Raw genomic sequence first — 109,686 nt, 5'->3', positions numbered from 1 at the left:
GCAGAAGAAGTCGGAATACCGTGTGGTGGTCGACAAGTCCTCCCAGACCGTCTCGGTCTACAAGGGCGACCAGGTCATCAGGACCTTCCCGGTGTGCACCGGCGCGAGCGGCGGTGATGAGACCGATAGCGGCAACTTCTTCATTTATCTCAAGTATCGCGTGCAGGATATGCGCGGCCTCAACAACGACGGCTCGCACTATCTCTCGCCCGGTGTGAAGTGGGTCAGCTACTTCAACGGCGGCGAGGGCTTCCACACCGCCAGCTGGAACTACGGCGGCATCGCCCGCGGCGACCCCTCCAACGTGGGCTCGCACGGCTGCGTCAACATGTACGAGGCCGACGCCGAGTGGATCTACGACAACTGCCCCGAAGGCACCTTCGTGCAGGTGGTCGGCAACCAGCCGAGCGGTCCGGTTCGCTAGATCCGGGGTTCTGCCCATCTTCCTTTAACCAAGGCCAGCATGGTGATTCGGTTTCGCTTCGGCGTCGCCGTGTTCGCCGCTGGCCTTTTCATTTCGTATGACGGCCGTTATGGGTTATTCTGAGGCAATGAGCGAAAACGAAGCAAACAACACGAAATCCCCCTCCAAGGTGAGCCTCGACGTGCCCGACCAGCTGCGCTACGCCGCCGACCACGTGTGGGTCGACGAAAGCGACGGCGAGCTGGCCGTGATCGGCATCACCGAATACGCCGAGACCCAGATGGGCGACATCGTCTACGTCGACCTGCCCGAGCCTGGCACCGAGGTGCGCGCCGGCGACGAGATTGTGGAGATGGAGAGCGCCAAATCGGTCGAATCGCTGATTTCCCCGGTGGAGGGCACCGTGCGCTACGTCAACAACGCGGTGGCCGACGACCCGTCCGTCATCAACAACGACCCCTATGGCGAAGGCTGGATCCTGAAGATCGAGTTGGACGATGACGAGCCCGATCTCTTGGACGCCGACCAATACGCGGCGCTGCTGCCCCAAGACAAGTAGAGCGAGTAGCGGACCCGCGGGCCAGATTGGCACGGGCGCGTATAGTCTGTTGCTTATGACAGACGAGATGCGCAAAGGCGAGGTCAAGGCCGCTCCCGGCCGGAACAATGACGGCGATACCGATGCCACCGAGGCCGCTGGTGCCGTTGATATTGCTGGTACCGCTGACATCACCGGCACCCGCGAGGCGGCGGCCGCCAAGGTGCCCCGCGCCCTCAGGATTCCCAGCGTGCGCACGGTTCACGGCGACACCTTCGTCGACCCCTACGAGTGGATGCGCGACAAGCAATCCCCGCGGCTGCGCACCTATGTCAAGGAACAGAACGAGTATTTTCGCGCGCGGACGGCCGGTCTCAAAACGCTCAAGGAGACCTTGTTCCAGGAGCTCAAGTCGCGCGTCAACGAGACGGACATGTCGGTGCCGACCCGCATGGACGGCTTCTGGTATTTCACCCGCATCCAGCAGGGCGGGCAATATGCCGTGCAATGCAGGCTGCCGATCAGCGGGCCCGATGACTGGAACCCGCCGAAAGTCGCGGCCACGGACGCGCCCGGCTCCATGCCCGGCGAGGAAGTCGTCTTCGACCCCAACATCGAGTCGAAGGGCCACGAGTTCTTCCGCCTGGGCGGGCTCGACCTGAGCAAGGACGGGCGCTGGCTGCTCTACGGCGTCGACGTCACCGGCGACGAGCGCTACGATTTCCATATTCGCGACCTGCGTGACGGCACCGAGCTGCCTGAGGTCTTGAAAGGTATCGCCGGAGCCTGCTTCACTCCCGACGGACGTTGGATTTTCTATACGTTGCTCGATGAGGCGTGGCGGCCGAATGCGGTGATGCGCCATCGCGTCGGCGCGCCGGTGGGGGAGGACGTCGAGGTCTTCCTCGAGCCGGACGAGCGCTTCTGGGTGGGCGTCGGCATGAGCTTCGACGAGCGCCATATCGTCATCGGCAGCTCGTCCAAGACCACCAGCGAGGTGCTGATGCTGCCGGTGGAGACGCCCGACGGCGAGTTCCGGGCGTTCATTCCGCGGCAAGAAGGCATCGAATACGACGTGAGTTTCGCGCGCTTCGAGGGCGCGGGGCCCGATGGCGTCGATATTCCTCTGGCGCTGGTCTATCACAACGCCAACAATCCGAATTTCGAGATCGACGTGGTGAATCTTGACGCTCACGAGCCGCCCTATCGTCTCGGCGAGGGCACCGTGGTGGCCGTCGGCTCGCCGTATGGCTGTGAGCGTGGCGACGAGGCCGAGGCCGGGGCTGGCGCGAAACGCGTGGACACGCCTTGGATGTGCGACGGGAATCCCGCCGTTCTGCAGGGCGCTCGCGGGCTGGGCATCGAGGGCATCGCGATGCATAAGAATTTTGTGGTGTTGAGCTATCGAGCCGGCGGACTGCCGCATGTCGCGGTGATGACCAAGGAACAGGCCGCGAAGGACTTCTTGGCCGGGCGGCCTTGGTCGTTCCGTGAGTTGGTGCCGGGAGTCGGGATGGTTGACGCCGTGGCGGGTGGTGTGCATAATGCGCATGGCTCATCTGATGGCAATGGCGCCCATCTCTACTCCATCAGCGTCGGCGGCAACCCCTCGTACGAGGCGCCGCGTATGCGCTATACGTTCTCGAGCTACACCACTCCGGGCCAGCTGCACGAGCTCGACCCCGGCACTGGCCACGACACCCTGCTCAAGGAAGTCAAGGTGCTCGGCGACTTCGATTCCGCCGATTACCGCGAACGCCGCGTCTGGGTCACCGTGCGCGACGGGGAGCGGGTGCCGGCCTCGCTGGTCTGGCGGGCGGACCGGTGCGAACGGATGCGCGAGTTCGGCAATGATTCCTGTGGTGATGAGGCGCCGTCATTGACGCTGGAAGGCCGTTGGCTCTCCGGCGATAAACAGGGTGATGAAGCGCAAGCAAGTGCAATTTTTTCTTCTGAACCTGTCACTGAACCTAGTGCCAAGATCACGCCTGCACCTATGTTCATCACCGGCTACGGAGCCTACGAGGTCAGCTCCGATCCTGGCTTCTCGGTGGCCCGCCTGAGCATGCTCGACCGCGGCGTGCTCTACGTGGTCGCGCACGTGCGTGGCGGCGGCGAGATGGGCCGTGCCTGGTACGAGCAGGGCCGCAGGCTCAACAAGAAGCACACCTTCGAGGATTTCGTGGATGTCACCCGCGCCGTGGAGAACGCCGGCCTGGCCGACCCCAAGCGGGCGGTGGCCAACGGTGGCTCGGCGGGCGGCCTGCTGATGGGCGCCATCGCCAACATGGCCCCGGAGTGCTACGCCGGTGTGGAGGCCGATGTGCCCTTCGTCGACGCACTCACCTCGATCCTCGATCCCTCACTGCCGCTGACGGTCACGGAGTGGGACGAGTGGGGCGACCCGCTCCACGACAAGCGCGTCTATGACTATATGAAGTCCTACACGCCTTACGAAAACGCGCCATTTGGCCCGTGGCAGGGTAATGGTGACGAGAATGGTCACGACGACGAAATCTCGAGTGACGAAGCGAATAAAGCCAACGAATTCCCCAGGATTTTCGCCACTACGTCGATGAACGACACCCGAGTGCTTTACGTCGAGCCCCTGAAATGGATCGCACGCCTGCAATCGCAAGGTGTCGACGCGATGGCCCGCATCGAGGTGGAGGCCGGCCACGGCGGCGCTTCGGGCCGCTATCACCAGTGGCGCGAAGTGAGCGAGGAGAACGCCTGGTGTCTGAGCGTCATGGGCATCACCGAATGATCCGGTCGGTCGTCGCTGGCGATGTTGACATGTATCCGGGGCGTCGTCGTTTGCGCCTTTCCTATTGGTTCACGTGCGTTTGACGGCGTAAACCATCAGGGCCACGGTCACCAATCCCGTCCAGAACGTCCCTTGGACGATGCCGCCGCCGATGTTCGATGCCGGGAACATGCCCAAAACGACGAAGACCACGACCATCGGGGTGATCAGAAAGAGGCCGAGCAGGCCAATCGCGACGGGAAGGTTTTTGAGTGATTTGATGCTGCCGAAGAATGAGCCGCGTCGCCGCTGGCCCTGGTCGCTGAAGATCTGCGGATCGCCTTGCTCGTCGACCATTTCAGGGTCAGGGTCAGGGTCAGGGTCCGGGGCCGGGTCAGGGGTTGAGTTCGGGGCTGAATCCTCCTCTCCGGTGGCTTTGCTCATGTTGATATCCAGCTGGTCCTTGGCCGATGGAAAGGCCAGACTGAGAATCTTTGGCGTGAGGATGAACATGACGATCCAGAAGACGACGGTCGCCCAGAACGCGACGGCCTGCGTGTGGCCGCTGGGGAGAAAGCCGTTGATGTCCAGATTCGAGCCGGGAATGATGCCGTCCGTGCCTCTTGCCAGATACAAGGTTCCTCCCTCTTCGCGTTTTGTTATGGAAAGTATAGGTCCGCGATGTCAGGACGGCGGACACTGATATAAAAACCTGGTATGTCTGAGTCATGGCCGTTGTCTCAGGATGTCCATTTTTCGGACCATATAGTGGACACCTGTCGCAAGGCGCGTAGTGTCCAAGGCATGAGCACAAAAAAGAGTTATAAGATCGCCGTCATCCCCGGTGACGGCATTGGCAAGGAAATCATTCCACCGGCCCAAGCGGTCATGGAGAAGGCCACCGAAGGCGTGGCCGACTTCGAGTACGAGGATTTCGACCTCGGCGCGGAACGCTATCTGCGCGACGGCGCGATCCTGCCCGACGAGGAGCTGGAACGCATCAAGAAGACCGACGCCATCCTGCTCGGCGCCATCGGCGACCCGCGTATCCACGCGGGCGTGCTGGAGCGCGGCCTGCTGCTCAAGCTGCGTTTCTCACTTGATCAGTACGTGAACCTTCGTCCCTCCAAGCTTTACAAGGGCGTTGAGTCCCCGCTCAAGAACCCGGGCAATATCGATTTCGTTGTGGTTCGTGAAGGCACCGAGGGCATGTATTGCGGCGTCGGCGGCGCGATCCGCAAGGGAACCCCGCAGGAGGTGGCCACCGAGGTCTCCACCAACACGGCCTATGGCGTCGAGCGCGTGGTGCGTTACGCCTACGACCTGGCGATGAAGCGCAGGAAGCGCATCACGCTGGTTCACAAGAAAAACGTGTTGGTCAACGCCGGCGACATGTGGCAGCGCATCGTCGACAAGGTGGGCGAGGAATATCCCGAGGTCAGCCACGACTACCTGCATATCGACGCGACCACCATCTTCATGGTCACCGACCCGAGCCGTTTTGACGTGATCCTGACCGACAACCTCTTCGGCGACATCATCACCGACGAGGCCGGCAGCGTGGTCGGCGGCGTCGGTTACTCCGCTTCAGGCTGCATCAACGCCAGCAACGAGTACCCCTCGATGTTCGAACCTATCCACGGTTCCGCACCAGATATCGCCGGCAAGGGCATCGCCAACCCGACCGCCACCATCCTCTCCACCGCGATGCTGCTGCGTCACTTGGGCATGGATGAGCCGGCCGAACGCATCGAGAAGGTCGTCGAGGCTGATATCGCCGAAAACGCGAAGAAGCAGCGCACCACCGCCGAGGTTGGCCGTGACATCCTCGCTCGGCTCTAGTGGCTTGAGACGATAGGAGGAAGTGCCCGGCGCGAATCAACCTCGCACCGGGCCGGCCCTAACTATCGCCTGCGGCACCTCCAGATGACGATCAGCCCGTAACCGATGACGATCGCGAGCAGCACGTCAACCGTCGCGTTATCCGCGTTGGCCGCCAGAACGACGACCAGCGCCACGATGGCCTGGATAGCCTCGGGGTAGTCAGAACCCTTCCTGTTCTTAGGCATTTCGATACCTAACCTTTTGTGTGGCCGCGCCACGATGGACGCGGCGAGGTCATGCGACCGAAGAGCCGCACGGAAGCGTCCCGCGCAAACAGGACGCGACAGGCTCATCCTATCGTGAAAGAGGAATATACCCTTGAGAGGTGTTATACTTATGTTGTCGGTTGTGGCATCGCAAACCTTCCGGATATTTAGGCGGCAATAGAGCTTTTACCAGAAGGGGTCGCAACCGATATTAGGCATGAACCTAACCTTTTGTAAGGCCGTGGCCCCGATGCCTGGAAACAGGTATCGGGGCCGAGGTGTATCGGGTTCAGGTCGTCAGCGTGGTCGCCGCTCCTCAACACCCCTCTGTAATCCGTGTAACCCGTGGTCGCGATTGGTCGGCAAGAACCGTCATTCCGGGCTTTGGGCTAAACTCGATGATTATGGACAATCTGCAACAAAATCAAGGCACGCAGCCTACCGGTCAACAGAGCCCGGTGGCGTTGCCCAGCCAGCCCAACACCTCCAATTCGTATGCCGGCAATCAAGGCCAGCGGCAGGCCAATTATGGCCAGCAGCCAAACTACAGCCAGCCGCAGTCCCAGCCGAATTACACCCAGCCACAGCAGCCTCGGCCCAATTACAGCCAGCCTCAGCCGAACTACGGCCAGGCCAAGCCCAATTACGGCCAGCCTGGGCAGGGTCAGTATGCGGCGGGCAACGCGCAGTACGCCCAGCAGCCCCAACAGCCGGTGTATGTGAACCACAAAAGCAAGATCCTCGCGGGCATCCTGGGGATTCTTTTCGGTTCCCTCGGCATCCACAACTTCTACTTGGGCTTCTACGGCAAGGCCGCGGGCCAATTGGCGTTGACGGTGTTGCTCGGATGGGTGTTCGGCCTTGGCGCGCTCGCCGCCGAGATCTGGGGTTTGGTCGAAGGCATCCTCATCCTGAGCTCGCATTATGGCTCGAAATGGCACCGTGACGCCAAAGGCGTTGAACTGGCCGATTGACGCCAGTCGATGCGCGGTGAATACAAGACTCCGGGTGGCAAGCTGGTGGCCGTCAACATCGAGGTCGACGGCTCCGGCCTGCCGGTCTCATGCGTGATCGATGGCGATTTCTTCATCGACACGGATGATGATGATGATGACGCCCAGGCGCTCCTCGCCCAACTGGGGAAGGCCTTGGTCGGGGGTTCCTCGCTTGAGGATGTTTTCGCCGCTCATCCCTCCACCACGTTGGTGGGCGCGGGCGCGCACGCCTTGCGCGAGGCGTATCGTAGGGCGTTCGCGAAAACGAACGTCGATTTGGATGGATCGAATGGCGAGGTGGCCGTCGGTCCGTCCTACGACACATCCATCAGCGCGCTCGACAATATACCCGGTAAGACGTCCGGCAAAGCACCAGACAAAACCGTAAAAAATGTCGCGCACGCTCCTTTGGACGCAAATCTGGATTCATTTTCCGCAAACTTTCAGACAGTCAAACCCGCCGGTGTCGAGTTTTTGACGGGCGCGGGCGACGCGGATATCGAGAAGCATAAAATTTTACGTCAATGGCACCTGCGCTGGAATTCCCTGCGCCCCAAGGTCGTCGTCGACAGTCCCCGGTCACCCGCCGAGCAGATGGAGGTCGACGCGAGATGGGCCCGCGAGGTCGCCGAGGGGGAGCGCCCCGCCACGCTGCGCTTCTGGAACTGGTCGGGCCCCGCGGTGGTGGTTGGCCGCTTCCAATCCATCGACGACGAGGTGGACCTCGAAACGGCGCGACGCGAGGGATTCGAGGTGGTTCGGCGGCCCACAGGAGGCGGCGCGATGTTCGTGGAGCCGGCGGGCGTCATCACCTTCTCGCTCTACGTTCCCAGCGCGTTCGTGGAGGGCATGAGCGTGCCGCAATCCTACGAGTTCCTTGACCTGTGGCTCGTCGAGGCGCTGCGGGAGCTTGGCCTTGACGTCGGCTTCTCGGGGATGAACGACATCGCCTCGTCGCGTGGCAAGATCGGCGGCACGGCCCAACGGCGATACCCCTCGCGCGACGGCTCGGGCGGCTCGATCCTGCACCACGTCACCCTTGACTACAGCATCGATGCAGGTAAGATGAGCAGGTTGCTCAAAACGTCGCCTGAGAAGCGGCGCGACAAGGCCGTAAAATCGGCCGTAAAATCCGTCGACCCGCTCAAACGGCAAACCGGCATGACCCGCGGCCAACTCGTCGCCCACCTAGTTTCGCGCGCGTCAAGACGGTACAATATTAATTAGTTCTGATTTGATAAAAGGTACAAAGGTACGACACATACTTTTTAACCGAACGGCATCTGGAGGTGTGACGATCGTGGCGAAACCGAACGAGATTTCGGAGGAAAAGAACGAGCTGTTGCAGACGGCTCTCTTCAAACATGTCTCTCCTGCCGACGCGGAAGAGCTCTTGCCCCATATGAAGCACGCGCAATTCGACAAGAACGACTACATATTCCGTGAGGGATCCACGGACCAGCGCATGTATATCCTCGAGCGAGGCAGGGTCAAGCTCATCCGCGAGGCGAGCGACAACCGCGTGCAGCTGCTGAGCATCCACACGCGCGGCGAGTTCCTGGGCGAGATTCCGGTCTTCGACCCCACGGGCGGGCCGCGAACCGCGTCGGCCGTGGCCATGCGCAACGGCACCCAGGTCGGCTGGATCGAGCACGATACGCTGTTCGCCTGGCTCAACAAGCATCCGCGCGTGGCCGTGGACATGCTGCAGGTGATGGCCAACCGCATGCGCGCCAACAACGAGCAGATCTCCGACCTCGTCTTCATGGACGTGCCCGCGCGCCTGGCCAAGACGCTGCTCGACCTCGCCACCCGCTTCGGCGAGCCGGTGGAGGCTGGTGTCAAGGTGCCGCACGACCTCACCCAGGAGGAGATGGCCCAGCTGGTCGGCTCCTCGCGCGAGACCGTGAACAAGGCGCTGATGGACTTCGCCAACCGTGGGTGGATCGCCCGCGACGGCCGCGCCATCATCATCTACCAGCCCGGTATGCTCATCAGGCGCTCGCGCCACTGAGCGGGTCGTCTCTGATCAACTCAGTTTTTCGCACTTTCCGCGCCGCGTGATGGCGTGTAAAACGCTGGATGCCAATCACCTGGTATCCAGCGTTTTTTCAGACTCACCGGGCGAGCCTATCCGCCGGTGGCGAAAGCGGCGCGAGGCCGCGCGTCAGTAGAGGCGGTCATTTAGAATAAGCCTCATGTCTGAATCGAACAATCTCACCGTGCGGCGGGTGCTTGCCCTGCTGCTGACCTACGTCACCCTGTGCTTCGCCGGTGGCGTCGTCGGTGGATTGTTCTTCGTGCCCGGCGTGATCGGCGCCAACAACGTGGCCCGCGCCATCGTCCCGTCGCTCAAGATCGAGGGCATCGACTTCGACGTGACCAGCCTGCCGCAGCGCTCCACGCTCTACGCCTCCGACGGCACCACCGTCATCGCCTCGTTCTACGCGCAGAACCGCACCGTCGTGCCGCTGCGCAAGATCTCCAAGCCCATGCAGCAGGCCGTGGTGGCCCGTGAGGACCGCCGCTTCTTCGAGCACGCGGGCGTGGACGTGCAGGGCGTGCTGAGGGCCTTCATCCAGACCTTCGTCAAACGAGGGGCCACCCAGGGCGGCTCGTCGCTCACGCAGCAATATGTGAAGAACGCGCTGATGGTGCAGGCGCGTGAGAACGACGACCCCATCGCCGAATACCATGCCTCTGAAGACACGATCGCGCGAAAGATACGCGAGATGCTCATCGCCGTGCAGATAGAGAAGCAGTATTCCAAGGCCGAGATCCTGCAGGGCTACCTGAACATCGCCCAGTTCGGCAACAACAATCTTTATGGCGTCGAGACGGCGGCCAACCGCTACTTCGGCATCCACGCGGCCGACCTCAACGTGGGCCAGGCGGCCACCATCGCCGCGATCACCAAGAACCCGGCGCAATACGACCCCTCGATTCCGGCCAACCAGCCCGAGGCTCAGAAGCAGCGCAACATCGTGCTCGACCTCATGCTCCAACAGGGTTACGTCTCGCAGGCCGACCACGACAAGTTCCGCGCCGAGCCCATCCAGAACACGCTCAACCTGCAGGACAGCACCACCAACATCGGCTGCCAGTCCGCCGGCGACGCGGGCTTCTTCTGCGACTACGTCACCAAGCAGATCCTCAACTCCCCGGAGTTCGGCAAGACCACCACGGAGCGCAACAAGCTCCTGACCGAGGGTGGCCTCAACATCTACACGACCATGGATGTGCACGCCAACGCCGACGCCATGGAGGCCGCGCGCGACACGATCCCCATCGATGACTCGAGCCACTTCGAGGTGACCATGGCCGCCATCCGGCCGGGCACCGGCGAGGTGCTGGGCTTCGGCATCAACCGCATCTACGACGCCACTGATGCGGCGAAGGGCAGCGAGGAACGCACCGCCGTCAACTACGCCGTCGACGAGAAGAACGGTGGTGGCACCGGCTGGGGCGTGGGCTCCACATGGAAGCCCATCAACCTGGTCGCCTGGATGCAGCAGGGCAAGTCCATCACCCAGCAGCTGCGCCTGAGCACCTATTACCCGGTCGGCTCGTTCGCCTGCGCCAACTATCCGGGCCAGTCCTTCGGCTGGAACGTGCACAACTCCGAGGGTGGCAGCGCCAGTGTGGAGTCGCCGCTGCAAGGCCTTATCCGCTCGCACAACACCACCCAGGCCGGCATGATCCAGCAGATCGGCCTGTGCTCGGTGGCTGACGCGGCCAAGTCGATGGGCTACCACAACGCCTCCACGGTCAACTCCGACATCACCTCGCCCGAATCGCTCGAGACCTTCAACGGCCCCATGGCCATCGGCTCGGTCAACGCCGATCCGCTCACCATGGCCAACGTCTACGCCACGCTGGGCGCCAACGGCGTGGAGTGCACGCCCATCGCCCTGAAGAAGGTCGTCTCCAAGTCGGGCAAGTCGCTCAAGGTTCCCAGCGCCAACTGCCACCAGGCCATCTCGCCCGAGATCGCGCAGACCGCCTCCTACGCCTTGAACCAAGGCGTGGTCCAGCCGGGAGGTGAGGCGTCGATGACCCAGCTGGACGGCGGGCGCAAGACCTTCGCCAAGACGGGCACCAACGAGGACACCTACATGACCACCGCCGGCTTCGTGCCCAACCAGGTGGCCACCTTCGTCACCGTCGGCAACGCCGAGCACCAGGAGAGCTTCAACGGCAAGGTCATCAACCACAAGTCCTACGGCACCTGGTACGGCATGTACATCGCCACCCCCGCGTGGAAAGAGTTCATGAACCGCTACCTCGCCGACGCGGGCATCCCGATCGACAACAACTACGGCAACCCCGACCCGAAGTACATGGGCGGCGCGTCGTCGAGCTCCGGAGGCACCGGCAACACGGGCGGCAACAATTACAACTACAACAACATGAACAACGGCAACCGCAACATGAACGTCGCCCCCAACAGCAACGTCACCGGCGGCATGACCGGAGGCGGCACCACGGGGCAGACCCCGCCCGGCACCACCCAATGATGGCGCTCGCGCGCCGCGTGGCAGCTCCGCTTCTGGCGGGTGGCCGCGCGGCGCGTTTTGCGTTTGCGTGGGTTGTGCAGGATGCTTGTGCTGCGTGGTGCGTGTGTTTAACCTGTTGTGTGGCACACGTGGTGCGTGGTAATGGTTTTCGATTCCTGGATGATTATCCGTCGGAATAGAACGTATTACGAATGTTAGAATATCGAAAGTCAACGTGACGTTTTGTGAGCCTACTTCTCGTCGATGTTCGCAAAACACGGCTTTTCGGCCCCGAAACGCTCAATCAAGTTTGTTTGCTGCGTGTATTTGTGCGATAATGTTCGCATGATTTCTTCACAGCGGCAGCATCTCATTCTCAGCAGGTTGCGCACCCGAGGAGCCGTGCGTATCACAGCGTTGTCAAAGGAGCTGGGCGTCTCGGCCATGACCGTGCGCCGCGACATCACCGATCTGGCCGACAAGGGCCTGCTCAAGCGCGTCCATGGCGGGGCGGTGACCACGAGCACGCTGCTGAGCGAGCCGCTCTTCTCGGTGAAATCCCAGATGGACATCGGCCTGAAGGACTCGATCGCCCGCGAGGCGGTGAAATACGTGGCCCCCGGCGACGTGATCGCCATCGGCGGCGGCACCACCTCCTACATCTTCGCCCAGCACCTGCTCGAATCGCAGCGTGCCAGCGGCATCACCATCCTCACCAACTCCATCCCCGTCGCTGAACTCGTGCAGGCCCTGGAGTCAAAGGACGTCGAGGTGATCGTCACCGGCGGTGTGATCACCCGCTCCAACTCGTTGGTCGGCCCCATCGCCGACAAGGTGATCGAATCCCTGCGCGTCAACACCGTCTTCCTCGGCACCCACTCCGTCTCCGTGCCGCGCGGCTTCCTCATGCCCAACTCGCTCGAGGCCGCCACCGACATGTCGATGATGGACATCGCCGACAAGACCGTGATCCTGACCGACCACACCAAGTGGAGCTGCACCTCGCTTTCCCTCTTCGCCCGCTTCGACCAGGTCGATACCCTCATCACCGACGACGGGCTCGACGCCGCGTCGATGGCCGAGACCAAGAAACTGGTCAACAACCTCGTCATCACCCACCAGAACGTCGCGCCCAAGGACGCCACATCGAAGGATGCCGCGTCGAAGAAGAAGGCCGAACGATGAGCGGTTTCGCATATTACAAGCCGGGCGACTATGCCCGCGAGCATATTCGCGTCACGCCGACGACGCTCGCCGATGGCCGCGATTTCTTCTATATGGACGACGACCCCGAGTACGTCAGCGGCGCCAAAACGCGCGAGCTGCATGACCCGCGCCCCCTGGCCGACCGCTTCGCGCCGCACCTCGACGCCGAGGGCCACGAGGTGCCCTACGCCGAGCCGATCATGCGCCGCGACCCGTTGACTGGCGAATGGATCCCCATGGCCAGCGCCCGCATGAACCGGCCCATCACCGCCGGTGCCGGAGCCACCGCCAAGGGCAACCCGCTGGCCGCCCGCAAGCCCGGCGATCCCTACCAGGACGGCGAGGTGCCCGACAGCGATTACGACGTCGTCATCTTCGAGAACCGTTTCCCCTCCATGGTGCGCGTGCCCGGCGTGCCCGACACGACCACCTACGTCGACGGCGACAAGCTCTGGGAGCAGCGGCCCGCCTCCGGGCGGTGCGAGGTGATTTGCTTCGACCCCGACGAGAAGGGGCTGCCGGCCGACCTGCCCGTCTCCCGCCTGCGCACGGTGGTGGAGGCCTGGGCCTTCCGCACCTCCGAGATCTCGCATATGGAGGGCATCGAGCAGATCTTCCCCTTCGAGAACCACGGCGCAGAGATCGGCGTCTCGCTGGCCCATCCGCACGGCCAGGTCTATTGCTACCCGTTCATCGCCCCCAAGCTGGAGGCGGAGTTGAAGCACACCGAGGCTTACCACGAGCGCACCGGTGGCAACCTGCTGCGCGACATCATGCGTGGCGAGGTCGAGGCCGGCACACGCCTGGTGATGCGCAACGCGAGCTGGGTGGCCTATGTGCCCTCAGCCGCGCGCTGGCCCTTGGAGGTGCATGTGGCGCCGGTGCGCGACGTGCTCACCATCGACGAGCTCAACGACCAGGAACGCTGGGATTTGGCGCAGATGTACTCCACGCTCCTGAAACGCGGCAACGCCTTCTTCGATAAGGGCGACGGCAAGGGCATGGACCTGCCCTATATCGCCGCTTGGCACCAGGCCCCGATCCACGACCCGAGGCGGGCCAACTACCGGCTCAACCTCCAGTTCTTCTCGTTCCGCCGGGCCGCCAACAAGATCAAATATCTCGCCGGCTCGGAATCGGGCATGGGCGCGTGGGTCTCCGACACCACGCCGGAGCTCATTGCCAAGCGCTTCCACGAGCTCGGCGCGGTGGATATCGGCTGAAGGCTGGTCGATTCGTCCACTCGTCGATTCGTCAATATTCATTTCAAGGAGGAAATCGAATGGCCAACACAAGCACGCAAGGCCAACCCGTGCAATACCTGCCGACGCTGGAGCACGATGAGGGCGTCGCGGCGGCGACCAAGCTGTTCGCCGTGACGTTTGGCACTGAGCCCTCCGGCGTCTGGTCGGCTCCCGGGCGCGTGAACCTCATCGGCGAGCACACCGACTACAACGCCGGCCTGTGCCTGCCCATCGCCTTGCCGCACCGCACATTCATCGCCGTGCGCCCGCGAGAAGACACGACGGTTCGTCTCGTTTCCGATTTGGGTGACGGATCCGTGGCGCAAGTTGAGCTTGGTGGTCTCAAAGTGTTGGGTGTCAAGGGCTGGGCCGCCTACCCGGCCGGCGTGGCGTGGGCGTTGCGCGAGAGCGGGCACGGCGAGGTGCGTGGCTTCGACGCCGCGTTCGTCTCCTGTGTGCCTGTTGGCGGCGGACTGAGCTCATCGGCGGCGATGACCTGCTCCACCGCGCTTGCGCTCGATGACCTCTACCAGCTTGGTTTCGGCGGCGATGACGAAGGCCGCGTCACCCTGATCAAGGCGGCGATGATGGCCGAGAACGACATGGCTGGCGCCTCCACCGGTGGCCTCGACCAGAACGCCTCGATGCGCTGCACCCCCAACCACGCGCTGCTGCTGGACTGCCGCCCCGAACTTGACGCGCTGCACAGCGTCTCGCAACAGTCCTTCGACCTCGATGCGCTCGGCTTGGAGCTGCTCGTGCTCGACACGCAGGCCAAGCACCAGCTCAACGACGGCCAATACGCCAACCGTCGCTCCACCTGCGAGCAGGCCGCCAAGACGCTCGGCGTCGCCAACCTGCGTGTGGTGGCCGATGAGGTGGCCGCCTCCTCCGACCAAGCGCAGGCTCTCATGGATGTGCTCGGCCAGCTGTCCGATGAGACGATGCGCAGGCGCGTGCGCCACGTCGTCACCGAGATTGGGCGAGTCCGCTCGTTCGTCACCGCCTTCGCCGCGGGAGATGTGGCCGAAGCCGGCCGTCTCTTCAACGCCTCGCACGATTCGCTGGCCCATGATTATGAGGTCACCGTCCCCGAGCTCGACGTCGCCGTGGATGTGGCCCGTCGCTCCGGGGCCTACGGTGCCCGCATGACCGGAGGCGGCTTCGGTGGCTCCATCATCGCCTTGGTCGACAAGGGCCAGGGGCGCCATGTGGCGCAGCATATCGCCGACGAATTCGCTCTCCGTGGATTCCATGCCCCGCGTGCCCTGGCCGCGGTCGCCTCCGATTCCGCTCGTCGTGAGGCTTGAGGTTTGAAGCCTGAGACTTCAGCTGAGAGATATGAGTTGTGAATTGTGCGATGAGACGTGAGGTTTTCATGAAGAAGCGTAATGCGACGAAACGCGCCGATTTGTAGAAGTCGTGACACTCGTAAAAGGGTTGTGAAGCTGTGTGGAGATGGCGTCACAACCCTTTTGCATATCTGCCGGACGCCGGTAACCTTCCACTGTTAACGGCCTGAATGGGAGATGTATGCGCGTGGTGAAGGATACCAACGAGAATGATGTGGTGATCGCGGCGGCCCGCCGCACCCCGACCGGCAAGTTCCAAGGGAAGCTGAGCGTCCTCGACGCCGTCGAATTGGCGACGGGCCTGACGAAACGTATGCTCGACGAGGCGAATGTCGCGCCCGAGGCGGTCGACCAGGTGGTGCTCGGCAACGTGCTGGCCACCGGCCTCAAGCAGAACGTGGCGCGTCAGGTGCAGCTCAAGACGGGCATGCCGCAACACGGCACCGCGATGGTCGTCAACCAGGTCTGCGGCTCCGGGCTCAAGGCCGTGCGTCTGGCGCAGAGCGCCATCATGATGGGCGATGCCAACGTCGTGGTGGCCGGGGGAGTGGAGAGCATGTCGCGCGCCCCCGCCTACGCGCCGCGCGTGGGCAAGAACGAGTTCGACACCGACCATTGGCGTGACACGTTGCACCACGACGCGCTCAACGACGCGTTCGGCGGCTACGCGATGGGGGTCACCGCCGAGAACCTCAACGCCCGTTTCGGTGTCACCCGCCAGCGGCTCGACGAATACGCCTGCCAGTCCCAGCGCAAGGCCGACGAGGCTTGGCGCAACGGATACTTCTCTGATGAAGTTATCGCGGTCAACGACCTCCAATCCGACGAGACGATGCGGCCCGGTACCACCATGGAGGCGCTCGCCGGCCTGCGTCCCGCCTACGAATCCGACGGCCTGGTGACCGCCGGCAACTCCTCGCCCTTGAGCGACGGGGCGGCCGTGATGGCCGTCACCACCATGCGCCGCGCGCGCGACCTCGGGCTTGAGCCGTTGGTAGCGATTCGTGGCTACGCCGAGGTGGGGTATCGCCCCGACCAGATGGGTTACGCCACGATTCCGGCCATCCGCAAGGTGTTGGAGCGACAAGGCCAGAGCGTGGGCGACATCGACCTGTTCGAGGTCAACGAGGCCTTCGCCACCCAGGCGTTGCTCACCCGCGAGCAGCTGGGCATCGACGAGAATCGATACAATATTTCTGGTGGGGCCTTGGCCTTGGGGCACGCGCTTGGAGCCTCGGGGGCCAGGATTCTGACGACGCTGATCCATAATCTCCGTCGCACGGGCGCGGCGCTGGGCGTGGCCTCGCTGTGCGTCGGCGGCGGGCAGGGAATCGCGATGGAGGTCGAGAACATACGATGACGAAATTCTATGAGTTGACCACCGCGCAACGGCTCTCGCAGCTGCGTTCGCAAGGTGTGCTGGACGAAGGCGACATGGCCGTCCTGGCCGATTGCGCCGCCCTGCCTGGCGACATCGCCTCCAACATGGTCGAGAACCATATCGGCGCGTTCCCTGTGCCGCTGGGGCTGGCCGAGCATTTCCTCATCGACGGCGAGCGCTACCTGGTGCCGATGGCCGTGGAAGAGCCCTCGGTGATCGCCGCCGCCGGCAACGCGGCCCAACGTGTCGCCGCCAGTGGTGGGTTCCACACTTCCGTTGAACGCCGGGGAATCGTGGCGCAGGTCGTCTTCGCGAATGTCCCAGAAAGCCTTGATCTGCAAGGGTTTGTGGACGAGCATGACGTCCGGTTGCGCCAGGTCGCCCACGACGCGCATCCCTCGCTCGAGACCCACGGCGGCGGTCTGCGTTCCATCAGCACGCATAGGGGCGATGGTTTCGCCGAAATCGACCTTCTGATCGACCCGGGCGACGCGATGGGTGCCAATGTGGTCAACACCATCGCCGAGGCGGTCGCCGGTTATTGCAAGCGGGAACTGCCCGAGCTCGACCTGTTGATGGCTATCCTGTCGAACAAGGCCGACGTTCAGCGCGCTCGCAGCGAGGCCCGTATCGATGTCGACAATCTCGCGACCGGCAATATGGATGGTCGCCTCGTGGCCGAGCGCGTCGTGGAGGCGGCCCGGTTCGCCGAGGTCTCGCCGCTGCGCGCCGCCACGCACAACAAGGGCATCATGAACGGCATCAACGCCGTGGTCTTGGCCACGGGCAACGACACCCGCAACGTCAACGCCGCTGCCTACGCCGACCTCGACGAAAGCCGCAGAACGTGGACCCGCTGGAGTCTCGACGAGGCCGCGGGCCAGCTTGTCGGCTCGATTGATATTCCGCTGCCCTTGGGCTCCGTCGGCGGGGCGATGTCGGTGCTGCCGGCCGCCAAGGTCGTGCTCAAGATCCTGCGTCATCCCAGCGCGGAGCGCCTTATGGCGATTGTCGCCAGCGTCGGCCTGGCCTCCAACCTTTCGGCGATGCGCGCGCTGGTCACCAAGGGCATCCAGGCCGGCCATATGAACCTGCAATTCAAAAGCCTCGCGATCTCGGCCGGGGCCAGGCCCGATGAACTCGATGCCGTCGTCGCCGCCCTGCGCGCCGACCCTGCGCATGCCAGCCTTCGTGCGGCCAAGGACGTCTTGTCTGATATACGGCCGGACTGAGCGATTCGACTGAACGGGGAATGGCGAGGCGGCCAGAAGAATCGACCGGAGGGGCCGCCGAACTGTTCGCCCAACGAAGAATGTCAATCGTCTCGTCCGTATCGCCGAGTGTCTCACTCCATGTTTTGGTCGGTAATACGAATGTCATTTGGTCGCTGCACATCGTGAGGTTTGGTCGCTGACGGCGTGTCGACTGATTCCGCAAAGCGTGTCGCCTCGGGGGAGCGGGGAAGCCCGGCTTGTCTCGAAAAGCCGTTTTGTAATACAAATTTGGTCGGAGACGAATAACCCAAAAGGTCGGCGATGGTACGGTCCGGCAGACGAAGGCAACGTCCAAATCCATAATTATTCGTTCGTAGGTCTATGTCACAATAAGAAGCGATGAACAACACCAAGTTTCATTTTGCAACGCGCCTGACGGCACTCGTGTCCGTTCTGGCAATGAGCGTCGGGCTCGCCGCCTGTGGCGACAACGTGGGCCCGGTCGATTCGTCCAACGCGCCGAGCTCGCACGGCTCGAAGATCTCCGGCGAATTCCACGGGGCCGGTGCCTCCTCCCAACAGAGCGCCGTCGAGGCGTGGATCGCCACCTACCAAAGCAGGAACCGCAACGTCAAGATCGCCTACAACCCCTCGGGCTCGGGCGCGGGCGTGAGCACCTTCCTCACCGGCGCCATCGCGTGGGCCGGCACCGACGCCCCGCTCGACGACCAGCAGGTCGCGCAATCGCAGTCCATCTGCGCCTCCGGCACCGCCTTCGACGTGCCGGTCTACATCTCGCCGATCGCCGTGATGTTCAATCTCAAGGGCATCTCGGGCACCGACAAGCACCTCAACATGGACGCCGCGACGATAGCCAAGATATTCGACGGCAAGATCACCAACTGGAACGACGAGGAGATCAAGGAGCAGAACCCCAAGGTCAACCTGCCCAACGAGGCGATCACCATCGTGCACCGTTCCGACAAATCCGGCACCACCAAGAACTTCACCGATTACCTCAAATCCACGGCCCCCGACGACTGGCAGCACGATCCGCAGGAGAACTGGCCCAACGACGTGGGGCAGGCGGCCAAGGGTACCGACGGCGTGATCAGCAGCATCGCCCAGGCCAACGGCACCATCGGGTACGCCGACGCCGCGAAGGCCGGCAACCTCGGCACCGTGAGCGTCAAGGTCGGCTCCGACTATGTGGCCTACACCCCCGAGGCGGCCTCGGCCGTGGTCAACTCATCGCCCGTGCGCCAGATGCCCAAGGGCAGCAAGCGGGTGGTCGTCGACGTGGACTACCAGACGCAGGCCAAGGGCGCCTACCCGCTCGTCTCCGTCTCCTACGCCGTGGCCTGCCCGGCCTACAAGGACGCCCCAACCGGTCGGTTCGTCAACTCGTGGCTGAGCTATCTGGTCAGCTCCAATGGCCAGAAGACCGCGGCCGACAACACCGGCTCCGCCTCCATGGGCGGCGAGCTGGCGCAGAAAGCCGCGAAATCCATCGCGACCATACAAGCGAAGGACTGAAAGCGATGACCACGAATCCTCCCGACCGACAACAGCGGCAACAGGCAGAAGACGTGGCCCTCGCCGCTCCCCGGCACGCCTACCGGGCCGACGCCATTTTCCACGGCGTCGCCCTGGCCTGCGGCATCTCCATCCTCGTGGTGCTCGGGGCCGTGGTGCTCTTCCTTGTGGCGCGCGCCTGGCCTATTTTCGCGCTGCCCGGCTCCCAATCCAAGGCCGTCTTCGAATCGCTGAGCGGTGGCAAGGCGCACGGCTTCTGGCAATACGTGGGGCCTTTGGTCTTCGGCACTGTGGTGATCGCGGCGTTGGCGCTGCTGATCGCCTTTTTTGTCGCCGTCGGCGTCGCCCTGTTCATCACCTTCTACGCGCCCCGCAGGCTGGCCACGCCGCTCAACTACGCCGTCGACCTGCTCGCCGCCATCCCCTCGGTGATCTACGGCCTGTGGGGCGGGCTGGTGCTCGTGCCGGCCATGCATCCTTTCTGGGACGCCGTCTCGCGCTATCTCGGTTGGATACCGCTGTTCGCGGGCCCGGCAGCCAACCCGCCGCGCACCGTCGCCAGCGTGGCCGTGGTGCTGGCCGTCATGATCATGCCTATCATCACCTCGATGACCCGCGACCTCTTCGCCCAGGCCCCCCGGCTCAACGAGGAGGCGGCGCTCGCGCTCGGGGCCACCAAGTGGGAGATGATACGTCTGGCGGTGCTGCCCTTCGCCAAGTCCGGGATCGTCTCGGCCTCCATGCTCGCCCTGGGCCGAGCGCTGGGGGAGACCATGGCCGTGATGATGATCCTCTCGCCGGGCCTCACCTATTCCTGGCATATCCTGCAGGCCTCCAAAAGCCAGACCATCGCCGCCAACATCGCCGCGCAATACCCCGAGGCGAACTCGATGGGCGTCTCCGCGCTCATCGCCACCGGGCTGGTGCTCTTCGTCATCACCTTCGTGGTCAATCTGGCGGCGAGAAGGATCACCGCGAAATGAGCAAGACGACTGGGACCAAGATGCACGAAACAGACGCGATGAACGAGACGAACGACGAGATTGCGCGCGACGTTTCCGATGCCTTCAGCGTTTCCTCCGCTTCTGATATTTCCCGTACTTCCAACAGTTCCGGCATTTCCGATACTTCCTCCACTTCCGTGACCGCCTCCGCCTCCACTTCCGTCTCCGAGCAGCCCGACCGCAAGCCGCACATCCCCGATTTCAGCAAGTTCCAGCCCTCGCCCGCCCTGATTCGCCGCCGCAAGCGTGTCAACGTGGCGATGACCGTGCTGATCGCCCTGGCCTTCGTGGTGGCGATGATCCCGCTCGCCTCGCTGCTTTGGACCACTCTCTCGCGCGGCGTCGGCCGGCTCAACCTCAACTTCCTGACCTACAACATGTCGGGCGTGATCGGCGGCAAACCCACGCCCTCCGGCGGCTACGGCGGCATCGAGCACGCCATCATCGGTACCCTCGAGGTGACGCTCGGCGCCATGCTCATCTCCGTGCCCGTGGGTCTTATGTGCGCGGTCTACCTGGTCGAATACGCGCGCGGCGGCTGGTTCCCCAAGGCCGTGGCGATGCTGGTCAACGTGATGAGCGGCGTGCCCTCAATCGTCGCCGGCCTCTTCGCCTTCTCCCTCTTCGCCATCATCGCCGGCCCGGGCGTCTCCAACGGCTTCGAGGGCTCGGTGGCCCTGTCGCTGCTGATGATCCCCACCGTTGTCAACTCCAGCGTCGAGATGCTCAAGGTCGTGCCCGGCGACCTGCGCGAGGCGGCCTACGCGCTCGGTGTCACCAAGCAGCGCACCATCGTCCGCGTCGTCCTGCGCACCGCGTTGCCCGGCATCGTCTCGGGCGTGATCCTCGCCATCGCCCGTGTGATCGGCGAGACCGCGCCGCTGCTGATGACCGCCGGGTTCATCGCCACCACCAACTGGAACCTCTTCAGCGGCCAGATGACCACGTTGCCCGTCTACGTCTACCAGGAGTTCAGCAAGATGTCGGTGACCTGCCTGCCGTCCGCCGGCTCGGGCTGCGTCGCCTCCATCCCCGCCGAGCGCTCGTGGGCCGCCGCGCTCGTGCTCATCGTGCTGGTGCTGCTGCTCAACCTGGCCGGCCGCCTCGTCCAGCGCCTTTTCAGCGTCAAGGAGCGGTGATGGTGTGCTCGCTTTCGTTTCGTCTCCGTGCCTTGTGGTCGCGTTTCGGCAGACGTTCGCCACGTAATAATTCCGTTTGTTGCAGTTATCCGATTAATGTATTAGATCCTTTATATTTCAACGTCTCATCACCAGAAAGCAGGTCATCATGGGCCAACGCATCGATGTCGAGCATCTGAACGTCTACTACGGCGATTTCCTGGCCGTCCAGGACGTCAACCTCAATATCCAGGCCAACAAGGTCACCGCCTTCATCGGCCCGTCCGGATGCGGCAAATCAACGGTCCTACGCACGCTCGACCGCATGCACGAGATTACGCCCGGCGCACGCGTCGAAGGCAAGGTGCTGCTCGACGGCAAGGACCTCTACGGCAAGGGCGTCGACCCGGTGGCCGTGCGCCGCGATGTCGGCATGGTCTTCCAGAAGGCCAATCCGTTCCCCACGATGTCCATCCGCGAGAACGTCTTGGCCGGCATCCGTCTCAACAACCGGCACATTTCCAAATCCGACGCCGACGAGCTGGTGGAATGGGCCCTGCGTGGCGCGAACCTGTGGAACGAGGTCAAGGACAGGCTCGATCGTCCGGGCATCGGGCTTTCCGGCGGCCAGCAGCAGCGCCTGTGCATCGCGCGCGCCGTCGCCGTGCATCCTAGCGTCCTGCTGATGGACGAGCCATGCTCCGCCCTCGACCCGATCTCCACGCTCGCCGTCGAGGATCTGATCAACGAGCTCAAACGCGACTACACCATCGTCATCGTCACCCACAACATGCAGCAGGCCGCCCGCGTGGCCGACTACACCGCCTTCTTCAACCTCAAGGCCGTCGGCAAGCCCGGCCACCTCGAGTATTTCGCCGACACGACGACGATGTTCAACAACCCCCAAAATGAGGAGGCCGAGCGCTACATCTCCGGCCGTTTCGGCTGACCCCGCCCTCCTTGTCCCCCCCCAACTCAGTGGGAAAAGCATCAAAATCGGCCTAAAAAGATGCTTTTCCCACTGGTGCTCGGTGAGATTGCGGGGAAAGCACCATTTGGGGGCTGATTTGGTGCTTTTGCCACTGGTTGGGGTTGGGCGTGTCGCGCGGTCGGGCGGCATCCGTATACTTTCATTTGTTAACCACAGACTGTTGGTTAGGGGCGCTTGCCCCTCGAAGTTTGGTTCGCCAAGCCAGCATAGGTTGAATATCATGAGCCGCGAAAGCGGTGGTTGGTGCTCTGCCTGTGCGCAGGGCATTTTTTGTAGCGATACAAGATGGTGCTTTGAGACGTTTGGCGCGTCGGATTTCCTGGCCAATGGTTGACTCAGGAAGGAACGCCATGAAAAGGCCCGAAAAGGAAGCGGTGATCGCCGAGCTCACGGATCAATTCCGTGATGCCGACGCGGTTTACCTTACCGAGTACCGCGGGCTTACCGTTCCGCAGATCTCCGATCTGCGCGAAAAGCTAGGCCGCGATACTTCCTACTCAGTGGCTAAGAACACGCTCGCTCGCATCGCCGCCAAAGAGGCTGGGTACGAGGGCTTCGATGAAGCGCTCTCCGGCCCCTCCGCAATCACCTTCGTGAAGGGTGATTACGTCGAGGCTGCGAAGGTCCTGCGTGACTTTGCCAAGAAAAACAAGGCCCTCGTCATCAAGGGTGGTTTCGCAGACGGAACCATGTACGACGCCGAAGGCTTCATGAAGCTCGCGAGCCTCGAGTCCCGCGAGACCCTGCTCGCAAAGATGGCAGGCGACCTCAAGGGCACTATGGCCAAGGCCGCTCGCACGTTCGCCGCTCTGCCCACCAAGGCCGTGCGCACGTTCGACGCTTTGCGCGAGAAGCAGGAAAAGGCCGCTTGATTTCCTCGCGGCTTCGGCCGTGTGGGTGTTGAGCAGTTGATAAATAAATAAGAAATTAGGATTTCGGTGACGGAAAACCAACAATCAAACCGCCACCATGATTGAAAGGAAGCCATTATGGCTAAGCTCTCAAGCGACGAGCTTCTCGATGCGTTCAAGGAAATGACCCTGGTTGAGCTCTCCGAGTTCGTCAAGAAGTTCGAGGACGAGTTCGACGTCGAGGCCGCCGCCCCGGTTGCCGCCGTCGCCGCCGCTCCGGCCGCTGGCGCTGGCGCTGGTGAGGACGAGAAGACCGAGTTCGACGTGGTCCTCTCCTCCTTCGGCGACAAGAAGATCCAGGTCATCAAGGTCGTCAAGACCCTGACCGGCCAGGGCCTCGCCGACGCCAAGAAGCTGGTTGACGGCGCTCCCGCCACCATCCTCGAGAAGGTCAAGAAGGACGACGCCGAGAAGGCTAAGTCCGAGCTCGAAGAGGCCGGCGCCACCGTCGAACTCAAGTAGTTCCTTTCGGCCGAGGGCCGTCGCCGACGCTTTTCGAACCGCCGGCCGCCGGTGAATTCCTCAGCCAACGAATGCAAACCCCCGTATGCGGATTACCGCAGCGGGGGTTTGTTCGTTTTAGCGGGTATTGTGGCAGTGGAAGCGCATCCAGGTTTCGGCCGCGGCATCGCCCAAGCGTATGGCCTTGGCGACGTCATGCGAAAAAGTTGTCAATGTAATGGTTTTGCGCAGCGATGGCTTGGAAATCATGGCAGAATGGCAATAGAGTGCGTTTAGGTTACAGGAGGCCTGTGAAAGTGGCAGATCAACGAACCGCTGAGCGGTGGGTCATCAAGGTCAACGGCGGCGTCCAGGTCGGCGTGGGGCCTGGCCAGGATGTCGAGATCGGTCGTCATCCGTTGAGGCCCTTGGCCGACGACGGGCACCGGCGTGTCGAGATCGCCGACTCCACCCGCTCCATGTCCAAGCGGCACGCGCTGTTCAGCGTCTCGGCGAGTGGCGAGGCCACCCTCGAGGACCGCAACTCCACCAACGGCACCTACGTGCTCGACGAGGACGGCAACCTCACCCGGCTCGCGCCCAAGAAGCCTTTCATATTGCAGACCTCGCCGATGAGGATGCAGTTCGGCGACGTGCCGGTCGATTTCGTCAAGGTCGAGGCCGATTCGGAGGAAGGACGGGACGAGGAGGGCAACCCCGTCACCGATCTCTTTGATTATGCGGCCTCGCGCGGCAATGGTGAGCCCGAGGCGGCGGAGATGTCGGTCGACGACATCCTCAACCTGCGCGCCGGAGAGCCGACGATGGCGTTCAAGGCCGCCGACGTGGCCGGTGCCGTGCGCGGCAATCAAAAGGCCGGCAAAGGCAAAGCGGCATCGACGGCACAGACGAACGCCGCTCAGACACGTGATGATAGGAAGGCTCCGAACGCCGCCGCTGACGCTACCGGCGCGGCGGATTCGTCCTTGCGGCCGGACAAGGCCGAGAGCCAGCAGGTGGTCGACAGCATCGCCCTCGACGTCAAACCCAAGGAGGCCAGCGCCGCGGTGAGGCCGCGCGATCTCTTCCAGGACGCGCTGGTGCAGGAAGCACAGACACAGCAAACCGTGCAGCCGGGTATGGCTGGTGGCGTTGCCAATGGCCAGGTGCCCGTCAATTCCGGTGATTCGGCGAATGTCTCAACGCCGCAGACGCCGCAGACGCCAGGCCAAGGTGCCGCCACGTCCGCCGGTTCGCAGGTCTCCTTGCCCCAACGGCATGAGGAGGCCGCGCGACCGCAACCGGCGCAGGGTGCCGTTCCGGCGCAACAGGGTGCCACCGCGTTCGCCCAACAAGCGCAACCGCAGCAAGCTCAGCAACCGCAACCTGTGCAGCAGGTTCAGCAGCCGCAGGAACCGCGGCAGAACGTCGGCCCGGTCAACGCGACCTACCAGCCGGTGGCCCGGGCCGCGGCCCAGCAGGACTCGCAACAGAGCATCTTCACTCCGATGTACGCCGAAGCGGCCGGAGCGCAAGCCGGCCAGGTCTCCGCCGAGCAAGGGGAGCGCAACCGGTTCATGCGCCCCGACCCGCAGGCGGCCGTCAGCGACGAGAGCGACGCCACCAACGTCTTCGAGCCCGCCTTCGAACCGGGTTCGGTTTTCGAGCGCGTCTCCAAGGGCGAGTTCAGCAAGCCGGCCCAGGTCGTCGAGGTCGAGGGCCTCAATTCCAACGACGCCAAGGTGACCACGGATTTCGCCGTCCAGTTCGAGATGGCGAAGCACCCCGAGCTGCTGCCGTTCCTGGCGATGAACCCCGGGTTGTACGACGACTTGTACGCCTGGCTGGGCTCGCTGGGCAATCAGGACATTGACGCCGCTCTATCTCATAATTCTGGTTACGCCGAGTATCAGCAAGCGCAAGGGACGGGAATGCAAGCATGAACGACAAGAAACAAAGCGCCAATGGCATCGACCAGATGACCGAATGGTATGAGGAATACCGCCGGGGCCTGAGCCCCTCGCCCCTGCAGGACGTCGGCCAGCTCACCGCCCAACTCGACCTGACCCACGCCCATCCCTCCGGCATCGCCCAGCTCTTCGCCAGCGGGCACACCACCCTCGCCTCGCTTTTCCGCGACACCGGAATGCTCCGCGCCGCCGGCCGCAGGCTCGAGCGCGTGCTCGACGACAAGGCCGCCAAGACCCGCATCTCCGGGGTGGCCGAGCTCTCGATGGTCGTCGGCGTGGCCACATGGAAGGGCAACAGCGTGCCTGTCCTGCTCTATCCGGTCGACGCGCAACGCAAGGCCGGCGGCCGTGAGACCGACGCCACCATCCGTTTCACCGGGCACGTGGGTCTGAATCCCGCCTTCGCCTCCGCGATGCGTTCCGAGAACGTCGAGATCGACGAGGCCGCGCTTTTCGACGGCTCGAATTACGAGAGCGGCACACCTGATACTTCTGCCGTTTTCGCCGCCATCATCGCCCAGGCACATCATTCGCTCGCCGATTTTGACATTGAGCGCGACATCGTGCTCGGCTGCTTCATGGACCCCTCCACGAAGATGATCGCCGAGGGACACCAGATCATCGACTCCCTCAAGCGTGGGGACGCCAACAATACGATCCTTGAGGCCATGGCCGGCGACAAGAAGGCCGCCGAACGGCTCAAGGGCAACGCCCTGCCGCAGTTCAGCCCCTTCGACGACGACCCCCACAACGAGCACGCCGCCGGCGACGTCAGCAACGTGATGCGCTATGCGGGCAACCTGGTCGCCCAAGGCCATTCGCTGTTCGTCAACGGCGACGCCGCCAACGACACCGCGCTGCAGGCCGCCTCGATCGCCTCGCGCTGCGTGGCCGCCAACCGCTCGGTGCTCTACGTGCCCGCCGTCGCCCAGCAGAAGAAGCGCTTCGCCCAGAAGATGGACGCCTTCCAGCTCGGCGACCGCGTGCTCGACATGGCCGAGCCCGCCGCCGGCGCCAACCTCGACAAGCAGCTCATCGCCGCCGTCGGCTTCCAACCCGGCGTCGCCACCTCCCGTTTCGACCAGCTCTCCGACGAGCTGGTGGGCGTGCGCTCGCGCCTGACCCGCTACCTTGGCGACCTGCATGGGGTGAGCAAGGAGTGGGGCGTTTCGGCCTACCAGACCATCCAGAACCTGGCCAGCATCGCCAACATGCCCACGCATCCGGCCACGCATGTGCGGCTGAGCAAGGATGCCGCGCGAGCCATCGCACCCCACATGGACGACTGGGCCAAGAAGCTGCGTCAGGCCGGCCAGTTCGGCGAGTTCACCGTCGGCCCCGAGGACACGGTGTGGTACGGAGCCTCCCTCTTCTCCGAGTCCGAGGCGGTCAGCGCCTACCAGAGCGTCGAGGACCTCCTGCAGCGTCTGCTGCCGGCCATGCGCGAGGACGTCGCCTCCACCGCCGAGACCTGCGGGTTCCCGGTGCCCGGCACCGTGCAGGAATGGTGCCGCCACGTCAAGGTGCTGAAGAACCTGCGCCGTGTGCTCGACGTCTTCCAGCCCGAGATCTTCGAGCGCGACATCGACGCGATGATCGAGGCCACCAAGCCCAAGGAGCAGCGCAAGGCCGAAGGCACCAGCATGGGCTTCTGGGAGCGTCGCCGCCACGTCAAGGAGGCCAAGAGCCTGCTGCGCGCCGGCGCCCAGGTGGAGGACCTGCACGAGGCCTTGAAGGTCGTGCTCAAGCAGGCCGCGCAGTGGCGCACCCTGGTGCCCCATGGCGGATGGCCCGTGCTGCCTCCCAAGCTTGATGAGATCGTCGAGACGCAGGAGACGCTGATGCGCGACATCACCGCGCTCGACGCCGTGCTCTCCACCACCGTGCAGGGTGGCAACCTGCAGACCGTTCCGATTGAGCGGCTTGAGCAGCGACTCAAGGATCTTTACGCCGACCGCCTGGCGCTCGACACGTTGCCGGGCCGTTCGCGCCTCGAACGCGAGTTCCGCGACGCCGGCCTGGGCGAGCTGGTCGATGACCTGCGCGCCAGGCGCGTGGGCACGCAGGCCGTCGAGGGGGAGCTGCAGCTGGCCTGGTGGACCACTGTCTTCGAGGACATCGTGCGCTCCTCGGCCATCATCTCCAACCAGGACGGCTCGGCCTTGCAATCGGCCGCCAACCGCTTCGCCCAGGTCGACGCCGAGCACGTCGACTCCATCGGCCCGATGGTCGAGCAGGAGTCGATGCGCAGGCTCTGCGACCTGCTCTTCTCCCACACCCAGGAGGCCAACCAGCTGCACACTTTGCTGGCTAGCCATTCCAGGGTGCCGTTGCAGCGCGTGCGCCACGACCATCCCCAGATCCTCGCCGCCGCCAAGCCGGTCATCGTCGCCACCCCGTCCACGCTCGTGGTGCTGAGCAAGCCCGAGCCGCTTGCCGACGTAGTCATCATCGACGCGGCCGCCCATCTGCCCTCGCTGGCGCTGCTGGTCATCCTGAGCCGCGCCAAGCAGGTCGTCGTGCTGGCACACCGCAACACGGTCACCTCCCCGGCGGTCCGCTCGCTCATCGGCATCCTGCCGCAGGTGGATGTCGACCCGCGCCCGATGCGCCGCGATCCGCGTCTGGCCGTCTTTCTCTCGCAGCATGGCTATGGCAAGGTGCGCCGTGACGTCGCCACCGAGGCGATGCAAGGCACCGTGAAGTTCCACCGGGTCAAGGCCAACGGCGTGCCCGTGCTGTCCACCGGATTGGTGGAGAGCAGCCAGCAGGAGATCGACGAGGTCATCGCCACCATCAAGCGCCGCGCCCAAGGCTTCAGCGTGGTTCCCACGGACTACCTGCTCGTGGTCGTCACGCTCACTCCCGTCTTCCGCACCAGGCTCGGCGCCGAACTCAAGTCGCTGTCGATCAAAGACAAGGCCATGGCCCGCTTCCTGCGCCACGTGCGCCTGATCGGCGTCGACGAGGTCTCCGGCTGCAAGGCCACCGATATCATCCTCTCGTTGTGCTTCGCCAAGACCGCCCACGGCCGCCTGCTCCAGCAGTTCGGCTCGCTGGAAGGAGAAGGCGGCGACGGCAAGTTGCTCGACGCGCTCGCCCTGGCCGACAGGAACCTCGACATCATCTCGGCCTTCGGCTCCGAGGACATGGAGGACGACCGCCTGCACCAAGCCGGCCCGAAGCTGCTCAAGGTGGTGCTCCAATGGGCCGAGAAGCTCGGCAATGGCGTCATCCGCCCCACCATCTCCACCGATTGCGACAACGTGCTCTTCAATGACCTCGCCAACCGCATCAAGGCACGCGGCCTCAAGGTCGCGGTCAACTATGGCTTCGACGACGGCCTGCGCATCCCGCTGGTCGTGGGCCTCAAAGACAAGCCGTTCTCGCTGGCCGTGCTCAGCGACGACGCCGCGTTCATGGGCATCCAATCCACCAGGAAGCGCCATCGTGTGCTGGCCCGCGAGCTGGAGGGCCTCGGCTGGTCGGTCATGGACGTGTGGAGCGTCGGCGCGTTCGTCAACCCCGACAAGGAAGTGGATCGCGTGGTCTCACAGATCGGGGAGATCTACCGGGAGGTGCGTTGATGGCGGGTTATGACCCGACCCGACGCTCCGCCCGCCGCCACAAGCGCGTCACCCGTGAGGGCTCCGAACGCTTCGACGTCGACGATGCCGATCTCGGTCTCTCCGAATTCGCTTCGGAGGGCCAAGGCGCATCGAAGGACGCCAAAGACCGCGATGACGACGCCCGAATCCTGCGAGAGCTCCCGCCCCATTGGGGCATCTTCAGCGAGCGCGGCGCCTGACCTCAGGTTGACGGCGCTCACTTGCGTGTGATCACCATGATGGGACCTCCTTCCTTCGCCGCGATGACCGTCGCCGCCTCCTGCGGGCTCAAAGCCACCTGGATATGTGTCGCCGTCTCGATGTCTTGGTCCATGCTGTCGCGGCTGGTTTTGACGATGACGACATCTTTCGCCAACATGCAGGAATCCTGCGGCTGGCTTGCCTCGCCGCTTGAGCCAGCATCGCCATTCGTCTCGTCTTGTGCAGCGGATTGCTGGGCCTGATCCGCGGTTCCGGGCTGCCCGCCGCCGGTGCACTGGCCCGACGTCACCAGCGAGACGCGTTCGCCCGCGAACAGCGACGACCCCGCGCTCACCACGGCCACGTCGATCACGGTCATCCCCTCGGCTGGCACGGGGGAGGCCCTGGCCATGGGCCGGGTGAGGATGTCGCCCGAGGCGATGTCGACTTGGGCTATCGTGCCCGTGGCCTGGCTTCGCGACGACAGGGCCGAGGCGAGCGCCTTGCTCTCCGGCACCTGCACAATCTCGATGTCATCCTCATCGATGGTGCTGCCCTTGGCGATGTCGTGCGCCGCGGTGGCCACCGGCTTGGTGGCGACCATGCCGGCCATCGACTGCAAGGCGAGGAACACGGCGATGCCGGCGCACAGGGCGATGGCCAGCGACCGGATCGTGCGTGAGCGCCGCCGCTGCTCGAGGGTGGGGTAGCGGGACTTGGCTGTGCCCGCCGCTTTCGTGCTATGGAAAAAGGTCATCATGGTTTCATGATGACCCAGGTCATTCAGGTTTCAAAGCTCAAACGGGTTATGTGGTCGAACGGTTGGGGTTATCCACATTTGAGGCGTGTCGCGTATAGCACGCATCAATCCGTCCACATTTTCCATGTCGCGCCGCAAGTTGTCCACATTATTCGGGCGAATCAATCAGCGGAAGCAGCCGGACGAATCGTTTGAGCGAAACCGCGTGGACAACGCTACCTTGACGAACTACTTGGAAGACGACGCCTCGTTCTTGTCGGTGCGGTAGAAGCCATGCCCCTTGAACTCGATCGGCACCGCCGAATAGACCTTGCGCACCTGCTCCTCGCCGCACTTCGGGCATACGGTGATCGGGTCGTCGGTGAACGACTGCTGTTCGGTGAAATCGTATCCGCAGTTCTTGCAGCGATAATGATAGATAGGCAACGGTCCCTCCACAAATGTTGGCAAATCAAAGAATAGACTGTTCATATCCTAGTCCCAGGCCAGACCGTGGCTTCGTCCGAGAGGGAAAGCCGCCGCTTGGCATATCGCGTTCGCCAGTTGCTTGTGCGCGTTCAGAACCAGACGATGCGTTCCGGCGTGAGCACGGCGTCGACGGGAATATCGTGTGGTTCGCGTGGCACCGCGTCATGGCCGTCGATGAGCTCCCAGTCCCAGCACACTCCGATTTTCAGAGCGTCCGCGGGCAGGCATCCGAGGGCTTGGTCGTACCATCCGCCGCCCCGGCCGAGCCGTGTGCCGTCAAGGTCGATGGCGAAGGCGGGGATGAGCGCGATCTTCGCATTGGCGATGGCGTCGGGGCCAAGAGCCTCGCTTTCCGGTTCCGAGGGACGCAGCCCACCTCTGGACGTTCGCGGCATATCACGCAGCAATCGCGAGCCGAGGTATTCGCTCCAGCCGATGTCGCGTCCGCGCCCGAGTCGCGGCACCAGCACCCGCAATCCATGCTCCACCAAGGCATCCAGCAGCCCGAGCGTCGGCACCTCGGTGCCCATCGAGACATAAGCCGCGATGGTGTCGCCTGCGGATAAGGATATGGTGCGCATCTGTTCAGGCTGCTCGTTGTCTCTGTTGATGGCGGCCGCATTGTTTGCCGCCGCTTCTGTTTGCTTCTGCGGGGTCGTTTCGGCGGAATTCGGAATCGCGCCCTCAGATGCTTCCGTTATCGGCGTCGTCGGGAGCTTCGCCGTTCGTCCGGTTGTCGGTTTCGCAAAAGGATTCGCCATTGGATTCGTGGCAGGAGTCGTTGCTGGCTCGGTGACGAACCATCTCAACGCTTGCGTCGTCGCGGCCGCCAGCCGTTCGCCTGCTTTCGCGCGCTCGGCTTCATTCACCGTTCTGCGCTTGGCTATGGCTTGCTTGCGCATACGCCCTTTTTGTTCCTCGACCGCCGTCTCGATAGTGCCCATGGTTGTATGGTAACCAGCGCGGCCCTCATCGCGGCGAAATGGTTCATATCATCGGGATTTTCGAAAACTCTCTGATTTACCTCCCCGCCAGCCATCTGATAAAGCGTTATACCTCGCGTCATTCCGCCGTTCTCCAGCAGGCGTACCACACGCGGGCGTACTATGAACTCGTGTCCGTCTTCCGATCCCTGCGCAGCGCCCTCGCGCCCAATGCAAACGTCAGCTCCAACCCGAACGCCATCACCATGCCCGCGCAACTGCCGGCTCCCGAAGGAGCGATCCAGATTCTCCTGCGCCCGCTGACCGCCGAGGACGAGGCCGGTTGGAGCCGTGTGCGCATACGCAACGCGAATTGGCTGAGCCCTTGGGACGCCGGCGACCCCATGCACGGCCCCGGCCTCACCTTCAACACCTGGCTTGAGCGTCAGCGCCGCGACGAGCGGACCGGCGTCGCCGCGCAGTTCGCCATCGAATACCAAATGGAGATCATCGGCCAGGTCTCGGTGGGTGCCATCAGCTACGGTTCCATACGTTCCGGCAGCGTCGGCTATTGGGTCGACAAAGCCCATGCCGGCTTGGGCGTCGCCCCGCTTTCGGTGGCGATGCTCGCGGATTGGGCCATGCTGAGCCCCGACGGCCCGCGCCTGCACCGCCTGGAGATCGCGATGCTCCCTGAGAACGAGCGTTCCCGCCGCGTCGTGGAGAAGCTCGGCGCCCACCGTGAGGGCCTGCGCCGCCAATACATGTATATCCGCGGTGCGTGGCGTGACCATGATGTCTACAGCCTGCTGGCCGACGACGCCCCAGGTGGGTTCGCCGCGCGGTTCCTTGGCAGGTGAAGGCCACGATAATCGTCAAAAGCCACGTCAAACCGGTTTTCGCCGCCTCGTAAATACGCCGCATAAACACCGTTTTTGTCTGGATATTCCGCTGATTTACGCCAGTACACGGGCAGAAACGACACGCGTGTGATTTAATGCGTCAAAAGTCACGAACTCTCTCTATTCTTGATAGATATGGATTATGCGTGGGTGAGCAGTGTCATCGTGCTGGTCATTCTCGCGATTCTTGTCATTGGCTGGCTGCCGCGGCAAACGGTGGACAGCATGAAAAGAGTGGTTGAGCATAGGGCCGATAAGTATTCGCTCTCGCTGCATCTCGTCGATGCGCAGAGCGGCACGAGGTTTTCCGACGATCATCACGCTCTCTCGGAGGGGGTAGTCATGCGCTCGAAGCAAGCGGGGGACGCTGCCAAGGCTGCGGCAAGCAAGGAAGCGAAACGCGTGGCCCACATCCGTCAGTTGCGTCGTGAGGCCGCGCACCGTCGCGCGATCATCGCCGCCACGCTGCTCGCCGTCACCATCGTGGTCGCCATCGCCGCCATTCCCCTTCATTTCAGTGGTTTCTTCGCATTGATTCCTCTGGCGTTGCTCGCCGTGGTCCTGGTGCTTGGCGTGCGGGCCTCCAACCACGCCCGCGAATGGGAGCGCCAGCTCAAGGTCAAGCGCCATCGCCGGGCCATGAACGCCGCCAATCGTGGCGTCGAGGCCGCCAAGCGCGTCGGCCAGCTGAGTGCGGCCCATCAGTCCGCAGAGCTCGTCGACGCCCCTGTGGCGCATAACGAGGACGACGAGCCCACCGGCGTCATGGAGCAGCGTGAGATTCGCCAGGCGTTGCGCGCCAGCCGCGCCGACCACGAGCGTGTTGAGGCGCTGCGGGTCCAGCGCGAGCATGACCGCCAAGAGGTTGCCGCGTCGCAAATCTCCAGTGAGGCCGAGGCGAAGGCCGAACCCAAGCAAGCCGTCAAGGCTCATTCCGCGTCGGCCGCTTCCGCACCCGCCTCTTCCGATTTTTCCAAGGCCAGCGCGAAGTCCGCTGAGGTGCGCAAGACCAACCATTCGCAGGGCAAGGCCGCCGCATCCAAGGCTCAGCAAAGTCACAAGACCAACGAGGCCGTCAACCAGGTCCAGACCAAGGCGAAGGTTGCCTCGCCCACCAAGGACGAGCCCAACGACGCCACCCACGAGCTGAAGCAGGTTCATCCCGTCCGCGCGCTCGACGCCGTCGACATGGTCAGCAACCAGGACCTCATCTCCTTCTCGCTCGGCGCGCCCCGCTCCGGTGTGGAAGTTGAGACCTCGGAGCCGCGGAGCCTCGAGATCAAGTCCACCAAGCAGGTCGCCAAGGCCGTGCCGCAAGACGCCGAGAAGTCGGATTCCGAAGCAACCGATACCGCGAAGAGCGATGCCGGCGAGGTTTCGAGCAAGGCCGATTCCAAGGCCAAGCAGCCCAAAGGTGACGAGGCGGAGGTCAAGTCGTTCCATGAGTCCGAGGTCTCCGCAGACGTCGAGGCGCCGGCCAGCTCGTCCGATTCGCTCGGCGCTGGCTTGGAGAAGATTCTCGCCCGTAGGAGCGCCTGAAGCCCCTCGATACGCTGATTTGTGAAGGTTTCACTCAGAGCGTTAGCACTCGGGTTGGCAGAGTGCTAATTTTCGCGCTACGATAGGTAAGTAAGCGCAAAGGGACGGTGCCGAAAGTGATCGTCAGCCTCTGAAAGCGGTGTCCTCGCGCGAGGAAATGCAACTCTCACTAGAAAGAGGAGGTCCACAGTGTCGATCTCACTTACACCGTTGGAAGACAAGATTATCGTCAAGCAAGCTGAGGCGGAGACCCAGACCGCGTCCGGTCTCTACATCCCCGACAACGCCAAGGAGAAGCCGCAGCAGGGCGAGGTCCTGGCCGTCGGCCCGGGTCGTCGTGACGACAACGGCAACCGCGTCCCCATGGACGTCAAGGTTGGCGACAAGGTGCTCTATTCCAAGTATGGCGGCACCGAGGTCAACTACAAGGGTGAGGATTACCTCATCGTCGGCGCGCGCGATGTGCTCGCCATCATGAACTGATTGGCCTAGTCCAACAGATTTTTAGCGGTGTGCCCCGGCTGTGTTTCCATGGCTGGGGCACACCGCGTTTTTGTACCCTGTCGTCTGTCTCTTCTCTTCGACGGCAAGAAACGGACAAAATTAACCACGAAATTGTTCGGAATCTGCCATCTCTCTTTGCCGACGGCAGGAATCGGACAGGATTCTCTTCGCTTCCATCCGTTTTCTGCCATCGAGTTTGAACGGCGGCAGATTTTGGACACGATTATCCGGTTTCCATCCATTTTCTACCGGTATCAGGCCGGCATCTCCAAAAACGGACGCCGAATGTGCGATAGGTTCTCCCACGGCTTACAATGCTAGATATGACTTTCAAACATCGCCCAATAATCGACACCATCCCCGCCTACAAGCAGGGCAAGCCGGCCCCCGCAGTCGCGGGCCAGCGCTCCTTCAAGATCTCCAGCAACGAGAACCCGTATCCGCCGCTGCCCAGCGTGCAGAAGGCCATCGAGGACCGCGCGCTCGACCGCATCAACCGCTACCCCGACATGCGTGGCTGGGACGTGGTGCAGCGCCTGGCCAAGGACTACGGCGTCGAGCCCGAGAACGTGGTGCTCGGCTGCGGCTCCACCGAGGTCATCACCCAACTGGTCACGCTTCTGGCTGGCCCCGGCGACGAGGTCGTCTACCCGTGGCGCAGCTTTGAGGCGTACCCGATCATCGTCGCGGGTGCCGGCGCCACCAGCGTCCAGATTCCCAACCGCCCCGACGGCGGCCACGATATCGACGCGATGATCGCCGCCCTCAACGACCATACGCGCCTGGTCATCGTCAACAATCCCAACAACCCCACCGCCAGCTCGGTGCGTGACGACGAGGCCCGCCGCCTGATGAAAGCCGTGCCCTCCGACGTCACCGTGCTCTTCGACGAGGCGTATTTCCAGTTCAACAACGACCCGTCCACCAGCGTGGCCATGGATCTCTTCCGCGAGTACCCCAACATCGTCGTGGCCCACACCTTCTCCAAGGCCTACGGCCTCGCGGGCCTGCGCATCGGCTACGGCATCGCTCAGCCCGACGTCGTGGAAGGCATGCGCAAGGTATCGCTGCCCTTCGGCGTCACCCAGACCGCCCAGGTCGCCGCGCTCGTCTCGCTCGACGCCAAGGATGAGCTGATGGACCGCGTGCGGAAGATCATCGCTGAGCGTGACCGCGTGGTCGCCGCGCTCAAGGCCCAGGGCTGGGACTTCCCCGAGCCCTACGCCAACTTCTTCTGGCTGCCGTTGGGCGCCAAGACCGAGGAGGCCGCCGCCCGCTTCACCGCCGCCGGCCTGTCGACCCGCGTCTTCGAGGGCGAGGGCATCCGCATCTCGGTGGGCGAGGTCGAGGCGAACGACAAGGTCATCGAGGTCTGCCAGTCCCTGAAGTCCGACGGCATCGCCTGACTTCGACCCGCTCATTGTGCACGTTTCCTGTCGTTGATTGCCCCTCATCGATAGAAACTGTCCACCCATGTGCGTTTTCTATCGTTGAACGCGGTTGAGCGATAGGAAACGTACACGGCTCAGGGGCGTCATGACGCGGAAATTGGGCATCGGGCCCCGCTTCGACACACATGGCGTGTCGTGGACTTGCGCCAGTCGCTGGTTCATGGCATTATAGTCAAGTTGCCCGGTCAAGCCGATGTTTCTGAGGTTTGAATGCGCAATGGCGGATTTCCCAAGCGGTCAAAGGGAGCTGACTGTAAATCAGCCGCTTATAGCTTCAGTGGTTCGAATCCACTATCCGCCACGCCTCGATAGCTCAGTGGTAGAGCACTTCCTTGGTAAGGAAGAGGTCGTGAGTCCGATTCTCACCCGAGGCTCTCTGGCGGGATAGCTCAGCTGGCTAGAGCGTACGACTCATAATCGTAAGGTCAAGAGTTCGAGTCTCTTTCCCGCTACAAAGATCGACATACGTCGGTTGGAAAACTAACGCAGAAGGTGAACCAATGGCAAGCAAAAGCGCCGCAGTCCGTCCGGGCATCACGCTGGCATGCACGGTGTGCAAGGAGCGTAATTACATCACGACGAAGAATCGTCGCAACACCCCGGATCGTCTTGAGCTCAAGAAGTTCTGCCCGCGTTGCGGCAAGGAGACCGTGCACCGCGAGACTCGTTGAGTCTTGGCATCGTAGCTTAAGCCTGACTTCGGTCGGGCTTTTTTCATATCTGTTTGCCGCGAAGGTGTCTGTCGCGAAAATGGTCACCGCAGAAAGCGCATAAGACGATTGACCACGTCGTCAATCGGGTTCGTGAAACGTCGATAATGAGGTAGCTCATCATGGGAATTGAACATATCAACATCTTGGATTATTACGCCGACGGCGCTTCGGGCCGCGCAATGCCCGCCTCCACCTCCGTCTCCTCGAATGCCGCCACTTCCGGGGAATCTAAAGCGCTTGAGACTCCCACGCTCGCCGATCTGACCACCATGGGTGTCGGCGGCCGCGTCGCGCAGTTCATCGAGCCGACCACGGAAGACGAGTTCATCGCCGCGGTGCGCGGGGCCGACGAGGCGGGCAAGCCATTGCTGGTCATCGGCGGCGGGTCGAATCTGCTGGTCTCCGACGAGCCGTTCGATGGTGTGGTGGTGCGTGACGCCAGGTGCGGCCTGTGGTACGAGGCGCACGGCCACAAGCCCGAAGGCACCCCGGATGACGGTATCGACGGCGGCGGGTATGTCAATGTGGACGCCGGCGTGAACTGGGACGATTTCGTGGCGTTTTGCTCGGGTCGTGGTTTCTCCGAGCTTGATCCCCTCTCCGGCATCCCGGGGACGGTGGGCGCGTCGGTGGTGCAGAACATCGGCGCGTACGGCCGTGAGGCCGGCGAGAACGTCTCCAGCGTGACGGTCTGGGATAGGAAAGACAAGGTCAAACGTATGCTGACCCGCGATCAGCTTCACTTCGGCTATCGTTCCTCGCTGCTGAAAAGTTCGATGTACCAGGCGCCCGCCACGCCGGCCGCGCATTATTTCCCGACACCGCGATACGTGGTGCTTTCCGTGTTGTTCGTCTTCAAGGAATTCGGGTTCTCCGATGTCGTGCCGATCACCGGTCAATTGGCCCATGCGCTGGGTGTCAAGGAGGGAACGCTCACCGAGTCCCAACTGGTGAGGCAGGCGATTCTCGGCATTCGCTCCGGCAAGGGGATGCTGGAGGACGTGCGCCGTTACGAGAAGCCGTTCATGAAAGGGCGGAAGGCGGACAGGATCATCTACGAGGTCGTCGCCGGAAAAGTCGATCAGGAGCACGGCGGCAAGATGACGATGTACGACAACAGCAGCCCCGGCATGGCCAGCATGGACGGTGACGGCACCGGTGAGATCTGGGCGGATTTCCGCGTGCCTGGCGATACGTATGCCGAGCCGAACGCCAGATTGCTCAGGATGGAGGACGCCAAGCCCGTGGACTGGGACCGCCACAGCTGCGGCAGCTTCTTCATGAACCCGATTTTTACGCCGGAGCAGGCGGCCACGCTGCCGGAGGGCGCCCCGCGTTTCGAGGCCACGCAGCCGAACGGCGAGCCTGGTGTCAAGACCTCGGCGGCCTGGCTGATCGACCACGCCGGGTTCCACAAGGGGTTCAAGGTGCGTCCCGACGCGTCGGCTGGCCTGTCGTCGCGGCACACCTTGGCGCTCACCAACCGTGGCGGTGCGAAGGCCAGTGACATCGTCGAGCTCGCGCGTGCCATCCAGAGCGGCGTGGAGCGCGCGTACGGCATCCGCCTGGTGCCCGAGCCCGTGGTCGTGGGTCTCGACCTGCGATAAGGCGGGGATTTTGCAGAGCGGTGACGTTTGGGGTGACGACGTGCGGAGGCGTGCGGGGCGCGAATCGATAAGTCGTGAATCGCCAAGTCATCAAGGGCCAAGTTCCAGCGTCAGCGTCGGCAAGCTCGATCAGGATTTCTCGCACCGCAATAATATTATGCAAATAAATAATAATTGTCTAATATTAGTGTCCGCTATATGATTGCGGTAACCGGAACGTGACGTGGCGCTCGTAGTGTTCATGGTGTTGCATATCGCGTCGCGCACGCGCTCGGCGAGCTCAGCGTTCGGTATTCAACCCGGCTGGCAAGTCTGGTGTGAACGCCGTATTCGCCGCGCTTAGGTGTATCAGCGTATCCATATATTGGTATACGCACATCCGCGTCGCCCAGACGCGCCTGGGGGAGAGGTAGTTCAAGATGAATCTGTTCAGGACGAAATCAGTGGAGCAGGCGCTCGCCGAGACCACCACCGGCGACCGCAAGCTGGTGCGCAATCTGGGCGCGTGGGACCTCGCCGTCATGGGCGTGGCCGTCGCGGTCGGCGCGGGCATCTTCTCCATCGGCGCCCAGGCCGCCGCCTACCACGCCGGTCCCGCCGCGATCATCAGCTTCCTCATCGCAGGCGTCATCTGCGGGGCCGCGGTGATGTGCTACGCGGAGTTCGCCTCGATGATTCCTGCCGCCGGCTCGGCCTACACCTTCACCTACACGACGGTCGGCGAAGTGGTGGCGTGGGTGATCGGCTGGGACCTGATCCTCGAGATGCTCATGGCCGGTTCCGTCGTCTCCAAATATTGGAGCGTCTACCTCAACGATTTCCTGCGCCTGATGGGCTTCAACTCCAGCACCGAGCTCCATTTCGGCAAGTTCACGTTCGATTGGGCCCCGCTCATCGTCATCACGTTCTTCACGGTGCTTCTGGTGCTGGGCACCCGCATCGGCGCCCGTGTCGACGGCGCATTCACCATTCTGAAGATCGGCATCGTCGCTTTCGTGGTCATTGTCGGTTTCTTCTATATCAAGACGTCGAACTACACCCCGTTCATCCCGCCGTCCGAACCGGCCAGCAAGGTGCTGGGCCCGTCCTCCGGCGGCGTCATGACTCAGCCGCTGATGCAATGGGTCACCGGCCAGCAGCCCACCGTCTACGGCGTTTCCGGCATCGTCTCCGGCGCGGCCCTGGTCTTCTTCTCGTTCCTCGGCTTTGACGTGGTCGCCACGGCCAGCGAGGAGGCCAAGAACCCGAAGCGCAACGTGCCGCTGGGCATCGGCATCGGCATGCTGATGGTCATCGTCATGTACATGCTCGTCGCCATCGTCACCACCGGCATGGTCTCTTACAAGGATCTCGCCAAGGCCAAGGACCCGTCGCTCGCCACCGGTTTCGAGCTGGTCGGCGCCACTTGGGCCGCCAAGATCATCTCCTTCGCCATCGTCATCGGCCTGACCACCGTGGTCATGGTGCTGCTGCTCGGCCTGACCCGCGTGGTCTTCGCGATGAGCCGTGACGGCCTGCTGCCGCGTGGCCTCTCGAAGGTCGGCAAACACGGCACGCCCGCCAAGCTGCAGATCGCCGTGGGCATTCTCTTCGCGATTGTGTCGTCGTCGTTCGACGTTTCCATTTTGGCCGATATGGTCAATATCGGCACGCTTTCGGCCTTCACCTTGGTCGCGATTTCGATTCCGATCATGCGCAAGAAGCGCCCCGACCTGCCCCGCTCGTTCAAGATCCCGGGCAGCCCGTGGGTGCCGATTCTGATTGCGATCGCCAACCTCTGGCTGATGCTCAACCTCACCGTGGTCACCTGGATTCGATTCGTGGTCTGGCTGCTCATCGGCTTCTGTATCTACTTCGGCTACTCCTACCGCCATTCTCGCCTGGGCACCGGCGAGCTGGACGCCGACGTCGAGCGCGCGATGGAGGCCAAGACCGTCGCCAGCGTCACCGAAACCGACGCCGAGGACCGTCGCGCCTGATCTGATTAGTCGGTCGGTGCCTTCGACGGCAGAGAATGGACATGATTCGGCTGGGTTCGTCCATTTTCTGTCGATACTCGGTTCCAACGGCATGGTTCAGATTTGATGTCGCGATTTTTCGTCCGTTATCTGCCACTGTGTCTTCGTGACGGCAGACAACGGAAGTAATCTTGTAGGTTTCAGTCCGTTTTCTGCGGACTCAGGTTTGACGACGGGTGTCGGATATTATTTCCTGACTTTTCGTCCGTTTCCTGCCGTCGAAGTCGCGTCGTGTCGTCCGCTCCGTCGTTGCTCCCACGTACCCTAAACAAAGACTTAGGTTGTAAGGAGGCCTCCTGAATGGCTTATGTAATCGCCCAACCCTGTATTGACGTCAAAGACAAGGCGTGCGTCGACGAATGCCCCGTGGACTGCATCTACGAAGGCGACCGCACCCTCTACATCAACCCCAACGAGTGCGTCGACTGCGGTGCCTGCGAGCCGGTGTGCCCCACCGAGGCCATCTTCTATGAGGACGATGTGCCCGAGGAGTGGGCGTGGTACAAGGACGCCGCCGTCACCTACTTCAACGATTTGGGCGACCTCGGTGGCGCTCAGGCCGCCGGTCCCTCCGGCAAGGACGAGGCTCGTATCGCCGCCCTTCCGCCGCAGAACCAGGACTGATACTCTTAGGATTTCAAGTTTCCCAATTACGCGCCTCGTAGGAGCGTGTCCACAAGACCCACGGATTCATCTCAATCCCGTGGGTCTTGTGCGTGTGGCGCGAATCGAAAGTTGCGTCGTTAGGCAGACTGTGGACACCGTTTTCCTGCTTGCGGACGCAAAGATATGGTCGCGTGCGTCAGAAAGCAGATTATGAGCGTTGTTTTTCTGCTTACGGACGCGGACATGTGGTGATACTCTTTCGCGTCGGCAGGCTGGTTGGTTATACCATTGGTGGTTATTGGATGCGTGTTGATGGCGTTCTTCGGGGATATGGCTTTTCGCTTGAGCTTGAGATTAAGCCGGGGGCGTGGCCCGAAGGTCGCCAGCGCACGAGACCCGCTGAAAGTTCGCCGGCAACCGACGACCAGATGACGCAAAAGGTGGTAAGCATGGGTTTTCATACGTTCGACTCTCCCTATGACTGGAGCCGCATCTCGTCGTATAAGAAGACGGCGGCGGCCGCGCCAGGTGGCATGATCAACCTCTCCGTTGGTTCGCCCGTCGACCCGGTGCCCGCCAATGTGCAACAGGCGCTCGCGGAGCATGCCGAGGCTCCCGACTCCCATGGTTATCCGAAGGCCACCGGCAGCGAGGCGTTGCGCCGCGCGGTCCCGGAGTGGTTCAAGAGCGTTCGTGGCGTGGATTTCGAGGCCATCGACGCTGATTTCGTGCCCACCGTCGGCTCGAAGGAGGGCGTCGCGCTCATGGCCTCCCTGCTGCACCTTGGCGAGGGTGATGTGGTGGTGCAGCCGGCTATTTCCTATCCCACCTACGAGATCGGCACGCAGATCGCCGGTGCCAGCACCCACAAGGTCGCGGATATCGCCGACGTCGATTCGTGGCGTTCAGTGCCGGGTGTCAAGGCCGTCTGGGTCAATTCACCCTGCAATCCTACCGGCGAGACGCTTTCGGCCGCGCAGCTCAAGGGCATCGTCGCCGCGGCCCGCGAGATCGGCGCCGTGGTGCTCTCCGACGAGTGCTACGCCCTGCTCACCTGGGGAAGTGACGATGAAAATGATGGTGGCGCTAAGGCGGGGAACCGTTCCGCTACATTGAACGGCAAACTTCAGTCCTTCGCGTCAGATGTCGATGTTCGCAGAGGAACGGGCGACACATTGCCAGCATCTGAAGCATGTGGATTGAGTGGGCCGTTGGTCGGTGCTGGATTTGCGCCAGCCTCATGCATGTTGCAGCCGGACGTTTGCGGTGGCAGCGCCAGGGGTATTCTCGTACTGTATTCGCTGAGCAAGCAGTCCAACATGGCGGGCTACCGCACCGCGCTCGTCGCCGGTGACAAAGACCTGATCGCCGAAATGGCAGTCTACCGCAAGCAGATCGGCGAGATCATTCCCGGCCCGGTGCAGGCCGCGATGGCCGTCGCGATGGGCGACACCGATGACGTCGTCACCCAGCACGCCCGCTACGAGCGCAGACTGCACGCCTTGGTGGCGGCCTTGCGTGGCCACGGTTACGACGCCCACATGCCGCAAGGCGCGCTATACGTCTGGGTGAAGGCCCGCAGCGGCGACTGCTGGACCGACCTTGCCGACCTCGCGCGCCTGGGCATCATCGCCAGTCCCGGCGAGTTCTACGGCGACCCCACCAGCCTCCGCTTCTCCGCCACGGCCACCGACTCCACCATCGCCGAGGTCTCCGCCCGCCTCGCCGCCTAATCCCCCCTAATCAGTGGAAAAAGCACCAAAACCGGTCCCCAAAGGTGCTTTTCCCACTGCCTCAGCTGCTTACTATGGAGAAAAGCACCATTTTGGGCCGATTTTGATGCTTTTCTCGCTGGTTAGACTTGCGAGTTGGCGATTTGCCACTCGTAGGTTCGCGGGGCACCGGCTTCCGTAAGTTTTTTCACCAGCGGTTCACGTTGTATCACGTCAGGGTACTCAAGGCGGACAATTTGCGTGATCGGCGTTGAATCGAGCAAGCGGCGCTCACGTTCCTTTTCTTCGTGGACAATCTGCCTGACATCTCGGTTCTTGGTCATCTCAGGATCAATGTACTTATCAAGCCCGTCAAATTCCACGGCGATGATGCTTCCGTCATATCGTGGGTATGCCATATCAACGCGATATGTGTGGAAACCATAGGCGTCACGCATCTTGAATTCCCGCTGCAACTCCGGAGCGGCAAACCCCTGCTCGAGCATGACCGCGCGGCATAGCGATTCCCCGCCGTTTTCGCTTTTTTCGTCAGTGTAGCGCAGCAAAGTAGAAAGCGGTTGTTCGGCCCCGCGAACCTCGGAAGCGGTCTGCTGTATCGTCTCCGGTGAAGTCAGATTCTTGCGTAACGCCGAATCGATTATTGGCAAAACCTCGTAAAATTGGTGGCGGATGGCACAGTCCACAATCGACCTGCTTACAGAAGTGACGTAGCCGTTGCTGGAACGATAGTCTTCGATATCGGGAATATGGATGTATTGCGTTATGTCGCTGGGACGATTGCCTATGAACCGTGGTGAGGCAAGGAATACCCTATTATTGTGATGCAGCCAAGAAGGATGCTCGATGCCATAGGCGCTGATGGCGCTTACTCCAGCGAATATCCAATTGTGGTGCCAATGATGCAAGCCGTTGAGAATCCACAGATATCGTTCGTTTTGGTCGAGGTTTTGCCAGATTTGTGTTCGGACATACAGTCCGTGTCTGGCTCGCGTCACCTCACCAGATTTGGCTAGTTTACGCAGTATTTGTTGGCTATTGTGGTCTGGCAGGTGCAAGCAGCGGCGTTGTGCCTCCGCTTCGGCCAATTCTCCTGCGATGTGTTTATTCATCTTCATATGGAAGACGGTACGGCAATTCGCGATATCAGCGGTGGTTTTTAAGGTGGTGTGGTCGAACGCTTTGAGTTATCCACATTTCGGCGTGTCGTGCCACAATTTGGCGCTTTTCCACTGCTAAAGCTTCAAACCCGTGAGAAAAGCATCAAAAAGCTTTGAAAACGGTGCTTTTCCCACAGTTAAAGCCGCAACCAGTGGGAAAAGCACCTTTTCGGGGTGATTTTGGTGCTTTTCCCACTGGTTTATTCCTCGGGCTTGGAGTTGTGGGCGGTCTGCTTGGCTTTCCAATCGCCGTGCTCCAAGCCTAGGCTGGCCGCACCAGAGCCATAGCGCTCGCGGACGGCGTCGAGCACGGTTTCGGCGGCGCGGATGCGGTTTCCGGTATTCCTTCGGTTCCCGCTAGTGCCATAGTTGTGGCCGGTAATGTTCACATTGTTGCGGGTACCGTCGTCATCGCGGCTGATGCTGTTCTTGTCACCGTCAGCATCTTGGTTGTTGCTATTATTACCCACGTTGTCGCGATGGTCGTTGCCGTTGACTTGGCCACTGCTTAGATTGGCATCGTCGTGTTTGGCAGCGCTATTGTCATGACTGTTGTTGGTGTTGCGTGCGGTGGAATTATTGGCCTTGTTTCCGTTGCTGTTGATATTGCCGGGTGTGGCAGAGTTGTCATCTCTATTGCCTTGGCCACCATGATTACTGATACCACCATTGGCTTCGCTTCCGTCGCTGACTCCGCCTTCAGTGCCAGCGGCTCCGCCAGCATCGCCATCCCCAAGCAAATCATCAATCGTCAGCTGCACGGGCGTGGCGTCGCGGTCGCTCAGCGAACTCGCGCTCACTCCCGCGAGCCTGATCTCGCGCGGCAGGGGAGTGCTCTCGCCGGCCGAAGAAGGCACCTTCAGCATGGCCCTCAGCAGCGCGACCGCCTCGGGATACACGGCCTCGGTCGAATCCACCGGCCGCTCCAGCGTGTGCGCCTTGGTCGCGTAGCTGAGGTCGGCGAACCGCAGCTTCACCGTCACCGTCCGCGCCACCAGCCTCTTCTTGCGCAGCGCCGCGGTCACCTCGTTGCTGCAATGGTGCAGCAGCTCCATCACCCGTTCCATGTCGCGTGTGTCCTGCTGGAACGTGATCTCCGCGCCAATCGATTTTTCCGGCGCGTGCGTGACGATGGGCCGCTCGTCCTGCCCCCGCGCGGCGAGGTAAAGGTTGTGCGCGGTGATCTTCGAACGCGTCGCCTGCAGCAGCGCCGTCTCGTCCATCTTGGCCAGGTCGGCCACGGTCTTGACGCCCCATGCGTTGAGCCGCTTCTCAAGCGACGGCCCGATGCCAGGAATCCCGCGCAGTGGCATCATTTGCACGAATTCGGCGTGCCGCGCCTTCGGAATCAGCAGCATCCCATCCGGTTTGGCGTTGGTCGAGGCCATCTTCGCCACGAGTTTGTTGGCCGCGATGCCCACCGAGCAGGTGATGCCGAACCGCGCCGCCACCTGCGCACGAATCCATGCCCCGATGACGCTCGGCGACTTCCAGCGCAGCAGCGCGCCCGAGACGTCCATATAGCCCTCGTCCACCGAGACCTGTTCGATCTGGTCGGTCACCTGGCGGAACACCTCGTCGAAAATCCGCTTCGACATCATCCGGTAGTAGGCCATGTCCACGGGCACGAACGCGCCGCCGGGGCAGAGTTGCCGGGCGCGAACCATGGGCATCGCCGAGTTGACGCCGTATTTGCGCGCCTCGTAATTGGCGGCGGAGACCACGCTGCGCTCGCCGAGCCATCCGATGATCACCGGCCGCCCGCGCAGTTCCGGGTGCCGCGCCGTTTCGAGTGAGGCGTAGAAGGCATCCATGTCGATATGCAGCACGGTGCAGCCGGACTCGTCATGTCCCCAGTCGCGTTTCGCGGCCGCCAGTCTCGGTGCAGTGCTCATACCCTCATTGTAGGGCCGGTTCACGCTTTCGGGCGCGGTTCGTCGAGGGCGCGATACGTTCGGTGTCTTCCCTGTAAACGGATTGATTTTTCGGGTTCGAAGCAACGTCGTCGCACGATTAAAAGCGGTGGCGGAATCACACGGCCTTTGTATAGCGCACCCTTGCAGAACCCACGTAATCAGTTTGGAAGACTGAGGCTCCCACCACGCCACCAGTTGCAATCATTGGTCTCAGGATTGGGACTGCATCCTAACTACATCCTATTTTAAAACTGCTCTTGCGTTGATTGAGATGACAGTGTCTGCGCTTAGACTCCCAATCCACATCGCGCGACCTTCCATAACTTCCATCACTGAAATCTACAGCCGTGCCGCCGCCTGGGCCAGAGATTCGCTCTGTCGTCCTGTCCGCTGCCCCTCAGGTTCTCATTCATATCCCGCTATCAATTATCCTTTCTCGTAATTAGATAAGTCACATCCCCATCACCCGTTTCCGGTGTAGCGTATGCCTTATGAAATCCTCACCCACCAAAGCCTTGCACAACGGCGTCGATGTCGTGCTCAACCGCCTGCCGGTGGTCGCCATCGTGATGGTAGAAGGAATCATGATCTACCTGGCCACTTCGGTCGCCAAGCTTGCCTTCACCCAGCTCGACCCTGTGTTGGCTGCTTGGTATCGAGTCGGTTTCGTCGCCATCCTGCTGTTTGCCTGGCGCCGCCCGCTCTCCCGTGCCAAGCGTAAGAACCTTCCCAAGACCCGCCGCGATTGGTGCATCGTGGTCACCGCCGGCGTGTCGGTGATGCTGATGAACACGATGTTCTACCTGGCCATCAGCAACATGGACATGGGCATCGCCGTCTCCATCGAGTTCCTGGGCCCGCTGGCTGTCGCGGTGCTCACCGGCCGTGGCTGGCGCGAGCGCGTCGGCATCCTGCTCGCCGCCTGCGGTGTGGTGCTGCTCGCGGGCATCTCGCTGTCCAACCCCGCCAAGCACGCGCATTTCATGGTCGGCCTCGTCGCGATCCTGATCGATGGGGTGATGTGGGGCCTCTATATCGTCGCCGGCCGCCAGGTCGCCCAGCGCTCCAACCCGCTCGATTCCCTGAGCCTCGGCATGTCGATCGCGTGGGTGCTGCAGTCACTGTTCCTTGCCGTCCCCGCCGTGCGCGGGGTGGTGCACCCCAAGCCCGGCGCGACGTGGGCGCGTGGCCCATTTGGCCCGTGGAAACTGCTCGCGGTGCTGTTTGTCGTCGCGTTCTTCGCCTCGTTCCTGCCCTACATCATCGACCAGTTCCTCATGCGCCGCGCGAGTTCGGCGCGCTTCTCGGTCATCCAGTCGGTCAACCCGGTCATTGCCGTGCTGGTCGGCCTGCTCGTCGGCGAGGTGCCGACATGGGGTGAGCTGGCCGGCGTCGCGTTGGTGATCATCGCCGTCATCGTGACGTTCTCCGGCGATATACGACACGCTGAGACCGAATGAATGCCGCCTTTCGTTGGCATGCGTCTCATGATGATGCTAAAGTATTGAAACGTTGCGTCCACGTAGGTGCGCGACGTGGAGCTGTGCCTGAGTGGCCGATAGGGGCACCCTGCTAAGGTGTTAACTGCGCAAGCGGTTCGAGGGTTCGAATCCCTCCGGCTCCGCTTTTTGGGTATAAATCAAGATTCAGTCGGGAGTAGGCAAACGCTTACTCCCGATTGTCGTTTCGGCATATCCGGCGAGCCCGGCGAGTTCACCGTAAATCATTCCAAATCACTGCGAATAACGCATGTATGTACTCAAAATGTACTCACGCGTGCTATAGAAAATACCCCTATAAGACGAAAGCGCCCCGCTCCGGCATGGACCGGAACGGGGCGCTTGGATTTATGCCAACATGCTCAGCTTGAATTGGACTTGGCCTTGAGTTTGGCGTGCAGCTTGCTGATTCCCATGATGCCGCCGAGGAAGGCGTCGACCGCCGAGATGACGAGCACCACGACGCTTGTGGGCTGCCAGTGGACCCCGTAGCCGATGGACGCCACGAGGATGGCGAGATCCGGGAGCACGGTGGTGACGATCCAGTAGAGGACGTCATAGACCTTGTCCGGTAGCAGCCAGGCGGGCATCGTCCCGTCCGGGGTTTCCAGCGCTGGCGTCGCCGGCGTGCTGGCCTCGGTTTCGACATTGGTCGTGGCCAGGCGTTCGAGCCCGGGGCTGTTGAACGCGTGGCGTGGTTTCTCTTCCATGTTTCACCTCCTTAGTAGGTCAATACCTCGTCCGGGTAGATCAGGTTGGGGTTGCCTGACCTGTAGCCGTGGATCTGGCTGGGGCTGATGCCGAGACGCGCGGCGATGGCGCTGAGCGTGTCTCCCGGGCGCACCCTCACCGAGTGGTCCCAGGAGGAGGCCCCGCCGGTGTAGATCCTCTCTCCCGGGTAGATGGTGTACGGCCAGCTGATGCCGTTGAGGCTGGCGACGCTGCGCCAATTCTGCGGCCAGATCTTCGACAGGTAGTCGTTGGGCTTCACCACGTAGTATCCGCCGGACGAGCCCGTGTGGCCCATCCTGCGGTTGACGATGGCCATGACCTCGTCGTAGCGGCTGCCGAGCAGCTGGCGGCGCGTGGGGTCGTTGCCGAACTCCCCGCGGATCACCTCGTCGGCCAGGGTGTTCCCGTCGGCGGTCGGGGCCCCTTGCGCGGGCCTGACCTGCGAGGGGTCCGGGGTCTGGTAGACGGGGTTCTGCGCGCTGCCCACCGGGGCGTCGGCGTACTTCGACCAGGTGACCGCGTCGCCGTAGAACCAATCCACGTCGACCGCGGTGCCCACGCCGGGCACGAGGCCCGAGCTGGAGTACTGCCATGCCGCGGCGAAGCCCCACGGTCCGAGGTCGTAGGGCGGTGGCCCGGGGTCGCGCAGACGCTCGCCCTGGTAGCCGCGGGGGTATCCCGCGACCCACAGGCCGTAGTCCGCGCCGGCCACGGGAGTCCAGTCGGCCATCTGGATGGTGTTCGCCGACATGTAGATTAGCGGCTTGACGCCCCACTCGGACTGCACCCGGTCGAGCCACGTCTTGGCCCACCCGACATCGCGCTTGAGGTTGCCGGCAGGCTCCCAGTCCAGGACGGGGATGACGCCGGCGTGCACGAGCCCGTACTTCTGGGCGACGCGGGTGAAGTTGTCGGCCGAGGCCGTGGCCGTGTACAGGCCATTCTGCGCGAAATCGTAGGCCGCCATGCGCAGGCCCGCCTCGCGGTTCGTGGCGATCTGGCAGCCCGCGTACTCGTTCTCGTAGCCCGGCCCCTCGGTCAGCTTCGTGATCGAGAAGCTCGCCCCGGCCGCCCTGGCCTGGCCGGCCGAGTAGCAGCCCTGCCAGCTGGCGTTGTCGAAGCCGGCGTCCGCCAACGCCGCGGGCGTCACCGTCAGGCCCAGCGCGACCACCGTGGCCACCGCCAGGCGCTTGACGTCGCGCCTCAGCCTCTCGATTTTGTGACGGGCGTAATAGGACCCCGACTTGTGCCGAGGTGCCGCTCTGTTCCGTGCCATCTTTCCTCCTTTGTTTGTCGGAATCCCTTTACCGGCCCCCGCTCAGCAGAGTCCAGGTCAGAATCACCAGGTGTTCCAGGTCATGGATCTCGATCACCGCGAAGCCGATTGCTCCGAGCACCGCGCCGGCACCGATGACCGCGAGCGCCGTGATGACGACTTTGAGCGCGAGCTTGTGCTTTTTCGCGAATCTTTTGAGCCAGGTCATTTTTTCTTCTCCTTGCTGCTGGGCCCGTTGTGGGCGTCGATGATCTCCTGGTGCAATTTCGTGCCAAGGCCATTGCCACCGAGCTGGTGGTATGCCTCGTAGATGTCGTCGGCCTCCTCGGCCACGTCCATGTCCACCGGGAGACCGCGTTCTACCGTCTCGCGGTGGATGCGGTGGAGCTCGCCCCGCATCATCGCCTGCATGCCGTGGACGAGCGCCCTGCCGTACCGCCATGCCAGGGCGAGCCCGCCGGCGATGCCGCCACCCAAAAAGGGGATGAGCCAGTCCATAAGCGATTGCAGCCAGTCAGGCATCGATGAGCCTCCCGATAATCGATGGTGGAATCCCACACGCGGAATCCACAGGAAAGCCCTGCGAGCGTGTGGGTTTTCAAGGAGTGAAGAATTGATACTGAATGAATTCGTCGACGCAAAATGGCGTCCATCCTGCGCGGCGCTTAGGGAGTGCACGATGGTGGGTTACGAGTCTGCGCTGCGTCTGCACATCCTGCCCGTCTTCGGCGAAATGAAGCTGGATGATATCGACGTGCAAGGCGTGGAAGCTTGGATCGCGGGCATGCCCTCCAGAGGAGCTGCGAGAAAGGCGTGGTCTGTGCTCCGCAGTATCCTCCGCAAAGCCGTACGTTGGGGAGATCTCGAGCGAGACATCACACTTCGGGTACAGTCACCAAAGCGCTGTAACTATCACCCTGCAGTACTTAACTCTCATCAGATACGGACTTTGCTGCAGGGGTTTTACAATCATCCCCTCGAAGCTTGGCTTATCTGCAGTGTGACCTTAGGCTTGCGCACCGAGGAGGCATTGGGGCTGGAATGGACTGATATCAATCTACGCGATGGCCATGTGTCCATCGAGCGGGGTTTGCAATGGGTAGGAGGTCATGAGGTCATCGTGGACCCCAAGACCAACCTATCGCGAAGGACCGTGATTCTGCCAAGATTCGCCGTCAAGCGCCTTCGACAAATTCGACATGGGCGCAAGGGCAGGATAATCGGTGACCTTAATCCTAACCAAGTAGCGAGGAGATACCGCACACGGTGTCGGAAAAATAACTTGCCATGGGTACCCCGACGAAACCTACGCCACTCTTGGGCGACCACGGCTCTCGCCGCCGGCGTCGATGTCGCAATCGTCAGTCGCGCCCTGGGGCACAGTGACATATCGACCACTGCACGCTACTACTTGAGGCCCGAGCTGTCAGTCCTGCGTGATGCTCAAAAGCTCTGGGAGCACAGCATCATGGCTTCGTAAGGGTCCCGCGAACCCAAGTCCTGGAGGTGGACTGGTTTTGCGCGTGGAACATAGTCGTCAGATTATCCAAGCGTGGAGATCTGGTCACCGCATCGGGGGATACGTATGCCTCCTATTCCGGGCCCGTGAACTGGACCGGAATAGGTGAGGCGTCATCATTCCCCACATGGGCGTGGCCCGCTCGCAAACCCGCGCAGATCATGCTTTTCGGACAAGGCGGCCAAATACTGCGCCTGGATCTATCTGATACCGACCATAAAATCCACGCCTGCGGGACCGTAGCCACGCAGACCAATTACGGCGTCTATGGCGCATGGCTCGCGTCATAGACGCGCGCCGACAGTCCACGAGATCGTGACATCGGTCGCGGATTGGGGACCTTGAGACCAGACGAAAAGATGCAGCGAATCTGTGTTGCGGATCTTGACCAGCGCGCCGATCAGGATATTGTCATTGATTGGTGTGACCTGGCAGACGTAATCGGCGGACCCCATATCAATGCCGAGTGGCACATCCACCTCGCCAAAATATGCGCCGTGCCACTCGTGATCCAAATCCATCTTGCCAGTCCACACGCCCGCGCGGGTTCGCGGGAGCTACGCGGCCCTGACCTCCCAAAAGATTCGCAGATCCATGCTGTCCATTCCGGCCATCGTGGCTCGCAGATCAAAGCCGTCGACGCTTCGGCTTTTTACTGTCACCCAGGAAATGACTTCACCCTGCATGGGCTGCGCGAAAATCTCATAATCCGTGTTTCCCATGTTGGTGTCCAACTCGATATGGACAATCCCAAAATTGTAGCCGTACCAGGTGTTTTCCTTGGTGACGGTTCCTTCCCATGTGCCACTCTGCGAAAACTGGGTTCGCGGGACCCACACGCCGTTTCGCAGCGCATATTCTGTGCCGTCGGCGAGCGCAGCGCGCTGCCCTTCGATGCCAGATACCGTTTTGAGTCGGTCGAGGCTCGGGGCGGTGATGAGCATGTCGGTTTGGAGGGTGAGTGCGGTGTCGCTGGCTACTCCGGCGTCGATGCGGGCGATGACCATGCCGGGAATCTGAGAGTCCGGGGTCGTGGCCGGGTAGGCGGTGGCGGAGAGCTTTTCGCCATCGCCATGGCCGGCGGCCTTGTCGTCGGCGGTGAGGGCGATCTTGTAGCTGCCTGTGCTGGTGGGGATTCTGAGCTCGTAGTCGCGGGTGATGGCGTAGGAGTACATGCGCCCAAAAGCGCAGATCCAGCCGGCGTGCGCGGCTATCGTCACGGTGGTGCCGTCGCAGGATACGAGTGGTGAGGGTGATCCCGCGCGGATGCCTGAGAGGCCGCCGAAGGGTGTGCCATCAGGCGCGGCTTGGATGGAATTGACGGCCATGCGGTAGTCCGCCGCGGTGTAGGGGACGTCTGTGGTGCCGTCGCTGGCGAGTGGGTGTAGGACGAAGCCGTTTGAGTCTGCCATGATTGCTTACTCCTCGATTTGGATGGGATTGGTGTATTGGGCGTGCAGGGATATGCGCACGTCGGTGGTCACAGTGGACGAGCTCGGATCGCCGTTGGTGGGAGCGATGGCCAATTGCAGGGTGTCGCCGGGCAGCACGTTGAGTGACAGCGATATCGCGATGGGCACGTTGCCTACCGGATTGAAGGTCACGATGCCGGAGGCCTGGGTGACGGCGCGGCCGTTGATGAGGATCCACATCAGGTTTTCGGTGAAATTGGAGTTGAGGACGTTGCTGCCGAAGGCGCTGAATGTGGCGAAGATGTCCGCATAGCCGTCCACGCGTGGGATAGTGTAGAGCTTGCTGTGCCATGCCCCACCGTTGCCGGTGTGGGCGCTGACGCTGCCGATGTCCTCGGTTCTCGTCCACACGCGGGGAATCAGTGGGCGAACGCTGTTCGGCACCGAGGAGGAGAGCTCGCGGTCGTGGCGGCGCAGGTCGTTGGCTGTGTTGTACAGCGACTGGGTGCCGTCGCCCACGGGGAAACGGAATTTACTGCCCATCGGTCGCCTCCTTCTGCGTGATCGGCGTTATCGTCCAGCTGCCACTCCACTCGATCTTGTAGCCGATGATCCGCATGACGCCCTCGGAGAGGTCGGGGAACCGGTCGCTGGTGTAGTCGATGTCCCAGCGCACCATGTCGCCTGGCGTCCATTCGACGCCGAGCTTGGGTGCGGTCAGCAGGTCGAGGACGATGTTGACGGGTTTCGCGCCGTCCTTGACACTTATGCTCTTCGCGGTCGCGTGGCCGGTGAGCTGCTCAATGTCGGTGATCGAGGTGGACGGGGTGAAGGTCAGGGACCATACGGGACGGTAGGGGTCCGGGCTGATGATCCATCCAGATGACGGCCTGGTGTCACCGTCGGCCGTGGAGACCGCGCGCACGCGGGTCGCGCCGGTGTCCTTGCCGAACTGGTAGTCGAGCTGGAATTGCGTGGTCTGCGGGAGGCTGAATTCGGTCACGGGCTCGGTCGCGCCGTAATGGTCGCTGAAATGGATGTGGCACCGGTAGGAGCCGTCGTCCTGGCGCTCCCACCATGATCCCCATTCGGGTCCATCCTCGATGCCGGCGAGCTCCTGGATGGCCGATAGTACGCTTTTGTCGTCCTGGTCCTGGTAGGTGCGGTCCCTGCGCTGGTCCGAGTCGTCGGCGGTGGCGACGAGGCAGTTCCTCATGCCGTCGATGGCCCATTTCTGGACGATGTCGCGCCCGATCTCCGTCTGCAGGGATTGCGTGTAGGTCTTGTCTCCCACGGGGCAGGAATCGAGGTAGGCCTCGATGGTCTCGAGTTTGAGCGCTATCGACGGGCCGTCCGCGTCACGCTGCATGTCGGTGACGATGCCGCCCCATAGCGGCTCCTCGTCACGCACCAGGAGCAGGGCGACGCCGCCAGGCAGCAACGCGTCGAACCAGTTGTCGGGTATATTGTCCCAAGGGAGCGCGGCGTCGGCCGTACAACCCTCCATGAGATGGTATTCGATGCTGTCGCACTGCAGGTCGGGAAGCTCGGCGATTACCTCGCCGGTGACGAGGCTGACGGACAGCCATGACAGTGGGGTGTTGGGATGGGTGTCGATCGTCATAGATACGCGCTCCTGAAATCGATGGAGAGCCTCGCGCCGGGGTCATAGTGGTCGGCGCTGAACTGCCATTCGTTCTCGCCGGGCAGCGCCTCGCTCCAGCCACGGCGAATCACCTTGCCTCTTGCGGGGTCAGTGCCGTCGATGAGCACCTGCCGGTCGAGCGAGTTGAATTCGGCGTAATGTCCCACGCCGAGGGCGACGTCCAGGGCGAGGATCCTGCCCGATGGCTGGTGGGTGATCATCGGCCCGGACACCGGCCCGTCGACGCGCATGTGCACGGGGGTCGGCGCGCTGCCGGTGTTGGTGAGGGACACCTGGCCGGAGACGGTGTGCTCGAGGAAACCATAGTGGGTGCCGGAGCCGCCGAACGTGTAGGGATAGGTCAGGCCCCCGGTCGTGCTCGGCAGGCCCGTTGACCCGGAGACGCCAGAGCCGGCATCGAAGGAGTAGGGGGTCAGGCTCACGAGCGGTATGCTGAAATCCCACGCGAGCTCGCCCTTGCTGGTGAAGAGGATCTCGCCGGAGTCCTGACGGACCAAGAAGAGTCGGGGAACCCCGAAGAGGTCGTGGACCATCTCGCCCTGCGACAGCGGTATGGCCGCTAGGAGCAGGTCACGGCTGGCGAGGAACGCCTGGTAGGTGGGAGCGACGACGCTGCCCTCGATGGAGAAGGTGCGTCCCAGACGGCTGCTGCGGTTCGCGAACCACCCGTCCGAACGCACCTTGACGCTGTGCTCGTGGGTGGTGCCCGCCCCGTTCCACAGGTTCGTGACGTTGTTCGCGAGCCATTCGCAGCCGTTGCCGTCGCGCCCCCACAGGCGGTAGCCTCCGATGGTGACGTGCAATCCTCCGTCGTACATCGTCTCAGCCTCCGATCACAGTCGCCAGGCGACGCATCGCCTCGTTCGCCACCGAGTTGGCGTCGCTGCCGTAGATTTCGAAAGTCACGTTGATGGGACGTCCCGAGCCCGCCTTGCTGAGCGGGGTGACCTGCGCGCCCTGCGGGAGGGTCAGCAACTCGGGGCCGCGTTCGCCGACCATGACGGTGCCGGCCGCGGCGATCATGCCGCCAGTGGCGAGCATGGGGATGCGGAAACTCCTGCCGCCCACACCCGGTATCCAGTCAGGCACATCGAACCCCTTGCCGCCGATCGTGCCGTTCCACCAGCTCTTGATGGCGCGGAAAGCGTCGCGGAACGGGGCGGAGATGGTGTCGGCCAGCCCGTGGAAAAATCCACCAATCGAGCCAGGTATGTTTCCAAAGAAGTCGACGATCCCGTGCCATTTGGACAGCACCGCTTCTCCGGCTACACGCCATCCGATTGATAGAATCTCGCCTATTCCTCCGAAGAATCCTCCAATCATGCCGGAGATCATGCCGAAGAAATCGGTCACGGAATGCCATTTGGCATAGATTGATTCCGCGGCGTGCAGGAAAAAGGCCTCGATGGAATGGATCGTCGTCGAAAGGAACTGCGTGAACTGCGCCCAGAGCGCGCGCCCGGTCTTCGTCTTCGTGAAGAAGTACACCAAGGCCGCCGTGATGGCGGCGATGGCCGCGATGGCGATGCCCAAGGCGTTGGCCTTCATCGTGGTGTTGAAGAGCGCCTGCACCGTGGTCGCGATCTTCGTCGCCGACGACCATGCCTTGGTGACGCCCGTGACGGCGGTCTGCATGGTCTTGTACGCCTTGAACGCTGCCGTTGCCGCGGCGATGCCAGCCGCGATGGGCTGGAGCCACGCCTTGTTCTGCTGAGCCCAGTTGGTCAGACCGCCGAGCTTCTGGAGCATGCCGCTGACGAGGTTGCCGACGGTGCCGCCGACACTGGCGAGCGCCGAGCCGAGGTTGTTGGCGAAGGCTTGGACGGCTGGTGTTTTGAGCCAGGTGATGAGGCGTTGGAGGGTGGGGGTGACCGAGCTGGTGATGAAGTTGGCGAAGCCGGTGAAGGCTGGTACGAGGGCTTCGCCGACGGTGACTTTGAGTCCTTCGCCTGACATTTGGACTTCGCGTTGGGCGTTGCGGTAGGCGGCCCACTTGTTTTTCGCGCCGTCGTCGAGGACGATGCCGAGGCTTTTGGCTTTGGCTTCGAGCTGGCCGATGCCGGCGCTGCCCTTGTTGAGGAAGGGGAGCATGGCGGTGCCGCTGCGGCCGAAGAGCTGGGTGGCGAGCGCGGTCTTTTCTACGCCGTCGGGCATGCTTTTGAATTTGTCGGCGACTTGGGGGAGGAGCTCGTTCATGGGTTTGAGCTTGCCGGTGCTGTCGGTGATGCTGGTGCCGAGGAGTTTTTGCATGGCGGCGGTCTTCTCGCTGTCGCCCTGCACTCCTTGGAGTTTCTTGGCGAAGATGGTGAGGCTGCCGGTCGCGGCCCCGGCGTCCATGCCGCTGAGCCTCATGGCTCCCTGGAGGGCGCTGACCTGGCTGGTGGTGCCTCCGGTGACCCTTTGGAGGCTGGCGACGCTGCCGGTGAGGCTGGAGAACTGGCCGACGGAGTCCTTGACGAACTTGCTGACGCCGGCGACGCTGAGCGCGGCGGCGACGGGGCCGGCGAATTTCTTGAGCGAGGCGGCGAGGTTGCCGCCCAGGGCGCTGCCTCCGCTGTCGCCGGCTTTGGCGGCCGCCGGCACGACGGCGCTGGTGATCTGCGCCTCGGCGTTGGGTGTGGCCGCGATGAGCTCGTAGTATGCGGTCATGAGTTTCTTCGTGCCCATCGCGTCCTCTTTTCTGTTATGCGGCTAGTCCCAGCCGATCCTTCGTCTCATCTCCTGGATGGGCAGCCTGTCGGGCTGGTGCTGGAGCTTCAGATTTCTGCTGGTCGTCTTCGTTCGTGGCTCTCCCAGATGGATGAGGTCGATGAAATAGCCGTCGGGAAGGCTCTCGTAGTCCTCTTTGGTGAGGCCGAGCGTCCGGATGGCGTTGACCTCGAGGGATTGGAGGACTTGGCTGAAACGGATGCAGGCGGGGAAGCCGGCGAGCTCGCTGCCGAGCGGCCCGTCCATGTTGGCGTGGTCGACATAGTCGATGAGGTCGCGCCAGTCGAACGGGTCGCCCTCGAACATGCGCAGGTTCAGACCATGTTGCAGGAGGTCGGCGTTCAGTGCGCCCCGGTGCCCTCTGATGAGGCCTCCGAGGCTGGCGATTCCCCCATGCTGGCCGTCGACGACTCCTCCCAAGCCTCGAGCCAGTCGACCATCTGCTTGCCGTCGTCGAAGATGCCTACGAGGTCCATGTCGTCGGTGCTGTAGTAGGAGAGAATCTTCTCGACGGCCTCGATCTCCTGGTCCTGGTCGGGGTTGCCCAGGCTGACGATCAGCTTGGGCGGCAGGAACTGCAGGTAGGGGACATGGTATTTACGGCCGTGCTGGTCCTCGAACTCGAACTGGTTCTCGGGGTTCCGCGCCTCGGACTTGGGAATCTTGTACACCATCAGTCGGCCTCCTTCGAGGTGGCTGTGACACTGTCGTTATCGGCGGCCTCCTCGGCCTTCGTGGAATCCTGCTTGTCGGAGTCGTTGAGCACGTGGACACGTTTCCGCCCGTCATCCCAGTACTCGTGGAAGTACTCGCCGTTGTCGTCGGGGAAGAGGGTCCAGGTGACGCCTCGGTTGATGCTGTCGTTGTCCTTGGCGGTGTACTTGTCGCGCGAGGTGATCTGCGAGTCGGGGAAGACGAGGCGTCCTCGCACGTCCCCGTCGACCATGTCGATGACCTGGACTCGGTGCGGGGCCATGTCCACCTTGCCGGCGATCTCCAGAAGGTTCCCATGGTCTTCGGTCGCCGCCGCGCTGGTGACGTTGGCGTCGCCGTAGATGGCCTTCTGCACGACCGGGTTCAGGTATTCGATGAAGCTGTATCCGACGGTCACCTCGGTGCTTTTCTTGACCACGCGGACGGTTCCGACGCCCCATGCGGTGATGTTCTCGGTGTCGATCTTCTCGTTGCGCTCAAGGCCCTCGCTGGCCACGAACCCGGCCTTGGCGAAGGCCTGGTCGACGTCGCCAGTCGCGGTGGTCGGCACAGGCGTGCCGAGCGGCGCGAGCTGGATCCCGCCGGTGACGGCGTCCGAGCCGACGACGATGTTGTTCTTGTCACTCATATCTGCTCCTTGTTTTGGTTAGTGATTGTCGGTGATGATGTTTCGTGAGCGCATCTCGACGGTCGCCGAGTAGCGGCTCATGTGCGGGTAGTCCGGTTCGGGGTCGTTGCCAGCGCCTCCAAGGAGCCGGTAGCCGAAAAGCTCGCCGTGGGCGTTCTCGAGGGCAGCCAGCGCGAGGGAGGTGATCCTCGCGGCACGTGTCTCGGATTGGGCCCAGCCTTCGACGGTGATGTTCCATGAAGTGGTCTTGGGGGTCTCGTTCTGGCAGCCGGAGGCGATGAGCCTTACGAATTCGTCGAGCGTTTGGCCGTTCTGGTCGACGGCGATCCTGGTGCCCGCCTCGATTCCACGCACTTCCGGGATGGTGTCGAATACGGCGCTGATCTGGCCGGCGCACTGCTGCTCGATGTCTCTGGGGATGTTGAGTTGCATGGCTAGCCTCCGCTCAGGGCTCGTGTCAGGCACCGTCTGGTCGCCTCGAGGCGCTGGGCCTCCTTGGTGGCGGCCGAGACGATGTACCTGCTGCGCGAATGCGATGGTGCCGGATAGACCCGGTAGCCATCCTCGATGCCGGCGAGCGCGTTGGCGCGGGCGGCGATCTCCTCGGCCTTGGCCTTGAGGCCCGCGTCGACGGCCTGGTCGCGCCGCAGCTCGTCGAAGGCGTCGTAATGGAATTTCACGGTCGCTTTCCCCATAGGTCACCCCTTCCAGGCCTTGAGGGTCGCTTTGCAGTACGGGAGGATGCCGAGCGGGTCGGGTATGCGCAGCACCATGCCGTCGACCTGCAGCTCCTGACCATCGACCCGCACCTGGGCGTTGTCGGCGACGGGCGAGCCGGAGGGCATGTAAAGCGTGTACTGGCTGAGCGTGCCCTCGCGGTTCTTGGTGTCCGTGCCGGTCGTCGGCTCCTGCAGGTCGCAGCCGCCTAGCGTCTTCCACTCGTCGGTCCATGTGAGCGTGAGGCTTCCATGGTCGCGCGTGTAGGTGGGGTTGCGGTACTTGATGGTGGTGCCGCCGAACATTCCAAGCCCGCTCATACGCGGCCTCCCAGCGAGTAGCGTTCGATGGTCTCCGTCCACTTCTGCGTGACGCCGACGGTGGCGGAAGCGCCGAAAGTGACGCTGCGCCCACCGAGCGCATAGGATTGGAGGCCGGCGAGCGCCCGGTATTGGATCTCGGCCTGTTCGAGCACGGCGTCGGCGATGTCTCCCGGCGTCGTGCTCCAGCCATGCGTGCAGGTGACGGTGATGTTGCCGAGGCCGTACGGCCAGCGGGCGTCACGGCGCAGGATTCCCGCGCCGCGGTCCGCCTGCCAGTCGTCGACATCAGTGCCGTCGACCGTCACACCGTCGATGCCGGTCAGGTGCATGGCGGGCAGCAGCAGGGTCTGGGTGCCGTCGCCATTGAGCGTGATCCTGTCATGCTCGACGGCCAGCGGGTTCCAGCCGGTGCCGCCGACGAACCGGTCGGTCGACCGGCGCAGGGCGAGCAGGAGTTTCGGGTTGTCGGCCGGCATACCGGTCAGGATCGCCAGGTCATCGGGATCGGCGAGATACGTCGTGTCGGCCATTTCCTCGCCTCCTACTTCGCGCTCTTGGGGGACTTCGTCTTGGTGGAGTCGGGCGCGGGCACTTCTTTGGTGGAGGCCGCGTCGCCGTCCTTGTTCTGGTCGCCACCGGGCTTATCGGGATCGGCTGGAGGATCCTTTGGTGTGTCCTCCGTATCCTTGGTGGGAGGATCCTTCGGGTCGTCCTCCTTGATGCCGAGCTTCTCGGCGTCCTCGGGACGGTAGCGTTTGCCGTCGGAGATGACCATGCCGTATGCGTCCTTCATCACTCGCCTCCCTTGATGTTGGCGACGAGCAGTTTGGCGGGCTCACGGCAGAGCATGAGGCTGCGCTGTTCGGCGCGGATATAGGTCAGGTTGTTGCGGGCGTCGTCCTCGTTCTGATTGAAGGCGGTCACGGAGATCCCCTCATAGTCAAGGAGCTGGATGACGCTGAAATCGCCGATGATGGCGGTACCCTGGTTGACGTTCTGGGATTCGACGATCGGATAGCCCCACAGCGTGCGCGGGCCCATGCCGAAGGGTCCCTGTCCAAGGAATCGGTCGTTCTTGTCCCTCAGAAGGTCGATGGATTCGATATCCTCCGGATTGAGGACGATGGCCTGGATCTTCGCCTTGCTGGTCTTCTGCAGGCTGGTGATGCCCTTGCGGATCGTGGTCACCATGTCGGTGACGAAGCTCTGCGCCAGGGTGCCGGTCATGTGCAGGATGCCCTCGGGTTCAGTACCGCCGGCACCGTTGAGCACAATGTCCTCAATCTTGTCGTCAAGATTGTTGCGCAACGTGGTGTCGATGAGGGTGCTGATGATGCCATCATCCTTGAGCTCCTGGTTGGTGACCTTGAAGCCGTCGGCGTAGGTGTAGCCGTTGGCGGTCGCGAGACGGAACTCGAGGGTGGAGAGGGGCTTCTTGCTTTTCTCAGGCACGATGCCGGCGTTGTTGGTGACCTTGACCAGCTGACGGTAGTCGGTGTGGTCGGAGTCCGTGGTTCCTCGCGTGATGAGGTTGAGGAACACCGGCTCGTTACGGTAGGTCAGGTCGTCGATGCCGGGAAGTCGCGTGGTCTGCACGGCTCCCGCGAGTCCAGTGGACAGGGGATCGGGGTCGGCCTTGCGCACCGACTGGAACGACCCCAGGTCACGGGCCTTGATACTGACGGGCTGTCCGTCCACGCCATGCGGGTTGGACTTGTGCCAAGCCTTCATCTCCGGGGAATTGACGAAGCGCTGGCCGAGCGTCATGCCCTTCATGGCCTGCTCGGTGCCGTCGTCGCCCTTGCTCTTGGGCTCGGACTTGATGGCACCCTTCAGCAGGGCGGCCGTCTTCTCGGTCTTGGCGATGTCCTTCTTGAGGTCGTCGATCTCGCCGGTGAGCTTCTCGGCGCGTTCGATGTCCTCGTCGGTCAGGCTCTCGCCCTTGGCCTCGAGCGTCTTGGCCTCGGCGAGCAGGGCCTTGAGCCGTTCTTTCTTGTTCATTTTTCCTCCTCGCCCGTCAGGGCTGCTAGATGGATGCGCGCCAGCGCCTTCCGCCGGCGCATCAAAAAGGCCTCCGAATGTTCGGAGGCCAAATTCTTGGATTTCCCGGAGTCGCCGGGAGGGGATACGGCGTCGATCACGTCGTCGAGCGCCTTGATGTCTTCGGCGAGGCTCGCCCTGGTGGACTTGAGGGCCTCGACATGCTTGGCAGCGAGGACGCGCCCCTCCTTGTCCACATGCTCGGATTCGTGGTGTTTGACGTCGATGAGACGGGTGTCGGGGTTCGCTCCCTTGAGCGTCATGCTGACCTCGGCGAGGTCGAACTGCTTGACGTGCTCGGTGCCGTCGTCGTCGGTCTCGATCTGCGAGCGGTCCTCGAAGCCGCCGATGGAGAATTCGTGCACGCGGCCCTGGCTGAGCAGGCTGTAGGCTTGCTGGGCGGTGGGATTGTCCATGTCGAGTTGGGCTTCCACCTGCAGGCCCTCGTCGGTCTCGCTTGCCTGGGCTGATCCTATGTGCGACCAGATGTCGTCCCACTGGTGGTCCCAGATGATTGGTAGCGGCGTCTTCTCGTCGAATCCTTTCAAGGATTCCGCGAAGGCCCCCGGCTCGATGATCTGGCCTTGAGAGTCCTTGACGCCGAACGCCGAGACGAGCGCCGTGAATTTGCCCTCGCCGGCGCTGGCGTCGGCCTTGACGGCGAACCGCTTGCAGATCTTGGTCTGGGTGCCGCTCTTGCGTTTCTCGAGGCTGCCGCCGTGGTCGTACCAGCGTCTGATCTCGTCCATGGTGGCGTCGTCGCGGCCATCATCCTTCGCGTGCCGAAGAACCTCGTCGATGCCGGGGTCGACGGTCACGATTTCCGCCTTGGCCTGCTCGTAGGCGTTGGAGCGGCTCGGGTTCATCCATGTCTGGATGATCCACGAGTCGGTGTCGACGCCTTTGAGCAGGTCGTCGATGACGTTGTCGCGTGCCGTCCGGGCCAAGCTCGCGGGCACTCCGTCCACGGAATGCTCCGCGGTCTGGCCCAGGGCCTTGGCGAGCGCGTCGAAGTCTACGACCACGTCTCCGTCGTGCTTGTGTTCGGCTATGTAGGTGGTTTTGCCGGCGGCCGGGGGTCCGGTCACCACTGTGATTTTTGCCAATGTGGTCTCCTTTTCACCATGTGTAGCTGAGCACGCAGGTGCATCCCGCGGTCTCGTCGACGTCGAGGCCGCCGTCTCCTGGCCAGCGAGCGCCGTTGCTGAATGTGTCGTCCATGCCGACGGTCTCGCCGTTCATGGCGGCGTGGGTTGGGCGTGGGTTGGCCGAGGTCACCGTCCATGTCTTTTGTGTGAGTCCGGAGGCGTGGGCGGCGTCTTGGCGGCCGAAGCCTGCGCAGTTGGCCACCAGCGCACCGGCCCAGGCGAGGGCGGTGGAGTCCTTTAGCCTGTCGAGCAGTGATTTTCTTGGGTCGTCGTCGCCTGAGTCGTCGGCTTCGTCGAGGTCGTCGAGGCTGCCGATCATCCCGTCGTTGATTTTTTTGGCGGCGTTGGCGTTGACGACGGAGATGTAGGGGCGCATGACGTCTTCGGACCAGCCGGTCTCGTCGGGGTTGTACTCGCGGATGACGCTTTTCGCGGCGGCGAGGGCCGTGGCCCAGGTGTGCGGGCTCATGGCGTCGGCGAGGATCCTGTCCCACTTTCGGTGGAAGTCGTCGGCGTCCGTGCCGGTCTTGTGTTCGTCGAGCTGGCGCTGGTAGATGCCGCGCAGGGTGTCAGCCAGCCCGTCCTCGGCTTTGGACTTGGCGGTGGCGAGCTCTTCGAGCGCCGATCGGCGCAGGGCCATACGGGCCTGCGAGCGCGCCTGGCTTTGCTTGGCCTTGCGGTTTTGCGAGCCGGTGTCGGTTGGGGAGGCGAGGCCTCCGGCAGTGACGTTGAGGGGGACGATGAGCTCGTCGGTTCCGGGAATCTTGTACATGTCGAGCATCGCACGGGCCTCGCTGCGGGTCATGTATGGCCCTCCGACCGCGGTCTGCAGGTAGGAGGCCATCTCCAAGAAAGACCCGTTGAGCGCGGCGTTGCGGTCGAGCTCCCCGTACAGTCCGTCACCGGAAGCGTCGAGCGCGGGGATGACCTGCAGGTTGAAAGCCTGCTCGAAACGCTCCAGGACGGGGCCCAGCGTGGGCCCGTAGAGCATCTGGCGGAACGCGGCGATGTTGCTGTAGTTTCCCTGACGGCTGCCGACAAGTTCGGGCGGGATGTGGAACGCCGAGCACACTTCCACCTCGCTGAGCCGGCGACCCTCGATGTCTTGGGCGTCGTCGGGGGTGATGGTGCTGCCGAGATTCTTATAGTCCATGCCGTCCTCGAAGATCGGCGTGCCGCCGGCCTTCGAGTCGCGGAAATCACGCCAGGACTGTATGAAGCGGTCCTTTTTCTTGTCGTCCCATTTCCCGGCGTCCTGCGGTCTGGTGATGATGCCGGTGAATTTCGGCGAGCGGTCCCATTGGGCGTTGCGCCAGGACACGGCGTTGGTCTGCTCCTGCAGGATCTGCGAGAGGGTGAGCAGCGGGCTCACGCCGATGCCGTCGGCTGCCGACCAGCCGGTGCCGATGGCGAGCGCCTCGCCGGTCAGGTCGATGATGCCCTGGGATGTCTGCACTCCAATCTTGACGATGTTGTCGAGCGCGTCGGACTCGATGTAGAGCATTCGCGGGGGGATGCGCTGGAGCCATTGGCGTCCGTCCTTGTCGTCGAGCAGGGCGACGCACCACCGGTCGTACATCATGCTGTCGCAGGTGAGCTCGTAGAGCAGGTCGTAGCTGGTGCGCCGCGACTGCGCGTTGGGCACGCGTAGCAGCCGTTCGGCGGTGCTGTCGCTGACGCGCTGCCGGTCGTCGTCGGCCTCGCGCTGGTAGACCTTCCAGGGGATGATGGCGACGTTGCGTGCCGCGAATTCGACGACCTTGCGGACGCTGGGTTGGGTGCGCCATACCTGCTGCACGTTGACCGGGCCGAGGCTGGCGATCGACGAGAGCGGCGTGCCGGGGTCGGCGACGGGGATTCCCCACGTGGTGCGGGTGTTGGCGTGCGGGATGGAGGGGTCGCCGAGGGTGATGATCCCGTTTGCTGTGCTGAGGCTTACCATCACACCACCTGCACCGTCATGATCGACTGCTTGTAGATGGTCACGGTGCCGGGCACCTCGCCCTCTTCTACCTTGACGCCGCTCAGGCGCACTCTGCCCGGCCACGCCAGTTGCGAGCGGCCGGAGAGGCTGCTCCCGTCGGTGAGGCTGACGGTGACGGTTTTCCCTGGCATGATCCACATGGTTTTCTCCTTTATGCGATGAGCAGCCCGTGATCCTCGTAGGCGCTGTGGGTGTTGCGTTCGTCCGCGGCTATGGCCTCGCTCATGGCGGTGACCAGGGCGGCCACGCCGTCGATCTTGTCTCCGGATTTCGCTTTGTCGGGCTTGACGTTGCCGGCGGGGTCGGTGGTGACGGCGAGGTTGTCGACGCACCAGTCCATGACCGGGTTGTCGTGCATGATCCCCGGCTCGGATTTGAGTCCGGAGAGGACGAGGCGCTGCACCTGTTTGAGCGGCGGCGAGAGGGTCAGATAGCCTTGCCGGACCTTGACCATGTTCACGCCGTCGGCCACGAGGTCGTTGACCAGCTGGGACGAATTGAATGGGTCGTAGCCGAGCGATTGGACCTCGAAGGACTCGCAGTCGTGGTTGATCTGCTGGCGGATGAAGTCATAGTCCTGCACGTTGCCTGGCGTGGTGGTGAGCCATCCGTCGGAAGCCCACACACTCGCCATGCCGTTGGTGCGCACGTCGAGGGCGTTGAGGTTGTCCTCTGGCGTCCAGAACCTCCAGACGGCCTTGTACCGGTCGCCTTCCACGGGGAAAAGCCAGCACAACGCCGACAGGTCGGATACGCTGGCCAGGTCGAGGCCGCCATAGCATTCCATGCCGTGCAGACCGACCTCGTCGATAGGACGCTTGTTGGCGTTCCAAGAGCGTTGGCTGATGAACTTCGTGGCCTGTTTGGTGCGCACGTTGAGGTTGAGGCGCAGGAATCGGGCGAGGTTCAATGGCGAGTCCTTGGCCTTCTCGGCCTCGGCCTGCATGAACTCTTTGCTCGGGCTGACACCGTATCCGGGGTTGGCGCGCATCCACGTCGACTCCTTGAAAGGATCCGCGGACTTGGGTGCCGCGAAGATGACCCCGTATTCGGTCTGGTTTTTGTAAATGCCCTTACAGAGTTTCTCGATGCGGTCGCGGTGCTGCGAGTAGGGGCTGTTGCGCTTGCCGTCGTCGGCGGTCGTGATGATGATGCCAAGCGGCTGATCACGAGCACCCGTGCCGGACTCGAGCGCGTCGATGACACTGGAATCGCGGTGGACGTGCATTTCGTCGACGATGTACCCACTGGGGTTAGATCCCTGCAAGAGGTCTCCGATGGAGCCGACAGCCTTAAAGAAGGACTGATCCAGCGGACGGATGATTTCTTTCTTCATGGCTTTGATGCCAGCTTTTTTGAAGTCCGGGCTGTTTTCAGCAAGAAGTTGGGCCGGACGATAAGCGTTCATAGCCTGATCCTTGGATCCCGCGGCAGCGATTACTTGGGCACCATATTCGCCGTCACCGAATCCAAGATAGAGACCGAGACCTCCGGCGAGAGTGGTCTTGCCGTTTTTCCTTGGAACTTCATTCCAGGCGTTACGGATTATGCGGACGATTTTGCCATCAGCGTTCTTTTTTACCCAGCCAAAGATGGGGGCGATGATGTAGGCGACCTGCCAAGCGTCAGGACGTAGTGGGTGGCCAGCCCATTTGCCCTGCGTGTGACGCAGGTGCTTGAGTGCCCTGATTACCTTATCAACGCGGGCGGGGTCGAAGTACGCGCCTTTGACATCTCGCGGTTCACGCGTGCGCCACAGGGGTTTCTGCCAGGATTGCAACTCATAGCCACGCGACTTCAGATACCATTTGACTTCAGGGGACAAAGGCGCGGCATAGGGGCGGTTAGTCGATAGCGAATGGGTTGCCTTCCTTGCCACCATGATCGTCGCCCTCCACATTTATCCGCGACCGTGACGCGAAAGAGAGCCCCAATTGCTTCGCATACTCCAAAAACGCGGCCGAATTATCCTTGAAGATCTGGGCGTTCGGGCTTTTGATTTTCTGTTTCGCGTGGCGCTTGTCCTCCACGACGATTCCCTGCTCCAGAAGCTCGTTCGAGGCCTTACGGGCGGTGCTAAAATGCCGCAGAGCCATCTCCAGAGTCATCCCGTCGGCCTCCGAGAGCAGTCCTGCCTCGGAAAGCACCGGCACAATCTCGTCCCACAGCGCGCTGATCTCGTCTGGAAGCCCGATTGGCTTCTCGGGCTCTTTCAGATCGACCATTTCCTGCGCCGAACCCTCGATTTCCGGCTTCTCACCGGCCGGGGCGAGCTTCAAAGGGCCTCGAGCACCCATTCCAAGCCCCCAATCACGCTAAAAAACGGCAAGAAAACCGGAAATCTCACAAAAAAAGGAAAAACTCGCGCGTGTTCTCTCCTAGTTGACCTTGCCGCCGGAATCGGTATTACAATTTGAAATCCGAACTCCCCTACCCCTGTGCGCGTCTTGTGACGGCACGGGCATGGTTGCGTCGGCGATTCTCCTCGATTGTTTTTGTTTTGTGGCACGGATAGCAGAGCCACTGGCCGTTGGCCGGGTCGTAAAGCGCTCCCTGGTCGCCTATGGCTATGATGTGGTCGGCCTGGCCACGTGGAGCATACCTTCCGCATTGCTCGCACACACTGTTCGCGTTCTCGCGCACCTGCCTCCGCCACTTCTTCTCCCTTGCGGAATCCATCTGCAGGGTATGCTGGCTAGGCTGCTCCCAAGGCTTTCGCTGGTGCCTCTCGCATTTGCCGTGCTGGGTGGCCATCTCGCCGCATCCAGGTGTGGTGCAACGCCCCTGTGGCATGTATGGCATCGAACGTGCCTCCAGTGGATGGAGATCTATCGGATGAAATCGGGCGCTGCCTGGCTGACGTATGACCATGTTTCTGCCGGGTATTCCGCCATGGTTGCATATCGTCTGTCCCACACGACCAGCGCGCCGCGGCGGTTCACCTTGTAGCCCTTGGCGTCGGGGAATTGGTCGGAGGTGCCGTCAGGCTTCGTCACCGCGAACATGTCACGCCTCTGGTGCCGGTGGAGTGCTTGCGCTTGTGGCCTGTGAATCGTCGGCTGGAGGATCTGCCGATGTGGGCGCTGCGAGTTGTCGCACGCTGGCCCAACGGTTGTATTCGGCGATCTTGATGCCGTCGGCGAAGACGGAGAGGGCGTTGACGTCGGCCTGCCAGGTATCACCTTCGATGGTGTCGGTCTTGGTTCCGCCGGTGATGGTGGGTGAGTATTCAATCTGGAGTTGCATGATGTTCCTTCGCGGGTAAAAGGAAAGGCACCCGACGTTGTGTCGGATGCCTTAGAACATATTATGGTCAGCGCGTTGGTGCCTACCGATTCATGGGAAGAACCAACACTACCAATATGTGCGATTACAGTAGCGATGTCAAATAACGATTACAGTCACCTGTTCATCGCCTTCCACACATCCCATACGAGGAACACCGGCTTGCCGTCCTGCTGGCCGACAGGCTGGATGATCCCGCGGTTTTTCCACTGCGAGATGGTCTGCCGTCGCACCTTGATGCCCTGGTCGCGGAGCATGGCGCTGATGTCGGCGGCCGTGCCCTGCACCCCATAAGTGGCCGCCTCGACCATGCGGAGCTGTTGCACCTCGTGCACGCTGGTGGTCCTGCCACACCGAGGGCACACAGTCCATCCGGAGGCCAGGTCGTCCTCGCCACACCACAGTTCGGCACGGCAATCAAGGTCCAGGCACTTGCCGATCATCACCATAGCGGGAGGTGGCTCGAGATGTCTGCTGAGGCGCTTGCTAGCCTCATGTGCGATCTCGCAAACGCTAGCCGCATCGGGTCGTGCGAGCAGGTCGTCAAGATGCCGCAGCGTGCCCTTGAAAACGAATTCGGCGTCGAAGCTGGGTGCGAAGCGCAAGGCTCTGGCAAGCTCGCGGGCGAACTTGAGGATGTCCTGCAGAAGCTGCCAAGCGCCGAGATTGACCGGAATCGGGCCGACGGTATAGGAGCCGGCACCGGACTGTCTAGCAACCACACTGGCCTTCTTCGCCGCGATGTCACGGAGCGCGGGAAGGTTGGCGGACAGTGACCGCAAATCCTTGTCGAGCTGTTGTTTCCTATCATTCGATTCAACCATGGTGTGTGCTATTCCTTTTGCGAGCGCCGTTTTATTTGTTTTTGTGGTCGTGGTGTTCCTTGACGAAGAGGATGCCAGTGGCGATGAGCGCGATGGCGAGAGCGGTGATGATCAGTGCCTGCATGATGAGGGTCCCGGAGTTGTCCATTGTCATAATTCCTCCAGTTTCGAGTGTGCGTAACGCTTGCATCTCCGCACCGTGTCAAGCGCCTCGTTAAGTCGATGTTCCAGCAGGGACATCTTTCGTTCGATAAGCGCCCAATCCGCGGCCACCGGCACTTGAGACGCGGTGTACGTGAGGCGATTGTCGAGCCTGTCTTCGCCAATATGAGAAGAGATTCCCGAGGGAAGGCCGTCGGAACCGTATTCGATGCTCATTGCAGCTTCTCCTTCAGATCCGCGAGCGCCAGTCTTGTCTTGTCTGTGCTTCTCATGATTTTCCCCGCGCCGGCGATGTAGGGGGTGCTGAAGAGCGACTGATAGAGATACGCCGCCTGCTGCGCGCATGCTTCAATGGACGGGGTGATGGCCGAGAGCAGGGCTTTCGCGCGTGCCTTGTCCTCGAACTCCCTGAGCGCCTGTATCGACGATTCCAGTGAAAGGTCGTGCAGACTGGTGTCACCGGCGACGTAATTCCAACACGGAGCGTGGTCACAGTCACACTGATCGCATACCATGCGGAAATTGCGGCCTGGCACGTCTATCTCGCTGACGATGCCCTCGTGCAGGTTGCCATGATGCTCGAAACGCACAACATCGCCCACATGGAAATCCTCTATAGTGATCTGTTTGTTGTTTGTTGTTTCTTTGCTCATTTTATCTCCTCCAGTTTTTCGTCGATCACTCCCAAAACCCACGACAAGCAGTCCGTGTAGCCATCGCGGTAACGCCGGTCCGAAGCGAAATAAGAGTCGGCGTAACGGTATTTCGCGGAGACCTGTTTGCGAATCTCCGCAAGCCCTACAGGCTCGCGCGTTTCGTTTTCCTCCCGTAGTTTCGGGTCGCCGTCGGGGATGTACCAGGTGTCGGAATCGTCCGCAGTGAAGTTCACCAGCGCGTAATCCTCGATGTCTCCGGTGGCACCCTCGTGCTCGGTCTCCACGAAGCCGCCGTAGGGACGCCGGTAAAGGTGAACATGCAGGTCGACCGGCGTGACCGGCCCGTCATCGATGCCCGTGAAAACGTCAAGCTCGGGCAACGCCATCCTGCGGGCCTCACGCGTGTTACGGGCGCACACCAATATGCACCAGTCGGCACAGCCCACACGGGCCAGATACACGCGGTTGCCGGGATGACCCTTCTCCAACCTGCTCATTTCGTCTCCTTTCCGATGTGTTCCTTGATTGGCGCATGGTGCGTCTGGGCTATCAGCAAAGCGAGCAGGAGCTCGTCGTTGGAATGCCGGTAACGCTCCGAACGCCCGAAGCACTTGCACTTGCGAGACACGCACAAACTGTTGCCGCGAGGCGTCAGCACACCGTCTAGATGCCGGCGCAGCAGCGGCATTTCCCCCTTGACAAGTCGATCGGCCACTTCGTTGGTGGTGACCAGGAAATTCTCGTCGCCGAGAATATTGAGACCATGTCCGCTCGTCAGATCGGCCCAGCAGGATTTCACCTCGTAGCAGGTGAACCTGCCGAGGCTGACGCTCGACGGATTGGGATAGGGGCTGTTGCACAGGTACGGGTCGAAACCCATGAAGTCGACCCGCACTGGCTTGCCTGTATCAGAATCCTCCAGCGTCACCTCGGGGGCCGAGAAGCGATGGCGGGAAGCACACCTGCGCTCCACCAGCCTAGACAGCATCGCCGTCGTCTCAGTACGCCTGCTCATGATTCCTCCTCCTGCTCCTGGTAGGGGTCATTAACGAGAAGATCGGTGTATTTCTTGTACCCGGGGCTGGTGGGTGGTACAAGCTTGTCGTACACGTATTTGCCACCCTTCAGCCACGCGACCGAAAGCTCCTTGCCCAAGAGCCTCGCGTACTCCTTTTCCCCGGCCTCGTCCAGGGGACGCCACCCGTCACGGCAGAACACGAAATCATGCAGCGAGTCGAATCCCTCCGCCTCGCCGGGAGTCCTCAGCCAGCCCAGCATTCGCAACATCGCTTGGTACTCCGCGATATCACGGTCGAGGCACGTGTGGGCGCGATGGTCGGTGGGCTCCTGACTCGAAAGCTCCACGCCAGCGGCTTTGAAGGCGATGTCGAAATGCACGCTGCTGCCGGCGGGATGCAATCTGCCGCCGGCAGCCTCCGAAGAGACGAAATTGAACAGATCAGCCTTGTCCTGCCGCAGGTCAAAGTCGTCTACCGCGAGCGCCGCTTCTATCAGACCGTTGGCGGTGTGCATCCTGAGGGCGTCGCGGGATATCATCAGGGGATCGTCGAGCGGCAGGACCATGGCGAGCCGTGATTCGACGTTCGTGGCGTCCATGCCGGTGACGCGCATCTCGACCTCGAGGATCCTGTCATGCTCAGGGTCGAGGCCGGTGGTCTCGATGTCGATCCACAAGAGCTTGTCGTGCTCGTCGATGTTGTTTTCCTTGCTCATTGCATGATCTCCTTGAACGGTGCGAACAGGTCTCCGAGACAGCCCGCGAGCGCCGTCAGTGTTTTCCGGTATTCGTTGAGGGCTTTGCTGATGAAGTGGTTGATGGTGTCGATGTTCTGCTTGTCGGCGCAGGCGGAGCACAGGTCGGGTTCCACCCAGTGGCATGGGCCCGTGATCCATTGGCAGGCGTGCAGGTCGTCGCACCCGCATACCCGGCAGCGTCGGCGTGACGCCAGCGGGTGGCGTGGGGTGTGCAGGCTGTTAACTATCCTGTTGAACTCGGCGATGCACGCCTGCAGGCGGATGCCGTCGTCCCACGAATCCGTGTACTCCTGGAACCGCAGATTCATCGCGAACCCGCAGCGGGCGCACACGAAACGAATCGAATCCTCCCCGATGACCCTCATATACGAGGCGTCGTCAGCCTTGACTTTGCCGCCGCACTCAGGGCAGCGGGCGATCTTGTGGTATCTCATTGCTCCTCCTTGCTCGAGGTAGCGTCAGACAAGCTCTCGGGAGCGTACTTGTCGGGGTAGGTGGCTCCGCTCTTATCGGCGAACTCCTTGAAGTCCTCCTCGCTCATCTTGGAGCCATGCCACATGTAACCTAGTTCTCCATCAACCATGTGGGCGTAATCGGTTTCGATGAACCAGCCGTGCCGCAGCAGCGCCATCCACCCATCAGAAGAATCCGGATCCAAGCCGTCGAGCCATTGAAGCCGCTCGACCACGTACTCGTCCTCCGGAGTCTCTGGCTTCTCGTCGATAAAATCAACGGTGATGCGCGTGTACTCCTTGCGGGCGGATGCCTCGTCTTTCGCGTCGACGATCATGGCGGCCTCCTCGGCACCGGGCTCGTAGACGTGCCACCAATGGCGGTTCTGGTAATCCTTGCTTTCAGCGTTCATGATGTTCTCCTTGTAAGTTGTTGAAATTGATGGTGGCGTTGTCCTCGAGTCTCCAAGGCTGCGTGTGGTCGAGCGTGACGACCACGACACCAGACGAATCCTCCTTGACGCCGGTGAGCTTGCCGAAATCACGGAAGCCCGTGCCCAGGGTCACCGAGCACATGTCGCCGACATGGGGGCCGATGTCCTCCCGACGCCACTTCAAACCGGTCGCGAGCAGCCACTCGTCGAGCTCGGGCTTGGTGAGGGGACGCATCGTGCCGTCCTTTTCGAGGAACACCCAGCCATGCCGGCATGTTTTGCAAGGCACCTCGCTGGGATCCTCGACCCACTCATGCACCAGCCAGCCCAGCCTGTATGCCATGCCTGGATGTGCATGGATCCTGCCATGGCAGCCGGTCGTTCCACTGCCACACACCCGCATCATGTTCTCCGGACTATGCAGCCTCGGGAACGAATGCGAGCGCATGAGACGGTGGTGCCGTGACTCGCCCGACCAGCCATCCGCCCTCATGCCACCACACACCAGGCACTCATAGCCGTCGCGCTGGTCGACGATCCCGCAGACCTCCTCGCTAGGACGCGTGCTCATGACTCCACCCCCATTCCGGCGTGCCGAGGGCAGTAGACGTGGCCGCGCTGCACCCCACGGGAGCCGACGCCCCATCCCTTGCTCGCGAGTGCCGTTTTGATGTCGGCGTCGATGGCGGTGGGGTCGTAGCTGTTGTCCGCGCGGCGGTCGAGATCCAGGTCATCGAAATCCTCTTCCATGAGCCTGATGTGGCACGTGCAGCCGAGGGCGTCGCAATCCACGTCGGCTACCGGATCATCGGGCAGATGGTCGAAGAAGTCCGGGTTGATTATTTCTTTGATGCTCATGCGATCTCCCATTCCTCGTCTTCGTTTGGCAGGCCGAGCTCCTTGAGGGCCTCGCCGGAAGTTTTGCCTTGGTTGAGCAGGCTGGCCAAGTGGCACGACAGGTCGTCGTACTCGGCGTTATCCTCGTCGCGGTGCAGCAGGGCTAGCACATGCCGGCACTTCCAGGTGTGGGTGTGCGGCTTGGGCTTGGGCTCTTGCGCGTAGGTGTCGGGACGGTTGTTGGGCAGCTCGTCCTCGAGCCAGGACTGGAACTTCGAGTCCCAGTTGCGGCTGCGGGTTCGGTTGTCCCGGGCGTTGCGGCGGAAACGTCGTGTGGAACGCTCGAGATCAACGCCATGCTCAGCCGCATAAACGCGATGAGATTTGTTGGGCATCCACCCGTCCGGCAGTTCGGTACGCGGACTCTTAGCCGGTTTCGATTCCTGCTGCTGGTCCCCCTGGGGGACAACAGGGGGATTAGTAGTTGGTTTATCTTTTGTATTGGGGTCACATTCTGACCCCCTCAACGCCGTTTTTTCGACCCGGTCGGAATCTGACCCGGTCGAAATGTGACCCTCACAGGGGGTCGTATTCCGACCCTCACCGACCACGCCCATGGGGGTCGTATTCCGACCCCCTGCCACGCTGTCCCAGGTCACATCGAGGCACAGGTCATACACGATCGGCCGGCGACCCCTGGGCAGCTTCATGGCCGGCGACTGGTCGTCGCTCACCACGATCACCCCAAGGTCGCGCAGCTCCGCGATCGCCGCCTTCACGGCCGTGCGCCCGTAGCGGGTGCGCTTGACCAGCGTCGTCACCGACTGCCAGCTGCCACGCCCCCTCCTGTCGCACACGTCAGCCATGTACAGCAGCACCAGGCGGGCCGCCTTGTCGGCCACAGGGGCCTCGTCCAAGGCCCAGCTCAAAGCCTGCACACTCATGACACGTCCTTGCCGAATTCGCCCGCGAGCGCCTGTTTCTCGGCGTCGCTGACGGGGTAGCCGATGGACTCGAGGAGGTCGTAATAGGGTTGGATGGTGGTTTTGCGGTCGTCCTCGTCGTCCCATAGGCTCCACCAGATTTCGGCCTCCCAGTCGGCGAAGAGCGCGAGGATGGTCTCGTGTTCGGGGTTCTTGCCTTGCCTGTCCTGGAGCTCCTTGAATGTCGTCGTGGCGATGAAACCGGTGTCGCTTTTGTCGTCCAGCTTGCACCCGCTGATGAGGTTGTAGGCCTTGATGAAGGCCTTGTAGGATATGGCTGACGCGCCCGAGTTGAAGTAGTAGACGCCGTCGCCCAGCATGAAGTGGAGGAATATCGTGGACACGGCCTTTCTCCACTGGGCTTCGGTGAGCGAGTGGAGGTTGGCGTGGAGCCATTGGCCGCGGAGCTTGCGGCTGGCGTTGTCGAGGTCCATGATCGGCTGGGTCCTGGCGCGTTCCTCGGCCTTGCGCTTCTTCTCCTCCTCCTTGTGTTTCTCCTCTTTGGACGCGTCTTCGGCATTGTGCTCGTATACCCAGTACCTGTCGATCCCGTGCGGATCGTGCCGCACCCTGATCAACGGGTCGGGGTCGTCATGCATGTTGAGCCACCCCAGCCACTGGTACTTGAAGGTCTCGCTCTTCATGGGATAGATCAGGTCGGGCCACCGGTAGCCGTCGTGATGGCCATAGGGGTCGCCTTCGAGCTCCTCGACCTTCAGGCCAAGGTCATCCACGACCAGGCGGGCGGCGGCGCTCCATTTGCGTTCCATGCGGCGTTCCCGCAGCTGGTCGAGCTTGTAGCCCCAATTGTCGGTGCCGGCCTTCTCGGCGAGCTCAGCCTGGGACTCCGGATCGTCCTCGAACTCCGCGAGCGCCTCCAGATCGGAGACGGAGAGTTGCGTGAAGTCCTTGGACTTGGCTCGCACGTCATCGGGTATCGTGGCCATCTTCAGGCGTCCACGCACATACTTGGCGCTGCGGCCGGTCTGCTTGGCGATCTTGGGGGCCGTGGAGCCCAGGTCAAGCAATCCCTGGTAGGCATCGGCTTCCTCGATGGGTTTCAGGTCGGACCGCTGGCAGTTCTCCACGATCATCAGCTCGAGCTGCCTCTTGGCGTCCAAAGTTTCGTCGACGACGCAGGGCACCTGGGTGAGTCCCGCGAGCTTGGCCGCGGCGAGACGACGGTGGCCGATCACCACACGCCAGCCCTTGCCGTCGGGGTTCGGCACCACCAAGAGGTTCTGCCTGACTCCCTGGGCCTTGATGCTGTCCGCCAGCTCCGAGACGTCGCCCACGTCCTTGCGGGGATTGTCCGGATGGGGGTGCAGGTCGGTCACTTTCAGCATCTGGATGGTGTTGGCTGTCTTCGTTGGCTTGCTTGCGCTCATGATTCGTCTCCTTCAGTCTCTTCGCTTGTGTCCTGGCTGATGGTGTAGGGGAGGTTCTGGGAGCCCGAGGACCGCATCGGGACGACCAGCGCCGCCACGTAGTCGTCTCCGCCCAGCAGCCACCATGGCGACGTCCCGGGGGTGTCGGATTTCGAGGGCAGCAGGCGCAGCGGGGCGTTGGGCTCGCCGCCCACCATCTCCGCCATGTCGAAGAGGAACCTGGGGTTGATGGCCACCTCCTCCACGGTGGCCGGCGTCTCGGGCAGGACGAACAGGCCGCGCAGGTCGGGCTGCGGCTTGCATATGCCCGACTTCCAGCGCTCCGGGTCCATCATGTCCCAGGAGCTGCGGGCCGTGGCCACCTTCGCCCAGGCGGCCAGGTTCCCGTCCACATCGAACTTCTGGTTGGGCACCATGGCGGTCTCGGGAGGCAGCAGGTCGATCCACTGGCCGTCCTCGATCTTGCTCCCGCGCAGATCCCAGCGCAACGCGATGAACTTGTTCGTCCACCAGGCGAAACCGTCGCGGTAGAAGATGTGCTGCAGCAGGGGGTTGTTGCTTTCCTGCGTGGCGTACCGGGTCAGGATCTGCGCCTGCCTCTTCGTGATGTATACGTGTTTCTCCATGATCATGTCCTCCTAAATTTGGTTATTTCCTGTCGCCGAGCCACGCGACGAAAATCGTCGCCATGACAATGAGTCCAAGAATCAGATCGGCCATCAGAACTCCGGCTCGTCCGAATCGCCACCGAACTCGGCGTCGTCCTGGGACTGGCTGAACGGGTCCATGCCCAGGTCGTCGCCGGCGGGCTTCGGCTGCTGACGGCTATCGGTGAAGCTCTTGCGGTCGGGATTCCCATACGTGCCGTCGAAACCCCTCCTGCCCGACTGGCGCTCGACTTGGGCAGTGGCGTAGCGCAGCGAGGGCCCGATCTCGTCGACCGTCATCTCGACGACCGTGCGGTTCGTGCCATCGTTGGCCTGGTAGCTCCTCTGCTGGAGACGGCCCTGGGCGATGACGCGCATGCCCTTGGAAAGGGTCTGCGCGCAGTGGGTGGCCATGTCGCGCCAGACCGAGCAGCGCATGAACAGCGCGTTGCCGTCCTCCCATTGCTGGGTGTTGCGGTTGAACGTCCGCGGCGTGCTGGCGACCGTGAAATTGGCGACCGTCGTCCCGTCCGCCAGAGTCCTCAACTCGGGGTCGGCGGTCAGGTTGCCGATGATCGTCAACGTCGTCTCTCCGGCCATAACCCGGTCTCCTCTCCATCCATGGCGTGCCTCACCGTGCAGATGATTAGCGCGTCCATCGAATCGAAACTCTCCTTGCTTTTCGCTAAAGCCCTGCAGTAATCCACCAGGGCCCAACGCGGCAGCCTCGACACACTCATGCCGCCTCCACCGTCGAACGCATCATGTGGTCCCGCTCCCAGCGAGCCACGTCCGCGAGATCGTAAAGGACCTGCCCGCCATGCGAGCCGACCCGGCCGTTCTTGCTGAATCGCGGGCCGTAGCCCCGATATCGCCAGTTCGCCAGCGTCCCCAGCGCGCAATGCCACCGCGCGGCGAGATCCTTGCTGGTCAGCCACACACGCTCCCTATCGGCTTTCGGCATCCTCTACCTCCTTCGCCTCGCTGCGACCTGCAGGCGTAAGCCCGTACCGTGTGCACCTGCCACCGGACTCGGTGACGCCGTCACGGTCGATCTCCACGACCATGCCAAGCTTCGTCAATTCCTTCAGCCTGGTGCGAATCGTGCTCTCGCCCAACGGATGCGCCTCGGGAGGCCGAAGCCTGTTGATCCGTTGCGCCTGCCTCTGCACTCGCCACGCCTCAAGCGGCACCCCGGAATGACGACGAAGCTGGTACATCGCCACCAACGTCAGCCGCTGCTTCTCACGCACGGCGACACCGGTCGAGGCCAGCTGGCTCGTCCACGGGTCCCCGGCGCGTGTGCCGGCGACCGCGGGCTCGTCGATACTGCCCTGGATAAGATGACCCATCGTGGTATCCTTTCCTCGTAACTTGATTTCGAAGCCCCGTTGCAGCGGGGCTTTTCTTTTTCCTGCGCGCCGGAGCCGGGACTCGAACCCGGTGCGCGCCGCCCGACCATCCAACGGCCTGGCCTCGCGCGGCCAACCATGCTCTCCAGCAGATCCCGGCTGCCGGTTGTTGCCTGTTCTCGCAAATGCTCGAAGAGACCGACGCCGGGGATTCAGTTATCACGAGGGTTTTTAACGGCTTTTCCTTGCCAAAGACTCCATGCCGGCGATGAACAAGCCCGGACAGGCGAACGCCACCCAAAGGAACCCGATCAGATGCCGCAGGGGTGCCATGCATGCCGGCACCACGCACATCCACGCCATCAACGCGACCATCGACGCGGCCAGGAGCGCCATGGCCATCCCCATCAAGACCGGAGAGGGGTTCCTTCCTCCGATAGACTTGGAATCGTGGCAACCAGTCCAACGAAGGAAGGAAGAATCATGGACATCGGATCCTTGGCGTCGTGGTTCGGCGCTCTCATATCCCTGCTGACCGCGGGATTCGCCGTCTGGTGGAACTGGCACACAAGACCCGAGGCAAGCTGGTCCGTGACCGCCCTCATGGCGAACGTGCCCTCCGTCGACGTGATTCCCGGCCTGAGGGCGTATGTCGCGTCCAGGGGTTTCAGCGAGCCCGGCCTCGTCGTGACCGCCACCAACGACGGCGACGGCGACGCCTACCAGGTGAGCGTCGATGGCGTCGGCTGCAGGGTGACGACCCTTCAACGCACGGGCATTCCGGATCGTCCGTTCGTGGACCTTCAGACGATTCCCCGGATTCCAATAGGGGAGCACATGATTCTCCTGGTCTGGCTGGAACCCATTCAGGATGCTGAACAAGCCATAAGGTTTCATTGGGTCCTTCAACCCACTCGTAGTATGAAGGCCGTCCGCCAGGACTACTTCCTGAACGACCGAGCGGACAGAGTGCAACCCAGACGACCCCTTCCCGAACCCGAGCGAGAAGCCGGTCATCTTTCGTGGGCGACGGAAACAGCCCTTCGACTCCGTATCCGTTTGAGCGCATTCGCTCATAGGAATCACCAACGCCTTTCAAGATCAGTCACTTCCGGGAAACAGGAGAAGTAGGGTTCCTTCCCTCGTTAGAATTGGAATCGCGGTTCAACCCCAACGAAGGGAAGGAAGTATCGTCATGACGTACCGTCTTAGATTCGAAACGATGGCCGGTCAGATGCGACAGATTGACCTTGCCGACGAGAAGTATCCGAAAAAGCTTCTTGACGACCTTGACCACGCGGTGAGGAACGGAGAGGCAGTGACCGTGATGGCTAACGTCAAAGGGATTTCCGTCCCATGCGACGTCAGCGTCAACCCGCGCGCAATGGCTTGGTGGATGCTTGTCGACAGCGACGACGTCGTGAAGGGGACCAGAGTCGCCTTCTCCTGACTCCAGCCGTGACTTCTCATCGTCCAGGTACTTCTCCGCCTGGGCGATGTATTTTGGCGAAACGTTATATCCCAGCACGATGACCACGCCGCCGAAATTCCTGACCTTGTATTCATCGGTGAAATCACCGGTGACGATCTCTATGCAATCGCTCATGACTCCATCTCCTTCGATTGCTAGTCGTCCGCGAGCGCCGTGCTCGTTTTTGTAGATTCGGATTCAGCAATTGCTTGTTTGAGTACTTCGGTCGGATCAACGTCGATGGCATCAGCGGTTGCAATGAGCGCAGTTAAACTGATGTCGTTTGCTTCAAGACGTTTACTCACAGTTACTCGACTAACTGCTGTTTGTTTGGCAATCTTTGTTTTGGGGATTTTGCTGAGAAGCTGCTTGTCGTGCAGTATTTTTACTGCGCAGGCAGCTATTTTGTTTGCACGTGTTATCGTCATAATCGTGATGATAGCACGTGTTAACTTAAGTTTGCAAGTGTTACCATTAATATATGGCAACAAAAGTTGATTGGGGATCCGTAGATTATGCGTCCCAAGAGGTTTTAGATGATCTCTATATCGATTCCGGACACTCTTATCGGCGTGTCGAAGAGCTAACTGAAGAACGCTCTGATACGCGGATTACCTACAACAGGGTGAGGGATATTTGTTTAGGCAGACGATCTTCGGTTCGCTTGTCAGAGTTAGTTGCTTTGTGCAGCGTCTACGAAGTCGACCCTGTCGCTACGCTAAAAAAAATTCTTAATCGTGCTGCAGAGATTCGTGCTCAAGATGAAAGCGAGCAGGTCGATAACAGTGCTTTTGAAATTGATGCTGTTGCTGAGCGTGAGGCGAAGATCCAAGCGATGATTGCTCACCCAGAGGAATACACGCTTGTGGCTCATCGTGATCCAAACAAGGAAGCGGAGATGGAGACCCCGCAGGATTGACGGGATTCGGAAGGAGGAAAAGGGATCCAATGAGGCACCCTACATACGGCGATCTGCTGTCCATAGCCGACGCCAGCCACCTGGACGTCAGGGAAGACGTTCTCGGCCAGGACTATTGCGGCTGCTATTTCGACGACCTAGGACTGATCCTTATCGACCCACGCATGTCCGACAACCAGAAAAGGTGCACATTATGCCACGAGCTGGTGCATGCGAGATACCACGACAACGGGTGCCAGCTCGCTGGCAAGGACGCCGAGAGGCGGACGCGGCGCGAGACCGCTCTCACCCTGGTGAACCCCATGGAATACGCGAGCGCCGAAAACGTTTATGAGGGCGATGCCTTCAAGATCGCGGCGGAGCTTGACGTGACGGTGCAGGTGATCGAGGATTTCAAGTCCTGGTTAAGCCAGCGTCCAATATGGAGTGCCGTGGCCTGATCGACCATATTCGTGTTGCATAAATTGACGGTTTAAATAAGAGAAAGTAGGGATAATGGAAGTCAAAGGATATCTGAGTTCGGTCAGTTTCGACGGCGAGAACATCGATATACAACACAGCAAGATGATCCAGAAAAGCCTTGGCGGCGAGCATGTGCGGATCCCGGTGGATTCCGTGGTGTCGGTCGCCTTGCGAGGCGTGAAGCTGATGACCAATGGGGCGTTGAGTTTCAGCGTCCTGAGACCGGACGGATCCGAAACCGGTCATCCCGACGATGCGGCCTCCACCAATGGGAACCCTTTTACCGTGCTGGTCACTTACGGGCAGCGCAATAAATTCAACGAGCTCATCAATGCTATAAACGAGAGGATCGCGGCGACGCCTAGGGTACCGCTCGAGAACATCGACGATTTGGAGCAAAGCGGGAAACAGTATCTGCAGAAGACCGCCGACTCCATGATCGCTCATTTCTCCGGCGATGACGGGACCTTCCTGATTCTCAACAAAAACACGATCGAGAACGGGGGAGAGAAGCAAAGCCTCGCAGGAGTGACGGCACGTCTGGAAATGGGGTCCGACCTGCAGTCCAGGGTCACTATGACGAGGCTCCTCGCCCTTGGAGTCTTCGCTTTCGCCGCCAAGAAAAAGAAAGGCGGAGAACGTTATCTGACCATAGAGGGACCGGACTTCATGTGGGCCACAGAGGTCAACCGGAAGAAAATCTCGAAAGCGGAAGCATTCGCCGTCAAAGTCAACAACCAGGCAAAGCAAGCGCCAGTGGAACCGGCTGCGCCAGAGGGCGCAGGCCTTGCAAATCCAGCACCCCAGCAGCATGCAGCCGATTCGACTGCGGACATCCTTGCGAAGCTTGCCCAGCTCCATGATTCAGGAGTGCTTACCGACGAGGAATTCACGGCGGCAAAAGCAAAAGCCCTGGGAATCTAATAGTAAAACCGAAATCTCAACAGACAGGAGTTTCAGTTGCAATTCTACGAGCTGAAGAAGATCATCCTTGACCGTACCGCTGATGCGTGGCACCACGTGCGTGTCGAAGAGGGGCAGGAGCCCGCGTCGATGCGGCGCTACATCGACGATCCCGATGACCACGAGACCTACCAAAAACACACGAACAGCCCATACGGCCGTGCGGTGCTTCGCGAGGACATCGACATCGCCATCGAGTGGGGGCAACTGACGCTCCCATATGTCAGCGAGGTCGATGGGTGGAAGTCTTTTTGGACTGACAAATTCCCCGATCGTACCCCTGTATCCTCAGAATTCGCGGACCTACTTTACCGAGGGTCGCTCGTAGATCGTTACGAGATTTTCCCCGCTGACGGCGGAAAATTTTATTGTCCGTATGTAAGAGAGCGTAAACACTTCGGAGTCACTGAAAGTGAGGTGTTTGATAGCGATTTTAAATATTGGACTACTATAGAAGAGCTCAAGGTTTGTGAACTGTTAAACTCGTTCGAACATAAAAATAGTTTGGCTGCATATTTTGATTTTTATAAATATGGTCTCGTTGTCTCTAACATGTCGTTTGACGATGCGTCAAAGCGCAGCCTCTAATGTACGAAAATACCCTCGCCGAGAGGCAACCCGGCGAGGGTGGTGAAACGGATTCAACAACCAATAAGAAGTCGTTCCGCGCTCCAGTATAGCGCCCAACGACGGGACGGAGCATACTATGGCAAGCATCAGCTCGTATCAGACTTCTGGCGGTACGAAGTACATGGTGCAGTACCGTACCCCCGAAGGGCGGAAAACAGTCAAAAGAGGCTTCAAGCGCAAGATTGACGCCCGTAGATGGGCCGTCGAAAAAGAGTCGAGCAAGATCCACGGCGAATTCGTCGACGAATCATCGGGCTCCGTCACAATCCGCGAGCGCAGCGTGCCTTGGCTTGCGAAGAAGCGGATGAGCGTCAAGCCCAGCACATACAGGATTCTCGAGACCAGCTTGCGGGTGCATGTCTTGCCGAAATGGGGGCCCGTGCAGGTGCGGAACATTGTGCGCGGTTCGGTGCAGGAATGGGTCACGCGGCTGGCCGGCGAGCGCAGCGCGACGATTGTGATCCGTGCGTATGGGGTGCTGGCCGGCATATTGGATGATGCCGTGGCGGATAGGCTTTTGGCTCGGAATCCTGTGCGTGGCGTCGAATTGCCGCGGAAGTCGAGGCGGAAGCATGTGTATCTCACCGAGGATCAGCTTTTCGCACTGGCTCGGGCCTGCAGAAACACTGGCGGTGCGATGGGGGAGCAGCGTGGCCTGATTGTCTTGATGCTGGGCACATGTGGCATGCGGTGGGGTGAGGCCGTGGGCCTGCGGGTCGGGGACGTGGACACGGGTCGCCATCGTATACTGATCGAGAGGACGGCGACCGAGCTTGGTTCGGAGATCGTGGAGGGGACACCGAAGAATGGCAAGTCGAGGACCATCGTCTATCCCGACGCCCTGGACGCTGGCCTGAAGAAGCTCATGGAGGGGAAGAAGGACGACGACCTGCTCTTCACGGGAGCGGACGGGTCATACTTGCGCCGTACCAATCCCAACGGAAGGGGGAAGTGGTTCTACCGGGCCTGCGAGACCGCGGGCGTCCCACACATGACTATCCACGATATCCGGCATACCGCCGCCAGCCTGATGGTGCGCTCAGGCGCAAATGTCAAAGCGGTGCAGAGGCAGCTGGGGCACAGCAGCGCGGCGATGACGCTGGACGTCTATGCCGACCTTTTCGACGATGATCTGAATGGAATGCGGGACGCGATGAACGGCATACTTCTCCAGAATGTACTCAAAATGTACTCACAGGACGTAACCACGGCGTCCTAGTAAGCTCAGGAATGGCTTGATTCCAACGTTTTCATGCGTGGAACACTTTTGTTTTGCGAGGGTTCGAATCCCTCCGGCTCCGCTTTTTGGATATAAATCAAGATTCAATCGGGAGTAGGTAAACGCTTACTCCCGATTGTCGTTTTCGTCACGATAGCCCCGTCTAAAGGCGCTTATGGCGCCGAAGTTCCCGCAAGTGTATTCTTTCTCACTGATTTATGCCGTGTTACGACGAAATTTCACGTTATCATTAATTCTGCTTTATTGGTTAAGCAAGGAAAATTGGCTTGCGGCAACGATGCGAAGTCGCGCAATGTCGTAGGCAACGCCCGCCCCATCGCGATTTCGTTTGGCCATTTCGGGATGGTTCATCCTCCCGAATGGTTTCCGCCGCGTCCGCCTTGCGATACATGCGGTATAGGAGAAGAAAATATGACTGAGGCAAAAGTCCAGAAATGGATGAAGATCCTGGTGGTCTTCATGTTCGCGACGTTCGCGTTCTTCGTGTTCATCGGCAACCTGATGGATTTCGGTTCCAACTATGATTTCGTCCAGCACGTCCTGTCGATGGACACCACGTTCCCGGGCAACTCCCTGATGTGGCGCGCGCTGCCGTACCACTGGGTGTGGCTGGTCGCCTACTGGTTCCTCATCATCCTCGAGGGCGTCATCGCCCTGGCCGGCTACATCTCGGTCTACAAGATGATCCGCGTCATCAACAAGGGTGACGAGGAGTTCTCGAAGGCCAAGACCTTCGGCTACATCATGTTCGCCCTGGCCATTGTGCTCTGGTACGGCGGTTTCGCCATCGTCGGCTCCGAGTGGTTCGCCATGTGGCAGTCGAAGGTGTGGAACGGCAAGCAGACCGCGATGGACATCACCGAGGTCGCCGTGGCCTTCCTCGTCGTCTTCATGCTTCCGCTGGTCAAGTCCGGCAGCAAGAAGATTGAGGAGACCGCCGAGAAGGTCACCAAGGACTGAATGCTGAGCCTGCCTTCTAGGTAAGAGAAAAGGTCTGGAGCGTTGCGCTTCAGGCCTTTTTTATTGGGTTTATTTGGTTTCCGTTGTCTGCCGATGCTCGTCTGCCGTGTCGGGGTTCGTAATTACTTATTGATTAATCGCGAATGGTGCTCCGATAAAATGCGCAAAGATGTTGTAAGCAGCCGATCTTTACGTGAGCGAGTTCCGCAATCTTCCACTCGCTTGAGCTGTCACATCTGTTGCGTATTTGCGCGTTTCAGCCATTCATCTTTCGTGATCACCCGCATGATGGCGTCGTGGCGTTCATCGATAAGAGGGAAGTAATCGCCGTCCTTGCGGCACACCGCCCGCATGCCGCAGTGCTCCATCACCTTGCCGGAAGCGGGATTCTCCACGTAGTGCCCGCCCCACACGGCGTCGCACCCGAGGTCCGTGAACGCGTGCCGAATCATCGCCCGCAGCGCCTCGGTCATCAGGCCCCGCCCCCAGAACGGCCGCCCGATCCAGTAGCCGAGCACTCGGTCGCCGTCATAATGGGCAAGCGCCCGCTCCATCTCGCTTTCGTCGACGCCTTCGAAAAGGCTGTGCCCCTCAATCGCCGAGCACACGAATTCGCCGGCATGGTCGTCCGGTCCGGTTTTCTTGAGTTCGATGGCGCCGGTTGGCGTGTCATCGCCGCCGCGCAACGTGATGGCATAGTTCTCGTCGCCGGTGAACACATGGTTGAGCGTCTCCATGCTTTCGACGACATCCCGGTGCGGCATCCATCCGCAACGCGGCCCAATCTCAGGGTCTGAGGCGTATTTAAAGAGCGCGGCAGCTTCGTCGGAGTCGTTCTTCTTCCAAGGCCGCAGCACAAGACGCGAAGTGGTGATTTCCATTCGTCAATGGTAGGGGATGGCCGGTTGCGTTTCCGGTGCCGTATCGCATCGCGGCCGTGTCCCTGTCGCTGTGCCGAATGGCGGCCGCGCCAGAAGCCTAGTCAGTGAATCATGCTATGTCTATACGTGCAAGGCGTGCCTTTGTCAATAGTAGGGGAGCCAAAGGTACGTCTTTGTCCCCTTGTCTCCTAAGTTGCTAGTTTAGCCTCTTTTTTCGTGAGGCGTGTCAATTCTCGATTTTTCTCGGATGCTGAGATGTGAAAGACCTTCGCTACAGTGGGGGTTGCGGGTTTGCGCGAAAGGCGGCATGGCGTGTCGCGTGTCGCGCAGACAGATGGACACGAACGACGAAACGAGTGCGAAAGGAGACGTGATGGCAGGTATCAGTAAACAACTTGAGACCATTGACGGCTTCTCCACGGTTGCCGAGAGCCCTGAGAGCCCCGCGCATGATTCGTTCGTCGAGAAGAAATCCGAGTTCATCGGCGACGCCTGCCATGTAAGCACCCTCGACGAGGCGCTCGCATTCGTCGCTCAAGTTCGTGAGCAACACCCAAAATCCCGTCATGTCGCCTACGCTGCGATCGTCGGGGCCGCCCAGGGCGCGGCCAAGGAGCGGATGAGCGATGACGGAGAGCCTTCGGGCACGGCGGGCAAGCCGATCCTCGACGTCATCCGCGTCAACAAGCTCACCGATTGCGTTGTCACCGTCACCCGATATTTCGGCGGCATTCTGCTGGGTTCCGGTGGTCTCATCCGCGCCTATTCCACAGGCGCGTCGATGGCGGTGAAGGCCGCCGGCACAAAGCGCATCGTGCCCATGCGGCGCTACCGTGTGGTGCTGGAATACGCCTGGCTGGGCCGTTTCGAGCAGTTGCTGGCCAGCGCGGGCGGCAATGAGGAAGCCAAGGACTTCACCGACCACGTCACCATTCGTTTTGCTGTTCCATCGGCAAACGCCGGGGATTTCGAGACGCGCGTTCGTGAGGCGTTCAACGCCCGGGCAACGCTTGCTGCTGTGTGATGGCTCCGGATTTCAACGTTGATGCGATGCCATGAAACCGTTTGGACTGATTCAATGCTCGCGGATTCTGAGTGTCGTTTTCGGCGAGCACAGCAGGGAAGCGGATTCCCAGGATTTCTGCTCCACCGTGCTGTGGATATGAAATCATGAAAAATCAAAACGGCGGAATCGCGCGGAGTCGACAGTAGACGCATCGCGGTCTGGCAGCAGAGAAACGGAAAATTTCACGTTTATATCCTCGCTGCTGCGTCTTTACAGTTTCGATACCCGAATATTACGGTTTTCTGGTTCCGTGCTATGTGGGGCGGCATTGCCTCGTCCGTGATTCTCCGGCTGGCGTTAAGCTGGGACCATGAGCGAAATGGAACCCCAAGCGATGAATGGCGAGAACAGTGATTCCGAGGCCATGCCCCAGAACGATTCCGTAGTGGCGCAGCAAGCCGAGGTGCAGACGGACGCGCAGGCGAGCGTTGAGAACGATGTCGCCAACGAAGGCGTTCCGGCGGTCGCTTCAGCCAACGACTCGAAGACCTCCAGCGATTCTTCTGACTTAAACGGTTCCAGCAATTCCGCCGATGCTAAGGCTTCTGGCGATTCCAACGGTTCCGGTAAATCGAACGGTTCCGCTGATGCAGGCTCAAATACCGACTCCGACACCGACACTCCCACTTTCGAGCCGCTGACCGACACCTACGAGGAGCTGCGCCACACCACCGATTCCGCCGAGCTCAGCCACTTCGCCCGCGAGCCCCTGCCGCCCAAGGAGAACCAGGCCGCCTTCTCCCGCGCCACCGCACTGCTCGAGGCCGTGGCGGGCAATGTCAACACCCCGCTCGAGGATCGCGTGTTCCTGGCCTCCACGATGCCCTTCCCGAACATCCTGGTCAAACTTTCGGAGGACGCGGACGCCTCCGTGCGTGAGGCCGTCGCCGCCAACCCCGACGACAAGAACTGGCTGGTCGGCCGGCTCACCAAGGACCAGGACGGCAAGGTGCGCGAGGCCGCGCTGCGCAATCCCCAGACCTCATGGAAGATGCGCCTCGAGGGCGCCCAGAATCCTGAGATTTCGGCCGACGCCCTAGATTTCTTGGGCAGTTTGGGCGTGGAGAACGAACCCGATGCCCCTTCAGTCCTCTCCGCGATGGTCCGTCGCGCCGTCGCGCTCAACCCGAACTGCTCGCAAGACACTTTGACGAGGCTCGCAAAGGACAAGTCCACGGATGTCAGCCACGCCGCCGCAACTCGTCTTGGCTGAAAGCAGCGCCATCAACAAAACGGTTTCGTTAATTTTTTGAATCCCCCGAATCGTTGAAACATACGTTTTCGCGCAAGATTACCTTGTTGCTTATCAAGTGGTTCCTGCCTCTAACGGCACCATCTCTACTCCCTGACGTGTCGTTCCTGCCCCTAACGTGCGCTTCCTGCCCTAAATGTGACATTTTTCCGCCCGAAAATGTGCTAAAAAGCGCAGGACTCGCCTGTTAGGGTAGTTCCTCAGTGCTTGCGTTGCTTTCGGCTAAAGGGTATAGAAAACTAGTGCTAAAAATATGACGTGTGACGTATATTCCGATATCTGAATGTGTTGTTTTGGATATGATTTGTGAGCAGTATCGTGTATATTTTCAATATATGATTTGTCTTACTTAGTTAATCGTTTGCGAATAACTGGGTTATTGGTTTCGGACAACGAGGAGTGCTTGCAATGACCATAAGGGGTGCAGTCTGCAAGTTGTTAGCAGGCCTGACCGCCTTAACGTTGTTCTTCTCCGTCTCTCCGTCGGTTGCGGTCGCGTCTGGGGGGGGGCACGATCTCCCAGAAAGTTCACAGTCTGGTTCTGTAAAGGCTTCTCCTGCATCAGTGGCTGACCCTACTACGTCCATCTCGGCTCGCGCTCAAACTTCAGAGAAGAACCCTGGCGCCCCTGATTCAGATACCGCGTCGAAAGTAGAAGCCCAATCCGATCCTCCGCAAACCACGCCTGTGGTTTCACCACAAGGAGTTACATGCAATACGGTTCCAGCTCACACCCCATGGTCTGGTACTGGTGGTGGCACATTATATTGGAATATTCATCTAAGTGGTGACGGGAATGAATGCATACTTGAATTAGAAAGTGGAAGGATTCCGAATCATCCTGATCCCTCTACAACTCCATGGATGACTAATTCAACGGTGACATATGCAACGGTGTCAGGACATGTAACTGCTTCTGATATGAGTTATATTTTTGACGGTATTTTTGGATTTGACCATGTTAAAACAATAGATGTCACTAATTTAGATATTAGTGGCGTCACTAGTTTGTATGGTACATTTTGCCGATGTTATCGGGTAACTTCGATTATAGGTTTGGATCATTGGAACACTTCGCAAATAAATAACATGAAATACTTGTTTCAATTTGATTTTGCATTGCAATCATTAGACAGTATTAAGCATTGGAATGTATCTAACTTGACAAATATGGAAAATTTGTTCCAGGCTTGCAAAAGTCTTTCAATTCTTGATTTATCAAATTGGAATATTCGTGCTGATGCTTCAAAGACTTGGATGTTTGGAAGTACTGGCACTGAATTGCATTTCCTTTGCTTACCTGCGAATGTGAGTCTGCCTGCCACTGCTTTTTATAGCAATGGTTGGCCAAGTGAGCAATGGCCGGATTTGCATTGGCCAGAGTCCGACTGGTCAGGTGCTGCACCTTTCAAAAATGAAAATGGTTGGTCGGGTTCGCCCTATTATGTGGGTTTGCCGCAACTTTCGGTACCGATGTGGTATGGGCGTCCATACACTGTAACATTTGATAAAAATGCTTCTGATGCGACCGGTTCTCCTTCCGATGTGCAACATGTTGGTTGGCCTAATATGATTTTGCCTTCGAGCTCTACTTTGTCTCGTCCAGGCTATCAGTTGCTTGGATGGAGCACTAACCGCAATGCAACTACGCCGGATGGATTAGCCGGTGGCGCTTATGTACCCACTGGCAATGTGACGCTATATGGCGTGTGGCTACCAACCCCGACGGTGTCGAACGACCTGATATTCCCGTGGATGAATGGTGGTGTGCCTGACAAGGTGAAGGTGACGGGCACCATTCCGCAGGGTTCTGGTATCTATGCCCTGCAAAACGGTGACAAGGTCGAGGCCGCGTTGATGCCCAAGAACGATCCGAGCTCGACCACGCCGACCGTCGGTACCGCGGCCGCCGCGAATGACGTGACCCTTGACACCTCGACCGGCACTTGGTCTGCGACGTTCCCGCTGTCCGCGTTGGTGGGGGAGGACGACGTGGGCCAAGGCTTGTCGTATGTGTTCCGTGCCCGATTGGTGACGACTTCCGATGGTGATTCGAGTTATGCCTTCTCCGCGGGCAAGCAGGCCGATTTGGTCGCCCCAACCATCACTGACGCCAAGTTCAACAAGGGTGCTCGCACGGTGACTGGCGTGGTGTGGAGCGGTGACGCCACCAACCAGTCCAATCGCGTGAAGGAGACGAAGTTCTCGGTGACGGTGACGTGGCCGGCTGGTTCGTCCACCTCGTCGACGACGCTCACCTGCACGTCAGGCGCAGCGTCCATCTCGGGCGCGACGTGCCCCACATCCGGTTCGGGCGATGGCATTTTCACGCTGCCGGTCCCCAGTGGCGTGCTGTTGAAGGGCGACGCGCAGATGCGGGCGAAGGATTCTCCGGCGGCCAGCGAGCCGACCTTGGTCGGCAGCGGCGAGCCGAACGTCTCATCTGTGGCGACCTTCGATTCCACGATGCCCGTGGTCACGGCCCTGCCTCTGACCGGCGGTGACGCTCCAAGCGTCTGGTGGCGCACGTGGCTGCTTCCGGTCCTGGCCGCCGCGGCCGTCGCCCTCAACATCCGCATGTGGTCCAAGCGCCGCCGCGCTCGCGGCCTATAGCCCGGCTCACGGTGTCAATTTCGCAGTCTGTCGTATGTGCGTACTTTCGCTGTGCTGTTTCACTGTGCTGCTAACAAGACAGTCCTGCTGCTAAACGTACGTTTCATGTCCTGAAAACATACGAAAACCAGCAGGACTGTCTTGTTGACAGCACTATTGGGCAAGTTGCCAAGCAAAAATACCAGACCGACTGTTGATGATGCGGCGAAAGCTGTTTACAGGCGGTATAAATCATCGGTCGAGACGAACCGCATGGTCTCGCTGCCGGAAAACCGTTCGCGGGTGGCCCTGCTGACTTCTAGCTTGCTGAACAACATATATTGCGTTTTCTCGGTCGGGAATCCTGGAACCAGCCCCGTTCGTCCTTGCAGTTTTGCGATGGCTTCGCTCTCGTCGAAGCTGTTGCGCCACTTGCATTCTCCGAGAAGAATCTGCCTGCTCGTAGGGTCCGCGGCGACCAAATCGATATCCGTCTGTTCCCTGGCCACGGGGTTGTTGCCCCACCATTTGCCGAATTGGGTGGCGAAAAACGGAAGGTCGTTCGTGCCGTCACGGCGTACGGCCCATTGCAGGCAGATGTTTTCGAATTGCTGCCCCACATATGTGGAGAACGCCTCTCCCAACGCGGTGTTGTCGGCCGCCTGGGCGCCTATGCCCCTTTCGATGGCGTCGACGTTCGGCCCGACGAAACGGAACCAGTAGGCGAAGAACGGATCGGAGATGACGTACATCCCCTTTCGGGATTTTTGCGGATTGTCGCCAAATGGAACCTTGCGCTCCACCAGGCCGAGATCGACCAATGTGCGCAGATACTGCGACGCGCTTGAGACCTCCATGCCGGCGTGTTCCGCGATTCTTTTGGGCGTCGAGTTGCCGTTGGCGATGGCCTGAAGTACCGAATTATAGAGCGTGGGTTCGCGCATCTCCTCGCGCAGCAACATCATCGGCTCGTCGTAAAGCAGGCCCAGTTGGTCGAACATCAGTCTTTTGACATTTTCGGTGAAGCCGGCCGCAGGGTCGATCGCCGCGAGATAATAGGGCGTGCCTCCGAAGGCGGCGTAATATTCCACCCGTTCCTCGTTGGGGGTGTCGGGCAAGAATTTGCCGGCATCATAGTAATCAAAAGGCTTTAGCCTGATTTGCGCTGTGCGCCGGCCGTATAGCGGGCTTTTGCCGCCAAGTACCCGGCTTTCCATGAATCCTTCATTGCTTCCCGAAAGAATCATCGTCACATCGGTGTTTTTGAAACCATGATCGATGGCGATTTGCAGGATTGAGGGCAGGCCAGGTTCCGTCTGCGCCGCGTAGGGGAACTCGTCGAAAACGAATACGTAAGGCTTGGCTCCCTCGGATTGTTCTCGTTGGGTTCGTTTGACGATGAAGTCGAGCGCCGAGCTCCAGGAAGCGAAAGTCGGGGTGCTTTCGGGCTCGCCGAAGAACCTGCATACCGCACGGGTGAATTCCGCCAGGTTGAGCCGGGTGCTCTGTTGCGCCGCGGTGAAATACAAGGTTCGTTTGTCTCGGGTGAACTCGTCGATCAGCGCTGTTTTGCCGACACGGCGGCGTCCGTAGACCACGACCATCTCGAATTTGCCGCTGTCATAGAGGCGCTGCATGGTCTCAAGTTCATGCTCTCGTCCGACGAACATCGTCTGCCGCCTTTCTTTTGCGTGTGTTATGTTTCCGTCGGATGAGGTTGGTGTCACCTATGACTGACGGATCCGGTATGTGTAAAATAAGGATAGCATAGTTATCTTAGGTAAGATTAGAATAATCATAAACAATATCTTCTAATTAAATCTTTTAGTGTATTTGGATTACGTAATTTTGCTTATCATCTACTCATGTTCGGCAGGTCATCCTCGAAGGCTTGCCTTAATAAGAACGTTTCCCGCTGCCCAGCGTGGCGCTCCTGTCTTCAACCTATTGTTCTTGCCCCTAACGGCACCATTTCTACTCCCTGACGTGTCGTTCCTGCCCCTAACGCGCACTTTCTGCCCTAAATACCACATTTTTCCGCCCGAAAATGTGCTAAAAAGGGCAGGAACGACACGTTAGGGGCAGGAAGCCGCACACCCATCACGCTGTGTTGCCGTTAGTCTCGGGCGTAGGTATAATGGTGAGTTGTTGTGTTTCCCTACGGGGTCCTTCAAAGCGCTTTCCCACTCGCACTAGGACTTTCAGGGAGCCCACGGATTAAGCGGTCGGAGAGGCATCATCGCAAGGTTTTGCCGATTTGGCCGGGAACACAATATAAGGAAAAGGTACACTCGTGAAAACTTTCACACCGAAGCCAGCTGATCTGACTCACGACTGGTACATCATCGACGCCACCGATGTGGTGCTGGGCAAGCTTGCGACCAGGGCTGCGCTTTTGCTGCGCGGCAAGAACAAGCCGACGTTCGCGCCCAACGCCGATCTTGGCGATCATGTCATCATCGTCAACGCGGAGAAGATCGCGCTGACCGGCAAGAAGATGGACAAGGTCCTCTACGCGCACTCCGGCCGCCCAGGTGGCCTGCGCGCCGACAGCTACGCCAAGCTGCTCAAGACCAACCCTGCTCGCATCGTCAAGGAAGCGGTCAAGGGCATGATGCCGAAGAACCGCCTCTCCAAGGTCGAGCTCGATCGTCTCCACGTCTTCGCTGGCCCCGATCACCCGCACACCCCTCAGAAGCCGCAGCCCATCGAAGTCGACAAGATTTCGCAGCAGGGCAAGTGAACCGAAAGGAGACAATGAATCATGGCTGAAAACACTGACAACTCCGCGGTTCAGGAGAATGAAGAGGAAATGACTTCCTACAGCACCGAGACCAACTCCGGCGCTGGCACCGGCACCTCGCAGATCACCCCCGGCTACGGCACCGGCCGTCGCAAGGAGGCCATCGCCCGCGTTCGCCTCGTTCCTGGTTCCGGCAAGTGGACCATCAACGGCCACACGCTCGAGGAGTTCTTCCCCTCCCGTCTGCAGCAGCGCGAGGTCAATTCCCCGATCGTCCTGCTCAAGCTTGAGAACAAGTTCGACATCAACGTCCTCGTCAACGGTGGCGGCACCACCGGCCAGGCCGGCGCCATCCGCCTCGGCGTGGCTCGTGCGCTGAACGCCATCGATCGCGACGCCAACCGCGCCACGCTCAAGAAGGCCGGCTTCCTCACCCGCGACGCCCGCGTCGTGGAGCGCAAGAAGGCGGGTCTGCACAAGGCCCGTCGCGCGCCTCAGTTCTCGAAGCGTTGATTTTCGCTTTCAAACTGTTTTCGAAAATCCCTCCCAGCCACATGGTTGCGGAGGGATTTTCATATCCGGTATCGAACGGACCAATGGCGTGCGATCAGGTAGATGGTTAAGACGGAATTCAATATTTAATTAGACACCGAAATCAACATCAAAATCAACATCGAAACTACGAAGAAATCCACGGCAAACCACCCCGAAATCCAAACAATACCAACGACACGCCCGAATTCCTCAAGTAGCCCCCCGATGGTTTAATAGAACAGTTGCCTGTTTTGGGCTCGCAAATTGTTATTCAAAATAGCGGGTGCAACCCAGTCGGCTTGGAAACAAGAAGATTGTCGTGTTGCACACTGATGTGGTTGGCCACGGGATTTCCCGGGGGCCTTACGCGCCGGTGTCCTTGAAACGGGTTGGTAATGTTCAACAAATCGCTAGAAAGGGCGGACGGCAATGGCGGGACAGAAAATCCGCATCAGGCTTAAGTCCTATGACCATGAGGTCATCGACCAATCGGCGAAGAAAATCGTCGAGACGGTCACGAACGCGGGCGCCACTGTGGTGGGCCCGGTTCCTCTGCCTACCGAGAAGAACGTCTTCGTGGTAATTCGTTCTCCTCATAAATACAAGGATTCTCGCGAGCATTTCGAGATGCGCACTCATAAGCGCCTCATCGACATCGTGGACCCGACCCCCAAGGCCGTGGATTCATTGATGCACATCGATCTGCCCGCGGATGTCAATATCGAGATCAAGCTGTAGGGAGGGGAGAATCAATGTCGCTGCAGAAAGCAAACCGCTCTGCGCTGCTGGGCCGCAAGCTCGGTATGTCGCAGGTGTGGGACGAGAACGGATTCTTCGTCCCTGTGACGCTCGTGGATGTGTCCACCAACGTGGTCACGGGCGTCAAGACCGAGGAGACCGATGGCTACAAGGCCGTCCAGCTCGGTTATGGCCAGATCGACCCGACGAAGGTGACCAAGCCGATGGCCGGTCACTTCGCCAAGGCGGGCGTCACCCCGCGTCGTCACTTGGTCGAGGTCCGCACGGAGGACGCCGAGGAGTTCAAGCCCGGTCAGGAACTGACCGCCGAGCTCTTCGCCGACGGCTCCGAGGTGGATGTCACCGGTACGACCAAGGGCAAGGGCTTCGCCGGTACGATCAAGCGCTGGGGCTTCAAGTCCTATCGTCGTACCCACGGCTCTCACAAGAACGAGCGTCGTCCAGGTTCGGTTGGCGCCTGCGCCACCCCGAGCCGCATCCTGAAGGGTAAGCGCATGGCCGGTCGTATGGGCCATGTCACCTCCACGGTGCAGAACCTCGAGATCGTTTCCTCCGACGTGGAGAACGGCGTCATCGCCATCAAGGGTGCCCTTCCCGGGCCCAAGGGTGGCATCGTCCTGCTCCGCACGGCTGTGAAGGGAGCCTGATAAATCATGGCTAACGTAACACTCAATGTCACAGACGCCAAGGGCAAGTCCGCTGGAACCGTCGAGGCTCCCGTCGAGATCTTCGGTATCTCGAACGAGGACGTCGAGGCCCATGTTCCGCTGATCCACCAAGTGGTCATCGCTCAGCTCGCGGCCGCCCGTCAGGGCACTCACGCCGTCAAGAGCCGTGGTGATGTCTCCGGTGGTGGCAAGAAGCCTTGGAAGCAGAAGGGAACCGGCCGTGCTCGTCAGGGCTCGACCCGCGCTCCCCAGTGGGTCCACGGTGGCGTGGTGCACGGACCGGTTCCGCGCAGCTATGCCCAGCGCACCCCCAAGAAGATGAAGGCCAGCGCCCTGCGTTATGTGCTTTCCAACCGCGCGAACGCCGGTCGCGTCGCCGTCGTCGACTTTGGCATCAAGGACACTCCGTCCACCAAGGCCGCCGTCGCAGCGCTGACCCCTGTGAGCAACAACCAGTTCACCACCGTCGTGCTTTCGCGCGACAACGTGAACGAGTGGCTCTCCGTTCGTAACATCCCGACGGTGCATGTGCTCTTCGCAGATCAGCTCAACACCTACGATGTGGTGACCGCTCAGTATGTCGTCTTCAGCAAGGAAGGCTTCGATGCCTTCGTCGCCGCGAAGACTGAGCCTAAGGAGGCCTGAACCAATGGTCGCTATTCACAACCCCGCCCACGATGTCATCATCAAGCCCGTTGTCTCCGAGAAGAGCTACGCGGCGGGTGACCGTGGCCAGTACACCTTCGTGGTCGCGCCTGATGCAAACAAGGTGCAGATCAAGCAGGCTATTGAAGAGATCTTCAAGGTCAAGGTGACGAACGTCAACACCCTCAACCGTGCAGGCAAGCGTCAGCGCACCCGCACCGGTTTCGGTCAGCGTGTCAATGAGAAGCACGCGATCGTGACCCTGGCAGAGGGCCAGACGATCGACATCTTCGGTAACTGAAGGTTAGCCGAGAAAGTCAAAGGAAGAACTACATTATGGCTATCCGCGTTTATAAGCCGACGACTCCGGGCCGCCGCAACGCGTCTGTGTCGGATTTCTCCGACCTCACGCGCTCCACGCCTGAGAAGTCGCTGGTACGCAAGCTCAGCAAGACTGGCGGTCGTAACTCTTACGGCCGTGTGACCTCCCGCCATCGCGGCGGCGGCCATAAGCGCCAGTATCGTCTCATCGACTTCAAGCGTTGGGACAAGGACGGCGTTCCCGCCAAGGTCGCTGAGATCGAATACGATCCGAACCGCTCCGCACGCATCGCGCTGCTGCACTATGCAGACGGCGAGAAGCGCTACATCATCGCCCCCGAGGGCGTCAAGCAGGGCGATGTGATCGAGACCGGCGAGAAGGCCGATATCAAGCCCGGCAACAATCTGCCGCTGCGCAATATCCCCACCGGTACCATCGTCCACGCCATCGAGCTCCGTCCCCTGGGCGGCGCGAAGATCGCGCGTTCCGCAGGCGCGGGCGTCCAGCTCGTCGCCAAGGACGGGGCCTACGCCCAGCTGCGTATGCCTTCGGGCGAGATCCGCAACGTCGACGCGCGTTGCCGCGCCACCGTCGGTGAGGTCGGCAACTCCGACCACGCCAACGTGCAGCTCGGCAAGGCCGGACGCGCCCGCTGGATGGGCAAGCGCCCGATCACCCGTGGTGAGTCCATGAACCCGGTCGACCACCCGCATGGTGGCACCACCCGCGGCGGCAAGCCGCCAGTGTCGCCTTGGGGCAAGGGCGAGGTTCGTACTCGTCGTCCGAAGAAGGCTTCGAACAAGATGATTGTCCGTCGTCGTCCCAATGGCAAGAACCGCAAGTAAGGAGCGTCGAACAGATGTCACGTAGCATCAAGAAGGGCCCCTTCGTCGACGCCCATTTGCAGAAGAAAGTCGACGAACAGAACGAGAAGGGCACGAAGAACGTCATCAAGACGTGGTCGCGCCGTTCCATGATCACCCCGGATTTCATCGGTCACACCTTCGCTGTGCACGATGGCCGCAAGCATGTCCCGGTCTTCGTGACCGAGTCCATGGTCGGCCACAAGCTCGGCGAGTTCGCTCCGACGAAGACCTTCCGCGGTCACGTTCATGACGACAAAAAAGCCCGTCGCTAAAGGAAGAGAAAGATTATGGAAGCTAAAGCAATCGCACGTCACGTCCGTGTGACGCCGCGCAAGGCTCGCCGCATGGTCGACCTCATCCGTGGCAAGAAAGTGGACGAGGCCGTCACCATTCTGAAATTCGCTCCCCAGGATGCCTCCGAGCCTGTGCTCAAGGTCCTCAAGAGCGCCACCGCGAACGCGCGCGTCAAGGCCGACAAGGCCGGCGAGGCGTTCCGTGAGAACGATTTGTATGTGAAAGAGACCTATGTGGACGAGGGTGTGACGCTCAAGCGTTTCCGCGCCCGTGCACAGGGCCGCGCCGGTCGCATCAACAAGCGCACCAGCCACATCACGGTCGTTGTCGCCAGCAAGGAAGGAGCCCGCTAAAGATGGGTCAGAAGATCAATCCCCTTGGCTATCGCCTGGGCATCACTGAAGACCACCGTTCGAAGTGGTTCTCCGACTCCAACAAGGTTGGCGAGCGTTACAGCGATTTCGTCCTCGAGGACGACAAGATCCGCAAGGCCATGAACAAGGACCTCGAGCGTGCGGGCGTGTCCCGCATCGTCATCGAGCGCACCCGTGACCGCGTGCGTGTGGACATCCACGCCGCGCGTCCGGGCATCGTCATCGGCCGTCGTGGAGCCGAGGCCGAGCGTGTTCGCGCCAAGCTCGAGAAGATCACGGGCAAGCAGGTCCAGCTCAACATCTTCGAGGTGAAGAACGCCGCGCTCGACGCGCAGCTCGTCGCCCAGGGCATCGCTGAGCAGCTGACCAACCGCGTCACGTTCCGTCGCGCCATGCGCAAGGCCCAGCAGGACGCCATGCGCGCCGGTGCCAAGGGCATCCGCATCAAGCTCTCCGGCCGCCTTGGAGGCGCCGAGATGAGCCGTTCCGAGTTCTATCGCGAGGGTCGCGTTCCGCTTCAGACCCTTCGTGCCTTGATCGATTATGGCTTCTTCGAGGCCAGGACCACCTACGGCCGCATCGGCGTGAAGGTCTGGATCTACAAGGGCGATATGACCGAGCATGAGTTCGATGAGCAGCAGGCCCAGCAGGGCAACAACCGTGGACGCCGTGGTGGCGATCGCCGCCCGCGTCGTGGTGGTCGTCCCGCGTCCGGCCCCCGTGGCTCCAAGCCCGAGGCCAAGGCCCCCGAGGCTCCGGCGAAGGCCGAAGCTGCGGCCCAGCCTGCGGCGGAAACGAAGGAGTGAGCAGATATGCTTATCCCAAAGAGGACTAAGTACCGTAAACAGCAGCGGCCGAAGCGCCGTGGCATGTCCAAGGGCGGCAACGAGATCGCGTTCGGCGATTATGGCATCCAGGCTCTGGCCCCTGCCTACATCACCAACCGTCAGATCGAGGCTGCTCGTATCGCCATGACCCGCTACATCAAGCGTGGCGGTCGTGTGTGGATCACGATTTTCCCTGATCGTCCCTTGACCAAGCACGCGCTCGGAAGCCGAATGGGTTCCGGCAAGGGCACCCCCGAGTCGTGGATCGCCAACGTGCATCCCGGCCGTGTGATGTTCGAGATCGGCGGCGTCGATGAGGCCACCGCGAAGGAAGCCCTTCGCCGCGCCATCGACAAGCTTCCGATGAAGTGCCGTATTATCGCTCGTGAAGGCGGTGACATCTGATGGCAGTCGGAACTGCAGACTATAGCATCAAGAATCTCAACGAGAAGACCAATGCCGATATCGAGGGCTTCCTCAAGAAGTCCAAGGAAGAGCTGTTCAACCTGCGCTTCCAGAACGCCACTGGTCAGCTCGACAACTCGGCCAGGCTCAAGGCCGTCAAGCACGACATCGCCAGGATGTACACCGTCCTGCGCGAGCGTGAGCTTGGCATCAGCCAGGAGCCTGCGGCGGGCGAGACGAAGACTGAGGAGAAGTAAGCATGGCTGAAAAGCAAGAGCGCAACTTCCGCAAGACTCGCAGCGGTTATGTCGTGTCCGACGCGATGGACAAGACCATCACCGTCGAGCTCGAGCTGCGTACGACCCACCCGCTCTACGGCAAGGTCGTCCGCTCCACTCGTAAGGTCAAGGTCCATGACGAGAACAACGACGCCCACATTGGCGACCGCGTGAGTATCATGGAGACTCGGCCTCTGAGCAAGACCAAGCGTTGGCGTCTCGACTCGATTATCGAGCGCGCCAAGTAATAAGTTCGGCAAGGCTCCGCTGCTCACCCTCACGGGTGGCAGGGGAGAACCAGCGCGGCTAAGGAGAATCAATGATTCAGCAGGAATCGCGGCTTCATGTCGCCGACAACACGGGTGCCAAGGAGATCTTGGCCATCCGAGTGCTCGGCGGATCGAAGCGACGCTATGCCGGCATCGGCGACGTCATCGTCGCCTCCGTCAAGGATGCCATCCCTGGCGGGTCGGTCAAGAAGGGCGACGTGGTCAAGGCCGTCGTCGTCCGCACAGTCAAGGAGCATCGTCGCAACGACGGCTCATACATCAAGTTCGATGAGAACGCCGCTGTCATTCTCGGCTCTGGTCATGAGCCGAAGGGCACGCGTATCTTTGGACCGGTCGGACGTGAACTGCGCGACAAGCGCTTCATGAAGATCGTGTCCCTCGCCCCGGAGGTGATCTGAGATGGTAGCCAAGATCAAGACAGGCGACCAGGTCAAGGTCATTCGTGGCAAGGACCGTGGCAAAGAGGGCAAGGTGACCCGCGTGCTCCCCAATGATCGTCTGATCGTCGAGGGCGTGCAGATCGTCAAGAAGCACGTCCGCGCCACCCAGCAGGGTCAGGAATCCGGCATCGTCTCCGTCGAGGCGCCGATCCATCGCTCCAACGTGATGGTCATCGACCCCGAGACCAAGAAGCCGACCCGCGTGGGCGTCAAGGTCACCACCGAAGCCCATGACGGCAAGGTCAAGACCGTGCGCACTCGCATCGCCAAGAAGTCAGGAAAGGAGCTGGCATGACCGATACAGCAGTTGAAGCGCCGGCAACACCGCGCCTGAAGCAGCAGTACATCGACAAGATCGTGCCCGAGCTCGAGAAGGAATTCAAGTATTCCAACCCGATGCAGGTGGCCAAGGTCCAGAAGGTCGTCGTCTCGATGGGTGTTGGCGCCGCGGCTCGCGACTCCAAGCTCATGGAGGGCGCCGTCCGCGACCTCACGGCCATCACCGGCCAGAAGCCGAAGATCACCAAGGCCAAGAAGTCCGTCGCGCAGTTCCATCTGCGTGAGGGCCAGGCCATCGGCGCGTACGTCACTCTTCGTGGCGACCGCATGTGGGAGTTCCTCGACAGGCTGCTCACCCTCGCTCTGCCTCGCATCCGCGATTTCCGTGGTATCAGCGCGAAGCAGTTCGACGGCCAGGGCAATTACAACTTCGGTCTCACCGAGCAGTCCATGTTCCACGAGATCGATCCGGACGCGATCGATCACCAGCGTGGTATGGACATCACCGTGGTGACCAGCACCAAGGATGACCAGGAGGCTCGGGCTCTGCTCAAGCACCTTGGCTTCCCCTTCAAGGAGAACTGAAATGGCAAAAACCGCTTTGAGAAACAAGGCAGCTGCCAAACCAAAGTTCAAGGTGCGCGGCTATACGCGCTGCCGGGTTTGCGGCCGTCCCCACTCCGTTTATCGCAAGTTCGGCCTGTGCCGCATCTGCCTTCGCGAGAAGGCGCACCGCGGCGAGCTGCCCGGAGTTACGAAGTCCAGTTGGTAAACATCGACGCTGAAGGTCCTCTTTCCGGTCGCCGCTAAGCCGGCGGCCGGTGGGAGGAAACCACGGCGAGAAAGGGCGTTAGCCCACATGACAATGACAGATCCAATCGCAGACATGCTCACGCGTCTGCGTAATGCGAGTGCGGCAAAGCATGAGACAGTTGCTATGCCTTACTCCAAGTTCAAGGCGGCGATCGCCGAGATCCTCAAGCGTGAAGGCTATATCAGCGACTTCACCGCCACGGATGCTCGCGTCGGCCAGAACCTTGAGATCACGCTGAAGTACGGCCCCAATGGCGAGCGTGCCATCCAGGGCATCAAGCGCATCTCCAAGCCTGGCCTGCGTCGCTACGCGAAGTCGGATGCGCTCCCTATGCCGCTCGGTGGCATGGGCGTGGCCATCATCTCGACCAGCTCAGGTTTGTTGACCCAGAAGGAATGCCTCGACAGGGGCATCGGTGGCGAGATCGTCGCCTTCGTTTGGTGAGGAAGGAGAGCTAGAACATGGCATCACATATTGGTAAGCTCCCCGTCGCCATCCCGGCAGGCGTGGAAGTCACGATCAAGGGTCAGGACTTCAGCGTCAAGGGCGCGAAGGGTTCCGACTCCTACACCATCCCCGAGGGCATCACCGCTCGTGTCGAAGACAACACGATCTTCTTCGAGCCGGCCAACGATGACCGCCAGACCAGTGCCAACCACGGTCTCGCGCGTTCCATCGTCGCCTCGATGGTCCAGGGCGTGCACGAGGGCTTCAGCAAGACCCTCGACATCGTCGGCACCGGTTACCGTGCGCAGATGAAGGGCAAGGGCATCGAGTTCTCGCTTGGCTATTCGCACACCATCACCGTCAACCCGCCCGAGGGCATCACCTTCGAGCTGCCGAACGCCAACCAGGTGGTCGTCAAGGGCACGGACAAGCAGGCAGTCGGCCAGGCCGCCGCCAACATCCGCAAGCTGAGGAAGCCGGAACCTTACAAGGGCAAGGGCATCAAGTACTCCGACGAGCATATCCTGCGCAAGGCTGGAAAGGCTGGTAAGTAATATGACAGTCAAGATTTTCGGTAAGGGCAAGAAGGTCGCGAGACTGCGTCGTCACGCACGTCTGCGCAAGCACATCGCAGGTACCGCCGAGCGTCCGCGCCTGGTGGTCACCCGTTCCAACCGTCACATGGTCGCGCAGATCGTTGACGACACCAAGGGCATCACGCTGGTCAGCGAGTCCACCATCACCCATGATTTCGATGGGTTCAAGGGCACCAAGACCGAAGCGGCCCAGAAGGTCGGCGAGCTGATCGCCAAGAAGGCCAAGGACGCGGGCATCGATTCCGTCGTCTTCGACCGTGGCGGCAACAAGTATCATGGTCGCGTCGCAGCCGTTGCTGAGGGCGCCCGTCAGGGAGGTCTGGCACTGTGAGCGACAACGAAAAGGAAACCCAAGTGGCTGAAAATACTCAGAACACGCAGGCGTCCGACCAGGAAAAGCAAGGCCAGCGCAATGACCGTCGCGGCGATCGCAATGACGACCGTCGTGGTGGACGTCGCGGTGGGCGTGGTGAAGGCCGTCGCGGCGAGCGCCGTGGACGTCACGAGGAGAATCGTGGCGACGAGCTGCTCGACCGCGTGGTGACCATCAACCGCGTCTCCAAGACCCGCAAGGGTGGTCGTAGCATGAGCTTCGCCGCTCTCGTCGTGGTCGGCGATGGCAACGGCACCGTCGGTGTCGGCTATGGCAAGTCCCACGAGGTTCCGGCGGCCATCGCCAAGGGCCAGCTGGACGCCAAGAAGCACATGTTCACCGTTCCGCGCGTTCGCGGCACCGTGCCTCACACCGTCATCGGTCACGATGCGGCTGGCACCGTGTTCATGCGCCCGGCCGCCCCCGGCACTGGCGTTATCGCCGGTGGCGCGGTGCGTGCCGTCATGGAATGCGCCGGCATCACCGACATCCTCACCAAGTCCATGGGCTCGGCGACCGCGGTCAACGTGGTTCGCGCCACCGTGGATGGTTTGAAGCAGCTCGAGGAGCCCGAGGAGATCGCGGCCCGTCGTGGTCTGACGGTCGAGGAAGTCGCCCCCGATACATTGCTCCGCCAGCGCGCCGAAGGCATCGCCGAGGCCCGCAAAGCCCGCGAGGACGCCAAGGCGAAGCAGGAACAAGCGAAGGATGGTGAGTGATGGCTGATTTGAAGATCACGTTGCACCATGGTCTGGTCAACCGCAAGCCCAAGCAGCGCGACACCGTTCGCACCCTTGGCCTGCACAAGATCGGCCAGTCGGTTGTTCGCGAAGATACCCCGGAAACCCGCGGCTTGGTCAATGCCGTTCGCAACCTGGTCACGGTTGAGGAGGTCTGACAATGGCAGAACAAAAAGAGAACACTATTTTGCAGATGCACGATCTGCGTCCGGCGCCCGGCTCCAAAAAGAGCCGCACCCGCGTCGGCCGTGGTGAGGGCTCCAAGGGCAAGACCGCAGGTCGTGGCGCCAAGGGCACGTTGAAGCGTTACCAGGTCCGTCCCGGCTTCGAGGGTGGCCAGCTGCCGCTCTACATGCGCCTGCCCAAGCTGCGCGGCTTCAAGAGCCCCTTCAAGAAGGAGTTCCAGGTCGTCAACGTCTCCGCACTCTCCAAGCTCTTCCCGAAGGGCGGAGAGGTCACCGTGGCCGATTTGGTCAAGAAGGGAGCGGTCCGCGAGGGCTACCCCGTCAAGGTGCTCGGCGACGGCGAGACCAAGGTCGCCTTCACCCTCAAGGGTGTGAAGGCCTCCGCGTCGGCCCGCAGCAAGATCGAAGCCGCTGGCGGCTCGATTTCCGAGGACTGATATCTGGTTGCTTTTAGAGTAATCAGGTTGTGGTTTTAATCAATTGTGGCTCTTCCTGTTGGGGAGGGCCACAATCATATCCGGGCCATTGCAGCGTGTTCGCCATGGTGGTAGCTGTAGATACTTTAGGCTAGTGTTACTGGTTAGTGTGTGTTTGTGTCGGTACATCCGCTGTGCCGAATAGGGAAGGAAATCTAGGTGAGGACGTTAATCCAGGCCCTGAAGACGAAGGAACTTCGCCATAAGATCCTCTTCGTGCTCGGCATGATCATCATCTACCGCATCGGGTCGTTCATACCCACCCCGGGCGTGGACTACAAGGTCGTGCAGCAGTGCGTCGGCACCATGAAGACCACCCAGGAGAACTTCGTGGGTCTGGTCAACCTCTTCTCCGGCGGCGCCATGCTCCAGCTGTCGATCTTCGCGCTCGGCGTCATGCCCTACATCACCGCGTCCATCGTCATCCAGCTGCTGCGTGTGGTCATCCCTCGTTTCGAGGCGCTGCACAAGGAGGGCCAGTCCGGCGAGACCAAGCTCACCCAGTACACCCGTTACCTCACCATCGGCCTGGCGATTCTGCAGTCGACCACCATCCTGGTCACCGCACGTTCCGGCGCGTTGTTCAATTACCAGTGCGGCCAGGTCATCCCCGACGGCTCCGTGTGGAACCTCGTGGTCATGGTCCTCATCATGACCGGCGGCACGGGCCTGATTATGTGGATGGCCGAGTTGATCACCGACAAGGGCATCGGCCAAGGCATGTCCGTCCTGATCTTCATGTCCATCTGCTCCGGCTTCCTGCCGCAGCTCTGGGAGATCGGTTGGGGCACCAACGGCAAGAACGGCGACTGGACCAAGTTCGGCATCGTCACCGGCGTGCTGATCGTCATCCTCATCTTCGTCGACTTCGTCGAGCTCGCGCAGCGCCGTATCCCGGTGCAATATACCCGCCGTATGATCGGCCGCAAGATGTATGGTGGCTCCTCCACCTACCTGCCGCTCAAGATCAACATGTCCGGCGTCATCCCGCCCATCTTCGCCTCCTCGATCCTCGCCATCCCGACGCTTATCGCGCAGTTCGGCAAGACCGACCAGAAGTGGGTCAAGTGGATTAACACCAACCTGGCGAACACGACGTCCGTCTGGTACATCGTGCTCTACTCGATCATGATCGTGTTCTTCTGCTTCTTCTATACTTCCATCACCTTCAACCCCGACGAGACCGCCGACAACATGAAGCAGTATGGTGGCTTCATCCCCGGCATCCGCGCAGGCAACGCCACGAGCCGTTACCTCACCTATGTGATGAACAGGCTCAACACGGTTGGCGCCGTCTATCTGCTCTTCGTCGCGTTGATTCCGACGGTGCTCATCATGGCGCTGAAGCTCAACAACAAGCTGCCGTTCGGTGGCACCACGATCCTGATTATCGCGGGCGTCGGCCTCGACACCCTGCGCCAGGCCAAGGCCCAGACCGAGCAGTTCCAATACACCGGCTTCCTTCTGGAAGGCGACCACAAAGAAGGCGAGTGAGTCCATCAAACCCATCGTTTGATACCCGTGCCCCTATCATTTATCTATGCCCAGTGCCCCGATTGGTAATCCCCAATCAAGTCACTGGGCATTTTCCATCGCTCACAGCAACTCAGCGATAGAAAACGTACACGAGTAAACGGTTTGGTCCAGTTCGATTGGGGAAGTGGATGAATTGGTTCGAATGGGGCTTTATACTTGGTTCTGAAGACCAAATCACCTATTGAAGGAAGAACAATCTTATGCGTCTTTTGATCATGGGCCCGCAGGGAGTGGGCAAGGGAACCCAGGCCAAGAAGCTGGCGGAGCACTATGGCATCCCGCACATCTCCACCGGCGACATCTTCCGCTACAACATGAAGAACAACACCCCGCTCGGCCTCGAGGCCAAGGGCTACACCGACAAGGGCCAGCTGGTGCCCGACGAGCTGACCAACAAGATCGTCAAGGACCGTCTGGCCATGGACGACGCCAAGAACGGCTGGATCCTCGACGGCTACCCGCGCAACGCCGCCCAGGTCGAGGCGCTCGACAAGATGCTTGAGGAGCTCGGCACCCCGCTCGACCACGTGGTCGCCCTCGACGCCGACCGCGACGTGCTGATGAAGCGCATCGCCAAGCGCGCCGAGGAGGAGGGCCGCGCCGACGACAACGCCGAGGCCATCGCCCAGCGTCTCAAGACCTACGACGAGCAGACCGCCCCGTTGCTCGACACCTACAAGGACCGTGGCTGCCTGGTCGCGGTCGACGGCGACGGCGACATCGACGAGATCTCGAAGGCGATCATCGACAAGCTCGGCTAGTCGAAACGAATGCGGAACGCACGGCGCGAAAGCCACTGTGTAATCCGCGTCATATACCACAAGAGGCGACAGAACGCAACACGCCGTGTTGCTGGTTTGGTCGCCTCTTGCTGTATAGTCATAAGTTGGCGTGTCTTAGGGCACGTCATAATGTAATATCCGCAAAAGGATGGAATGAGGCTCATGGCAAAAGACGGTGTGATTGAAGTCGAAGGTCAGGTGGTGGAAGCACTGCCGAACGCGATGTTCCGCGTTGAACTCGAGAACAAACATATCGTGTTGGCCACAATCTCCGGCAAGATGCGCAAGAACTACATCCGCATTCTGCCGCAGGATCGCGTGGTCCTTGAGATGAGCCCCTACGATCTGAACCGCGGACGTATTACGTACCGTTATAAGTAAGGTACAAGCAAAGGAAAACCATGAAGGTCAGCCCTAGTGTGAAGAGGATCTGCGAGAATTGCCGCGTGATCCGTCGTCACGGTCGCGTCATGGTGATCTGCTCCAACCCGCGCCACAAGCAGCGCCAAGGCTGAGCGGAAAACCTCCGACCAGATAAAAGGTATTGAGTCGCAGCCGAAAGGCTGAACCTCGGGTACGTAGGCCCGAGCCGGGAGACCGGATGACTCGGTACAAACCTACGGAACATAGAAGGAATCGCAATGGCACGTCTTGCCGGAGTCGACATCCCCAATGAGAAGCGCATCGAGATCGCCCTCACCTATATCTTTGGTGTCGGCCGTACTCGCGCGAAGGAAACGCTTGCCGCGACCGGTGTGAACCCGGATACGCGCGTCAAGGATCTGAGCGACGAGCAGCTTATTACGCTGCGTGACTATCTTGAGGCAAACTACAAGATTGAAGGCGACCTCCGTCGTGAGGTCGACGCGGATATCCGTCGCAAGATTCAGATCAACTGCTACCAAGGCCAGCGCCACCGTCACGGCTTGCCCGTGCGTGGTCAGCGCACCAAGACCAACGCCCGCACCCGCAAGGGCCCGAAGCGCACGGTCGCCGGAAAGAAAAAGGCCGTTAAGTAAGTAGCGGACGCAAGAGGGACGGAACCTCACGGCCATTCGTGAAGTCCCATGCTCTTGCTGGCGCATGTAATCAATTCGTTATAAGGAAACGAGGATCAATGGCAGCTCCTAAGCAAGCCGCGCGTAAGCCGCGTCGCCGGGACCGCAAATCGGTGCCGGTTGGTCAGGCTCATATCAAGTCAACATTCAACAACACGATCATCTCGATCACCGATCCCTCGGGCGCCGTTGTGGCCTGGGCCTCCGGTGGCGATGTCGGTTTCAAGGGCTCTCGTAAGTCCACTCCCTACGCCGCAGGCATGGCCGCTGAGTCCGCCGCCCGCAAGGCGCAGGAGCACGGCGTCAAGAAGGTCGACGTGTTCGTCAAGGGCCCGGGTTCCGGTCGTGAGACCGCCATCCGCTCCCTGCAGTCCGCAGGCCTCGAGGTCGGTTCGATCACCGACGTCACCCCGCAGGCCCATAACGGTGTGCGCCCCCCGAAGCGCCGCCGCGTCTGAAGCACTCTAATAAATCCATTCAAGTCCAACCCGCTTATGATCCAGTGAGTGCACCACGGATCAGAAGCTGAAAGGATAACCACAGTGCTTATTGCACAGCGTCCGACACTTACCGAGGAATCGCTGAGCCCTCAGCGTTCTCGTTTCGTCATTGAGCCTCTGGAGCCAGGTTTCGGCTACACGCTTGGCAATTCGCTGCGTCGTACCCTGTTGAGTTCCATCCCGGGCGCGGCAGTGACTTCGGTGCGTATCTCCGGTGCCTTGCACGAGTTCACCACTCTGCAGGGTGTCGAGGAGGATGTCACCGAGATCCTGCTCAACGTCAAGGGCATCGTGCTCACCAGCGAATACGACGAGCCGGTTGTCATGTATCTGCGTAAAAGCGGCAAGGGCGAGGCTACCGCGGGGGACATCACTCCTCCCGCCGGCGTCACCATCGCCAATCCCGATATGCATATCGCGACCCTGGCCGATGACGGCGAGCTCGAGATCGAGTTCACCGTGGAGCGTGGCCGTGGATACGTTCCCGCTCAGATGAACAAGCAGGACAACGACGAGATCGGCCGCATCCCGGTCGATTCCATTTATTCCCCTGTGCTCAAGGTGAGCTACAAGGTCGAGGCCACGCGTGTTGAACAGCGTACCGATTTCGACAAGCTCATCCTTGACGTGGAGACCAAGCCGGCGATTTCGCCCCGTGATGCGGTCGCGTCCGCTGGCTCCACGCTCGTCGAGCTCTTCGGCCTGTGCCGCGAGCTCAACACGCAGGCGGAGGGTGTCGAGGTCGGCCCCGCGCCGGTCGAGGAGGAAGTCAACCCGGAGATGGCAATTCCGATCGAGGAATTGAACCTCACGCAGCGCAGCTACAACTGCCTGAAGCGCGAGGGCATCCACACCGTTGGCGAGCTCGTCTCCCACACCGAGCAGGATCTGCTCGACATTCGCAATTTCGGTATGAAGTCAATCGATGAGGTCAAGGAGAAGCTCGAAAGCATGGGTCTCTCGCTGAAGGCCTCGCCGCTCGGCTTCGATACCAACAACCTTGAGGGTGGCACCTTCTTCTCGCCTGAGGACGAGTGAGCGCCAACTTCATTTTAAGCTTCGGTCGCCGTTCGGATGTTCGGGCGTATGCCCACCTGAACGGTGTAAAACCGGGGCGTTAAGGAGTAATAATGCCTACACCTAGAAAAGGGCCGCATCTCGCGTCGAGCCCTGCACATGAGCGTTTGATGCTCGCGAACATGGCGACCAGCCTGTTCGAGCATGGCCGCATCGTCACCACCCTGCCGAAGGCCAAGCGCCTGCGCCCGGTGGCCGAGCGCCTCATCACCTTCGCCAAGAAGGGTGACCTGGCCCATCGTCGTCGCGTGATGCGAGTCATCCGCAACAAGTCGATCGTGCACAAGCTCTTCACCGAGATCGCCGAGCAGATGCAGCAGCGTGAGGGTGGCTACACCCGCATCGTCAAGATCGCTCCGGCCAAGGGCAACAACGCTCCGCGCGCCATCATCGAGCTCGTCACCGAGCCTGTGAGCGCCAAGGAGTCCGTCGTCAAGGAGGCCGAGGCCAGCGCCGCGGTCGCCGCCGACAAGGCCGAGGTCGAGAAGGCCGAGGCGAAGGTCGAAGAGTCCGAAGCCAAGACCGCGAAGACCACCACCGACAAGGCGGTTGAGTCCGAGGCCGCCAAGGAGACCCAGGTCAACGCCGACGTCGCCGAGGACAAGGCCGAGGTCAAGAAGGCCGAAGCCAAGGACGCCGAGAAGGCCGAGAAGAAGGCCAAGAAGCCCGCCGCCAAGAAGACGGCTGCCAAGAAGGCTCCCGCCAAGAAGGCCGAGAAGGAAGACAAGTGAGTCTCTAGGATTCGCTAGGTTTCTGGATACAGAAGGTCGGAGATGCAAGTCTCCGGCCTTCTTGCGTATGCGGGCCATGGGTGGCGGCAGCGCGAGTTTGCGTCGGTAAGCAGATTTCTGATTTGTGTTTTCTGCCTGCGGACGCTGGTGCCGTCATGGTTGCGTCGGTAAGCAGATTTTGGACGTGCGTTTTCTGCTTTTGGACGCGTTGTTGGTGAAGCGCGCGGCGACAAGCAGACTGAGCCGGTGGTTGCCCGATCAAGCGCGAGGCATCCCGGAACGTATACTGGCAACGATGAGATTACGAATTGACTTGGCATATGACGGCGGCGGCTTCCACGGCTGGGCGAGGCAACCTGGGCTGCGCACCGTGCAGGGCGAGATGGAGACCGCCTTGCACACCGTGTTGCGTGTGCCAGTTGACAACGCCGAGGAACCGTTGCGCTTGACCGTCGCCGGCCGCACCGACACTGGCGTGCACGCTTCGCACCAGGTCTGCCATCTGGACGTGGGGGAGCGGACGCTCGAGCGTTGCGTGGGGCACATGGAAGTGCCCGCGGTGGAGGCGCTGCGTCGTCGGTTGAACCACGCGTTGCCCGATGATATTGCCTTGCTTGGGGTGTGTGAGGCGCCGAACGGTTTTGACGCACGGTTTTCGGCCTTGGAGCGTACCTACGTCTATCGTATCTGCGACGGAGCGCGGCCCAAGGATCCCAGGATGCGTGGCTTCGTACTGGATGTGGAGGACGAGCTCGACATCAAGGCGATGAACGAGGCGGCGGCGATGACGATCGGCTTGCATGATTTCGGATCGTTCGCCACGCCGAACCCCGGTGGCACGACCATCCGCGAGGTGAAAAGTGCGCTGTGGCGCAGGGTTCCGTTGATGGGTATGTACGGCGACACTTTTGTGAGCCATGATTCGAGCTCGTCATGTTTGGAAGGTATGTCGGGTAATGCCTCAGTGGTTAATGGCTTCAATGCTTCGGATGGTGCTGTTTCAGATGGCATTGCTTCGGCGCATTCGCAAGATGAATATGGCAAAGGTGCCGCGGGCAGCGATACCTTGTCGGGTACAGAAGTTGGGCACGTGAACGATGCTCTCGTGAGTGGGAATGCGGGGGTGTCTTGGCTGGAAAGTTCCTCGGCGAATATCACAGAGGTCAATGATTCTGGTTCACGCGATGGTGTCAATCCATCACGTCCTCAAGTCGAATATGGTGCGGAGTCCACTGGTCGGAATGCCGCTTTGAGTGCAGAGGCTGAGCAGGTGGGCTATGCCGTG

129 protein-coding genes, 4 tRNA genes and 1 pseudogene (2 of these 134 only partly in view) are annotated in these 109,686 nt (G+C 61.2%); 79 read left to right on the top strand and 55 right to left on the bottom strand.

Features of this window, described 5'->3' with window-relative positions; genetic code table 11:
- From OZY47_RS07120 to OZY47_RS07110, 3 genes are all read left to right on the top strand, one after another.
- Positions 1-424 carry the 3' end of a L,D-transpeptidase family protein gene (locus OZY47_RS07120; RefSeq protein ID WP_277177644.1) on the top strand. 1,115 nt of this gene lie to the left of the window's left edge, so only the last 424 of its 1,539 coding nucleotides appear in the window; the start codon falls outside the window, past its left edge; its stop codon occupies positions 422-424.
- 127 nt (positions 425-551) lie between these two features.
- Positions 552-983 carry a glycine cleavage system protein GcvH gene (gcvH, locus tag OZY47_RS07115; RefSeq protein ID WP_277177643.1) on the top strand — a complete coding sequence of 144 codons (432 nt, stop codon included), beginning with the start codon at positions 552-554 and terminating at the stop codon, positions 981-983.
- Positions 984-1,257: 274 nt separating this feature from the next.
- Positions 1,258-3,729 (top strand): prolyl oligopeptidase family serine peptidase, encoded by a 2,472-nt coding sequence (locus OZY47_RS07110; RefSeq protein ID WP_277179206.1) that lies wholly within the window; start codon positions 1,258-1,260, stop codon positions 3,727-3,729.
- Between the two features lie 69 nt (positions 3,730-3,798).
- Here the strand turns inward: OZY47_RS07110 and OZY47_RS07105 are convergent, their stop codons facing one another.
- Positions 3,799-4,344 carry a hypothetical protein gene (locus OZY47_RS07105; protein WP_277177642.1) on the bottom strand — a complete coding sequence of 182 codons (546 nt, stop codon included), beginning with the start codon at positions 4,342-4,344 and terminating at the stop codon, positions 3,799-3,801.
- Between the two features lie 168 nt (positions 4,345-4,512).
- On the opposite strand from OZY47_RS07105, the gene OZY47_RS07100 reads away from it, so the two are divergent.
- Entirely contained in the window at positions 4,513-5,550 is a 1,038-nt protein-coding gene (locus OZY47_RS07100) for a 3-isopropylmalate dehydrogenase (protein WP_277177641.1), read from the top strand.
- Between the two features lie 62 nt (positions 5,551-5,612).
- Here OZY47_RS07100 and OZY47_RS07095 read toward each other — a convergent pair whose 3' ends face one another.
- Complete coding sequence (locus tag OZY47_RS07095; RefSeq protein WP_277177640.1) at positions 5,613-5,777, bottom strand: hypothetical protein; 165 nt, start codon at positions 5,775-5,777, stop codon at positions 5,613-5,615.
- A gap of 425 nt (positions 5,778-6,202) precedes the next feature.
- Between OZY47_RS07095 and OZY47_RS07090 the strand changes: the two genes are divergently transcribed.
- The 18 genes from OZY47_RS07090 (at position 6,203) to OZY47_RS07005 (ending at position 29,465) form a co-directional block, all read left to right on the top strand.
- Positions 6,203-6,772, top strand: a complete 570-nt coding sequence (locus OZY47_RS07090) for a TM2 domain-containing protein (protein ID WP_277177639.1) — start codon at positions 6,203-6,205, stop codon at positions 6,770-6,772.
- A gap of 9 nt (positions 6,773-6,781) precedes the next feature.
- Positions 6,782-8,020 (top strand): lipoate--protein ligase family protein, encoded by a 1,239-nt coding sequence (locus OZY47_RS07085; RefSeq protein WP_277177638.1) that lies wholly within the window; start codon positions 6,782-6,784, stop codon positions 8,018-8,020.
- A gap of 73 nt (positions 8,021-8,093) precedes the next feature.
- Complete coding sequence (locus OZY47_RS07080) at positions 8,094-8,807, top strand: Crp/Fnr family transcriptional regulator (RefSeq protein ID WP_277177636.1); 714 nt, start codon at positions 8,094-8,096, stop codon at positions 8,805-8,807.
- 184 nt (positions 8,808-8,991) lie between these two features.
- Positions 8,992-11,310: a transglycosylase domain-containing protein gene (locus tag OZY47_RS07075; protein ID WP_277177635.1), complete on the top strand. Its 2,319-nt coding sequence runs from the start codon at positions 8,992-8,994 to the stop codon at positions 11,308-11,310.
- A 324-nt stretch (positions 11,311-11,634) separates the two neighbouring features.
- Positions 11,635-12,474, top strand: coding sequence for a DeoR/GlpR family DNA-binding transcription regulator (locus OZY47_RS07070; RefSeq protein ID WP_277177634.1), 840 nt, complete (start codon positions 11,635-11,637; stop codon positions 12,472-12,474).
- Positions 12,471-13,718, top strand: a complete 1,248-nt coding sequence (gene galT, locus OZY47_RS07065; RefSeq protein ID WP_277177632.1) for a galactose-1-phosphate uridylyltransferase — start codon at positions 12,471-12,473, stop codon at positions 13,716-13,718. The genes OZY47_RS07070 and galT overlap by 4 nt, the downstream gene beginning before the upstream one ends.
- A 59-nt stretch (positions 13,719-13,777) precedes the next feature.
- Positions 13,778-15,049, top strand: coding sequence for a galactokinase (gene galK / locus OZY47_RS07060; protein WP_277177630.1), 1,272 nt, complete (start codon positions 13,778-13,780; stop codon positions 15,047-15,049).
- A 223-nt stretch (positions 15,050-15,272) separates the two neighbouring features.
- Positions 15,273-16,451 carry a thiolase family protein gene (locus tag OZY47_RS07055; RefSeq protein ID WP_277177628.1) on the top strand — a complete coding sequence of 393 codons (1,179 nt, stop codon included), beginning with the start codon at positions 15,273-15,275 and terminating at the stop codon, positions 16,449-16,451.
- Positions 16,448-17,704: a hydroxymethylglutaryl-CoA reductase, degradative gene (locus tag OZY47_RS07050; RefSeq protein ID WP_277177627.1), complete on the top strand. Its 1,257-nt coding sequence runs from the start codon at positions 16,448-16,450 to the stop codon at positions 17,702-17,704. The genes OZY47_RS07055 and OZY47_RS07050 overlap by 4 nt, the downstream gene beginning before the upstream one ends.
- A 441-nt stretch (positions 17,705-18,145) precedes the next feature.
- Positions 18,146-19,222, top strand: coding sequence for a phosphate ABC transporter substrate-binding protein PstS (gene pstS / locus OZY47_RS07045; protein ID WP_277177626.1), 1,077 nt, complete (start codon positions 18,146-18,148; stop codon positions 19,220-19,222).
- A gap of 5 nt (positions 19,223-19,227) precedes the next feature.
- Complete coding sequence (gene pstC / locus OZY47_RS07040; RefSeq protein ID WP_277177625.1) at positions 19,228-20,205, top strand: phosphate ABC transporter permease subunit PstC; 978 nt, start codon at positions 19,228-19,230, stop codon at positions 20,203-20,205.
- A 158-nt stretch (positions 20,206-20,363) separates the two neighbouring features.
- Positions 20,364-21,365, top strand: a complete 1,002-nt coding sequence (pstA, locus tag OZY47_RS07035) for a phosphate ABC transporter permease PstA (RefSeq protein ID WP_277179204.1) — start codon at positions 20,364-20,366, stop codon at positions 21,363-21,365.
- 148 nt (positions 21,366-21,513) lie between these two features.
- Entirely contained in the window at positions 21,514-22,293 is a 780-nt protein-coding gene (gene pstB, locus OZY47_RS07030) for a phosphate ABC transporter ATP-binding protein PstB (RefSeq protein ID WP_277177624.1), read from the top strand.
- Positions 22,294-22,685: 392 nt separating this feature from the next.
- The gene (gene rplJ, locus OZY47_RS07025; RefSeq protein ID WP_277177623.1) at positions 22,686-23,207 is read left to right on the top strand and encodes a 50S ribosomal protein L10; all 522 of its coding nucleotides are present in this window, start codon (positions 22,686-22,688) and stop codon (positions 23,205-23,207) included.
- A 117-nt stretch (positions 23,208-23,324) separates the two neighbouring features.
- Complete coding sequence (rplL, locus tag OZY47_RS07020) at positions 23,325-23,708, top strand: 50S ribosomal protein L7/L12 (RefSeq protein ID WP_277177622.1); 384 nt, start codon at positions 23,325-23,327, stop codon at positions 23,706-23,708.
- Between the two features lie 296 nt (positions 23,709-24,004).
- Positions 24,005-25,630: an FHA domain-containing protein gene (locus OZY47_RS07015; RefSeq protein ID WP_277177621.1), complete on the top strand. Its 1,626-nt coding sequence runs from the start codon at positions 24,005-24,007 to the stop codon at positions 25,628-25,630.
- Positions 25,627-29,244, top strand: coding sequence for a helicase (locus OZY47_RS07010; protein WP_277177620.1), 3,618 nt, complete (start codon positions 25,627-25,629; stop codon positions 29,242-29,244). The genes OZY47_RS07015 and OZY47_RS07010 overlap by 4 nt, the downstream gene beginning before the upstream one ends.
- On the top strand, positions 29,244-29,465 hold the full coding sequence (locus OZY47_RS07005) for a hypothetical protein (protein ID WP_277177619.1): 222 nt from the start codon (positions 29,244-29,246) through the stop codon (positions 29,463-29,465). The genes OZY47_RS07010 and OZY47_RS07005 overlap by 1 nt, the downstream gene beginning before the upstream one ends.
- Positions 29,466-29,482: 17 nt before the next feature.
- Here the strand turns inward: OZY47_RS07005 and OZY47_RS07000 are convergent, their stop codons facing one another.
- The 3 genes from OZY47_RS07000 to OZY47_RS06990 all read right to left on the bottom strand — a co-directional run bounded on the left by OZY47_RS07000 (position 29,483) and on the right by OZY47_RS06990 (position 31,638).
- The gene (locus OZY47_RS07000; protein WP_277177618.1) at positions 29,483-30,226 is read right to left on the bottom strand and encodes an SAF domain-containing protein; all 744 of its coding nucleotides are present in this window, start codon (positions 30,224-30,226) and stop codon (positions 29,483-29,485) included.
- 228 nt (positions 30,227-30,454) lie between these two features.
- Positions 30,455-30,652: an FmdB family zinc ribbon protein gene (locus tag OZY47_RS06995; protein ID WP_277177617.1), complete on the bottom strand. Its 198-nt coding sequence runs from the start codon at positions 30,650-30,652 to the stop codon at positions 30,455-30,457.
- Between the two features lie 131 nt (positions 30,653-30,783).
- Positions 30,784-31,638, bottom strand: coding sequence for a 5-formyltetrahydrofolate cyclo-ligase (locus OZY47_RS06990; protein WP_277177615.1), 855 nt, complete (start codon positions 31,636-31,638; stop codon positions 30,784-30,786).
- A 245-nt stretch (positions 31,639-31,883) separates the two neighbouring features.
- Here OZY47_RS06990 and OZY47_RS06985 point away from each other — a divergent pair, with 245 nt between their 5' ends.
- The 12 genes from OZY47_RS06985 (at position 31,884) to OZY47_RS06930 (ending at position 42,690) form a co-directional block, all read left to right on the top strand.
- Positions 31,884-32,477 (top strand): GNAT family protein, encoded by a 594-nt coding sequence (locus OZY47_RS06985; RefSeq protein WP_277179202.1) that lies wholly within the window; start codon positions 31,884-31,886, stop codon positions 32,475-32,477.
- Between the two features lie 267 nt (positions 32,478-32,744).
- Positions 32,745-34,058: a hypothetical protein gene (locus OZY47_RS06980; protein ID WP_277177614.1), complete on the top strand. Its 1,314-nt coding sequence runs from the start codon at positions 32,745-32,747 to the stop codon at positions 34,056-34,058.
- A gap of 189 nt (positions 34,059-34,247) precedes the next feature.
- Positions 34,248-34,541 carry a co-chaperone GroES gene (gene groES / locus OZY47_RS06975; protein ID WP_277177613.1) on the top strand — a complete coding sequence of 98 codons (294 nt, stop codon included), beginning with the start codon at positions 34,248-34,250 and terminating at the stop codon, positions 34,539-34,541.
- A 344-nt stretch (positions 34,542-34,885) separates the two neighbouring features.
- Positions 34,886-35,968: a histidinol-phosphate transaminase gene (locus OZY47_RS06970; protein ID WP_277177612.1), complete on the top strand. Its 1,083-nt coding sequence runs from the start codon at positions 34,886-34,888 to the stop codon at positions 35,966-35,968.
- A gap of 264 nt (positions 35,969-36,232) precedes the next feature.
- Positions 36,233-36,314: transfer RNA gene (locus OZY47_RS06965), tRNA-Tyr, on the top strand.
- A gap of 1 nt (position 36,315) precedes the next feature.
- A tRNA-Thr gene (locus tag OZY47_RS06960) sits at positions 36,316-36,387 on the top strand.
- A 4-nt stretch (positions 36,388-36,391) separates the two neighbouring features.
- A tRNA-Met gene (locus tag OZY47_RS06955) sits at positions 36,392-36,465 on the top strand.
- Between the two features lie 48 nt (positions 36,466-36,513).
- On the top strand, positions 36,514-36,684 hold the full coding sequence (rpmG, locus tag OZY47_RS06950; RefSeq protein ID WP_277143788.1) for a 50S ribosomal protein L33: 171 nt from the start codon (positions 36,514-36,516) through the stop codon (positions 36,682-36,684).
- Positions 36,685-36,845: 161 nt separating this feature from the next.
- Positions 36,846-38,333, top strand: coding sequence for an FAD-binding protein (locus OZY47_RS06945; protein WP_277177611.1), 1,488 nt, complete (start codon positions 36,846-36,848; stop codon positions 38,331-38,333).
- 419 nt (positions 38,334-38,752) lie between these two features.
- Complete coding sequence (locus OZY47_RS06940) at positions 38,753-40,312, top strand: amino acid permease (protein WP_277177610.1); 1,560 nt, start codon at positions 38,753-38,755, stop codon at positions 40,310-40,312.
- Positions 40,313-40,651: 339 nt separating this feature from the next.
- Positions 40,652-40,975 carry a ferredoxin gene (fdxA, locus tag OZY47_RS06935; RefSeq protein ID WP_277156935.1) on the top strand — a complete coding sequence of 108 codons (324 nt, stop codon included), beginning with the start codon at positions 40,652-40,654 and terminating at the stop codon, positions 40,973-40,975.
- Positions 40,976-41,406: 431 nt separating this feature from the next.
- Positions 41,407-42,690, top strand: coding sequence for an aminotransferase class I/II-fold pyridoxal phosphate-dependent enzyme (locus OZY47_RS06930; protein WP_277177609.1), 1,284 nt, complete (start codon positions 41,407-41,409; stop codon positions 42,688-42,690).
- Positions 42,691-42,812: 122 nt separating this feature from the next.
- Here OZY47_RS06930 and OZY47_RS06925 read toward each other — a convergent pair whose 3' ends face one another.
- Positions 42,813-43,805 (bottom strand): hypothetical protein, encoded by a 993-nt coding sequence (locus tag OZY47_RS06925; protein WP_277177608.1) that lies wholly within the window; start codon positions 43,803-43,805, stop codon positions 42,813-42,815.
- Between the two features lie 764 nt (positions 43,806-44,569).
- Positions 44,570-45,742 (bottom strand): annotated as a pseudogene (gene dinB / locus OZY47_RS06920) (DNA polymerase IV); the annotation flags it as partial.
- Between the two features lie 512 nt (positions 45,743-46,254).
- Between dinB and OZY47_RS06915 the strand changes: the two are divergent.
- Together OZY47_RS06915 and OZY47_RS06910 are read left to right on the top strand one after the other, a co-directional pair.
- Entirely contained in the window at positions 46,255-47,223 is a 969-nt protein-coding gene (locus OZY47_RS06915; protein ID WP_277177607.1) for an EamA family transporter, read from the top strand.
- 77 nt (positions 47,224-47,300) lie between these two features.
- A tRNA-Ser gene (locus OZY47_RS06910) sits at positions 47,301-47,387 on the top strand.
- 237 nt (positions 47,388-47,624) lie between these two features.
- Here the strand turns inward: OZY47_RS06910 and OZY47_RS06905 are convergent.
- The 4 genes from OZY47_RS06905 to OZY47_RS06890 are packed head-to-tail and all read right to left on the bottom strand — an operon-like array spanning position 47,625 to position 49,792.
- Positions 47,625-47,972, bottom strand: a complete 348-nt coding sequence (locus tag OZY47_RS06905) for a phage holin (RefSeq protein WP_277177606.1) — start codon at positions 47,970-47,972, stop codon at positions 47,625-47,627.
- Between the two features lie 11 nt (positions 47,973-47,983).
- The gene (locus tag OZY47_RS06900; protein WP_277177605.1) at positions 47,984-49,270 is read right to left on the bottom strand and encodes a GH25 family lysozyme; all 1,287 of its coding nucleotides are present in this window, start codon (positions 49,268-49,270) and stop codon (positions 47,984-47,986) included.
- Between the two features lie 28 nt (positions 49,271-49,298).
- Positions 49,299-49,478, bottom strand: a complete 180-nt coding sequence (locus tag OZY47_RS06895) for a hypothetical protein (protein ID WP_277177604.1) — start codon at positions 49,476-49,478, stop codon at positions 49,299-49,301.
- Entirely contained in the window at positions 49,475-49,792 is a 318-nt protein-coding gene (locus OZY47_RS06890) for a hypothetical protein (RefSeq protein ID WP_277177603.1), read from the bottom strand. The genes OZY47_RS06895 and OZY47_RS06890 overlap by 4 nt, the downstream gene beginning before the upstream one ends.
- Here OZY47_RS06890 and OZY47_RS06885 point away from each other — a divergent pair.
- Positions 49,680-50,750, top strand: a complete 1,071-nt coding sequence (locus tag OZY47_RS06885) for a site-specific integrase (protein WP_348519389.1) — start codon at positions 49,680-49,682, stop codon at positions 50,748-50,750. The two genes, OZY47_RS06890 and OZY47_RS06885, sit on opposite strands and share 113 nt — an antisense overlap.
- Before the next feature lie 323 nt (positions 50,751-51,073).
- Here the strand turns inward: OZY47_RS06885 and OZY47_RS06880 are convergent, their stop codons facing one another.
- The 40 genes from OZY47_RS06880 to OZY47_RS06685 form a co-directional block, all read right to left on the bottom strand.
- A complete protein-coding gene (locus tag OZY47_RS06880) occupies positions 51,074-51,310 on the bottom strand; it encodes a hypothetical protein (RefSeq protein ID WP_277177601.1) in 237 nt (78 codons plus the stop codon).
- A gap of 36 nt (positions 51,311-51,346) precedes the next feature.
- The gene (locus tag OZY47_RS06875) at positions 51,347-52,201 is read right to left on the bottom strand and encodes a hypothetical protein (RefSeq protein WP_277177600.1); all 855 of its coding nucleotides are present in this window, start codon (positions 52,199-52,201) and stop codon (positions 51,347-51,349) included.
- Positions 52,202-52,207: 6 nt separating this feature from the next.
- Entirely contained in the window at positions 52,208-52,744 is a 537-nt protein-coding gene (locus OZY47_RS06870; RefSeq protein ID WP_277177599.1) for a hypothetical protein, read from the bottom strand.
- On the bottom strand, positions 52,734-53,825 hold the full coding sequence (locus OZY47_RS06865) for a hypothetical protein (protein ID WP_277177598.1): 1,092 nt from the start codon (positions 53,823-53,825) through the stop codon (positions 52,734-52,736). The genes OZY47_RS06870 and OZY47_RS06865 overlap by 11 nt, the downstream gene beginning before the upstream one ends.
- Positions 53,822-54,685 carry a hypothetical protein gene (locus OZY47_RS06860; protein WP_277177597.1) on the bottom strand — a complete coding sequence of 288 codons (864 nt, stop codon included), beginning with the start codon at positions 54,683-54,685 and terminating at the stop codon, positions 53,822-53,824. Before OZY47_RS06860 ends, OZY47_RS06865 begins: the two co-directional genes overlap by 4 nt.
- Positions 54,686-54,689: 4 nt before the next feature.
- Entirely contained in the window at positions 54,690-56,534 is a 1,845-nt protein-coding gene (locus tag OZY47_RS06855; protein ID WP_277177596.1) for a phage tail tape measure protein, read from the bottom strand.
- 24 nt (positions 56,535-56,558) lie between these two features.
- Complete coding sequence (locus OZY47_RS06850; RefSeq protein WP_277177595.1) at positions 56,559-56,996, bottom strand: hypothetical protein; 438 nt, start codon at positions 56,994-56,996, stop codon at positions 56,559-56,561.
- Positions 56,918-57,250 carry a hypothetical protein gene (locus tag OZY47_RS06845; RefSeq protein WP_277177594.1) on the bottom strand — a complete coding sequence of 111 codons (333 nt, stop codon included), beginning with the start codon at positions 57,248-57,250 and terminating at the stop codon, positions 56,918-56,920. Before OZY47_RS06845 ends, OZY47_RS06850 begins: the two co-directional genes overlap by 79 nt.
- Positions 57,250-57,918: a hypothetical protein gene (locus OZY47_RS06840; protein ID WP_277177593.1), complete on the bottom strand. Its 669-nt coding sequence runs from the start codon at positions 57,916-57,918 to the stop codon at positions 57,250-57,252. Before OZY47_RS06840 ends, OZY47_RS06845 begins: the two co-directional genes overlap by 1 nt.
- A gap of 18 nt (positions 57,919-57,936) precedes the next feature.
- Positions 57,937-58,350, bottom strand: coding sequence for a hypothetical protein (locus OZY47_RS06835; protein WP_277177592.1), 414 nt, complete (start codon positions 58,348-58,350; stop codon positions 57,937-57,939).
- Between the two features lie 2 nt (positions 58,351-58,352).
- Positions 58,353-58,613: a hypothetical protein gene (locus OZY47_RS06830; protein WP_277177591.1), complete on the bottom strand. Its 261-nt coding sequence runs from the start codon at positions 58,611-58,613 to the stop codon at positions 58,353-58,355.
- 3 nt (positions 58,614-58,616) lie between these two features.
- On the bottom strand, positions 58,617-58,955 hold the full coding sequence (locus tag OZY47_RS06825) for a hypothetical protein (protein WP_277177590.1): 339 nt from the start codon (positions 58,953-58,955) through the stop codon (positions 58,617-58,619).
- Positions 58,952-59,434 (bottom strand): hypothetical protein, encoded by a 483-nt coding sequence (locus tag OZY47_RS06820; protein WP_277177589.1) that lies wholly within the window; start codon positions 59,432-59,434, stop codon positions 58,952-58,954. Before OZY47_RS06820 ends, OZY47_RS06825 begins: the two co-directional genes overlap by 4 nt.
- A gap of 65 nt (positions 59,435-59,499) precedes the next feature.
- Positions 59,500-59,751, bottom strand: a complete 252-nt coding sequence (locus OZY47_RS06815) for a hypothetical protein (RefSeq protein WP_277177588.1) — start codon at positions 59,749-59,751, stop codon at positions 59,500-59,502.
- Positions 59,751-60,959, bottom strand: a complete 1,209-nt coding sequence (locus OZY47_RS06810) for a phage major capsid protein (RefSeq protein ID WP_277177587.1) — start codon at positions 60,957-60,959, stop codon at positions 59,751-59,753. The genes OZY47_RS06815 and OZY47_RS06810 overlap by 1 nt, the downstream gene beginning before the upstream one ends.
- Positions 60,956-62,104 (bottom strand): HK97 family phage prohead protease, encoded by a 1,149-nt coding sequence (locus tag OZY47_RS06805; protein ID WP_277177586.1) that lies wholly within the window; start codon positions 62,102-62,104, stop codon positions 60,956-60,958. Before OZY47_RS06805 ends, OZY47_RS06810 begins: the two co-directional genes overlap by 4 nt.
- 13 nt (positions 62,105-62,117) lie before the next feature.
- A complete protein-coding gene (locus OZY47_RS06800; RefSeq protein ID WP_277177585.1) occupies positions 62,118-64,088 on the bottom strand; it encodes a phage portal protein in 1,971 nt (656 codons plus the stop codon).
- The gene (locus OZY47_RS06795; RefSeq protein WP_277177584.1) at positions 64,088-64,261 is read right to left on the bottom strand and encodes a hypothetical protein; all 174 of its coding nucleotides are present in this window, start codon (positions 64,259-64,261) and stop codon (positions 64,088-64,090) included. Before OZY47_RS06795 ends, OZY47_RS06800 begins: the two co-directional genes overlap by 1 nt.
- Before the next feature lie 20 nt (positions 64,262-64,281).
- Entirely contained in the window at positions 64,282-66,012 is a 1,731-nt protein-coding gene (locus OZY47_RS06790; protein WP_277177583.1) for a terminase TerL endonuclease subunit, read from the bottom strand.
- Positions 65,975-66,427 carry a phage terminase small subunit P27 family gene (locus OZY47_RS06785; protein ID WP_277177582.1) on the bottom strand — a complete coding sequence of 151 codons (453 nt, stop codon included), beginning with the start codon at positions 66,425-66,427 and terminating at the stop codon, positions 65,975-65,977. Before OZY47_RS06785 ends, OZY47_RS06790 begins: the two co-directional genes overlap by 38 nt.
- 531 nt (positions 66,428-66,958) lie before the next feature.
- Positions 66,959-67,135 carry a hypothetical protein gene (locus OZY47_RS06780; protein WP_277177581.1) on the bottom strand — a complete coding sequence of 59 codons (177 nt, stop codon included), beginning with the start codon at positions 67,133-67,135 and terminating at the stop codon, positions 66,959-66,961.
- Between the two features lies 1 nt (position 67,136).
- The gene (locus tag OZY47_RS06775; protein ID WP_277177580.1) at positions 67,137-67,376 is read right to left on the bottom strand and encodes a hypothetical protein; all 240 of its coding nucleotides are present in this window, start codon (positions 67,374-67,376) and stop codon (positions 67,137-67,139) included.
- A 155-nt stretch (positions 67,377-67,531) separates the two neighbouring features.
- Positions 67,532-68,239, bottom strand: a complete 708-nt coding sequence (locus OZY47_RS06770; RefSeq protein WP_277177579.1) for a hypothetical protein — start codon at positions 68,237-68,239, stop codon at positions 67,532-67,534.
- Positions 68,240-68,270: 31 nt separating this feature from the next.
- Positions 68,271-68,393 carry a hypothetical protein gene (locus tag OZY47_RS06765; protein WP_277177578.1) on the bottom strand — a complete coding sequence of 41 codons (123 nt, stop codon included), beginning with the start codon at positions 68,391-68,393 and terminating at the stop codon, positions 68,271-68,273.
- Positions 68,390-68,617, bottom strand: a complete 228-nt coding sequence (locus OZY47_RS06760; protein ID WP_277177577.1) for a hypothetical protein — start codon at positions 68,615-68,617, stop codon at positions 68,390-68,392. The genes OZY47_RS06765 and OZY47_RS06760 overlap by 4 nt, the downstream gene beginning before the upstream one ends.
- Positions 68,614-69,054, bottom strand: coding sequence for a hypothetical protein (locus OZY47_RS06755; protein WP_277177576.1), 441 nt, complete (start codon positions 69,052-69,054; stop codon positions 68,614-68,616). Before OZY47_RS06755 ends, OZY47_RS06760 begins: the two co-directional genes overlap by 4 nt.
- Positions 69,051-69,554, bottom strand: coding sequence for a hypothetical protein (locus tag OZY47_RS06750; RefSeq protein WP_277177575.1), 504 nt, complete (start codon positions 69,552-69,554; stop codon positions 69,051-69,053). Before OZY47_RS06750 ends, OZY47_RS06755 begins: the two co-directional genes overlap by 4 nt.
- The gene (locus OZY47_RS06745) at positions 69,551-70,072 is read right to left on the bottom strand and encodes a hypothetical protein (protein ID WP_277177574.1); all 522 of its coding nucleotides are present in this window, start codon (positions 70,070-70,072) and stop codon (positions 69,551-69,553) included. Before OZY47_RS06745 ends, OZY47_RS06750 begins: the two co-directional genes overlap by 4 nt.
- Positions 70,069-70,791: a hypothetical protein gene (locus tag OZY47_RS06740; protein ID WP_277177572.1), complete on the bottom strand. Its 723-nt coding sequence runs from the start codon at positions 70,789-70,791 to the stop codon at positions 70,069-70,071. Before OZY47_RS06740 ends, OZY47_RS06745 begins: the two co-directional genes overlap by 4 nt.
- On the bottom strand, positions 70,788-71,267 hold the full coding sequence (locus OZY47_RS06735) for a hypothetical protein (protein WP_277177571.1): 480 nt from the start codon (positions 71,265-71,267) through the stop codon (positions 70,788-70,790). Before OZY47_RS06735 ends, OZY47_RS06740 begins: the two co-directional genes overlap by 4 nt.
- Positions 71,264-71,698: a hypothetical protein gene (locus OZY47_RS06730; protein ID WP_277177570.1), complete on the bottom strand. Its 435-nt coding sequence runs from the start codon at positions 71,696-71,698 to the stop codon at positions 71,264-71,266. The genes OZY47_RS06735 and OZY47_RS06730 overlap by 4 nt, the downstream gene beginning before the upstream one ends.
- Positions 71,688-72,290 carry a hypothetical protein gene (locus OZY47_RS06725; protein ID WP_277177569.1) on the bottom strand — a complete coding sequence of 201 codons (603 nt, stop codon included), beginning with the start codon at positions 72,288-72,290 and terminating at the stop codon, positions 71,688-71,690. The genes OZY47_RS06730 and OZY47_RS06725 overlap by 11 nt, the downstream gene beginning before the upstream one ends.
- The gene (locus OZY47_RS06720) at positions 72,287-72,577 is read right to left on the bottom strand and encodes a hypothetical protein (RefSeq protein WP_277177568.1); all 291 of its coding nucleotides are present in this window, start codon (positions 72,575-72,577) and stop codon (positions 72,287-72,289) included. Before OZY47_RS06720 ends, OZY47_RS06725 begins: the two co-directional genes overlap by 4 nt.
- Positions 72,574-73,500 carry a helix-turn-helix domain-containing protein gene (locus OZY47_RS06715; protein WP_277177567.1) on the bottom strand — a complete coding sequence of 309 codons (927 nt, stop codon included), beginning with the start codon at positions 73,498-73,500 and terminating at the stop codon, positions 72,574-72,576. Before OZY47_RS06715 ends, OZY47_RS06720 begins: the two co-directional genes overlap by 4 nt.
- A complete protein-coding gene (locus tag OZY47_RS06710; RefSeq protein ID WP_277177566.1) occupies positions 73,497-74,927 on the bottom strand; it encodes a ParB/RepB/Spo0J family partition protein in 1,431 nt (476 codons plus the stop codon). Before OZY47_RS06710 ends, OZY47_RS06715 begins: the two co-directional genes overlap by 4 nt.
- On the bottom strand, positions 74,924-75,553 hold the full coding sequence (locus OZY47_RS06705; RefSeq protein WP_277177565.1) for a hypothetical protein: 630 nt from the start codon (positions 75,551-75,553) through the stop codon (positions 74,924-74,926). The genes OZY47_RS06710 and OZY47_RS06705 overlap by 4 nt, the downstream gene beginning before the upstream one ends.
- A gap of 93 nt (positions 75,554-75,646) precedes the next feature.
- Positions 75,647-76,174, bottom strand: a complete 528-nt coding sequence (locus OZY47_RS06700; protein WP_277177564.1) for a single-stranded DNA-binding protein — start codon at positions 76,172-76,174, stop codon at positions 75,647-75,649.
- Between the two features lie 136 nt (positions 76,175-76,310).
- Positions 76,311-76,538: a hypothetical protein gene (locus OZY47_RS06695; RefSeq protein WP_277177563.1), complete on the bottom strand. Its 228-nt coding sequence runs from the start codon at positions 76,536-76,538 to the stop codon at positions 76,311-76,313.
- The gene (locus OZY47_RS06690) at positions 76,522-76,926 is read right to left on the bottom strand and encodes a hypothetical protein (protein ID WP_277177562.1); all 405 of its coding nucleotides are present in this window, start codon (positions 76,924-76,926) and stop codon (positions 76,522-76,524) included. Before OZY47_RS06690 ends, OZY47_RS06695 begins: the two co-directional genes overlap by 17 nt.
- A 231-nt stretch (positions 76,927-77,157) precedes the next feature.
- Positions 77,158-77,337: a hypothetical protein gene (locus tag OZY47_RS06685; protein ID WP_277177560.1), complete on the bottom strand. Its 180-nt coding sequence runs from the start codon at positions 77,335-77,337 to the stop codon at positions 77,158-77,160.
- 72 nt (positions 77,338-77,409) lie between these two features.
- Here OZY47_RS06685 and OZY47_RS06680 point away from each other — a divergent pair, with 72 nt between their 5' ends.
- Positions 77,410-78,057, top strand: coding sequence for a hypothetical protein (locus OZY47_RS06680; RefSeq protein ID WP_277177559.1), 648 nt, complete (start codon positions 77,410-77,412; stop codon positions 78,055-78,057).
- On the opposite strand, the gene OZY47_RS06675 is transcribed toward OZY47_RS06680, so the two are convergent.
- Both OZY47_RS06675 and OZY47_RS06670 read right to left on the bottom strand, forming a co-directional pair.
- Complete coding sequence (locus OZY47_RS06675) at positions 78,032-78,532, bottom strand: hypothetical protein (RefSeq protein ID WP_277177558.1); 501 nt, start codon at positions 78,530-78,532, stop codon at positions 78,032-78,034. The genes OZY47_RS06680 and OZY47_RS06675 overlap by 26 nt on opposite strands.
- 20 nt (positions 78,533-78,552) lie before the next feature.
- Entirely contained in the window at positions 78,553-78,825 is a 273-nt protein-coding gene (locus tag OZY47_RS06670) for a hypothetical protein (protein WP_277177556.1), read from the bottom strand.
- A 53-nt stretch (positions 78,826-78,878) separates the two neighbouring features.
- Here OZY47_RS06670 and OZY47_RS06665 point away from each other — a divergent pair, with 53 nt between their 5' ends.
- The 6 genes from OZY47_RS06665 to OZY47_RS06640 all read left to right on the top strand — a co-directional run bounded on the left by OZY47_RS06665 (position 78,879) and on the right by OZY47_RS06640 (position 83,571).
- Complete coding sequence (locus OZY47_RS06665; RefSeq protein WP_277177555.1) at positions 78,879-79,316, top strand: hypothetical protein; 438 nt, start codon at positions 78,879-78,881, stop codon at positions 79,314-79,316.
- Between the two features lie 29 nt (positions 79,317-79,345).
- A complete protein-coding gene (locus OZY47_RS06660; protein WP_277177554.1) occupies positions 79,346-79,756 on the top strand; it encodes an ImmA/IrrE family metallo-endopeptidase in 411 nt (136 codons plus the stop codon).
- Between the two features lie 55 nt (positions 79,757-79,811).
- Positions 79,812-80,702 carry an SHOCT domain-containing protein gene (locus OZY47_RS06655; protein ID WP_277177553.1) on the top strand — a complete coding sequence of 297 codons (891 nt, stop codon included), beginning with the start codon at positions 79,812-79,814 and terminating at the stop codon, positions 80,700-80,702.
- A 36-nt stretch (positions 80,703-80,738) separates the two neighbouring features.
- Positions 80,739-81,329 (top strand): hypothetical protein, encoded by a 591-nt coding sequence (locus OZY47_RS06650; RefSeq protein WP_277177551.1) that lies wholly within the window; start codon positions 80,739-80,741, stop codon positions 81,327-81,329.
- Between the two features lie 118 nt (positions 81,330-81,447).
- Positions 81,448-82,590 (top strand): site-specific integrase, encoded by a 1,143-nt coding sequence (locus OZY47_RS06645; RefSeq protein WP_277177550.1) that lies wholly within the window; start codon positions 81,448-81,450, stop codon positions 82,588-82,590.
- Between the two features lie 432 nt (positions 82,591-83,022).
- Positions 83,023-83,571 (top strand): DUF2165 domain-containing protein, encoded by a 549-nt coding sequence (locus OZY47_RS06640; protein WP_277177549.1) that lies wholly within the window; start codon positions 83,023-83,025, stop codon positions 83,569-83,571.
- A 230-nt stretch (positions 83,572-83,801) separates the two neighbouring features.
- On the opposite strand, the gene OZY47_RS06635 is transcribed toward OZY47_RS06640, so the two are convergent.
- Positions 83,802-84,452 carry a GNAT family N-acetyltransferase gene (locus tag OZY47_RS06635; RefSeq protein WP_277177548.1) on the bottom strand — a complete coding sequence of 217 codons (651 nt, stop codon included), beginning with the start codon at positions 84,450-84,452 and terminating at the stop codon, positions 83,802-83,804.
- A gap of 373 nt (positions 84,453-84,825) precedes the next feature.
- Between OZY47_RS06635 and OZY47_RS06630 the strand changes: the two genes are divergently transcribed.
- From OZY47_RS06630 to OZY47_RS06620, 3 genes are all read left to right on the top strand, one after another.
- Positions 84,826-85,476: a YigZ family protein gene (locus tag OZY47_RS06630; protein WP_277177547.1), complete on the top strand. Its 651-nt coding sequence runs from the start codon at positions 84,826-84,828 to the stop codon at positions 85,474-85,476.
- Between the two features lie 352 nt (positions 85,477-85,828).
- Positions 85,829-86,731, top strand: a complete 903-nt coding sequence (locus OZY47_RS06625) for an AbrB family transcriptional regulator (protein WP_348519388.1) — start codon at positions 85,829-85,831, stop codon at positions 86,729-86,731.
- Between the two features lie 1,806 nt (positions 86,732-88,537).
- Positions 88,538-89,383 (top strand): hypothetical protein, encoded by an 846-nt coding sequence (locus tag OZY47_RS06620; RefSeq protein ID WP_277177546.1) that lies wholly within the window; start codon positions 88,538-88,540, stop codon positions 89,381-89,383.
- Positions 89,384-89,598: 215 nt separating this feature from the next.
- Here the strand turns inward: OZY47_RS06620 and OZY47_RS06615 are convergent, their stop codons facing one another.
- Positions 89,599-91,089: an ATP-binding protein gene (locus OZY47_RS06615; RefSeq protein ID WP_277177545.1), complete on the bottom strand. Its 1,491-nt coding sequence runs from the start codon at positions 91,087-91,089 to the stop codon at positions 89,599-89,601.
- Between the two features lie 566 nt (positions 91,090-91,655).
- Between OZY47_RS06615 and rplM the strand changes: the two genes are divergently transcribed.
- The 32 genes from rplM to OZY47_RS08485 all read left to right on the top strand — a co-directional run.
- Positions 91,656-92,105 carry a 50S ribosomal protein L13 gene (rplM, locus tag OZY47_RS06610; RefSeq protein ID WP_277177544.1) on the top strand — a complete coding sequence of 150 codons (450 nt, stop codon included), beginning with the start codon at positions 91,656-91,658 and terminating at the stop codon, positions 92,103-92,105.
- Between the two features lie 21 nt (positions 92,106-92,126).
- The gene (gene rpsI / locus OZY47_RS06605) at positions 92,127-92,618 is read left to right on the top strand and encodes a 30S ribosomal protein S9 (RefSeq protein ID WP_277177543.1); all 492 of its coding nucleotides are present in this window, start codon (positions 92,127-92,129) and stop codon (positions 92,616-92,618) included.
- Between the two features lie 450 nt (positions 92,619-93,068).
- Positions 93,069-93,377 carry a 30S ribosomal protein S10 gene (rpsJ, locus tag OZY47_RS06600; RefSeq protein ID WP_003808013.1) on the top strand — a complete coding sequence of 103 codons (309 nt, stop codon included), beginning with the start codon at positions 93,069-93,071 and terminating at the stop codon, positions 93,375-93,377.
- Between the two features lie 14 nt (positions 93,378-93,391).
- On the top strand, positions 93,392-94,045 hold the full coding sequence (gene rplC, locus OZY47_RS06595; RefSeq protein ID WP_277177542.1) for a 50S ribosomal protein L3: 654 nt from the start codon (positions 93,392-93,394) through the stop codon (positions 94,043-94,045).
- 6 nt (positions 94,046-94,051) lie between these two features.
- Positions 94,052-94,711: a 50S ribosomal protein L4 gene (gene rplD, locus OZY47_RS06590; protein ID WP_277177541.1), complete on the top strand. Its 660-nt coding sequence runs from the start codon at positions 94,052-94,054 to the stop codon at positions 94,709-94,711.
- Between the two features lie 4 nt (positions 94,712-94,715).
- A complete protein-coding gene (gene rplW / locus OZY47_RS06585) occupies positions 94,716-95,012 on the top strand; it encodes a 50S ribosomal protein L23 (RefSeq protein ID WP_277167909.1) in 297 nt (98 codons plus the stop codon).
- 35 nt (positions 95,013-95,047) lie between these two features.
- On the top strand, positions 95,048-95,878 hold the full coding sequence (rplB, locus tag OZY47_RS06580; RefSeq protein ID WP_277177540.1) for a 50S ribosomal protein L2: 831 nt from the start codon (positions 95,048-95,050) through the stop codon (positions 95,876-95,878).
- Positions 95,879-95,892: 14 nt separating this feature from the next.
- Positions 95,893-96,171 carry a 30S ribosomal protein S19 gene (gene rpsS / locus OZY47_RS06575; protein WP_091847714.1) on the top strand — a complete coding sequence of 93 codons (279 nt, stop codon included), beginning with the start codon at positions 95,893-95,895 and terminating at the stop codon, positions 96,169-96,171.
- Between the two features lie 15 nt (positions 96,172-96,186).
- Positions 96,187-96,546, top strand: a complete 360-nt coding sequence (rplV, locus tag OZY47_RS06570) for a 50S ribosomal protein L22 (protein ID WP_277177539.1) — start codon at positions 96,187-96,189, stop codon at positions 96,544-96,546.
- A 2-nt stretch (positions 96,547-96,548) separates the two neighbouring features.
- Entirely contained in the window at positions 96,549-97,373 is an 825-nt protein-coding gene (gene rpsC, locus OZY47_RS06565) for a 30S ribosomal protein S3 (protein ID WP_277177538.1), read from the top strand.
- 6 nt (positions 97,374-97,379) lie between these two features.
- Entirely contained in the window at positions 97,380-97,799 is a 420-nt protein-coding gene (gene rplP / locus OZY47_RS06560; protein WP_277177537.1) for a 50S ribosomal protein L16, read from the top strand.
- Complete coding sequence (gene rpmC / locus OZY47_RS06555) at positions 97,799-98,056, top strand: 50S ribosomal protein L29 (RefSeq protein WP_277177536.1); 258 nt, start codon at positions 97,799-97,801, stop codon at positions 98,054-98,056. The genes rplP and rpmC overlap by 1 nt, the downstream gene beginning before the upstream one ends.
- A gap of 2 nt (positions 98,057-98,058) precedes the next feature.
- On the top strand, positions 98,059-98,325 hold the full coding sequence (gene rpsQ, locus OZY47_RS06550; RefSeq protein ID WP_277177535.1) for a 30S ribosomal protein S17: 267 nt from the start codon (positions 98,059-98,061) through the stop codon (positions 98,323-98,325).
- 71 nt (positions 98,326-98,396) lie between these two features.
- A complete protein-coding gene (gene rplN, locus OZY47_RS06545; protein ID WP_277177534.1) occupies positions 98,397-98,765 on the top strand; it encodes a 50S ribosomal protein L14 in 369 nt (122 codons plus the stop codon).
- Position 98,766: 1 nt separating this feature from the next.
- Positions 98,767-99,102 (top strand): 50S ribosomal protein L24, encoded by a 336-nt coding sequence (rplX, locus tag OZY47_RS06540; protein WP_277167917.1) that lies wholly within the window; start codon positions 98,767-98,769, stop codon positions 99,100-99,102.
- Positions 99,099-99,671 (top strand): 50S ribosomal protein L5, encoded by a 573-nt coding sequence (gene rplE / locus OZY47_RS06535; RefSeq protein ID WP_277177533.1) that lies wholly within the window; start codon positions 99,099-99,101, stop codon positions 99,669-99,671. Before rplX ends, rplE begins: the two co-directional genes overlap by 4 nt.
- A gap of 1 nt (position 99,672) precedes the next feature.
- Positions 99,673-99,858, top strand: coding sequence for a type Z 30S ribosomal protein S14 (locus OZY47_RS06530; protein ID WP_277167919.1), 186 nt, complete (start codon positions 99,673-99,675; stop codon positions 99,856-99,858).
- A gap of 87 nt (positions 99,859-99,945) precedes the next feature.
- Positions 99,946-100,344: a 30S ribosomal protein S8 gene (rpsH, locus tag OZY47_RS06525; protein ID WP_277177532.1), complete on the top strand. Its 399-nt coding sequence runs from the start codon at positions 99,946-99,948 to the stop codon at positions 100,342-100,344.
- 17 nt (positions 100,345-100,361) lie between these two features.
- On the top strand, positions 100,362-100,901 hold the full coding sequence (rplF, locus tag OZY47_RS06520; RefSeq protein ID WP_277177530.1) for a 50S ribosomal protein L6: 540 nt from the start codon (positions 100,362-100,364) through the stop codon (positions 100,899-100,901).
- Position 100,902: 1 nt separating this feature from the next.
- Complete coding sequence (rplR, locus tag OZY47_RS06515; protein WP_277177529.1) at positions 100,903-101,274, top strand: 50S ribosomal protein L18; 372 nt, start codon at positions 100,903-100,905, stop codon at positions 101,272-101,274.
- The gene (rpsE, locus tag OZY47_RS06510; protein ID WP_277177527.1) at positions 101,271-102,035 is read left to right on the top strand and encodes a 30S ribosomal protein S5; all 765 of its coding nucleotides are present in this window, start codon (positions 101,271-101,273) and stop codon (positions 102,033-102,035) included. Before rplR ends, rpsE begins: the two co-directional genes overlap by 4 nt.
- Entirely contained in the window at positions 102,035-102,214 is a 180-nt protein-coding gene (gene rpmD / locus OZY47_RS06505; protein WP_277177526.1) for a 50S ribosomal protein L30, read from the top strand. The genes rpsE and rpmD overlap by 1 nt, the downstream gene beginning before the upstream one ends.
- A gap of 2 nt (positions 102,215-102,216) precedes the next feature.
- On the top strand, positions 102,217-102,678 hold the full coding sequence (rplO, locus tag OZY47_RS06500) for a 50S ribosomal protein L15 (RefSeq protein WP_277177525.1): 462 nt from the start codon (positions 102,217-102,219) through the stop codon (positions 102,676-102,678).
- A 198-nt stretch (positions 102,679-102,876) separates the two neighbouring features.
- Entirely contained in the window at positions 102,877-104,211 is a 1,335-nt protein-coding gene (gene secY / locus OZY47_RS06495; protein WP_277177524.1) for a preprotein translocase subunit SecY, read from the top strand.
- 242 nt (positions 104,212-104,453) lie between these two features.
- Positions 104,454-105,014, top strand: a complete 561-nt coding sequence (locus OZY47_RS06490; protein WP_277177523.1) for an adenylate kinase — start codon at positions 104,454-104,456, stop codon at positions 105,012-105,014.
- Positions 105,015-105,197: 183 nt separating this feature from the next.
- Entirely contained in the window at positions 105,198-105,416 is a 219-nt protein-coding gene (infA, locus tag OZY47_RS06485) for a translation initiation factor IF-1 (RefSeq protein WP_003808114.1), read from the top strand.
- 20 nt (positions 105,417-105,436) lie between these two features.
- Complete coding sequence (rpmJ, locus tag OZY47_RS06480) at positions 105,437-105,550, top strand: 50S ribosomal protein L36 (protein ID WP_043164480.1); 114 nt, start codon at positions 105,437-105,439, stop codon at positions 105,548-105,550.
- A gap of 126 nt (positions 105,551-105,676) precedes the next feature.
- Positions 105,677-106,054: a 30S ribosomal protein S13 gene (gene rpsM, locus OZY47_RS06475; RefSeq protein WP_277143870.1), complete on the top strand. Its 378-nt coding sequence runs from the start codon at positions 105,677-105,679 to the stop codon at positions 106,052-106,054.
- A gap of 98 nt (positions 106,055-106,152) precedes the next feature.
- Entirely contained in the window at positions 106,153-106,551 is a 399-nt protein-coding gene (gene rpsK, locus OZY47_RS06470) for a 30S ribosomal protein S11 (RefSeq protein WP_277177522.1), read from the top strand.
- Between the two features lie 84 nt (positions 106,552-106,635).
- Positions 106,636-107,631, top strand: coding sequence for a DNA-directed RNA polymerase subunit alpha (locus OZY47_RS06465; RefSeq protein WP_277177521.1), 996 nt, complete (start codon positions 106,636-106,638; stop codon positions 107,629-107,631).
- A gap of 92 nt (positions 107,632-107,723) precedes the next feature.
- On the top strand, positions 107,724-108,401 hold the full coding sequence (rplQ, locus tag OZY47_RS08490) for a 50S ribosomal protein L17 (protein WP_348519387.1): 678 nt from the start codon (positions 107,724-107,726) through the stop codon (positions 108,399-108,401).
- Positions 108,402-108,696: 295 nt separating this feature from the next.
- Positions 108,697-109,686, top strand: partial view of a tRNA pseudouridine synthase A gene (locus OZY47_RS08485; RefSeq protein WP_348519386.1) — the 5' portion only. It continues 285 nt past the right edge of the window; only the first 990 of its 1,275 coding nucleotides appear in the window; it begins with the start codon at positions 108,697-108,699; its stop codon lies beyond the right edge, outside the window.

Source organism: Bifidobacterium sp. ESL0790 (genome assembly GCF_029395435.1).
Classification (GTDB): domain Bacteria; phylum Actinomycetota; class Actinomycetes; order Actinomycetales; family Bifidobacteriaceae; genus Bifidobacterium.
The sequence above is the reverse complement of the archived record's forward strand: the minus strand, read 5'-3'. Positions and strand labels throughout refer to the sequence as shown.

Coding starts and splice junctions, on each gene's coding strand:
- gcvH (WP_277177643.1), top strand. CDS start 552: ATGAGCGAAAACGAAGCAAACAACACGAAATCCCCCTCCAAGGTGAGC.
- OZY47_RS07110 (WP_277179206.1), top strand. CDS start 1,258: ATGCGCGACAAGCAATCCCCGCGGCTGCGCACCTATGTCAAGGAACAG.
- OZY47_RS07100 (WP_277177641.1), top strand. CDS start 4,513: ATGAGCACAAAAAAGAGTTATAAGATCGCCGTCATCCCCGGTGACGGC.
- OZY47_RS07095 (WP_277177640.1), bottom strand. CDS start 5,777: ATGCCTAAGAACAGGAAGGGTTCTGACTACCCCGAGGCTATCCAGGCC.
- OZY47_RS07090 (WP_277177639.1), top strand. CDS start 6,203: ATGGACAATCTGCAACAAAATCAAGGCACGCAGCCTACCGGTCAACAG.
- OZY47_RS07085 (WP_277177638.1), top strand. CDS start 6,782: ATGCGCGGTGAATACAAGACTCCGGGTGGCAAGCTGGTGGCCGTCAAC.
- OZY47_RS07075 (WP_277177635.1), top strand. CDS start 8,992: ATGTCTGAATCGAACAATCTCACCGTGCGGCGGGTGCTTGCCCTGCTG.
- OZY47_RS07070 (WP_277177634.1), top strand. CDS start 11,635: ATGATTTCTTCACAGCGGCAGCATCTCATTCTCAGCAGGTTGCGCACC.
- galT (WP_277177632.1), top strand. CDS start 12,471: ATGAGCGGTTTCGCATATTACAAGCCGGGCGACTATGCCCGCGAGCAT.
- galK (WP_277177630.1), top strand. CDS start 13,778: ATGGCCAACACAAGCACGCAAGGCCAACCCGTGCAATACCTGCCGACG.
- OZY47_RS07055 (WP_277177628.1), top strand. CDS start 15,273: ATGCGCGTGGTGAAGGATACCAACGAGAATGATGTGGTGATCGCGGCG.
- OZY47_RS07050 (WP_277177627.1), top strand. CDS start 16,448: ATGACGAAATTCTATGAGTTGACCACCGCGCAACGGCTCTCGCAGCTG.
- pstS (WP_277177626.1), top strand. CDS start 18,146: ATGAGCGTCGGGCTCGCCGCCTGTGGCGACAACGTGGGCCCGGTCGAT.
- pstC (WP_277177625.1), top strand. CDS start 19,228: ATGACCACGAATCCTCCCGACCGACAACAGCGGCAACAGGCAGAAGAC.
- pstB (WP_277177624.1), top strand. CDS start 21,514: ATGGGCCAACGCATCGATGTCGAGCATCTGAACGTCTACTACGGCGAT.
- rplJ (WP_277177623.1), top strand. CDS start 22,686: ATGAAAAGGCCCGAAAAGGAAGCGGTGATCGCCGAGCTCACGGATCAA.
- rplL (WP_277177622.1), top strand. CDS start 23,325: ATGGCTAAGCTCTCAAGCGACGAGCTTCTCGATGCGTTCAAGGAAATG.
- OZY47_RS07010 (WP_277177620.1), top strand. CDS start 25,627: ATGAACGACAAGAAACAAAGCGCCAATGGCATCGACCAGATGACCGAA.
- OZY47_RS07005 (WP_277177619.1), top strand. CDS start 29,244: ATGGCGGGTTATGACCCGACCCGACGCTCCGCCCGCCGCCACAAGCGC.
- OZY47_RS07000 (WP_277177618.1), bottom strand. CDS start 30,226: ATGATGACCTTTTTCCATAGCACGAAAGCGGCGGGCACAGCCAAGTCC.
- OZY47_RS06990 (WP_277177615.1), bottom strand. CDS start 31,638: ATGGGCACTATCGAGACGGCGGTCGAGGAACAAAAAGGGCGTATGCGC.
- OZY47_RS06985 (WP_277179202.1), top strand. CDS start 31,884: ATGCCCGCGCAACTGCCGGCTCCCGAAGGAGCGATCCAGATTCTCCTG.
- OZY47_RS06980 (WP_277177614.1), top strand. CDS start 32,745: ATGAAAAGAGTGGTTGAGCATAGGGCCGATAAGTATTCGCTCTCGCTG.
- OZY47_RS06970 (WP_277177612.1), top strand. CDS start 34,886: ATGACTTTCAAACATCGCCCAATAATCGACACCATCCCCGCCTACAAG.
- rpmG (WP_277143788.1), top strand. CDS start 36,514: ATGGCAAGCAAAAGCGCCGCAGTCCGTCCGGGCATCACGCTGGCATGC.
- OZY47_RS06945 (WP_277177611.1), top strand. CDS start 36,846: ATGGGAATTGAACATATCAACATCTTGGATTATTACGCCGACGGCGCT.
- OZY47_RS06940 (WP_277177610.1), top strand. CDS start 38,753: ATGAATCTGTTCAGGACGAAATCAGTGGAGCAGGCGCTCGCCGAGACC.
- fdxA (WP_277156935.1), top strand. CDS start 40,652: ATGGCTTATGTAATCGCCCAACCCTGTATTGACGTCAAAGACAAGGCG.
- OZY47_RS06930 (WP_277177609.1), top strand. CDS start 41,407: ATGGGTTTTCATACGTTCGACTCTCCCTATGACTGGAGCCGCATCTCG.
- OZY47_RS06925 (WP_277177608.1), bottom strand. CDS start 43,805: ATGAAGATGAATAAACACATCGCAGGAGAATTGGCCGAAGCGGAGGCA.
- OZY47_RS06915 (WP_277177607.1), top strand. CDS start 46,255: ATGAAATCCTCACCCACCAAAGCCTTGCACAACGGCGTCGATGTCGTG.
- OZY47_RS06905 (WP_277177606.1), bottom strand. CDS start 47,972: ATGGAAGAGAAACCACGCCACGCGTTCAACAGCCCCGGGCTCGAACGC.
- OZY47_RS06900 (WP_277177605.1), bottom strand. CDS start 49,270: ATGGCACGGAACAGAGCGGCACCTCGGCACAAGTCGGGGTCCTATTAC.
- OZY47_RS06895 (WP_277177604.1), bottom strand. CDS start 49,478: ATGACCTGGCTCAAAAGATTCGCGAAAAAGCACAAGCTCGCGCTCAAA.
- OZY47_RS06885 (WP_348519389.1), top strand. CDS start 49,680: ATGCCGTGGACGAGCGCCCTGCCGTACCGCCATGCCAGGGCGAGCCCG.
- OZY47_RS06890 (WP_277177603.1), bottom strand. CDS start 49,792: ATGCCTGACTGGCTGCAATCGCTTATGGACTGGCTCATCCCCTTTTTG.
- OZY47_RS06880 (WP_277177601.1), bottom strand. CDS start 51,310: ATGGATTTGGATCACGAGTGGCACGGCGCATATTTTGGCGAGGTGGAT.
- OZY47_RS06875 (WP_277177600.1), bottom strand. CDS start 52,201: ATGGCAGACTCAAACGGCTTCGTCCTACACCCACTCGCCAGCGACGGC.
- OZY47_RS06870 (WP_277177599.1), bottom strand. CDS start 52,744: ATGGGCAGTAAATTCCGTTTCCCCGTGGGCGACGGCACCCAGTCGCTG.
- OZY47_RS06865 (WP_277177598.1), bottom strand. CDS start 53,825: ATGACGATCGACACCCATCCCAACACCCCACTGTCATGGCTGTCCGTC.
- OZY47_RS06860 (WP_277177597.1), bottom strand. CDS start 54,685: ATGTACGACGGAGGATTGCACGTCACCATCGGAGGCTACCGCCTGTGG.
- OZY47_RS06855 (WP_277177596.1), bottom strand. CDS start 56,534: ATGGGCACGAAGAAACTCATGACCGCATACTACGAGCTCATCGCGGCC.
- OZY47_RS06845 (WP_277177594.1), bottom strand. CDS start 57,250: ATGGTGTACAAGATTCCCAAGTCCGAGGCGCGGAACCCCGAGAACCAG.
- OZY47_RS06840 (WP_277177593.1), bottom strand. CDS start 57,918: ATGAGTGACAAGAACAACATCGTCGTCGGCTCGGACGCCGTCACCGGC.
- OZY47_RS06835 (WP_277177592.1), bottom strand. CDS start 58,350: ATGCAACTCAACATCCCCAGAGACATCGAGCAGCAGTGCGCCGGCCAG.
- OZY47_RS06830 (WP_277177591.1), bottom strand. CDS start 58,613: ATGGGGAAAGCGACCGTGAAATTCCATTACGACGCCTTCGACGAGCTG.
- OZY47_RS06825 (WP_277177590.1), bottom strand. CDS start 58,955: ATGAGCGGGCTTGGAATGTTCGGCGGCACCACCATCAAGTACCGCAAC.
- OZY47_RS06820 (WP_277177589.1), bottom strand. CDS start 59,434: ATGCCGGCCGACAACCCGAAACTCCTGCTCGCCCTGCGCCGGTCGACC.
- OZY47_RS06815 (WP_277177588.1), bottom strand. CDS start 59,751: ATGAAGGACGCATACGGCATGGTCATCTCCGACGGCAAACGCTACCGT.
- OZY47_RS06810 (WP_277177587.1), bottom strand. CDS start 60,959: ATGAACAAGAAAGAACGGCTCAAGGCCCTGCTCGCCGAGGCCAAGACG.
- OZY47_RS06800 (WP_277177585.1), bottom strand. CDS start 64,088: ATGGTAAGCCTCAGCACAGCAAACGGGATCATCACCCTCGGCGACCCC.
- OZY47_RS06795 (WP_277177584.1), bottom strand. CDS start 64,261: ATGCCAGGGAAAACCGTCACCGTCAGCCTCACCGACGGGAGCAGCCTC.
- OZY47_RS06790 (WP_277177583.1), bottom strand. CDS start 66,012: ATGGTGGCAAGGAAGGCAACCCATTCGCTATCGACTAACCGCCCCTAT.
- OZY47_RS06785 (WP_277177582.1), bottom strand. CDS start 66,427: ATGGGTGCTCGAGGCCCTTTGAAGCTCGCCCCGGCCGGTGAGAAGCCG.
- OZY47_RS06780 (WP_277177581.1), bottom strand. CDS start 67,135: ATGTTCGCGGTGACGAAGCCTGACGGCACCTCCGACCAATTCCCCGAC.
- OZY47_RS06775 (WP_277177580.1), bottom strand. CDS start 67,376: ATGCAACTCCAGATTGAATACTCACCCACCATCACCGGCGGAACCAAG.
- OZY47_RS06770 (WP_277177579.1), bottom strand. CDS start 68,239: ATGGTTGAATCGAATGATAGGAAACAACAGCTCGACAAGGATTTGCGG.
- OZY47_RS06765 (WP_277177578.1), bottom strand. CDS start 68,393: ATGACAATGGACAACTCCGGGACCCTCATCATGCAGGCACTGATCATC.
- OZY47_RS06760 (WP_277177577.1), bottom strand. CDS start 68,617: ATGAGCATCGAATACGGTTCCGACGGCCTTCCCTCGGGAATCTCTTCT.
- OZY47_RS06755 (WP_277177576.1), bottom strand. CDS start 69,054: ATGAGCAAAGAAACAACAAACAACAAACAGATCACTATAGAGGATTTC.
- OZY47_RS06750 (WP_277177575.1), bottom strand. CDS start 69,554: ATGAGCAGGTTGGAGAAGGGTCATCCCGGCAACCGCGTGTATCTGGCC.
- OZY47_RS06745 (WP_277177574.1), bottom strand. CDS start 70,072: ATGAGCAGGCGTACTGAGACGACGGCGATGCTGTCTAGGCTGGTGGAG.
- OZY47_RS06740 (WP_277177572.1), bottom strand. CDS start 70,791: ATGAGCAAGGAAAACAACATCGACGAGCACGACAAGCTCTTGTGGATC.
- OZY47_RS06735 (WP_277177571.1), bottom strand. CDS start 71,267: ATGAGATACCACAAGATCGCCCGCTGCCCTGAGTGCGGCGGCAAAGTC.
- OZY47_RS06730 (WP_277177570.1), bottom strand. CDS start 71,698: ATGAACGCTGAAAGCAAGGATTACCAGAACCGCCATTGGTGGCACGTC.
- OZY47_RS06725 (WP_277177569.1), bottom strand. CDS start 72,290: ATGAGCACGCGTCCTAGCGAGGAGGTCTGCGGGATCGTCGACCAGCGC.
- OZY47_RS06720 (WP_277177568.1), bottom strand. CDS start 72,577: ATGAGCATCAAAGAAATAATCAACCCGGACTTCTTCGACCATCTGCCC.
- OZY47_RS06715 (WP_277177567.1), bottom strand. CDS start 73,500: ATGAGTGTGCAGGCTTTGAGCTGGGCCTTGGACGAGGCCCCTGTGGCC.
- OZY47_RS06710 (WP_277177566.1), bottom strand. CDS start 74,927: ATGAGCGCAAGCAAGCCAACGAAGACAGCCAACACCATCCAGATGCTG.
- OZY47_RS06705 (WP_277177565.1), bottom strand. CDS start 75,553: ATGGAGAAACACGTATACATCACGAAGAGGCAGGCGCAGATCCTGACC.
- OZY47_RS06700 (WP_277177564.1), bottom strand. CDS start 76,174: ATGGCCGGAGAGACGACGTTGACGATCATCGGCAACCTGACCGCCGAC.
- OZY47_RS06695 (WP_277177563.1), bottom strand. CDS start 76,538: ATGCCGAAAGCCGATAGGGAGCGTGTGTGGCTGACCAGCAAGGATCTC.
- OZY47_RS06690 (WP_277177562.1), bottom strand. CDS start 76,926: ATGGGTCATCTTATCCAGGGCAGTATCGACGAGCCCGCGGTCGCCGGC.
- OZY47_RS06680 (WP_277177559.1), top strand. CDS start 77,410: ATGGACATCGGATCCTTGGCGTCGTGGTTCGGCGCTCTCATATCCCTG.
- OZY47_RS06675 (WP_277177558.1), bottom strand. CDS start 78,532: ATGAGCGATTGCATAGAGATCGTCACCGGTGATTTCACCGATGAATAC.
- OZY47_RS06670 (WP_277177556.1), bottom strand. CDS start 78,825: ATGACGATAACACGTGCAAACAAAATAGCTGCCTGCGCAGTAAAAATA.
- OZY47_RS06665 (WP_277177555.1), top strand. CDS start 78,879: ATGGCAACAAAAGTTGATTGGGGATCCGTAGATTATGCGTCCCAAGAG.
- OZY47_RS06660 (WP_277177554.1), top strand. CDS start 79,346: ATGAGGCACCCTACATACGGCGATCTGCTGTCCATAGCCGACGCCAGC.
- OZY47_RS06655 (WP_277177553.1), top strand. CDS start 79,812: ATGGAAGTCAAAGGATATCTGAGTTCGGTCAGTTTCGACGGCGAGAAC.
- OZY47_RS06645 (WP_277177550.1), top strand. CDS start 81,448: ATGGCAAGCATCAGCTCGTATCAGACTTCTGGCGGTACGAAGTACATG.
- OZY47_RS06640 (WP_277177549.1), top strand. CDS start 83,023: ATGACTGAGGCAAAAGTCCAGAAATGGATGAAGATCCTGGTGGTCTTC.
- OZY47_RS06635 (WP_277177548.1), bottom strand. CDS start 84,452: ATGGAAATCACCACTTCGCGTCTTGTGCTGCGGCCTTGGAAGAAGAAC.
- OZY47_RS06630 (WP_277177547.1), top strand. CDS start 84,826: ATGGCAGGTATCAGTAAACAACTTGAGACCATTGACGGCTTCTCCACG.
- OZY47_RS06625 (WP_348519388.1), top strand. CDS start 85,829: ATGAGCGAAATGGAACCCCAAGCGATGAATGGCGAGAACAGTGATTCC.
- rpsI (WP_277177543.1), top strand. CDS start 92,127: ATGGCTGAAAACACTGACAACTCCGCGGTTCAGGAGAATGAAGAGGAA.
- rpsJ (WP_003808013.1), top strand. CDS start 93,069: ATGGCGGGACAGAAAATCCGCATCAGGCTTAAGTCCTATGACCATGAG.
- rplC (WP_277177542.1), top strand. CDS start 93,392: ATGTCGCTGCAGAAAGCAAACCGCTCTGCGCTGCTGGGCCGCAAGCTC.
- rplD (WP_277177541.1), top strand. CDS start 94,052: ATGGCTAACGTAACACTCAATGTCACAGACGCCAAGGGCAAGTCCGCT.
- rplW (WP_277167909.1), top strand. CDS start 94,716: ATGGTCGCTATTCACAACCCCGCCCACGATGTCATCATCAAGCCCGTT.
- rplB (WP_277177540.1), top strand. CDS start 95,048: ATGGCTATCCGCGTTTATAAGCCGACGACTCCGGGCCGCCGCAACGCG.
- rpsS (WP_091847714.1), top strand. CDS start 95,893: ATGTCACGTAGCATCAAGAAGGGCCCCTTCGTCGACGCCCATTTGCAG.
- rplV (WP_277177539.1), top strand. CDS start 96,187: ATGGAAGCTAAAGCAATCGCACGTCACGTCCGTGTGACGCCGCGCAAG.
- rpsC (WP_277177538.1), top strand. CDS start 96,549: ATGGGTCAGAAGATCAATCCCCTTGGCTATCGCCTGGGCATCACTGAA.
- rplP (WP_277177537.1), top strand. CDS start 97,380: ATGCTTATCCCAAAGAGGACTAAGTACCGTAAACAGCAGCGGCCGAAG.
- rpmC (WP_277177536.1), top strand. CDS start 97,799: ATGGCAGTCGGAACTGCAGACTATAGCATCAAGAATCTCAACGAGAAG.
- rpsQ (WP_277177535.1), top strand. CDS start 98,059: ATGGCTGAAAAGCAAGAGCGCAACTTCCGCAAGACTCGCAGCGGTTAT.
- rplN (WP_277177534.1), top strand. CDS start 98,397: ATGATTCAGCAGGAATCGCGGCTTCATGTCGCCGACAACACGGGTGCC.
- rplX (WP_277167917.1), top strand. CDS start 98,767: ATGGTAGCCAAGATCAAGACAGGCGACCAGGTCAAGGTCATTCGTGGC.
- rplE (WP_277177533.1), top strand. CDS start 99,099: ATGACCGATACAGCAGTTGAAGCGCCGGCAACACCGCGCCTGAAGCAG.
- OZY47_RS06530 (WP_277167919.1), top strand. CDS start 99,673: ATGGCAAAAACCGCTTTGAGAAACAAGGCAGCTGCCAAACCAAAGTTC.
- rpsH (WP_277177532.1), top strand. CDS start 99,946: ATGACAATGACAGATCCAATCGCAGACATGCTCACGCGTCTGCGTAAT.
- rplF (WP_277177530.1), top strand. CDS start 100,362: ATGGCATCACATATTGGTAAGCTCCCCGTCGCCATCCCGGCAGGCGTG.
- rplR (WP_277177529.1), top strand. CDS start 100,903: ATGACAGTCAAGATTTTCGGTAAGGGCAAGAAGGTCGCGAGACTGCGT.
- rpmD (WP_277177526.1), top strand. CDS start 102,035: ATGGCTGATTTGAAGATCACGTTGCACCATGGTCTGGTCAACCGCAAG.
- rplO (WP_277177525.1), top strand. CDS start 102,217: ATGGCAGAACAAAAAGAGAACACTATTTTGCAGATGCACGATCTGCGT.
- OZY47_RS06490 (WP_277177523.1), top strand. CDS start 104,454: ATGCGTCTTTTGATCATGGGCCCGCAGGGAGTGGGCAAGGGAACCCAG.
- infA (WP_003808114.1), top strand. CDS start 105,198: ATGGCAAAAGACGGTGTGATTGAAGTCGAAGGTCAGGTGGTGGAAGCA.
- rpmJ (WP_043164480.1), top strand. CDS start 105,437: ATGAAGGTCAGCCCTAGTGTGAAGAGGATCTGCGAGAATTGCCGCGTG.
- rpsM (WP_277143870.1), top strand. CDS start 105,677: ATGGCACGTCTTGCCGGAGTCGACATCCCCAATGAGAAGCGCATCGAG.
- rpsK (WP_277177522.1), top strand. CDS start 106,153: ATGGCAGCTCCTAAGCAAGCCGCGCGTAAGCCGCGTCGCCGGGACCGC.
- rplQ (WP_348519387.1), top strand. CDS start 107,724: ATGCCTACACCTAGAAAAGGGCCGCATCTCGCGTCGAGCCCTGCACAT.